Annotated in this window: 115 protein-coding genes, 1 tRNA gene and 1 pseudogene (1 of these 117 cut by a window edge); 50 read left to right on the top strand and 67 right to left on the bottom strand. The window is 60.4% G+C overall.

Annotated elements, in window-relative coordinates; translation table 11 throughout:
- The 3 genes from AC13RM_RS18820 to AC13RM_RS18810 form a co-directional block, all read left to right on the top strand.
- Positions 1-1,173 carry the 3' portion of a heme biosynthesis protein HemY gene (locus AC13RM_RS18820; protein WP_374822914.1) on the top strand. Its footprint begins 429 nt before the window's first position, so 1,173 of the gene's 1,602 nt are visible here — the last part of the coding sequence; its start codon lies off the left edge, out of view; the stop codon is at positions 1,171-1,173.
- Positions 1,174-1,284: 111 nt separating this feature from the next.
- A complete protein-coding gene (locus AC13RM_RS18815) occupies positions 1,285-1,770 on the top strand; it encodes a tellurite resistance TerB family protein (protein ID WP_374822917.1) in 486 nt (161 codons plus the stop codon).
- Positions 1,763-2,488 (top strand): glutamine amidotransferase, encoded by a 726-nt coding sequence (locus tag AC13RM_RS18810; RefSeq protein WP_285176754.1) that lies wholly within the window; start codon positions 1,763-1,765, stop codon positions 2,486-2,488. The genes AC13RM_RS18815 and AC13RM_RS18810 overlap by 8 nt, the downstream gene beginning before the upstream one ends.
- Here AC13RM_RS18810 and AC13RM_RS18805 read toward each other — a convergent pair.
- Both AC13RM_RS18805 and AC13RM_RS18800 read right to left on the bottom strand, forming a co-directional pair.
- Entirely contained in the window at positions 2,485-3,114 is a 630-nt protein-coding gene (locus tag AC13RM_RS18805; protein ID WP_374822920.1) for a poly-gamma-glutamate hydrolase family protein, read from the bottom strand. The two genes, AC13RM_RS18810 and AC13RM_RS18805, sit on opposite strands and share 4 nt — an antisense overlap.
- A gap of 10 nt (positions 3,115-3,124) precedes the next feature.
- Positions 3,125-4,381 carry an MFS transporter gene (locus tag AC13RM_RS18800; protein ID WP_374822923.1) on the bottom strand — a complete coding sequence of 419 codons (1,257 nt, stop codon included), beginning with the start codon at positions 4,379-4,381 and terminating at the stop codon, positions 3,125-3,127.
- A gap of 106 nt (positions 4,382-4,487) precedes the next feature.
- Here AC13RM_RS18800 and AC13RM_RS18795 point away from each other — a divergent pair, with 106 nt between their 5' ends.
- Both AC13RM_RS18795 and AC13RM_RS18790 read left to right on the top strand, forming a co-directional pair.
- A complete protein-coding gene (locus AC13RM_RS18795; RefSeq protein WP_092717410.1) occupies positions 4,488-4,811 on the top strand; it encodes a YggT family protein in 324 nt (107 codons plus the stop codon).
- On the top strand, positions 4,808-5,125 hold the full coding sequence (locus tag AC13RM_RS18790; protein WP_285176709.1) for a DUF167 domain-containing protein: 318 nt from the start codon (positions 4,808-4,810) through the stop codon (positions 5,123-5,125). The genes AC13RM_RS18795 and AC13RM_RS18790 overlap by 4 nt, the downstream gene beginning before the upstream one ends.
- Here the strand turns inward: AC13RM_RS18790 and ppa are convergent, their stop codons facing one another.
- From ppa to AC13RM_RS18770, 4 genes are all read right to left on the bottom strand, one after another.
- A complete protein-coding gene (gene ppa, locus AC13RM_RS18785) occupies positions 5,126-5,662 on the bottom strand; it encodes an inorganic diphosphatase (RefSeq protein ID WP_069613363.1) in 537 nt (178 codons plus the stop codon). It abuts the gene before it with no gap.
- A gap of 99 nt (positions 5,663-5,761) precedes the next feature.
- Entirely contained in the window at positions 5,762-6,268 is a 507-nt protein-coding gene (locus tag AC13RM_RS18780; protein WP_069613362.1) for a GNAT family N-acetyltransferase, read from the bottom strand.
- A gap of 199 nt (positions 6,269-6,467) precedes the next feature.
- Positions 6,468-8,285: a translational GTPase TypA gene (gene typA, locus AC13RM_RS18775; RefSeq protein WP_374819370.1), complete on the bottom strand. Its 1,818-nt coding sequence runs from the start codon at positions 8,283-8,285 to the stop codon at positions 6,468-6,470.
- 232 nt (positions 8,286-8,517) lie between these two features.
- Positions 8,518-9,201 carry a glutathione S-transferase family protein gene (locus AC13RM_RS18770; protein ID WP_488555416.1) on the bottom strand — a complete coding sequence of 228 codons (684 nt, stop codon included), beginning with the start codon at positions 9,199-9,201 and terminating at the stop codon, positions 8,518-8,520.
- Between the two features lie 90 nt (positions 9,202-9,291).
- Between AC13RM_RS18770 and AC13RM_RS18765 the strand changes: the two genes are divergently transcribed.
- Both AC13RM_RS18765 and AC13RM_RS18760 read left to right on the top strand, forming a co-directional pair.
- Positions 9,292-9,756, top strand: coding sequence for a MarR family winged helix-turn-helix transcriptional regulator (locus tag AC13RM_RS18765; RefSeq protein WP_488555427.1), 465 nt, complete (start codon positions 9,292-9,294; stop codon positions 9,754-9,756).
- 121 nt (positions 9,757-9,877) lie between these two features.
- Positions 9,878-10,327 (top strand): hypothetical protein, encoded by a 450-nt coding sequence (locus AC13RM_RS18760; RefSeq protein WP_285176706.1) that lies wholly within the window; start codon positions 9,878-9,880, stop codon positions 10,325-10,327.
- A gap of 41 nt (positions 10,328-10,368) precedes the next feature.
- Here the strand turns inward: AC13RM_RS18760 and AC13RM_RS18755 are convergent, their stop codons facing one another.
- Together AC13RM_RS18755 and AC13RM_RS18750 are read right to left on the bottom strand one after the other, a co-directional pair.
- Entirely contained in the window at positions 10,369-12,432 is a 2,064-nt protein-coding gene (locus AC13RM_RS18755) for a M3 family metallopeptidase (RefSeq protein WP_488555415.1), read from the bottom strand.
- A 98-nt stretch (positions 12,433-12,530) separates the two neighbouring features.
- Positions 12,531-13,172, bottom strand: coding sequence for a LysE family translocator (locus AC13RM_RS18750; RefSeq protein ID WP_488555414.1), 642 nt, complete (start codon positions 13,170-13,172; stop codon positions 12,531-12,533).
- A 162-nt stretch (positions 13,173-13,334) separates the two neighbouring features.
- Here AC13RM_RS18750 and AC13RM_RS18745 point away from each other — a divergent pair, with 162 nt between their 5' ends.
- Positions 13,335-13,817, top strand: a complete 483-nt coding sequence (locus tag AC13RM_RS18745; protein WP_285176704.1) for a MarR family winged helix-turn-helix transcriptional regulator — start codon at positions 13,335-13,337, stop codon at positions 13,815-13,817.
- Between the two features lie 75 nt (positions 13,818-13,892).
- Here the strand turns inward: AC13RM_RS18745 and AC13RM_RS18740 are convergent, their stop codons facing one another.
- The 3 genes from AC13RM_RS18740 to AC13RM_RS18730 all read right to left on the bottom strand — a co-directional run bounded on the left by AC13RM_RS18740 (position 13,893) and on the right by AC13RM_RS18730 (position 15,766).
- Positions 13,893-15,116 carry an argininosuccinate synthase gene (locus AC13RM_RS18740; protein WP_488555413.1) on the bottom strand — a complete coding sequence of 408 codons (1,224 nt, stop codon included), beginning with the start codon at positions 15,114-15,116 and terminating at the stop codon, positions 13,893-13,895.
- A 231-nt stretch (positions 15,117-15,347) separates the two neighbouring features.
- Positions 15,348-15,524: a type II toxin-antitoxin system RelE/ParE family toxin gene (locus AC13RM_RS18735; RefSeq protein ID WP_488555412.1), complete on the bottom strand. Its 177-nt coding sequence runs from the start codon at positions 15,522-15,524 to the stop codon at positions 15,348-15,350.
- Positions 15,521-15,766, bottom strand: a complete 246-nt coding sequence (locus AC13RM_RS18730; RefSeq protein ID WP_113231498.1) for a type II toxin-antitoxin system ParD family antitoxin — start codon at positions 15,764-15,766, stop codon at positions 15,521-15,523. Before AC13RM_RS18730 ends, AC13RM_RS18735 begins: the two co-directional genes overlap by 4 nt.
- Positions 15,767-15,851: 85 nt before the next feature.
- Here AC13RM_RS18730 and AC13RM_RS18725 point away from each other — a divergent pair, with 85 nt between their 5' ends.
- Together AC13RM_RS18725 and AC13RM_RS18720 are read left to right on the top strand one after the other, a co-directional pair.
- On the top strand, positions 15,852-16,706 hold the full coding sequence (locus AC13RM_RS18725) for an SDR family NAD(P)-dependent oxidoreductase (protein WP_488555411.1): 855 nt from the start codon (positions 15,852-15,854) through the stop codon (positions 16,704-16,706).
- 169 nt (positions 16,707-16,875) lie between these two features.
- Positions 16,876-17,517 (top strand): LysE family translocator, encoded by a 642-nt coding sequence (locus AC13RM_RS18720; RefSeq protein ID WP_440478365.1) that lies wholly within the window; start codon positions 16,876-16,878, stop codon positions 17,515-17,517.
- On the opposite strand, the gene AC13RM_RS18715 is transcribed toward AC13RM_RS18720, so the two are convergent.
- The 5 genes from AC13RM_RS18715 to AC13RM_RS18695 form a co-directional block, all read right to left on the bottom strand.
- The gene (locus AC13RM_RS18715) at positions 17,501-17,917 is read right to left on the bottom strand and encodes a hypothetical protein (protein ID WP_488555410.1); all 417 of its coding nucleotides are present in this window, start codon (positions 17,915-17,917) and stop codon (positions 17,501-17,503) included. The two genes, AC13RM_RS18720 and AC13RM_RS18715, sit on opposite strands and share 17 nt — an antisense overlap.
- A gap of 5 nt (positions 17,918-17,922) precedes the next feature.
- Positions 17,923-19,158, bottom strand: coding sequence for a dual-specificity RNA methyltransferase RlmN (rlmN, locus tag AC13RM_RS18710; protein ID WP_285176699.1), 1,236 nt, complete (start codon positions 19,156-19,158; stop codon positions 17,923-17,925).
- A 287-nt stretch (positions 19,159-19,445) separates the two neighbouring features.
- Positions 19,446-19,994, bottom strand: a complete 549-nt coding sequence (locus AC13RM_RS18705; RefSeq protein ID WP_095432995.1) for an invasion associated locus B family protein — start codon at positions 19,992-19,994, stop codon at positions 19,446-19,448.
- Positions 19,995-20,326: 332 nt separating this feature from the next.
- Positions 20,327-20,716: a YkvA family protein gene (locus AC13RM_RS18700; protein ID WP_113231494.1), complete on the bottom strand. Its 390-nt coding sequence runs from the start codon at positions 20,714-20,716 to the stop codon at positions 20,327-20,329.
- A 66-nt stretch (positions 20,717-20,782) separates the two neighbouring features.
- On the bottom strand, positions 20,783-21,088 hold the full coding sequence (locus tag AC13RM_RS18695) for a 4a-hydroxytetrahydrobiopterin dehydratase (RefSeq protein ID WP_113231493.1): 306 nt from the start codon (positions 21,086-21,088) through the stop codon (positions 20,783-20,785).
- A gap of 90 nt (positions 21,089-21,178) precedes the next feature.
- On the opposite strand from AC13RM_RS18695, the gene AC13RM_RS18690 reads away from it, so the two are divergent.
- The gene (locus tag AC13RM_RS18690; RefSeq protein WP_488555409.1) at positions 21,179-21,661 is read left to right on the top strand and encodes a low molecular weight protein-tyrosine-phosphatase; all 483 of its coding nucleotides are present in this window, start codon (positions 21,179-21,181) and stop codon (positions 21,659-21,661) included.
- Here AC13RM_RS18690 and thpR read toward each other — a convergent pair.
- Entirely contained in the window at positions 21,592-22,188 is a 597-nt protein-coding gene (gene thpR / locus AC13RM_RS18685) for an RNA 2',3'-cyclic phosphodiesterase (RefSeq protein ID WP_113231491.1), read from the bottom strand. The two genes, AC13RM_RS18690 and thpR, sit on opposite strands and share 70 nt — an antisense overlap.
- A gap of 68 nt (positions 22,189-22,256) precedes the next feature.
- Complete coding sequence (locus AC13RM_RS18680; RefSeq protein WP_488555408.1) at positions 22,257-22,907, bottom strand: arylesterase; 651 nt, start codon at positions 22,905-22,907, stop codon at positions 22,257-22,259.
- Positions 22,908-22,989: 82 nt separating this feature from the next.
- Here AC13RM_RS18680 and AC13RM_RS18675 point away from each other — a divergent pair, with 82 nt between their 5' ends.
- The 4 genes from AC13RM_RS18675 (at position 22,990) to AC13RM_RS18660 (ending at position 27,853) form a co-directional block, all read left to right on the top strand.
- Positions 22,990-23,700, top strand: a complete 711-nt coding sequence (locus tag AC13RM_RS18675; RefSeq protein WP_113231489.1) for an ABC transporter ATP-binding protein — start codon at positions 22,990-22,992, stop codon at positions 23,698-23,700.
- Positions 23,697-26,243, top strand: a complete 2,547-nt coding sequence (locus AC13RM_RS18670) for an ABC transporter permease (protein WP_488555407.1) — start codon at positions 23,697-23,699, stop codon at positions 26,241-26,243. Before AC13RM_RS18675 ends, AC13RM_RS18670 begins: the two co-directional genes overlap by 4 nt.
- A gap of 193 nt (positions 26,244-26,436) precedes the next feature.
- The gene (locus AC13RM_RS18665; protein ID WP_075853634.1) at positions 26,437-27,177 is read left to right on the top strand and encodes a Bax inhibitor-1/YccA family protein; all 741 of its coding nucleotides are present in this window, start codon (positions 26,437-26,439) and stop codon (positions 27,175-27,177) included.
- Positions 27,178-27,295: 118 nt separating this feature from the next.
- Positions 27,296-27,853, top strand: a complete 558-nt coding sequence (locus tag AC13RM_RS18660) for a GNAT family N-acetyltransferase (RefSeq protein WP_488555406.1) — start codon at positions 27,296-27,298, stop codon at positions 27,851-27,853.
- A 69-nt stretch (positions 27,854-27,922) separates the two neighbouring features.
- Here the strand turns inward: AC13RM_RS18660 and AC13RM_RS18655 are convergent, their stop codons facing one another.
- From AC13RM_RS18655 to acnA, 3 genes are all read right to left on the bottom strand, one after another.
- Positions 27,923-28,324, bottom strand: a complete 402-nt coding sequence (locus AC13RM_RS18655; RefSeq protein WP_113231486.1) for a DUF2794 domain-containing protein — start codon at positions 28,322-28,324, stop codon at positions 27,923-27,925.
- Between the two features lie 329 nt (positions 28,325-28,653).
- Positions 28,654-29,397, bottom strand: coding sequence for a DUF1223 domain-containing protein (locus tag AC13RM_RS18650; RefSeq protein ID WP_374819399.1), 744 nt, complete (start codon positions 29,395-29,397; stop codon positions 28,654-28,656).
- 255 nt (positions 29,398-29,652) lie between these two features.
- On the bottom strand, positions 29,653-32,343 hold the full coding sequence (acnA, locus tag AC13RM_RS18645; RefSeq protein WP_488555405.1) for an aconitate hydratase AcnA: 2,691 nt from the start codon (positions 32,341-32,343) through the stop codon (positions 29,653-29,655).
- A gap of 263 nt (positions 32,344-32,606) precedes the next feature.
- On the opposite strand from acnA, the gene ccmA reads away from it, so the two are divergent.
- The 5 genes from ccmA to AC13RM_RS18620 all read left to right on the top strand — a co-directional run bounded on the left by ccmA (position 32,607) and on the right by AC13RM_RS18620 (position 35,973).
- Entirely contained in the window at positions 32,607-33,254 is a 648-nt protein-coding gene (gene ccmA, locus AC13RM_RS18640; protein WP_374819403.1) for a heme ABC exporter ATP-binding protein CcmA, read from the top strand.
- Between the two features lie 331 nt (positions 33,255-33,585).
- Positions 33,586-34,245 carry a heme exporter protein CcmB gene (ccmB, locus tag AC13RM_RS18635; RefSeq protein ID WP_374819405.1) on the top strand — a complete coding sequence of 220 codons (660 nt, stop codon included), beginning with the start codon at positions 33,586-33,588 and terminating at the stop codon, positions 34,243-34,245.
- 180 nt (positions 34,246-34,425) lie between these two features.
- Complete coding sequence (locus tag AC13RM_RS18630) at positions 34,426-35,184, top strand: heme ABC transporter permease (RefSeq protein WP_374819407.1); 759 nt, start codon at positions 34,426-34,428, stop codon at positions 35,182-35,184.
- A 1-nt stretch (position 35,185) separates the two neighbouring features.
- Positions 35,186-35,365, top strand: coding sequence for a heme exporter protein CcmD (ccmD, locus tag AC13RM_RS18625; RefSeq protein WP_488555404.1), 180 nt, complete (start codon positions 35,186-35,188; stop codon positions 35,363-35,365).
- The gene (locus AC13RM_RS18620; RefSeq protein WP_374819411.1) at positions 35,362-35,973 is read left to right on the top strand and encodes a DsbE family thiol:disulfide interchange protein; all 612 of its coding nucleotides are present in this window, start codon (positions 35,362-35,364) and stop codon (positions 35,971-35,973) included. Before ccmD ends, AC13RM_RS18620 begins: the two co-directional genes overlap by 4 nt.
- A 166-nt stretch (positions 35,974-36,139) precedes the next feature.
- On the opposite strand, the gene AC13RM_RS18615 is transcribed toward AC13RM_RS18620, so the two are convergent.
- The 6 genes from AC13RM_RS18615 to AC13RM_RS18590 all read right to left on the bottom strand — a co-directional run bounded on the left by AC13RM_RS18615 (position 36,140) and on the right by AC13RM_RS18590 (position 41,542).
- A complete protein-coding gene (locus tag AC13RM_RS18615) occupies positions 36,140-36,730 on the bottom strand; it encodes a DUF2585 domain-containing protein (RefSeq protein WP_374819413.1) in 591 nt (196 codons plus the stop codon).
- A complete protein-coding gene (locus AC13RM_RS18610; protein WP_374819415.1) occupies positions 36,727-37,404 on the bottom strand; it encodes a septation protein A in 678 nt (225 codons plus the stop codon). The genes AC13RM_RS18615 and AC13RM_RS18610 overlap by 4 nt, the downstream gene beginning before the upstream one ends.
- Positions 37,405-37,454: 50 nt before the next feature.
- The gene (ftsY, locus tag AC13RM_RS18605) at positions 37,455-38,969 is read right to left on the bottom strand and encodes a signal recognition particle-docking protein FtsY (RefSeq protein WP_374819417.1); all 1,515 of its coding nucleotides are present in this window, start codon (positions 38,967-38,969) and stop codon (positions 37,455-37,457) included.
- A gap of 18 nt (positions 38,970-38,987) precedes the next feature.
- Complete coding sequence (gene mtaB / locus AC13RM_RS18600; protein WP_374819419.1) at positions 38,988-40,262, bottom strand: tRNA (N(6)-L-threonylcarbamoyladenosine(37)-C(2))-methylthiotransferase MtaB; 1,275 nt, start codon at positions 40,260-40,262, stop codon at positions 38,988-38,990.
- A complete protein-coding gene (gene dapF, locus AC13RM_RS18595) occupies positions 40,259-41,164 on the bottom strand; it encodes a diaminopimelate epimerase (RefSeq protein ID WP_374819421.1) in 906 nt (301 codons plus the stop codon). The genes mtaB and dapF overlap by 4 nt, the downstream gene beginning before the upstream one ends.
- Positions 41,165-41,272: 108 nt before the next feature.
- Entirely contained in the window at positions 41,273-41,542 is a 270-nt protein-coding gene (locus AC13RM_RS18590) for a hypothetical protein (RefSeq protein ID WP_374819423.1), read from the bottom strand.
- A gap of 603 nt (positions 41,543-42,145) precedes the next feature.
- Between AC13RM_RS18590 and AC13RM_RS18585 the strand changes: the two genes are divergently transcribed.
- Complete coding sequence (locus tag AC13RM_RS18585; RefSeq protein WP_374819425.1) at positions 42,146-42,589, top strand: SRPBCC family protein; 444 nt, start codon at positions 42,146-42,148, stop codon at positions 42,587-42,589.
- 65 nt (positions 42,590-42,654) lie between these two features.
- Here AC13RM_RS18585 and AC13RM_RS18580 read toward each other — a convergent pair whose 3' ends face one another.
- Positions 42,655-43,671, bottom strand: coding sequence for an MBL fold metallo-hydrolase (locus AC13RM_RS18580; RefSeq protein ID WP_374819427.1), 1,017 nt, complete (start codon positions 43,669-43,671; stop codon positions 42,655-42,657).
- Positions 43,668-44,657, bottom strand: a complete 990-nt coding sequence (locus AC13RM_RS18575; protein WP_285176682.1) for a hypothetical protein — start codon at positions 44,655-44,657, stop codon at positions 43,668-43,670. Before AC13RM_RS18575 ends, AC13RM_RS18580 begins: the two co-directional genes overlap by 4 nt.
- 374 nt (positions 44,658-45,031) lie before the next feature.
- Between AC13RM_RS18575 and ffh the strand changes: the two genes are divergently transcribed.
- The 9 genes from ffh (at position 45,032) to leuC (ending at position 53,271) form a co-directional block, all read left to right on the top strand.
- Positions 45,032-46,612, top strand: coding sequence for a signal recognition particle protein (ffh, locus tag AC13RM_RS18570; protein WP_488555403.1), 1,581 nt, complete (start codon positions 45,032-45,034; stop codon positions 46,610-46,612).
- A gap of 18 nt (positions 46,613-46,630) precedes the next feature.
- Positions 46,631-46,933, top strand: coding sequence for a chorismate mutase (locus AC13RM_RS18565; protein WP_092717298.1), 303 nt, complete (start codon positions 46,631-46,633; stop codon positions 46,931-46,933).
- Positions 46,934-47,059: 126 nt separating this feature from the next.
- Positions 47,060-47,419: a 30S ribosomal protein S16 gene (gene rpsP, locus AC13RM_RS18560; RefSeq protein ID WP_113231468.1), complete on the top strand. Its 360-nt coding sequence runs from the start codon at positions 47,060-47,062 to the stop codon at positions 47,417-47,419.
- Between the two features lie 121 nt (positions 47,420-47,540).
- Complete coding sequence (gene rimM, locus AC13RM_RS18555) at positions 47,541-48,134, top strand: ribosome maturation factor RimM (protein WP_113231661.1); 594 nt, start codon at positions 47,541-47,543, stop codon at positions 48,132-48,134.
- Between the two features lie 40 nt (positions 48,135-48,174).
- Positions 48,175-48,867, top strand: a complete 693-nt coding sequence (trmD, locus tag AC13RM_RS18550) for a tRNA (guanosine(37)-N1)-methyltransferase TrmD (protein WP_488555402.1) — start codon at positions 48,175-48,177, stop codon at positions 48,865-48,867.
- A gap of 270 nt (positions 48,868-49,137) precedes the next feature.
- The gene (gene rplS, locus AC13RM_RS18545; RefSeq protein ID WP_069614778.1) at positions 49,138-49,674 is read left to right on the top strand and encodes a 50S ribosomal protein L19; all 537 of its coding nucleotides are present in this window, start codon (positions 49,138-49,140) and stop codon (positions 49,672-49,674) included.
- 209 nt (positions 49,675-49,883) lie between these two features.
- Positions 49,884-50,681, top strand: a complete 798-nt coding sequence (locus AC13RM_RS18540; RefSeq protein ID WP_488555401.1) for a transporter substrate-binding domain-containing protein — start codon at positions 49,884-49,886, stop codon at positions 50,679-50,681.
- A gap of 34 nt (positions 50,682-50,715) precedes the next feature.
- The gene (locus AC13RM_RS18535; protein WP_488555400.1) at positions 50,716-51,594 is read left to right on the top strand and encodes an amino acid ABC transporter permease; all 879 of its coding nucleotides are present in this window, start codon (positions 50,716-50,718) and stop codon (positions 51,592-51,594) included.
- Between the two features lie 267 nt (positions 51,595-51,861).
- The gene (gene leuC, locus AC13RM_RS18530; protein WP_488555399.1) at positions 51,862-53,271 is read left to right on the top strand and encodes a 3-isopropylmalate dehydratase large subunit; all 1,410 of its coding nucleotides are present in this window, start codon (positions 51,862-51,864) and stop codon (positions 53,269-53,271) included.
- A 137-nt stretch (positions 53,272-53,408) separates the two neighbouring features.
- Here leuC and AC13RM_RS18525 read toward each other — a convergent pair whose 3' ends face one another.
- Both AC13RM_RS18525 and AC13RM_RS18520 read right to left on the bottom strand, forming a co-directional pair.
- Positions 53,409-54,041, bottom strand: coding sequence for a hypothetical protein (locus tag AC13RM_RS18525; RefSeq protein WP_488555398.1), 633 nt, complete (start codon positions 54,039-54,041; stop codon positions 53,409-53,411).
- Between the two features lie 169 nt (positions 54,042-54,210).
- Positions 54,211-55,107 carry an EamA family transporter gene (locus AC13RM_RS18520; RefSeq protein WP_488555397.1) on the bottom strand — a complete coding sequence of 299 codons (897 nt, stop codon included), beginning with the start codon at positions 55,105-55,107 and terminating at the stop codon, positions 54,211-54,213.
- 83 nt (positions 55,108-55,190) lie between these two features.
- On the opposite strand from AC13RM_RS18520, the gene AC13RM_RS18515 reads away from it, so the two are divergent.
- Positions 55,191-55,679 carry a MarR family winged helix-turn-helix transcriptional regulator gene (locus tag AC13RM_RS18515; RefSeq protein WP_488555396.1) on the top strand — a complete coding sequence of 163 codons (489 nt, stop codon included), beginning with the start codon at positions 55,191-55,193 and terminating at the stop codon, positions 55,677-55,679.
- On the opposite strand, the gene AC13RM_RS18510 is transcribed toward AC13RM_RS18515, so the two are convergent.
- Positions 55,656-56,582: a LysR family transcriptional regulator gene (locus AC13RM_RS18510; protein ID WP_488555395.1), complete on the bottom strand. Its 927-nt coding sequence runs from the start codon at positions 56,580-56,582 to the stop codon at positions 55,656-55,658. The two genes, AC13RM_RS18515 and AC13RM_RS18510, sit on opposite strands and share 24 nt — an antisense overlap.
- 138 nt (positions 56,583-56,720) lie before the next feature.
- Between AC13RM_RS18510 and AC13RM_RS18505 the strand changes: the two genes are divergently transcribed.
- A complete protein-coding gene (locus AC13RM_RS18505) occupies positions 56,721-58,166 on the top strand; it encodes an MFS transporter (RefSeq protein WP_167078100.1) in 1,446 nt (481 codons plus the stop codon).
- A 63-nt stretch (positions 58,167-58,229) separates the two neighbouring features.
- On the opposite strand, the gene AC13RM_RS18500 is transcribed toward AC13RM_RS18505, so the two are convergent.
- Together AC13RM_RS18500 and AC13RM_RS18495 are read right to left on the bottom strand one after the other, a co-directional pair.
- Complete coding sequence (locus AC13RM_RS18500; protein WP_488555394.1) at positions 58,230-59,060, bottom strand: aldo/keto reductase; 831 nt, start codon at positions 59,058-59,060, stop codon at positions 58,230-58,232.
- Positions 59,061-59,205: 145 nt separating this feature from the next.
- Positions 59,206-59,754 (bottom strand): L,D-transpeptidase family protein, encoded by a 549-nt coding sequence (locus AC13RM_RS18495; RefSeq protein WP_167078098.1) that lies wholly within the window; start codon positions 59,752-59,754, stop codon positions 59,206-59,208.
- Positions 59,755-59,902: 148 nt separating this feature from the next.
- Here AC13RM_RS18495 and AC13RM_RS18490 point away from each other — a divergent pair, with 148 nt between their 5' ends.
- Complete coding sequence (locus AC13RM_RS18490) at positions 59,903-60,586, top strand: response regulator transcription factor (RefSeq protein WP_004125729.1); 684 nt, start codon at positions 59,903-59,905, stop codon at positions 60,584-60,586.
- Positions 60,587-60,593: 7 nt separating this feature from the next.
- The gene (locus AC13RM_RS18485; RefSeq protein WP_167078096.1) at positions 60,594-61,049 is read left to right on the top strand and encodes a cyclic nucleotide-binding domain-containing protein; all 456 of its coding nucleotides are present in this window, start codon (positions 60,594-60,596) and stop codon (positions 61,047-61,049) included.
- 16 nt (positions 61,050-61,065) lie between these two features.
- Here AC13RM_RS18485 and AC13RM_RS18480 read toward each other — a convergent pair whose 3' ends face one another.
- The 6 genes from AC13RM_RS18480 to tesB all read right to left on the bottom strand — a co-directional run bounded on the left by AC13RM_RS18480 (position 61,066) and on the right by tesB (position 68,658).
- On the bottom strand, positions 61,066-61,869 hold the full coding sequence (locus AC13RM_RS18480; RefSeq protein ID WP_167078094.1) for an exodeoxyribonuclease III: 804 nt from the start codon (positions 61,867-61,869) through the stop codon (positions 61,066-61,068).
- Positions 61,870-62,062: 193 nt separating this feature from the next.
- Positions 62,063-62,731 (bottom strand): outer-membrane lipoprotein carrier protein LolA, encoded by a 669-nt coding sequence (locus AC13RM_RS18475; RefSeq protein WP_167078092.1) that lies wholly within the window; start codon positions 62,729-62,731, stop codon positions 62,063-62,065.
- A gap of 136 nt (positions 62,732-62,867) precedes the next feature.
- Positions 62,868-65,540 (bottom strand): FtsK/SpoIIIE family DNA translocase, encoded by a 2,673-nt coding sequence (locus tag AC13RM_RS18470; RefSeq protein ID WP_440478523.1) that lies wholly within the window; start codon positions 65,538-65,540, stop codon positions 62,868-62,870.
- Between the two features lie 274 nt (positions 65,541-65,814).
- The gene (locus AC13RM_RS18465; protein WP_488555393.1) at positions 65,815-67,182 is read right to left on the bottom strand and encodes an ammonium transporter; all 1,368 of its coding nucleotides are present in this window, start codon (positions 67,180-67,182) and stop codon (positions 65,815-65,817) included.
- Between the two features lie 27 nt (positions 67,183-67,209).
- Positions 67,210-67,560, bottom strand: a complete 351-nt coding sequence (locus AC13RM_RS18460) for a P-II family nitrogen regulator (RefSeq protein WP_015341499.1) — start codon at positions 67,558-67,560, stop codon at positions 67,210-67,212.
- Positions 67,561-67,773: 213 nt separating this feature from the next.
- Positions 67,774-68,658 carry an acyl-CoA thioesterase II gene (gene tesB / locus AC13RM_RS18455; RefSeq protein ID WP_488555392.1) on the bottom strand — a complete coding sequence of 295 codons (885 nt, stop codon included), beginning with the start codon at positions 68,656-68,658 and terminating at the stop codon, positions 67,774-67,776.
- A gap of 83 nt (positions 68,659-68,741) precedes the next feature.
- On the opposite strand from tesB, the gene AC13RM_RS18450 reads away from it, so the two are divergent.
- A complete protein-coding gene (locus tag AC13RM_RS18450) occupies positions 68,742-69,956 on the top strand; it encodes a ubiquinone biosynthesis hydroxylase (protein WP_488555391.1) in 1,215 nt (404 codons plus the stop codon).
- A gap of 169 nt (positions 69,957-70,125) precedes the next feature.
- Here the strand turns inward: AC13RM_RS18450 and AC13RM_RS18445 are convergent, their stop codons facing one another.
- Positions 70,126-70,959, bottom strand: coding sequence for an AraC family transcriptional regulator (locus AC13RM_RS18445; protein WP_488555390.1), 834 nt, complete (start codon positions 70,957-70,959; stop codon positions 70,126-70,128).
- 74 nt (positions 70,960-71,033) lie between these two features.
- On the opposite strand from AC13RM_RS18445, the gene AC13RM_RS18440 reads away from it, so the two are divergent.
- Positions 71,034-71,999: an NmrA family NAD(P)-binding protein gene (locus tag AC13RM_RS18440; protein WP_488555389.1), complete on the top strand. Its 966-nt coding sequence runs from the start codon at positions 71,034-71,036 to the stop codon at positions 71,997-71,999.
- Positions 72,000-72,166: 167 nt separating this feature from the next.
- Here the strand turns inward: AC13RM_RS18440 and AC13RM_RS18435 are convergent, their stop codons facing one another.
- Entirely contained in the window at positions 72,167-72,898 is a 732-nt protein-coding gene (locus tag AC13RM_RS18435; RefSeq protein WP_488555388.1) for an SDR family NAD(P)-dependent oxidoreductase, read from the bottom strand.
- 81 nt (positions 72,899-72,979) lie between these two features.
- Here AC13RM_RS18435 and AC13RM_RS18430 point away from each other — a divergent pair, with 81 nt between their 5' ends.
- The gene (locus tag AC13RM_RS18430; RefSeq protein WP_374819472.1) at positions 72,980-73,372 is read left to right on the top strand and encodes a winged helix-turn-helix transcriptional regulator; all 393 of its coding nucleotides are present in this window, start codon (positions 72,980-72,982) and stop codon (positions 73,370-73,372) included.
- Positions 73,373-73,550: 178 nt separating this feature from the next.
- On the opposite strand, the gene AC13RM_RS18425 is transcribed toward AC13RM_RS18430, so the two are convergent.
- The 4 genes from AC13RM_RS18425 to AC13RM_RS18410 all read right to left on the bottom strand — a co-directional run bounded on the left by AC13RM_RS18425 (position 73,551) and on the right by AC13RM_RS18410 (position 76,304).
- Positions 73,551-73,739, bottom strand: coding sequence for a Trm112 family protein (locus AC13RM_RS18425; protein WP_095433038.1), 189 nt, complete (start codon positions 73,737-73,739; stop codon positions 73,551-73,553).
- 10 nt (positions 73,740-73,749) lie between these two features.
- Complete coding sequence (locus AC13RM_RS18420; protein WP_488555426.1) at positions 73,750-74,409, bottom strand: LON peptidase substrate-binding domain-containing protein; 660 nt, start codon at positions 74,407-74,409, stop codon at positions 73,750-73,752.
- 251 nt (positions 74,410-74,660) lie between these two features.
- Positions 74,661-75,635 (bottom strand): thioredoxin, encoded by a 975-nt coding sequence (gene trxA, locus AC13RM_RS18415; RefSeq protein WP_488555387.1) that lies wholly within the window; start codon positions 75,633-75,635, stop codon positions 74,661-74,663.
- Between the two features lie 159 nt (positions 75,636-75,794).
- A complete protein-coding gene (locus AC13RM_RS18410; protein WP_113231444.1) occupies positions 75,795-76,304 on the bottom strand; it encodes a prolyl-tRNA synthetase associated domain-containing protein in 510 nt (169 codons plus the stop codon).
- 245 nt (positions 76,305-76,549) lie between these two features.
- Between AC13RM_RS18410 and AC13RM_RS18405 the strand changes: the two genes are divergently transcribed.
- Positions 76,550-76,624, top strand: a tRNA-Gly gene (locus AC13RM_RS18405).
- Positions 76,625-76,823: 199 nt separating this feature from the next.
- The gene (locus AC13RM_RS18400) at positions 76,824-77,465 is read left to right on the top strand and encodes a DUF1007 family protein (protein ID WP_113231443.1); all 642 of its coding nucleotides are present in this window, start codon (positions 76,824-76,826) and stop codon (positions 77,463-77,465) included.
- Between the two features lie 21 nt (positions 77,466-77,486).
- On the opposite strand, the gene AC13RM_RS18395 is transcribed toward AC13RM_RS18400, so the two are convergent.
- Complete coding sequence (locus tag AC13RM_RS18395; protein ID WP_488555386.1) at positions 77,487-78,233, bottom strand: phosphatase PAP2 family protein; 747 nt, start codon at positions 78,231-78,233, stop codon at positions 77,487-77,489.
- A 380-nt stretch (positions 78,234-78,613) separates the two neighbouring features.
- On the opposite strand from AC13RM_RS18395, the gene AC13RM_RS18390 reads away from it, so the two are divergent.
- Complete coding sequence (locus AC13RM_RS18390) at positions 78,614-79,465, top strand: MipA/OmpV family protein (RefSeq protein ID WP_488555385.1); 852 nt, start codon at positions 78,614-78,616, stop codon at positions 79,463-79,465.
- Here the strand turns inward: AC13RM_RS18390 and AC13RM_RS18385 are convergent.
- The 12 genes from AC13RM_RS18385 to AC13RM_RS18330 all read right to left on the bottom strand — a co-directional run bounded on the left by AC13RM_RS18385 (position 79,406) and on the right by AC13RM_RS18330 (position 91,134).
- On the bottom strand, positions 79,406-80,737 hold the full coding sequence (locus AC13RM_RS18385; RefSeq protein WP_374819678.1) for a class I SAM-dependent methyltransferase: 1,332 nt from the start codon (positions 80,735-80,737) through the stop codon (positions 79,406-79,408). The genes AC13RM_RS18390 and AC13RM_RS18385 overlap by 60 nt on opposite strands.
- Positions 80,738-80,745: 8 nt before the next feature.
- The gene (locus tag AC13RM_RS18380; protein WP_285177300.1) at positions 80,746-81,177 is read right to left on the bottom strand and encodes an EamA family transporter; all 432 of its coding nucleotides are present in this window, start codon (positions 81,175-81,177) and stop codon (positions 80,746-80,748) included.
- Entirely contained in the window at positions 81,177-82,325 is a 1,149-nt protein-coding gene (locus tag AC13RM_RS18375) for a peptidogalycan biosysnthesis protein (RefSeq protein ID WP_374819483.1), read from the bottom strand. The genes AC13RM_RS18380 and AC13RM_RS18375 overlap by 1 nt, the downstream gene beginning before the upstream one ends.
- The gene (locus tag AC13RM_RS18370; RefSeq protein ID WP_374819485.1) at positions 82,306-83,121 is read right to left on the bottom strand and encodes an alpha/beta hydrolase; all 816 of its coding nucleotides are present in this window, start codon (positions 83,119-83,121) and stop codon (positions 82,306-82,308) included. Before AC13RM_RS18370 ends, AC13RM_RS18375 begins: the two co-directional genes overlap by 20 nt.
- Positions 83,111-83,983 carry a fatty acid desaturase family protein gene (locus AC13RM_RS18365; RefSeq protein WP_075853579.1) on the bottom strand — a complete coding sequence of 291 codons (873 nt, stop codon included), beginning with the start codon at positions 83,981-83,983 and terminating at the stop codon, positions 83,111-83,113. The genes AC13RM_RS18370 and AC13RM_RS18365 overlap by 11 nt, the downstream gene beginning before the upstream one ends.
- Positions 83,980-84,333, bottom strand: coding sequence for an EamA family transporter (locus AC13RM_RS18360; RefSeq protein WP_374819487.1), 354 nt, complete (start codon positions 84,331-84,333; stop codon positions 83,980-83,982). Before AC13RM_RS18360 ends, AC13RM_RS18365 begins: the two co-directional genes overlap by 4 nt.
- Positions 84,330-85,283: an arginase family protein gene (locus AC13RM_RS18355; RefSeq protein WP_374819489.1), complete on the bottom strand. Its 954-nt coding sequence runs from the start codon at positions 85,281-85,283 to the stop codon at positions 84,330-84,332. Before AC13RM_RS18355 ends, AC13RM_RS18360 begins: the two co-directional genes overlap by 4 nt.
- Before the next feature lie 4 nt (positions 85,284-85,287).
- On the bottom strand, positions 85,288-86,706 hold the full coding sequence (locus tag AC13RM_RS18350; protein WP_374819491.1) for an aspartate aminotransferase family protein: 1,419 nt from the start codon (positions 86,704-86,706) through the stop codon (positions 85,288-85,290).
- A gap of 20 nt (positions 86,707-86,726) precedes the next feature.
- Positions 86,727-87,410 (bottom strand): MtnX-like HAD-IB family phosphatase, encoded by a 684-nt coding sequence (locus AC13RM_RS18345; protein WP_374819493.1) that lies wholly within the window; start codon positions 87,408-87,410, stop codon positions 86,727-86,729.
- Positions 87,411-87,513: 103 nt separating this feature from the next.
- Positions 87,514-88,890, bottom strand: coding sequence for a sensor histidine kinase (locus AC13RM_RS18340; protein WP_374819495.1), 1,377 nt, complete (start codon positions 88,888-88,890; stop codon positions 87,514-87,516).
- Complete coding sequence (locus AC13RM_RS18335) at positions 88,887-89,543, bottom strand: response regulator transcription factor (protein WP_041678005.1); 657 nt, start codon at positions 89,541-89,543, stop codon at positions 88,887-88,889. Before AC13RM_RS18335 ends, AC13RM_RS18340 begins: the two co-directional genes overlap by 4 nt.
- Before the next feature lie 160 nt (positions 89,544-89,703).
- Positions 89,704-91,134 carry an aminotransferase-like domain-containing protein gene (locus AC13RM_RS18330; protein WP_440478528.1) on the bottom strand — a complete coding sequence of 477 codons (1,431 nt, stop codon included), beginning with the start codon at positions 91,132-91,134 and terminating at the stop codon, positions 89,704-89,706.
- An 87-nt stretch (positions 91,135-91,221) separates the two neighbouring features.
- Here AC13RM_RS18330 and AC13RM_RS18325 point away from each other — a divergent pair, with 87 nt between their 5' ends.
- The 4 genes from AC13RM_RS18325 (at position 91,222) to AC13RM_RS18310 (ending at position 94,795) form a co-directional block, all read left to right on the top strand.
- Positions 91,222-92,085, top strand: coding sequence for a DMT family transporter (locus AC13RM_RS18325; protein ID WP_374819499.1), 864 nt, complete (start codon positions 91,222-91,224; stop codon positions 92,083-92,085).
- 84 nt (positions 92,086-92,169) lie between these two features.
- A complete protein-coding gene (locus tag AC13RM_RS18320) occupies positions 92,170-92,634 on the top strand; it encodes a nuclear transport factor 2 family protein (protein ID WP_285177277.1) in 465 nt (154 codons plus the stop codon).
- Position 92,635: 1 nt separating this feature from the next.
- Complete coding sequence (locus AC13RM_RS18315; RefSeq protein WP_374819502.1) at positions 92,636-93,199, top strand: TetR/AcrR family transcriptional regulator; 564 nt, start codon at positions 92,636-92,638, stop codon at positions 93,197-93,199.
- Between the two features lie 279 nt (positions 93,200-93,478).
- Entirely contained in the window at positions 93,479-94,795 is a 1,317-nt protein-coding gene (locus AC13RM_RS18310) for a glucoamylase family protein (protein ID WP_113231424.1), read from the top strand.
- Positions 94,796-95,056: 261 nt separating this feature from the next.
- Here the strand turns inward: AC13RM_RS18310 and AC13RM_RS18305 are convergent, their stop codons facing one another.
- From AC13RM_RS18305 to AC13RM_RS18295, 3 genes are all read right to left on the bottom strand, one after another.
- Entirely contained in the window at positions 95,057-96,046 is a 990-nt protein-coding gene (locus AC13RM_RS18305) for an Ldh family oxidoreductase (protein WP_374819504.1), read from the bottom strand.
- Positions 96,047-96,130: 84 nt separating this feature from the next.
- Positions 96,131-97,666 (bottom strand): L-piperidine-6-carboxylate dehydrogenase, encoded by a 1,536-nt coding sequence (amaB, locus tag AC13RM_RS18300; RefSeq protein WP_374819506.1) that lies wholly within the window; start codon positions 97,664-97,666, stop codon positions 96,131-96,133.
- A gap of 148 nt (positions 97,667-97,814) precedes the next feature.
- Positions 97,815-99,098, bottom strand: a complete 1,284-nt coding sequence (locus tag AC13RM_RS18295) for an NAD(P)/FAD-dependent oxidoreductase (protein ID WP_374819508.1) — start codon at positions 99,096-99,098, stop codon at positions 97,815-97,817.
- A 207-nt stretch (positions 99,099-99,305) separates the two neighbouring features.
- Here AC13RM_RS18295 and AC13RM_RS18290 point away from each other — a divergent pair, with 207 nt between their 5' ends.
- Complete coding sequence (locus tag AC13RM_RS18290; protein WP_015341532.1) at positions 99,306-99,542, top strand: Lrp/AsnC ligand binding domain-containing protein; 237 nt, start codon at positions 99,306-99,308, stop codon at positions 99,540-99,542.
- A 416-nt stretch (positions 99,543-99,958) separates the two neighbouring features.
- Positions 99,959-101,161, top strand: coding sequence for a glycosyltransferase family 4 protein (locus tag AC13RM_RS18285; protein ID WP_374819510.1), 1,203 nt, complete (start codon positions 99,959-99,961; stop codon positions 101,159-101,161).
- Here AC13RM_RS18285 and AC13RM_RS18280 read toward each other — a convergent pair.
- Complete coding sequence (locus AC13RM_RS18280) at positions 101,128-101,982, bottom strand: glycosyltransferase family 2 protein (protein ID WP_374819512.1); 855 nt, start codon at positions 101,980-101,982, stop codon at positions 101,128-101,130. The two genes, AC13RM_RS18285 and AC13RM_RS18280, sit on opposite strands and share 34 nt — an antisense overlap.
- 188 nt (positions 101,983-102,170) lie before the next feature.
- Here AC13RM_RS18280 and AC13RM_RS18275 point away from each other — a divergent pair, with 188 nt between their 5' ends.
- From AC13RM_RS18275 to AC13RM_RS18260, 4 genes are all read left to right on the top strand, one after another.
- Entirely contained in the window at positions 102,171-103,685 is a 1,515-nt protein-coding gene (locus AC13RM_RS18275; protein WP_374819514.1) for a lipopolysaccharide biosynthesis protein, read from the top strand.
- 10 nt (positions 103,686-103,695) lie between these two features.
- Complete coding sequence (locus AC13RM_RS18270) at positions 103,696-105,486, top strand: alpha/beta fold hydrolase (RefSeq protein WP_374819516.1); 1,791 nt, start codon at positions 103,696-103,698, stop codon at positions 105,484-105,486.
- Between the two features lie 63 nt (positions 105,487-105,549).
- A complete protein-coding gene (locus AC13RM_RS18265) occupies positions 105,550-106,218 on the top strand; it encodes a response regulator (protein WP_374819518.1) in 669 nt (222 codons plus the stop codon).
- On the top strand, positions 106,208-107,623 hold the full coding sequence (locus tag AC13RM_RS18260) for a sensor histidine kinase (RefSeq protein ID WP_374819520.1): 1,416 nt from the start codon (positions 106,208-106,210) through the stop codon (positions 107,621-107,623). The genes AC13RM_RS18265 and AC13RM_RS18260 overlap by 11 nt, the downstream gene beginning before the upstream one ends.
- Positions 107,624-107,970: 347 nt before the next feature.
- Here the strand turns inward: AC13RM_RS18260 and AC13RM_RS18255 are convergent, their stop codons facing one another.
- The 4 genes and pseudogenes from AC13RM_RS18255 to AC13RM_RS18240 form a co-directional block, all read right to left on the bottom strand.
- Positions 107,971-108,852: an ABC transporter permease gene (locus AC13RM_RS18255; RefSeq protein ID WP_113231415.1), complete on the bottom strand. Its 882-nt coding sequence runs from the start codon at positions 108,850-108,852 to the stop codon at positions 107,971-107,973.
- A gap of 13 nt (positions 108,853-108,865) precedes the next feature.
- Positions 108,866-109,684, bottom strand: a complete 819-nt coding sequence (locus AC13RM_RS18250) for an ABC transporter ATP-binding protein (RefSeq protein WP_488555384.1) — start codon at positions 109,682-109,684, stop codon at positions 108,866-108,868.
- A gap of 122 nt (positions 109,685-109,806) precedes the next feature.
- Complete coding sequence (locus tag AC13RM_RS18245; RefSeq protein ID WP_374819523.1) at positions 109,807-110,820, bottom strand: ABC transporter substrate-binding protein; 1,014 nt, start codon at positions 110,818-110,820, stop codon at positions 109,807-109,809.
- 198 nt (positions 110,821-111,018) lie between these two features.
- Positions 111,019-111,259: pseudogene (locus AC13RM_RS18240) on the bottom strand (ABC transporter substrate-binding protein); the annotation flags it as partial.

Below are 111,259 nucleotides of genomic sequence, written 5' to 3'. Positions count from 1 at the left end.
GAGCAGATGGCCAATGATCCCGAAACGCGCGAGCTCGGCCTGCGCGGCCTCTATCTCGAAGCCAAGCGCCTCGGCGCGCATGAAGCCGCGCGGCAATATGCCGAGAAAGCGGCCGACCAGGCGCCGTACCTGCCCTGGGCGGCACAGGCGACGCTGGAATATCGCAGCCAGGCCGGCCGCTGGGATGATGCCATCAAGCTGCTGGACCAGCAGAAGGTTGCCCATGTCGTCGATAAGGCCACAGCCAACCGGCAACGCGCCGTACTCCTTACGGCACGCGCCGACGAGAAATTGGAAAGCGATCCCACCGGCGCGCGCGACGATGCGCTGGCGGCCTTGAAGCTCGTGGACGATTTCGTGCCCGCAGCGCTGATCGCTGCCAAGGCCTTGTTCCGTGAAGACAAAGTGCGCAAGGCCGCTTCCACTCTCGAGCAGGTCTGGAAAGCGCAGCCGCATCCCGAAATCGGCAGGGCCTATGTACGAGCTCGTAGCGGCGATTCCGTTCTTGACCGTTTGAAGCGCGCCGAGAGGCTGGAGGCGATCCGCCCGAACAACGTCGAAGCCCTGCTGTTGACCGCAAAAGCGGCAATGGACGCGGGCGATTTCGGCAAGGCCCGCGCCAAAGCGGAAGCCGCCGCACGGATCGATGCGCGCGAGGGCGCCTTCCTGCTTCTCGCCGATATCGAAGAGGCCGAAACCGGCGATCAGGGCCGCGTCCGCCATTGGATGGCGCAGGCGCTGCGCGCACCACGCGATCCGGCCTGGGTCGCCGATGGTTTCGTCTCGGAAAAATGGCTGCCGCTGTCGCCGATCACCGGCCGTCTCGACGCCTTCGAATGGAAGGCACCATTCGGCCAGATCGATGGACCGGTAGAAGAAGGCTCCACGGTGCTGGTCGATGCAGCGCTGAAATCGCTGCCGCCGGTGCGCGAGACCGCAACCGCAGCGGAAAAGCCAAGTTCACCGAAAGTTGCATCGCCGGTTGCCGATACCTATGTCATGGAATTGGAGCCCGCCGTGGCGAAACCCACTTCAAGCGCATCCGAGGCAGCGCCAAAACCAGTGCCGCAGGATGCGGAGCCCCGGCCCTTCTTCGGTGGCGCGCCTGATGATCCGGGCGTCAAAGATCATAAACTTGAACCGGAACCCAAGACACGGCTCAAGTTGTTCTAGAGCAATTCCGGCAATAGCGCGCAGCGGCTTTGCGTCTGGAATTCCGGAAGACAAAAGATGGAGCATGGTGCCCCAAGAACCCTGCTCTGCCCGTTTTGAGAATGGAGACGCATGTTCGAACGCTTTCAGGAATTCCTTCATAACCTGACCCAGGACCATCCCAGATCCGGTTTCGCACCCGACGACCCGCGTGTCGCCGTGGCAGCTCTCTGCATCCAGGTGATGGAGGCGGACGGCAAGATCGAGAACAGCGAGAAGAAGCGGCTGCGCAAGCTGCTGAAGGAGCAGTATGGGCTTGATGGCCGCAAGCTCGATCAGCTGATCGCCGCCGGCGAGGAAGCCGAGAGCGAGGCGGTCGACTATTATCGCTTCACCTCGGACCTGAAGCGTCATCTCGACGGCACGCAACGCCTCGAACTGCTCGGCATCCTCTGGGACATCGTCTATGCCGATGGCGAGCGCAGCGAGATGGAAGACCATGCCATCTGGCGCATCGCCGACCTCATGGGCATTTCCGACCGCGAGCGCATCATGAAGCGCCAGGAAGCAGCCGCACGCGCACCCGGTTCCAGGGTGGAGACAGGCAATGATGATTGAAGCGCCGAAGAGCGCCGGCCGCCCGATATTGATCGTTCTGCACCAGGAACGCTCCAGCCCCGGCCGCGTCGGCCAGATGCTGCTGGAGAAGGGCTACGATCTCGATATCCGCCGCCCGGTCCTCGGCGATACCTTGCCTTCCACGCTCGAGGCCCACGCCGGCGCCGTGGTCTTCGGCGGCCCGATGAGCGCCAACGACCCGGACGAATTCATCAAGACCGAGACCGATTGGCTGAAGGTACCACTTAAGGAAAACCGCCCCTATCTCGGCATCTGTCTGGGCGCGCAGCTGCTCGCCCGCCATCTCGGTGCCAAGGTGAAGGCACGTGACGACGGCAAGACCGAGATCGGCTGGTATGAACTACAGCCAACGGAAAAGGGGCGCCTCCTGATGCGCTGGCCGCAAATGGTCTATCACTTTCACCGCGAAGGTTTCGAGCTGCCGCATGGCGCCGACCTGCTGGCAACGGCTGAGACCTATCCTAACCAGGCCTATCGCTACGGCACTAATGCCTGGGGCTTGCAATTTCACGCCGAGTTGACGCGCGCCATGATGCAGCGCTGGGTCGTGCATGGCGAACATCGCTTTTGCATGCCGAACGCCCAGCAGGGCCGCGAGCATCTGGAAGGCCGCATGATCTTCGACGCCGCACTCAAGACCTGGCTGTCGGAATTCCTCAATCTCGTTTTCGAGGGCAAGCAGGCAATGGCGGCCTAAAGGCCCTCGCCTGACAAAAGAACGCGATCGAATTGATCGATCGCGCCGCGGATCGCAGACGCATATCGCTTCATCTTTTCCGCGTCGTTCATGAGAATATCCCTGACGCCTCTCGGAATTTCGAGCTGGACGCCGGCCTGCCGATTGCCGCGATTGCAGATATTGCCGGCGGAAGTTCCAGCAAGCGCCTCCCCTTTCACCCTCGCGGCCGTCGCAAAACCGTTGAGCCGCAATGCCCTGACGATCCCGTCGCGAAGCAATGTGTCGAGACCGCCGATCCAGCTCGTCAGCGGATCATCCCGATCCGTGCGCCCGTGAACGACGACGACGATCGGCGACTTGGCCACCAAGCCATTTGCTATCGGTTCATCGAAATTTTCGGAGGTGACGTGCAGCTCATGATGGAGCCTCGCCGCATCGAGCCCTTCGAAACAATAAAGGGAGAACCTCTCATCCGCGATCGCCAGCGCGATCTCGGACGTGGCAGGCTCGATGAAGCCGCCGTGGGGAGCGATAACGGCGACATTCGATGATCGATCCTCGATATGGATGCGATAATCGACGCTTTCGGTTTCATGCTCGCGAAGCGCCGAAAACGAATTGTACCGGTCCGACTTCCTAGTCATCGCGCAACCTTCAAACCGGTTGCGGCTCGCCGTCACGAGCGGGTGCGTTCAGGCTGTCGATCCGGCGAAGCTGCGGGAAACCGGTGGCCCATAGGATGGCGACCGTCAGCGTGCCAAGTCCTCCGATGACAACGGCGGGGATCGCGCCGAAATAATGCGCCATGGTGCCGGCGCGGAACTCGCCAAGCTCGTTCGACGCACCGACGAAGACCATGTTGACGGCATTGACGCGGCCGCGCACCTGATCCGGCGTCCAGAGTGTGATCAGCGTTTCGCGCACATAGACAGAGATCAGGTCGGAAGCGCCCATGATGGCGAGAGCCGTTATCGACAGCCACGGCGTGTGCGAGATGCCGAAGATCAGGGTTCCCAAGCCGAACATGGCAACGCCGGCAAACATGCAGATACCCGCCCGATTGCGGATAGGATAGGTTGCCAGGAAAAGGCCCATGGCAATCGCACCAAAGCTTGGCGCAGCGCGCAGCATGCCGAGACCCCAGGGCCCAAGCGTCAGGATATCGCGCGCATAGATGGGCATTAGCGCGACGGCGCCGCCGAGCAGTACGGCAAAAAGATCGAGCGAGACCGCACCGAGCACCACTTTTTCCGACCAGATGAAACGGAAACCGGCAAGCATCTCGTTGAGGCTTCGCCTCTCATGCGCAATCCGCTGCTGCGGCTTCGGGATCAGGAAGGTCAGCACCGAGCCAGCCGCAAAGAAAAGCACGGCCACGGAATAGGCGACGTTGGCACCGACACCGTAAAGCAGGCCGCCGGCAACGGGGCCGAGGATGGCGGCGGCATCCCATGACATCGAGTTCCATGTGATGGCGTTCGTCAGGTCTTCGGGCGGGATCAGGTTGGGCGCCAGCGACTGCATGGCCGGCGTCATGAAGGCGCGTTCTATGCCGAAGACCGTGAGGATCAGAAATACGGGCAGCGGCGCGAAGGTGCCGGATACCGTCAGGAACAGCAGGGCAGCCGCACAAAGGGTGCCGACGAAAATGCAGATCGCGGAAATCCGTCGCCTGTTGTAGCGGTCCGCAGCCGTGCCCGTTACCAGGATCAGCAGAAGCGACGGCAGGAACTGCACGAGGCCGATCAGACCGAGATAGAGCGGTTGGCCGGTGTGCTCATACATCTGCCAGCCGACGGAGACGCTGACGACCTGCGTGGCAAAGGCCGTCAAAAACCGCGCGAAGAAGAAATAAGTATAGGCAACGTGCCTGAAGGCGGCAAACCGGTCTCCGCTGGCAGCGAACGACATGGGACGAGACTTTCCGATGCGGCCGCTAGCGCAAATGCCGGCCTTTTAAACATGATTCAACATGCTTCGGAGCATGGGACTTGCCCGTTTAGTCGCCAATGTCTACATGTCTGTCAACCGCGAATTGGAGACGGATATGCTCGCCTTATTTCAAACCATTGATCTGGCTTTGAATCTTTATACCTGGATCTTGATCGCCAGCGCCATCTTTTCCTGGCTCTATGCGTTCAACGTCATCAATTCGAGCAATCAGTTCGTCAGCTCCATCGGCAACTTCCTTTATGCGGTCACTGAGCCGGCCCTGCGCCCGATCCGCCGCATTCTGCCTGACCTCGGCGGCATCGATATCTCGCCGGTCATCCTGCTCTTGATCATCTTCTTCATCCGCTCGCTGATGTGGAATTCGATCGTCCCCTTGTTCCTGCGGTGAACAAAGCCTGGCAGGCCTTTCCGGATCACCTCAGGCTTTCCGTGCGGCTCACGCCCAATGGCGGGCGTGATGCGATCGATGGGTTGGAAACCGCCGCCGACGGCGAATGCTATTTGAAGGCGCGCGTTTCGGCAGCACCCGAAAAGGGCAAGGCCAACAAAGCGCTGATCGCCCTGCTTTCAAAGAGCCTCGGCATCCCCAAATCCACGCTTGCCCTTATCGGTGGCGACACTGCGCGCAAAAAAATCCTCCGGATCGAGGGCGAACCGGAGGATTTGATAAAGAGGCTTTGCGCCGTAACTGAAGTCGATTGATCAGGCCTTGGTGTTCTTGGCCCGTTCGATGGCTTCGACGATGAGTTCGCCAGCTTCCTTCGAACCCTTCCAGCCGAAGATCTTGACCCACTTGCCGGGCTCCAGATCCTTGTAATGCTCGAAGAAATGCTCGATCTGCTTCAGCGTGATCTCGGGTAGGTCGGTATATTCCTTGACCTTGTCATAGCGCATGGTCAGCTTCGGCGCGGGTACGGCGATGATCTTCTCGTCCTTGCCGGAATTGTCTTCCATCATCAGCACACCGATCGGGCGGACATTGATGACGCAGCCCGGAACCAGCGGACGGGTGTTGGCGATCAGAACGTCGATCGGGTCGCCGTCGTCGGAGAGCGTGTGCGGAACGAAGCCGTAATTGCCCGGATAGGTCATCGGCGTGTAGAGGAAACGGTCGACGACCAGCGTGCCGGCCTCTTTGTCCATTTCGTACTTGATCGGGTGACCGCCGACCGGCACTTCAACGATGACGTTGACGTCTTCGGGCGGGTTCTTGCCAATGGAAATCGCGTCGATACGCATGCTTGTCCCCTAGATAAGGATGGTTGCCGCCAGCCAAATAATAGGTTTCATCCCGCAACGCAACAACGCATCGGGAAACGGGGTTGATTTAGTTGCCGCTCAAGGCCAGACGAAGCCGATCTTGCGCAACTGCCTATGATCGAAGGTTTCGATGCCCTCGCAGAAATCCGCACCGCCCTGCCCGCGATAGAAGCGGTAGGCATTCTCATTTTCCTCGAGGCACCAGACGACCAGCCCCTTGCAGCCGAGCGACTTCAAGAGCCGGCGCGCCTCGCCGAACAGCATGCGACCAAGGCCGAGGCCCTGATATTGCGGGCGCAGATAGAGTTCGTAGATCTCGCCTTCCTGCGGCAGCGCGCGGGCACGATTGAGGCCGAGCGTGGCATAGCCTGCGATCTCGCCGGCGACATCCAAAACCAGCAGCGTTGCCGGACCGCTGGTCGCCTTGCGCCACCAGGCTTCGCCGCGGCGCTCGATCATCTGGCCGAGAGCGCGATGCGGAATGATGCCGGCATAGGTGTACTGCCAGGATTGGCGGTGCACCTCCGAAATGGCTCGAGCATCATGGGGTTCTGCCCGCCGAACATCAATCGACAACGTCTTCATAACGTCTACTCTGGTCTTACCAACGCGAATTAACCATCCTCATTCATAAAGATGGCAGACTTGCCCACAGGCTTTATCCGTGGATGATCGATAAAAATTAACGACTTTTTAACCTTTAGGACAAGAGCTCAAAAACCGAACATACAAATAAAAACCCCGGCACATGGCCGGGGTCGGATGCATCGAAGCGGTACAGCAATCAAGCCAGACGGGCTTTCTCGTAACGCTTGCGCTCGTTCGGATCGAGATACATCTTGCGGAGGCGGATCGACTTCGGCGTCACTTCCACCAGTTCGTCGTCCTGGATCCAGGAGAGCGCGCGGTCGAGCGTCATGCGGATCGGCGGGGTCAACTTCACGGCTTCATCCTTGCCGGCGGCGCGGATGTTGGTGAGCTTCTTGCCCTTCAGCACGTTGACTTCGAGGTCGTTGTCGCGGGAGTGGATGCCGATGATCATGCCGGCATAGACCTTCTCGCCGGCGTCGATGATCATCGGGCCGCGGTCTTCCAGGTTGAACAGGGCATAGGCGACAGCTTCGCCGGCTTCGTTGGCGAGCAGCACGCCGTTCACACGGCCGCCGATTTCGCCCTTGTAGGGCTGGTAGTCATGGAACAGACGGTTCATGACGGCCGTGCCGCGCGTATCCGTCAGAAGTTCCGACTGATAGCCGATGAGGCCACGGGTCGGCGCCAGGAAGACGAGACGAACGCGGTTGCCGCCCGAAGGACGGAGCTCCGACATTTCAGCCTTACGCTCGGACATCTTCTGCACGACGATGCCGGAATGCTCTTCATCGACGTCGATGACGACTTCTTCGATCGGCTCGAGCAACTGGCCGCTCTCATCCTTATGCATGACGACGCGCGGACGCGAGACGGCAAGCTCGAAGCCTTCGCGGCGCATGGTTTCGATCAGAACTGCGAGCTGCAATTCGCCACGGCCGGACACGTAGAACGAGTCCTTGCCTTCGGCTTCTTCGATCTTCAGCGCGACGTTGCCTTCGGCTTCCTTGAAAAGGCGGTCGCGGATGACGCGCGAGGTGACCTTGTCGCCTTCGGTGCCCGCATAGGGGCTGTCGTTGACGATGAAGGACATGGTGACGGTCGGCGGATCGATCGGTTGTGCGATCAGCGGCTCGCTGACCTGCGGGTCGCAGAAGGTGTCGGCGACCGTACCCTTGGAAAGGCCGGCGATGGCAACGATGTCGCCTGCCTGCGCTTCTTCGATCGGCTGGCGCTCGATGCCGCGGAAGGCGAGGATCTTGGAGATACGGCCGGTTTCGATGAGGTTGCCATCGGCACCCAGAACCTTGACGGCCTGGTTCGGCTTGATCGAACCGGAATGAATGCGGCCGGTGATGATGCGGCCGAGGAAAGGGTTGGCTTCGAGAATCGTGCCGATCATGCGGAACGGACCTTCGCCGACGGTCGGCTCGGGAACGTGCTTGACGACGAGATCGAGAAGCGGGCCGAGGCCTTCTTCCTTCGGGCCCTCGGGCGAATAGTTCATCCAGCCGTTACGGCCGGAACCGTAGAGGATCGGGAAGTCGAGCTGCTCGTCGGTGGCGTCGAGATTGGCGAAGAGGTCGAAGACTTCGTTGATGACTTCGTCGGCGCGGGCATCCGGACGGTCGATCTTGTTGATCGCAACGATCGGGCGCAGGCCGACCTTGAGCGCCTTGCCGACGACGAACTTCGTCTGTGGCATCGGGCCTTCGGCAGCGTCGACGAGAACGATCGCGCCGTCCACCATCGAGAGAATGCGCTCGACTTCACCGCCGAAGTCGGCGTGGCCGGGGGTGTCGACGATGTTGATGCGGGTGTCCTTCCAGACGACCGAAGTCGCCTTGGCGAGAATGGTGATGCCGCGCTCCTTTTCCAGATCGTTGGAGTCCATGACGCGTTCGGCAACGCGCTGGTTCTCGCGGAACGAGCCGGACTGCTTCAGGAGCTCGTCGACGAGGGTGGTTTTCCCATGGTCAACGTGCGCGATGATCGCGATGTTGCGAAGTGCCATATGTCTTAATCTCTGAGGCTGGGGCGCAGTGTTTCAGTAACACGCCAATTGCATTTGGCGCGCTCATAGCCTTTTTTTCGCGATTGCGAAAGGGGGGAGGCAAGAAAGGGGCTGAATGCCGGCTTTTCGTGCCTCACGCATCAGTCTTACGCGCCTGGACAGCCGAACTCTTCTCTATCGCGTCGCCAATTCAGATGAAGCAATCGCCTCGATCAGGATTTGCGCAGTTCCGTCAGGCGGCATGTTTCAGTAAGAACGCGTCGTGATTGACCAGGAAAGCTTTGAGGCGCTCGGGATAGTCGTGCGTCACCGCGTCTCGCACACTTTGCCGCGACGCCAACTCTGTGCGCCATGCCTTGACATGCGGGAGCCCGTCAAAAACGCCGGTCGATGTAATGGTGTCGAACACATCGAAGTAACGGAATATCGGCGCAAAAACTGCATCGACCAGGCTGAACGCCTCTCCGGCAAAAAAGGGACCGTTTCTCAATTCCGCCTCGACACGAGCAAATTTATCGATCAGCGCTTTGCGCTTGGCCTCATAGGTTCCTTCGTCTTTGGCGGTCTCGAATCCCCACAAATCCGAAAGGATGGAAGAACCGAACTCCATCCAGCCGCGATGCCGGGCACGCGCGAGCGGATCGGTCGGATGGAGCCGAGCGCCGGATTGGGTTTCCTCGAGATACTCGCAGATCACCGAACTTTCGAACAATACGGTTTCTGACCCGTCGGCCTGCCGCACGATCAGCAATGGAACTTTACCAAGCGGGGAAATCGCCAGAAACCAATCGGGCTTTGCCGATAGATCGACATAGCGGACCTCAAATGGCGCACCCTTTTCAGAAAGCGTAATGGCAGCTCGCTGGACGTAGGGGCAAAGGTAATGGCTGACAAGGATCAGTTTAGCGTCGGACATGATCAAATCTCCCGGTCTTCGTTTAAGATAGATGCAATTGCATCTATATCCAGACTTGCAAGCTCGGTCAATATAGATGTAATTGCATCCATGTTCGATCGTTCAGATAGTACCCGCCCAAAGCCCTCCGCCGCCGTCACGCGAGCATGGGTGCGCCTCATGCGCGCGCAGCAAATCACCCTCGCGGCAATCGAGCAGGATTTGAAGGCGGCCGGCCTGCCGCCACTCGGCTGGTACGACGTGCTATGGGAGCTGACACAAGCCGTTGAGGGAAAGTTGCGGCCTTATGAGATCGAGGAGCGCACGCTCCTCGCCCAGCATAACCTATCACGCCTACTCGACCGGATGGAAAAGGCCGGTCTTATTCACCGTGAGATATTTTCCGAGGACGGCCGAGGCCGCTGGGTCGTTATCACCGAAGCAGGAAGTGCCATGCGCAGCCGCATGTGGGCAGTCTATGCGTCGGCACTTCAACGCCATGTGGGCGATAAGCTAGACGATGGGCAAGCCCGCCAATTGGCTGAGCTGTTAGCTTTGCTTTCTCGCAAATCCTGACTCGCAAGGCAAAACCCGCCCAGATCGAACGCGGTCACATAAATCGGCAAGCTGGCCTTCGGGCAACCGATATGCGAATTTCACTCCGCCTGAAAACAACCGCCAGCTCGCCGAGACACACATGTTTAAGATCCTGTATCAGGGCGATCTCTTTGCCGATTACTTCCAAATATATCTGCGCGACGAAGCCCATCCCGACCTGCCTGAAGATTATACGGAAGAAGTGATTGCACGCCGCCTCGCTGTCGGGCCTAATGCGATCATTCTTCATACGGCGCGCAATACCGCTGTGCCGGTGCAAATTGAATGGCATGATCAACGCCCGGCGACTGATCTCGACATCTACCAGCATGTGGCTGAAGCCACGCTCGACTGCCCTTCCGGTCAACTCGTTTTGGCTGGATTGACGGATTACGAGCCCGACGCCCCGCGTCTTGCTGTGAAGGCCGGACTCCTAGGCATACGGGTGTGTATGTCCGGTATCGACACCCTCAGCGAAGACGGACTTCATGGAGACGACCGCTATCTCGTACAGCTTTGGCCCGAACCGGAGACGAACGGCGGTCACTAGGCAAGGCATACGCTATCCGGAGCTTCACTCTGGCAGCCCGATCAGGCCGCCAGCCCCTTCTTCTTCAGCATCGCATCCGGGCTCGGCAGCTTGCCGCGGAAAGCCCTATAGGCATCTTCCGGATCGATCGAGCCACCGACGGAATAGATGTTGCCTTTGAGTTTTGCAGCCATGTCCGAATTGAAGGCATCGCCGGTTTCCTCGAAGGCGGCGAAGGCATCGGCGTCGAGCACTTCCGACCACATGTAGGAATAGTAGCCGGCAGAATAGCCGTCGCCGGAAAATACATGCTGGAAGTGCGGCGTCGCATGGCGCATGACGATCGATTTCGGCATGCCGATCTCGGCCAGCACCTGCGCTTGTACCGCCATCGGATCCTCGACGACACCGCGCGTATGGAATGCCATGTCGACCAATGCCGAGGAGGTGAATTCGACCGTATTGAAGCCGGCATTGAAGGTGCGCGCCGCCAGAACCTTGTCGAGCAGCGCCTGCGGGATCGGAGCGCCGGTCTCATAATGCACGGCATATTCCTTGAGGATGGCAGGAACCGTCAGCCAGTGCTCGTAGAGCTGCGACGGCAGTTCGACGAAATCGCGGGAAACGCCCGTGCCCGAAACCGAGGGATAGGTGACGTTCGAAAGCATGCCGTGCAGCGCATGGCCGAACTCGTGGAACAGCGTGCGGGCATCGTCGAGCGACAGCAGCGCCGGCCGGCCTTCCGCCGGCTTGGCGAAGTTGCAGACATTGTAGATGATCGGCAGCTCGCCGACATGGCCGTTCTTCAGCGGCAGCTTGTGCTGCGACTGGAACGAGCTCATCCAGGCGCCGGAACGCTTCGAGCTGCGGGCAAAGTAATCGCCGAGGAACAAAGCGACGAGCTTGTCGGAGCGGTCGCGGATCTCGAAGACGCGCACATCGGGATGATAGGCTGGAATACCCTTCTGTTCGACGGCTTTGATGCCGAACAGGCGGCCGGCGACATCGAAGCAAGCCGCGATGATCTTTTCGAGCTGCAAATAGGGCTTCAATTCGGTTTCGGAGAAATCGAACTTCCGGGTCCGGATCTTCTCGGCATAGTGCCGCCAGTCCCAGGGCATGACCTCGTGGTTGCGGCCTTCTTCGGCGATCAGCGCCGCAATATCCTTTTCTTCCTCTGCTGCGCGCGCCGCCGCCTTGCCCCACACGGTCATCAGTAGATCGTTCACTGCGGCCGGCGTCTTCGCCATGGTGTTGTCAAGCTTGAGTTCGGCGAAGTTGGCATAGCCGAGCAGCTTCGCCTTTTCTGCCCTCAAGGCCAAAGTCTCGCGAATGATCTCACGATTGTCGGTCTTGCCGCCATTGGCGCCACGCGCCACCCAGGCGTTGAAGGCCTGCTCGCGCAGGTCACGGCGTTCGGAAGACGTCAGGAACGGCTCGATGATCGAGCGCGAGAGGGTGACGGCATATTTGCCCTCGTCGCCGCGTTCGCGCGCAGCCGCTGCCATCGCCTCGCGCAGATAGTCAGGAAGACCGACGAGATCGGCCTCCTCCGACAAAAGCAGCGCCCAGCTCTTTTCATCCGCCAGGACGTTCTGACCGAACTGCGCGCCGAGGCCGGCAAGCTTCTCGTTGATTGCAGAAAGCCGCTCTTGCTCTGCCTTCGGCAGCTTGGCGCCCGACTTGACGAAGCCCTTCCAGTGCCGCTCCAGCACACGGGTTTCCTCGAGCGTCAGCCCAAGGGCGTCGCGGCCCTCCCAAAGCGCATCAAGGCGGGCAAAGAGCGCTGCGTTCGTCCCGATCTTCGAATAGTGCCGCGCCATCTTCGGCGCGATCTCGCGCTCCAGCGCCTGGATGGTCTCGTTCGTATGCGCACCTGCCTTGTTCCAGAACAGCGCCGAGATGCGCGAGAGTTCATCGCCGGCGATTTCGAGCGCGATCACGGTATTGGCGAAGGTCGGCGCGTCGCTGTTGCCGGCAATCGCATCGATCTCGGCCTCATGCGACATAAGCGCCGTATCGAAGGCGGGAGCAAAATCCGTGTCCTTCACCGCATCGAAACGCGGCAGCCCCTTATGTCCGGTCCATTCGGTAAGCGCGGGATTGACGGCGGTAGGGGAAGACATGCAGGGCATCCTTTCGACAGACATCTGACCGAAGCACGATATAAGGCTAGCCTCGCCGAATTGGTATGGCGAGGGGCGAACAAATTGATGTGGTGGGATCAGGCTTTGCGCCAGCCGAGCAGGCCGGGCGTGGCATGCCAGAGTGCCTGCGCCGCAAATCCCATGAAAAGCACGCCGGAGCAGCGCACGATCAGCCGCTCATGCGCACGATAGAAACGCCGCACGGCGCTGGCGCCGATGATGCTGATGAGAATAATGTCGGCCGTTATGAAACCCGCGAAGGAAACCGTCAGCAGCAGCGGCAGCGCGCTGAAGGTCAGTGCGCCGGCGGAGCCCGCAACAAGCGCCGTGAAGGTCGCCAGCGCAACAGGATATCCCTTCGGATTGGTCACACCGAAGATCAGGCCGCGGCGGAACGGGCGGTCGACATTGACGAGCGCCTTGCCGTCACCCCTCGGCTTGGCGGTGACGGCACTCCAGCCGATCCAGGCGAGATAGAAGCCGCACAGCAAACCGAGCAGATCGAAGACGAAGGTGCCGATGGTCTTGGCGCCGACGATGGCGACCAAGGCGAGCGCGGACCAGACGAGATCACCAAGCAGATGGCCGCTGACGAAGAATGCACCCGCCTTGCGGCCCTGGCCGGCCCCGATGCCGAGCAGAGCCAGAAAGGCGGGACCGGGAATAAGCACGTAGAAAAGCGCGGCGAGGAAGGCGCCGACAACGAGCGATTGCGTCATGATGAGTGATCCCGCTGGTGATCACGCGAGAGTAGCAATCCGTGGAACCCGGTCAAGCAGCTGGTCGTTTTAAGTTCCAGGAAGCCGTTGTGTTCGTGGGATGAAATCAATAAGAACGTAGTGGGGCCTAAAAAATCAAAGAGCGTAGGTAGGGAAGCGCTTATGAACAGCAGGATTAATACGGATTCGCTCGCCTTTCTTGTGAGCGATTGCGCCCGACTGATCAGGGCAGCCTTCGAGCGACGCATCCTTGTCGCCGGGCTCGGGCTGACGGCGGGTGAAGCACGAACGCTGATGCAGGTCGCCGCCATCAATGGCAGTCGCCAGCTCGACATCGCCTCCCGCATGGGGTTGGAGCCGATGACGGTCAGCGCTTTTCTGGACAAGCTGCAGGCACGCGGCCTGATCGAACGCCAACCCGATCCACTCGACCGGCGCGCCAAGCGTATCGTTTTGTCCGATGCTGCCGACGCCAAGCTGAAGCAGATCGATAAGGAAGTCTGTGAAGTCGAGCGTAACGCGACGCAGGGCTTCGGCGAGGATCTTCAGGTGCAACTGCATGATGCGCTCTGCGCTTTCCGCAGCAATCTTCAGAAGGCCGAAGCACCTGCAGAAGTCGAACGGGAATTGAGGCCGGTGGATTAATTCCAGGCCGCCCATCCTCGCAAAAGGAAGCCCGCCTCCGGCGACCGGAAGCGGGCCTTCTCTCGTTTCAATATCTTACTTCGACAGATTGCGCTTGGCGAGCGTGCGCAGACGCAGCGCATTCAGCTTGATGAAGCCAGCCGCATCCTTCTGGTCGTAGGCGCCCTGGTCGTCTTCGAAGGTGACCAGCTTGTCGGAATAGAGCGATTTCGGGCTTTCGCGGCCGATGACCATGACATTGCCCTTGTAGAGCTTCAGCGTCACTTCGCCCTCGACATGCTCCTGGCTCTTGTCGATCAGGGCCTGCAGCATTTCGCGCTCCGGCGAGAACCAGAAACCGTAATAGATCAGCTCGGCATAGCGCGGCATCAGCTCATCCTTGAGATGCGCGGCACCGCGGTCGAGCGTGATGGATTCGATGGCGCGGTGGGCCGCGAGCAGGATCGTGCCGCCGGGGGTCTCGTAGACGCCGCGCGACTTCATGCCGACGAAACGGTTCTCGACCAGATCCAGGCGGCCGATGCCGTTATCGCGGCCGTAATCGTTCAGCTTCGCAAGCAAGGTTGCCGGGCTCAGGCGTTCGCCATTGATCGAAACCGCATCACCCTTCTCGAAGCCGATCTTGATGATGGTGGCTGTATCGGGAGCTGCTTCCGGCGAGATCGTGCGCATATGCACATATTCTGGTGCTTCCTGGGCCGGATCTTCCAGAACCTTGCCTTCGGAAGAGGAGTGCAGCAGGTTGGCGTCGACGGAGAAAGGCGCCTCGCCCTTCTTGTCCTTGGCGACCGGAATCTGGTGCTTCTCGGCGAATTCGAGGAGGTCGGTGCGGCTCTTGAACGACCAGTCACGCCAGGGAGCGATGATCTTGATGTCCGGGTTCAGCGCATAGGCCGAAAGCTCGAAACGAACCTGGTCGTTGCCCTTGCCGGTCGCGCCGTGCGCGATGGCGTCGGCGCCCGTCTTCCTGGCGATCTCGATCAGATGCTTGGAGATCAGCGGACGGGCAATCGATGTGCCGAGCAGATAGACGCCTTCATAGACGGCATTGGCACGGAACATCGGGAAGATGAAATCGCGCACGAATTCCTCGCGCACGTCCTCGATATAGATTTCCTTGATGCCGAGCATTTCGGCCTTCTTGCGCGCCGGCTCCAGCTCTTCGCCCTGGCCGAGATCGGCGGTGAAGGTGACGACTTCGGCGCCGAGCTCCGTCTGCAGCCACTTCAGGATAATCGAGGTGTCGAGACCGCCGGAATAGGCGAGGACGACTTTCTTCACGTCTTTATGTGATGCCATGATGAGTTCCGTTTCGAGGCGGACCAGGGGAAAGGCCCGCAAAGCTGTATCGCGGAACTTTTAGCGAGATTATCGTGAGGCGCAAGGGGAAGCGCGGCGGGACCTCTCAGGACGGCATCAGAGATGAGCGCCGATATTCATCCGCTGATGCAGAATGCGGACGATCGTGACCGTTTGGGCGCCATCCTTATAGATGATGAAATGTGAGCCGGAGGCGAGAGCGAGATAATCTCATTCGATGCCGCTGGCCTTGCGACCGCGTGCGATGCCCTTCACCAAAGCATGACAACGATCACACAGAGCGAAGACATAATCCTCCGCTTGCTCGTAACCCCATTTTTCCTCGGTATAGTCGTAGATTTGATCGATGTCGGACGCTGCTTTCGGCGAAAAGACCAATTTCTTCATCGCTGATTGCGCAACTTTCTCTTTCCTTCGATAAATTCATTGAAGTCAAACTCCTCCGGCTCGCCCGAGGCTTCGCCCTCGGCGATCGCCGCCGCAATCGCCTCTATTTCCGCCCGGCTGCGCAATAATTTAAGCGCGGCGTCGATTACCTCGCTCGGCGAACCGTAGTTGCCGTGGCTGATCTGCTCGCCGATGAACGCATCCATCTGCTCGTCGATCTCTACGGACACATGCTTTGTCACTGGCGTGACCTCCGGCGGTTTGACTTGATTGCCAAAAGTACCATATTCGGCGGCGACCGAACAATGCCTGAGGAGGGCACCGCTCGTGACTGATATTCAAGCCATTTTCAAGAAATCCAATGTTGCCGTCATCACCGGTGGCGCTTCCGGCATCGGGTTTGCCGCAGCAAAACATTTCGCTTCGCTCGGCATGAGCGTTGTCATCGCCGATCTCGGCGGCGACCGACTGACGGAGGCGAGCGCTGAACTCAAGACGATCGCAGGCGAAGAGCATGTGATGGCCGTCGAGACCGATGTCGCCAGCAAAGACGCACTGGAAGCGCTGGAACGCGCAGTCCTGCAGCGTTTCGGCCGCGTGCATGTCTTGATGAACAATGCCGGCATCGGCCCGGAGACCTCGATCTTCAGCGCCCAGGCCGGCTGGGATGCCATTCTCGGCGTCAATCTGCTCGGCGTCATCAATGGCACGCGCGTCTTCGGCCCGGGCATGATCGCACATGGTGAACCGGCCATCATCATCAATACCGGCTCGAAGCAGGGCATCACCACGCCTCCCGGCAACCCCGCCTACAATGTCTCGAAGGCTGGCGTGAAGGTCTTCACCGAGGCGCTGCAGCATGAGCTGCGCAATACGGAAGGCGCGAAGATTTCGGCCCATCTCCTCATTCCCGGCTTCGTCTTCACAGGCTTGACAAAAGGCGATCGACGGGAAAAGCCTGCTGGCGCGTGGACGCCGGAACAGACTGTCGAGTTCATGATGGAAAGCCTGAGGCGCGGGGATTTCTACATTCTTTGCCCTGATAACGACGTGGCCCGGCCGGTCGATGAACGCCGCATGCTCTGGGCCGCCGGCGATATCGTCGAGAACCGTCCGCCGCTGTCGCGCTGGCATCCCGACTATGCCGATCAATTCAAGGCGTTCCTCGAAAAGAAGGATTGATTTGCAATCCCCCGAAAGCCGGATAAGAACGGGCGGATCCTAAAGCACGTCGCGATCTTTCAGATTCGCTTTCTGTGCTTTAGGCCTTTGATTTTGTGCATGTCGTTCTCGCAAAACCGCTACACACTTTTGCGCGAAACGCTTTAATCCGGCTTTCGGAGCAGCCCTTATGGATTTCATACCCAGCCTGCCGACCCTTCTTGCCTTTTCCGCAGCGAGCCTGCTGCTGGCGATGACACCAGGCCCAGACATGACGCTGTCGATCAGCCGCGCGCTGGCGCAGGGCAAGAAGGCCGCGCTGTTCGTCGTGCTCGGCACCACGCTCGGCGTCGTGGTCCATACCTGCCTGGTGGCTTTCGGCATTTCCGCGCTGATCACGGCTTCGCCCGTTGCCTTCACCGTGCTGAAAACCGGCGGCGCCGCCTATCTGCTCTGGCTTGCAATCCAGGCGATCCGCTTCGGCTCCAGCCTGTCGGTCAAGAAGGTCGATACCGTCGGTGGAACGCCCTTCGCCAATATCTCGAATGGCTTCTGGGTCAATCTGCTGAACCCGAAGGTCATCATCTTCTTCATGACCTTTCTGCCGCAGTTCGTCACCGCCGGCGATCCCGCCGTCACGCACAAGCTGCTCTTCCTCGGCTTCTTCTTCATCATCATCGGTATGCCGGTGAACATGCTCGTCGTTCTCGCCGCCGATGGTCTGTCGTCCTGGCTGCAGCGGAACCGCGGCGTAATGCGCGGCCTCGACTACGCCTTTGCTGGGGTCTTCTCGATCTTCGCGGTGAAGATTTTCTTCACTCAGGCTCGCTGAGGATTGGATGGCGGCCAGCGATTAACCAGTAAACGGTCGCGCAGGCTGCCCCGAGAAAGGCGAAGCAGACCGCGATCGTGATTAGATTAAGAGTTTGCGGCTTTTCCATAGAGCCGGAAATCAGAATGGATGCCACCGCCGACAGGACCGCGCCATAGATCGCATATCCAAACCAGCGGCGAACCCTACGCCATTCCATGATGGGAATGACGATGAGAGATGGTAAAATGCTGACGATCATTGCAGCCTTGGTCATCTCGATGGTCAGAACGAAGAGCTCCGGTGCACCGCTCCCCGGAAGAGTATAGGCCGCGACGCAAGCCAGCACGAAGCCCATCAGTGCGCAAGCGGCAAGATAGCCCCACAGGAGGCGTATCGGCTTGCGCAGTCCAAGGAGCATCGATCTCAATCCTCGCCGTGATTGGCGATCATCATCGCTTCGAATGCCAGCCGCTCCGTCTTGCGCATCCGCTCGGATTCCGACTTCAGCTGACCGCAGGCGGCAAGAATATCACGCCCACGCGGCGTGCGGATCGGCGAGGCATAGCCGGCCGAATTGATGAAATCAGCGAACTTCTCGATCTGCTCCCAGTCGGAACACTGGTAGTTCGTGCCCGGCCACGGGTTGAAGGGGATCAGGTTGATCTTGGCCGGAATACCTTTCAGAAGCTGGATCAGGCCTTTCGCATCCTCGAGGCTATCGTTGACGCCCTTCAGCATCACATATTCGAAGGTGATGCGGCGCGCATTCGACAGGCCGGGATAGGCGCGGCAGGCGTCCATCAGCTCCTTCAGTGGATACTTCTTATTGATCGGCACCAGCATGTCGCGCAGGTCGTCGCGTACGGCATGCAGCGAGATCGCCAGCATCACACCGATCTCGTCGCCGGTGCGGTAGATTTCCGGCACGACGCCCGAGGTCGAAAGAGTGATACGCCGCTTCGACAAGGATAGGCCATCGCCATCCGACGCGATCAGCAGAGCCTGCTTGACGCTCTCGAAATTATAGAGCGGCTCGCCCATGCCCATCATGACGATATTGCTGACCTTGCGTCCCTCGGCCGGCATGATCGTGCCCTGCGGCGCTTCGCGATCGGGGAAATCACCGAGACGATCGCGCGCCAGAAGCAGCTGCGACAGAATCTCTTCCGCCGTCAGGTTGCGCACCAGGCGCTGCGTGCCCGTGTGACAGAAGGAACAGGTAAGCGAACAGCCGACCTGGCTGGAAATGCAGAGCGTGCCGCGCCCCTCTTCCGGAATATAGACGCTTTCGACTTCGACGGGACGACCAGCGCCACGCGGCGGGAAGCGGAGCAGCCATTTGCGGGTGCCGTCATTGGAGACTTGCTCCTCGACGATCTCCGGACGCGCGATGGTGAAATGCGTCTTCAGCATTTCGCGCATGTCCTTCGACACGTTGGCCATGGCATCGAAATCGGAGACACCGCGCACATAGATCCAGTTCCAGAGCTGGCTGACGCGCATCTTGATCTGCTTGTCTGCAACGCCTTTTTCCCTAAGAGCTGCACCCATTTCTTCGCGCGTCATGCCGATCAGCGATGGCTTCGGCGAAAGTTCGACTGGCTGCGACACAGGCATCGGCTTGAGCCGGGAGGGAGTTATGACATCGGTTGCGGACATAGGATCGTTCCAACGGTTCATATCGGCGATGCCGCAAAAGCTGACGAAAGCTGCGGATGCGGGCAAGGCACGGAAATCTGAAGATTCATGCGGTGACGGGGCAATCTATCTGCCGCACACCTATTGTTGGCGCGGCCTTTAGCATTAATTTCCGCTCGCGTCATCCCTTTCCCTCAAAAGCGAGGGTTGGCCTTGAAAAACGAAAGGCCGATCGACTTGACCGGCCTTGCTCATTGCGGTCGCGGCAACGGGAGGATCACATTTGCGTGATCCTTCGGCCCTCGATCTTATTTGCAGTTTTCGATCTGCTTCAGTGCAGCCGTCACACCCTTCAATGAATAGGTGTAGGAGGTGGCGGTGCCCTTCTTCGACGTCGCGGAAACCTTCAGCGAGTGGCCGGATTTCAGCGCGGCGACCAGAGCAGGCTCCTGCGCGGCGTTCTCCACCCACGCGGCCTTGTCCTTGGTGAACATCACGAAGGTCTTGTTGTCGATGGTGACGTTGACCTTTGAATTGTCCTTGAGGGGATAGCCCATCATCGCCTGCGGTTCATAGGAGATGTTCTGGCCCGGACGCTGCGACACGATGAAGAAATTGTCGCCGTGATCGATGCCCGTCGGCGGCGCCTTGGCCGTCGGCACGGAAAGAACGTAGCATACCTTACCGCCGGCGGACTGGTAGGAATAGGCACCCCAGGCGTCGAACTGCTGAATGCGCGTCGGAGCCGCCGGCGCTGCTGGCGCCGCTGCCTGCGTCTGCTTCTTGGTCTGCGCGGACGCTATGCCGGTTCCGGCCAGAACGAGCGAGAGGGCGATTGCGAAGCTTTTTACAAACATGGTTTCCTGCCGATTTCTTGCGGTCCAGAGCTCATGGCGATTCGTTTGACGCACGCCTGTGCTCGTGAGCTGCCTTATTTTGACTTTATTCAGGTTACCAAACCGTCAACGGAGCGCTGCCGCCACCGGCTCCGTGCCATTTCAATCCAGTTATCGCGCAAAGCTTGAAACGCATCAGAAGGAATTGGAAAACCCGGATGATGAAGTACCACCCTGCAGCTTCGATTTAAGACAGAAAGATTCGGGCAAGAATTTGACCTCGCTAAAATCAGGGAGGTCTCATAAATCTCTGGAAACCCGAGAGGATTCAGATCGGCTCAGCAAAACAAGCATCAGGCGGTCTTCATAGACTCGGGCTCGTTCTCCAGCGCGCGATCGGCGGCATCGTAATGTTCCTGGCGGATATGGCCTCTGATCATGCTGAAAGCGAGCGTCAGCACCGCGACATCATCGGAAAAGCCGATGACGGCAAAGAAATCGGGAATGATATCGACGGGCATGACAAAATAGCCGAGTGCCGCCAGCAATATGCCGCGAACGCGGGTCGGCGTTTGCGGGTCGAGCGCGCAATAGAAGGCGGCCACGACGTCGCGCGAGAACGGGATATGGCGAGCTGCCTTCCGCAAGGTCGGCCAGAATTTTCTGCGCACCGATGTCTCCTGCTCTTTTTGAGTCTCTTCGTCACCAGGCATCAGGATTTCCCCGTACTTGATGTCATCCATTCCATTCACCTCAATCGAGACCCGTCGGCCGGGCCGTGTAAACATATGGTGATAGCCTGCCGTGATTCAATCGATCCGGCGGGCGGCCGCCTTCTCCATCGCCTTCGCCAACTTGACGTCATGATCGGTCAAACCGTCGGCATCATGCGTCGTCAGCTTCACCTCGACGCGGGAATAGACGTTGAACCATTCCGGGTGATGGTTGAATTTTTCCGCGGCAAGGGCGGCTTCCGTCATGAAGCCGAAGGCTTCGACGAAGTTGCGGAACTTGAACGTCTTCGAAATCGAAAGCCCGTCGGCCGCAAGCGCCCAGCCGGAGAGCTCCGCAAGATTTTCATCGATTGCCGTGCGGTCGAGCTTCTCGTATTTCATGGCAAGTCACTCCTCTCTAAAGCAATTCCAGGAAAAGTGCGTAGCGGTTTTCCTGGAATTGCGTAAAAGCTCCAGCGGTTGAACGATAACATGGATCGTCACAGGGTTCTTTTCGTCTGCGCCGGCAATATCTGCCGCTCGCCCCTCGCAGAAGGCATATTCAGGCATCTGGCGGGCAAGGCCGGCCGCGGCGGCGAATTCGACATCGATTCGGCCGGTACCGGCGGCTGGCATCAAGGAGAACGCCCGGATCGCCGCTCGGTTGCGGTTGCTGCCCACCACGGAATCGATATTTCAGCCCAGCGCGCCCGTCGCATCGAACCATCAGATTTCGGCCGGTTCGATCTTATCCTGGCAATGGATCAAGACAATTTGAAGAATTTGCGCAAGACAGCACCCGCCGATGCCCTCGGCAAGCTGCATCTCTTCAATGCCCTAGCGCTCGGAAGCAACAAGGATATCCCCGATCCCTACTATGGCGACCGAGAGAATTTCGAAGCCGTCTATACCATGCTCTTGGCCGGCTGCAGCGCGCTGTTGCCCAAAGTCGGGAACGTGCTGCGGGGCTCGTGAAGCGGGAATATCTCTTCGGTGAGATAAGGACCGCCGCCGACCGATTCGCGCGAGGACAAAAGCACGAAGCGCCCGACCGTGAAGGGCTGGGTATAGAAATTGCCGCGGCCGGATAGATAGTGCACGACATCGTCGACCCGCGAGGACTTCAGCCTGGCGAGCGTCACGTGCGGCGTGAACTTGCGCGGATCCGGCTGCAGGCCGATCCGCTGGCAAATGCGCTCGATCTCGCCTTGCAGCGCGAACATATCCGGTGTCTGCGAGACCCCGGCCCAAACCGAATGCGGTTTCTTAGAGCCGAAGGAACCGATGCCCTCCAGCCGAAGCTGGAATTCAGGTCGATCTATCCGGTCCAGCCGATCGACGATCTCATCCGCCGTGCGGCCATCGACATCGCCGATGAAGCGCAAGGTGATGTGATAATTTTCAACGTCGATCCACCTGGCTCCCGGGAGACCACCGCGCAACAATGACAGGCTCATGGCCGCATTGCGCGGAATTTCGAGGGCGGTAAAAAGTCTCGGCATGACGAGCACTCCCCGAATCTCTTGCAGGTATAGGTAGGGAATCACGCATTTGCAGTCGGTGCAAGCATCTATTTCGCACCTGCGTCAATCGTCCCTACAAAACTGATGACAGCCTGCAACATATGCTCGACCATCACGTCCACGCCCTTGGAGCTCGGATGCATGCCGTCGGCAAGCTGCAGATCCGCGTGCGTGGCAACGCCATCGAGGAAGAACGGATAGAGGGGAAGCTGATATTTGTCGGCCAGCCGCTTGTAGATCGGATTGAATTTATCGGCGTAGTCGCCCCCCATGTTCGGCGGCGCCAGCATGCCGACGAGAAGGATCGGGATCTTTCTGTCCTTCAACCGTTCGATCATCGTCTCGAGGTTCTTTTCCGTCTGCTCCGGCGGAATGCCGCGCAGCGCGTCATTGGCGCCGAGCTCCAGGATGACGCCATCCGTGCCATCGGGCACCGACCAGTCGATGCGCGAAAGGCCGCCCGATGTCGTATCTCCCGAAACACCGGCATCGGCGACGGCAATATCGAGCCCCTTGGCCTTCAGCGCCATCTCAAGCTTCGCGGGAAAGCCGTCGCCCGGGGGCAGCTGATAGCCCGCCATCAGGCTGTCGCCGAAGCCGACCAACTGGATAGTCCGCGCCTCGGCGGCGCCAACAGCGCCAAACAAAAGACCGAAAGTGATGACAGCGAATTGAAGCGCGGCAACTTTAAAACCCATGATCCATTCCCTAAATTCGCTGCTCGGGCCAAATCACGCCCGCCATTATCTCTGATGTTCTCCGATATATAGGGCGTTCGCATTGGCAAAAACCATCATCGAGCTGAAGAAGGCGGATTTGACGCTCGGCAATGCCGCCGCATCCGTCCATGTGCTGAAGGGTATCGATCTCACTGTGATGGAGGGTGAGGCCGTCGGCATCGTCGGCCCGTCCGGCTCCGGCAAGTCCACCCTGCTGATGGTACTGGCCGGCCTCGAAAAGCTCGACAGCGGCGAACTTTTGATCCGCGACACGCCGCTGCATAGCCTGAGCGAAGATCGCATCGCCGATTTCCGCGGCCGGAACATCGGCATCGTTTTCCAATCCTTCCACCTGATCGCCAACATGACGGCGCTGGAAAATGTCGCCGTGCCGCTGGAACTTGCGAATGTCCGCGATGCCTTCGCTATCGCCAGGCGGGAGCTGGAAGCGGTGGGGCTGGGCGAAAGGCTCACGCACTATCCCGGGCAGCTCTCCGGCGGTGAACAGCAGCGTGTCGCCATCGCCCGCGCGCTGGCGCCTTCGCCAGCCGTCCTGATCGCCGACGAACCGACGGGCAATCTCGATACCGATACCGGCCGGCAGATCGCCGACCTGCTCTTCGCCCAGCAGGCCGAGCGCGGCACGACCATGCTGCTCGTCACCCATGATCCCGCCCTTGCCGCCCGCTGCTCGCGCCAGATCCGCGTCCGCTCCGGCGAAATCGAGAGCGACAGCATGCGCACGCGCACCAACCAGGCAGCCATTGCATGAGCGCGGCGGGACTTCGCCTGCCCCTCGCCTTCCGCCTTGCCCTGCGCGAATTGCGCGGCGGCCTTGGCGGCTTCTACATCTTCCTTGCCTGCATCGCGCTCGGCACTGGCGCGATCGCTGCGGTCAATTCCGTTTCCCGTTCGATCACCGACGCGATCGCGACGCAGGGGCAATCGCTGCTATCAGGCGACGCCCGTTTCGAACTGCGCAATCGCGAGGCGACGCCGGAAGAATTCGCCTATCTCCAAAGCTTGGGCAAAATTTCCCGCTCCACCGGGCTGCGTTCCATGGCACGTCTGCCCGATGGCTCGGATCAGGCGTTGGTCGAGGTCAAGGCCGTCGACAACGCTTATCCGCTCTACGGCACCTTCCAGGCCGATCCCGATCAGCCCTTGTCGACGCTGCTTGCCGCCAAGGATGGCGCCTATGGCGCCGTCGTAGCGCCCCTGCTGTTGGAACGCCTGAACCTCAAGGTCGGCAGCGATCTGCTGCTGGGCAATACGAAGCTGCGCATATCGGGCACCATCCAAAGCGAGCCCGACGCCGTCTCCGAAGGCTTCGGCTTCGCGCCACGTCTGCTCACCAGCCGCGACGCCCTGATCGCCTCCGGCCTGATCACCACGGGCAGTCTGGTCGAACAATCCTACAAAATCCGCATGGACAACCCCGCAGCCGGCATCCGCAATCTCACTGACCGCGCCAACGCCGCCTTTCCGCAGGCAGGCTGGTCGATCCGCAGCAGTGATCGCGCAGCGCCACAGCTTGCCGACAACGTCACCCGCTTCTCGCAGTTCCTGACGCTGGTCGGCCTGGCGGCGCTCATCGTCGGCGGAGTCGGCGTTGCCAATGCCGTACGCGCCTTCCTCGATTCGAAGCGCACGACCATCGCCACCTTCAAATGCCTGGGCGCGCCGGCTTTCGTCGTTGTGCTGATCTATCTCATCCAGATCGCCGTCATTGCGCTCGCCGGCATAGCGATCGGCCTCGTCCTCGGCGCCATTGCGCCCATGATCGCATCGCAATTCATGGCGGAATTCCTGCCGATTTCGACCGCGCCGCGACTCTATCCCGGCGCGCTGACGCTCGCCGCTCTCTTCGGCCTCCTGACGACGCTGGCGTTCGCCATTCCGCCGCTCGGCCATGCCCGCGAGGTGCCGGCAACGGCGCTGTTTCGCGAGCAGGGCTTCGAAGCGCGACGCCTTCCCGGCTGGCCCTATCTGCTCGCCGCCGTTGTGCTGATGGCGGCACTTGCCGCCCTGGCGATCATCACCGCCTATGATCGCTTCATCGCCATCGTCTTCGTTGTTTCGATCGCCGGCGCCTTCGTCGTGCTGCGCCTGGTAGCAGCCCTGCTTTCCTGGCTTGCCCGCCGCAGCCCGCGCGTGCGCTCGCCGGCCCTTCGCTTGGCGATCGGCAACATTCATCGACCCGGCGCGCTCACCTCCTCCGTCGTGCTGTCGCTCGGCCTCGGCCTGGCGCTGCTGGTGACACTGACGCTGATCGACGGCAATATGCGCCGCGAACTCATGGGCCGCATGAGCGAGCAGGCGCCGAATTTCTTCTTTGTCGACATTCAGGGGCCGGAGCTGGAAGGCTTTCGCAAGATCGTGCTCGACATCGACCCCAAGGGCAAGCTCGTCGAGGCGCCGATGCTGCGCGGCCGGATCGTCGCCTTCAATGGCGAGGATGTCACCAAGATGAAGGTGCCGGCGGCAGGTCAATGGGTCCTGCGCGGCGACCGCGGCATCACCTATGCCGATACGGTGCCGGAAAACGCCTCGGTCACGGAAGGCAAATGGTGGGACAAGGATTATAGCGGCGAGCCGTTGGTTTCCTTCTCCGAAGAGGAAGGCAAGGCGCTCGGCTTGAAGCTCGGCGATAAAGTCACCGTCAACGTGCTCGGCCGCAACATCACTGCCAAGATCGCCAGCTTCCGCAAGGTACAATGGCAGTCGCTGTCGATCAATTTCGTGATGATCTTCTCGCCCAATACCTTCAGGGGCGCCCCGCATGCCTGGCTCGCGACCCTGACCGACACGTCCGCCACCTCGGAACAGGAAGCGGCCATTCTAAGGAAAGTCACGAATACCTATTCGACCATAACAAGCGTACGGGTCAAGGATGCACTCGATGTCGTCAACACGCTTGTGGGACAGCTTGCCACCGCGATCCGCTCTGCCGCGTCGGTGGCGCTCATCGCATCCGTGCTCGTGCTGGCAGGTGCGCTCGCGGCGGGCAATCGCGCCCGCACGCATGATGCCGTCATCCTCAAGACGCTCGGCGCAACGCGGGCGACGCTGATCCGCGCCTTCAGCTACGAATACCTGATCCTGGGTGCTGCCACCGCCGTCTTCGCACTGATCGCCGGGGCGGCATCCGCTTGGTATATCGTCAGCCGAATCATGCATCTGCCCTCGGCCTTCCTGCCCGACGTCGCCCTATCGACGCTCGTCATCGCCCTGGTGCTGACGGTCGGTATTGGCCTCATCGGCACCTGGCGCATCCTCGGCCAGAAGGCCGCCCCTGTTCTGCGTGAGCTCTAACCACTCCGCCGACGGCGCAGAGCCGCCAAAACAGCCCGATGTTACATCGATTTAACATGGGGCCGATCGCTAGACCCTTGTCTATGAGGCCCGAAAGCCTCATATTCTGTGCAGGCATGCTGAGCTCCGCAGCGGCGCCTGGGCCTTGAAAGACCCGACACCGTACTCACATCGGAGCTTGAAAGAGGAAAACATGGCTGACTTTCGCAATTACCAAAACCGGGCGCAGAGCGGTGCGCAATCCGGTGCGATGATAGACGAGGGCCTTCGAGCCTACATGCTCAAGGTCTATAACCTGATGGCGCTGGGTCTGGCGATCACGGGTGTTGCCGCCTATCTCTCCTTCTCGCTCGCTTTCGCAAACGGACAGATCACGGCCTTCGGCCAGGCGATCTATCTGAGCCCGCTGAAGTGGGTGGTCATTCTCGCCCCGCTGGCAATGGTCTTCTTCCTGAGCTTCAGGATCAACCGCATGAGCGTGGCCGCCGCGACGACGACCTTCTGGGTCTACGCCGCGCTGGTGGGCCTGTCGCTGTCGTCGATCTTCATCATCTACACCGGCCAGAGCGTCGTACAGACCTTCTTCGTGACCGCCGCCTCCTTCGGCGCGCTGTCGCTCTACGGCTACACGACGAAGCGTGATCTGTCGGCGATGGGCTCGTTCCTGATGATGGGCCTCTTCGGCCTGATCATCGCGACGCTCGTCAACATCTTCCTGGCTTCGTCCGCCCTGCAGTTCGCCATCTCCGTGATCGGCGTCCTGATCTTCGCAGGCCTCACCGCCTACGATACGCAGCGGATCAAGGAAATGTACTACACCGCCGATGATGCGACGGTGGCTGGCCGCAAGGCGATCATGGGCGCCCTGTCGCTCTACCTGGACTTCATCAACCTGTTCATGTTCCTGCTGCAATTCATGGGCAACCGCCGTTAAGCGCAGCGTGAAATGAGATACGAAAAGGCGGCTTCGGCCGCCTTTTTTGTTTGCTTGCGCACACGCCCTGCGATTTGATAGCTGCCGTCACAAATCCGCAGATCAGGCAATAGAAGCAATGTCCGTCAGCCTCCGCAGTGCAACCTCAGACGACCTTCCCCATATCACCGCCATCTACAGAGATTCCGTCCTCAACGGCACGGCAAGCTACGAAATCACGCCGCCGGGCCAAGAGGAAATGACGGCCAGGTTCGAGGCGATCCATGACAAGGGTTATCCCTATCTCGTTGCGGAAGACGATGCCGGCGCGTTCCTCGGCTATGCCTACGCCTCATCCTTCCGCACGCGGCCAGCCTATCGTTGGATGGTGGAGGACTCGATCTATCTGGCGCCGGAAGCCCGCGGTCGCGGCGTCGGCCGGCAGCTGCTCGATGCGCTCGTCGAAAGCTGCGAGGCGCTCGGCTTCCGCCAGATGATCGCCGTCATCGGCGGCGCCCATCCCGCCTCTGTCGCCGTGCACCGCGCGGCAGGCTTTGCCGAAGCCGGCCTGTTGAAAGGCACCGGTTACAAGCATGGCCGGTGGCTCGATACGATGCTGATGCAGAAGGCGTTGGGTGAGGGTGCGGAGAGCGATCCGGATCCCTCGGTTTATCCAGGGACGTTGTTTGGGGGGTAGTTTCGACCTGCCTGTACGCGGCGCCTCTGGATACCCCCCCTCCGCAAACACGCAGTCAATGACGCCGAACTACTTCTCCACCAGCTTCAGCTGCTTATCGAAAACCTTCAGAACTTGACTCAGCTCATGGCCGCGCTTCAGGATCATACCGTTGGTATTGACGACGGAGAAGGCGCCCTGCTTGGCCGAAAGCTTCGGATCCTTTTCGATGCGGAAAAGCGGCATTTCGCCGGAGCGCTTGAAAACGGAGAAAACCGCCTTGTCCTTCAAATGGTCGATGGCATAATCACGCCATTCGCCCTCGCCGACCATGCGGCCATAGATCCAGAGAATCGCGTCCAGCTCCCGCCGATGAAAGGTCACCGGTAGCGGGTCCTTGCTCTGTTTGTATTCTCTGAGATCAACGACGACGGATGAATTGGTATCGACGGAACGGCTTTCACCGTGTCTCAAATCCGGCTGATCAGTCATCAATCCCCCAGGGGCTATCTCATGACAGGAGAATGACAGTTTGCCTCAGCCACATCAAATTGCAAGACGGCTGGCGGCTCACAATTTCTTTCCCAGCTGTGAAAGCACCTCGTCAGTGCCGCATTTCAGCCAAAACGACGCCCAATTTACAGGAAGTATAGAGGACTGTTTGGCGCCGCCGCGTCAAACGGCCCGGCCGGGACGCATCGATTAAACCCCAGCCCCGAATGCGTCCTCGCCGGGCACCTCCCCTATTGGGCATCAGCCAAAATAGGAAGCCTTTCGACCACGCCAAAATGGAAGACCTCCGGCAAAGCTGGAAAAACCGCTCAGCCGTCCGAACCGACCGTCAAAACAGTCGCCCCGAGAATGGCAGCCGGATCGCCCGAAGATGTCGACGACTGCAGCAGAATCGCGAGGCCTCGCCGGCCGGCCTTATCCAGCACGGTCGACGGCAGCACGAGGCTCATGGCCTTGCCGTCCCACATGCCGACTGTTTCGACATCGGATACCGCGTGCATATAGGCGATCTGCTGCCCGGTATTTTCCCCGCCCTTCGGCGCCACCATCTGTTCCTTGTCGAAATAGACGGCAACCACATTGGCCTTGCCCTGCCCGGCCCCAATCTTGATCTCGAGCTCGTCGCCCTTCATGGCGGCATTGACCGGAACCGTCAGCCCCTCGCCCAGGCGCTCAAATTCGTCAAGCTTGACGTTGATGCCACCGAGATCGGCGCCGTTCATATGGTCCCTGCCATTGACGATCGCCTGTGGCGTATAAACTCCGCTGCGCCCCATCGTACGGGCATAGGCATATTGGCGCGCCGTATTGTCCTTGGACGCCATGGTGTCGTTCCAGCCGAGATAGTTCCAATAATCGACGTGATAGGCGAGCGCCACGACATTGCCCTGACGGATCAGCTTGCGGAACGCCGCATCCGCTGGAGGACAGGAGGCGCAGCCCTGCGACGTGAAGAGTTCGACGACGCCCTTGATCTTCGCAGCCTCCTGCGCATGCAGCGAACTTGCGAGCGCGATGCCTGCCAGAAGTGGAACCGAAAACCGAAGGCGCATTCTATCTTACCTCTGCATCCAATCTCGAGCGCCGTCTGCCTACACGGGCCCTGCAAAACTCGCTTTTTGGGGCGACCAGACCACATCAAGCCCGAAAAATCTGAAACAAGAGATAATAGTTTAGCGCGATGACGCAAAGTCACGATGGGGTGAGGCCGAGGTGAACCGGAAGGCTCGCCATACACATCACCGTGAAAAACAAGAGGCCGCCGGAAGAGTTTTCCGGCGGCCTCCAATAACTGCGTTGAATGCCTATCAGGCAGCGAGATCGCGCAGAACCGTCTGCAGGATGCCGCCATTGTTGACGTAGACGACCTCATCCAGCGTATCGATACGGCAGATGATCGGAACGTCCTTCACCGAGCCGTCGCCATAGGTGATCTTGGCGATCTTGCGTTCGCGCGGCTTGATGTGCTCCAGGCCTTCGATCGTGACCAGTTCGTCGCCCTTCAGGCCGAGGCTTGCCCAGGTGGTGCCTTCCTCGAAGACGAAGGGGATGACGCCCATGCCGACGAGGTTCGAGCGGTGGATGCGCTCGAAGGACTGGGCGATCACGGCGCGTACGCCGAGCAGGTTCGTGCCCTTGGCCGCCCAGTCGCGCGACGAGCCGTTGCCGTATTCGACACCTGCGAAGATGACGAGCGGAACGCCCTCGGCCTTGTACTGCATGGCCGCATCGTAGATCGATGTCTCTTCCTTGGACGGATAATGGATGGTGTAGCCACCTTCCTTGCCGTTCGGGCCGAGCATGTGGTTGCGGATGCGGATGTTGGCAAAGGTGCCGCGCATCATGACTTCATGATTGCCGCGGCGCGTGCCGTACTGGTTGAAGTCGGCAACGCCGACGCCATGGCCGATGAGGTAGGAACCGGCCGGCGAGGCAGCCTTGATCGAACCGGCCGGCGAAATGTGGTCGGTGGTGATCTTGTCGCCGAAGAGGCCGAGAACGCGAGCGCCCTTGATGTCGGAAACGCCGGCGCCCTTCTTGCCCATGCCCACGAAGTAAGGCGGGTTCTGCACATAGGTCGAATTGTCGTCCCAGGCGTAGGTCTGGCCCGGAGGAACCTGCACGGCCTGCCAGTTGGCGTCGCCCTTGAAGACGTCGGCATACTTGCTCTCGTAGAGCTCGCGGGTGACGTACTTCTGGATGAACTCCTGAACCTCGTGCGAGGTCGGCCAGATGTCCTTCAGATAGACAGGCTTGCCATTCTGGTCTTCGCCGATCGGCTCCTTCGTCAGGTCGAGCTGCACCGAGCCTGCGAGCGCGTAGGCGACGACGAGCGGCGGCGAAGCGAGATAGTTTGCCTGGACGTCAGGCGAGATACGGCCTTCGAAGTTGCGGTTGCCGGAGAGAACGCCCGATACGATCAGGCCCTTGTCGTTGATCGTCTTGGAGATCGGCGCCGGCAGCGGGCCGGAATTGCCGATGCAGGTGGTGCAGCCGAAGCCGACCAGGTTGAAGCCGAGCCTGTCGAGATCGGCCTGCAGGCCGGACTTGGCGAGGTATTCGCCGACGACCTGAGATCCCGGTGCGAGCGAGGTCTTGACCCAAGGCTTGGTCTTCAGGCCCTTGGCAACGGCGTTGCGGGCGAGAAGGCCGGCAGCGATCAGCACCGATGGGTTGGAGGTGTTGGTGCAGGAGGTGATGGCAGCGATCGCGACGTCGCCATGGCCGATATCGAAATCCGTGCCTTCGACCGCATAGCGGTTGGAAAGCTGGCCGGGCTTCTTGTATTCGGTTTCCAGCGAGGTGGCGAAGCCGGAAGCGATGTTTTCCAGCGCGATACGGCCTTCCGGACGCTTCGGGCCGGCCATCGACGGCACGACGTCGTTAAGGTCGAGTTCCAGCGTGTCGGTGAAGACGAGGTCGGAACCGTCATTGTCGCGCCACATGCCCTGAGCCTTGGAATAGGCTTCGACGAGCGCGATACGGTCCTTCGTGCGACCGGACATGTTGAGGTAGTGCAGCGTTTCCTTGTCGACCGGGAAGAAGCCGCAAGTCGCGCCGTATTCCGGACCCATGTTGCCGATGGTGGCACGGTCGGCGAGCGGCATATTGTCGAGACCGGGGCCGAAGAATTCGACGAACTTGGAAACCACGCCCTTCTTGCGCAGCATCTGCACGACGGTCAGCACCAAGTCGGTCGCGGTAACGCCTTCCTTGAGCTTGCCGGTCAGCTTGAAGCCAATGACTTCAGGCAGCAGCATGGAGACCGGCTGGCCGAGCATGGCAGCTTCAGCTTCGATACCGCCGACACCCCAGCCGAGAACGCCAAGGCCGTTGATCATGGTCGTGTGCGAATCGGTGCCGACGCAGGTGTCGGGATAAGCGATCGTTTCGCCGTCCTCTTCCTTCGTCCAGACGGTCTGGCCGAGATATTCGAGGTTCACCTGGTGACAGATGCCGGTGCCGGGAGGAACGACGCGGAAGTTCTTGAATGCCTGCTGGCCCCACTTCAGGAAGCGGTAGCGCTCGCCGTTGCGCTGGTATTCCAGTTCGACGTTCTTGGCGAAAGCCTGCGGCGTACCGAATTCGTCGACAATGACGGAGTGGTCGATGACGAGGTCGACGGGAACGAGCGGGTTGATCTTTTCCGGATCGCCACCGAGCGAAACCATCGCGTCGCGCATGGCAGCAAGGTCGACAACGGCCGGAACGCCGGTGAAGTCCTGCATCAGCACGCGCGCCGGGCGATAGGCGATTTCGTTCTCGACGGTGCCCTTGTTGGTCAGCCATTCGGCGACGGCAAGGATATGTTCCTTCGTGACCGACTGCCCGTCTTCAAAACGCAGCAGGTTTTCCAGAAGCACCTTCATGGAATAAGGCAGCTTGGAAACGCCGGAAAGACCATTCGCCTCAGCCTTGGGCAGGCTGAAATAGACATAGTCTTTCCCGCCCACGGTCAGCGTGGAACGACAATTGAAACTGTCAAGAGATTTAGACACGAGATACCCCGTTTCTGATAGCCAACACAGTCGTGCGAACGCCTATGCACTTTATGCACATCAGGATGCGGGTACGGCCATTTCCGCTGTCCGCACGTAAGGCAAAATACCTTAAGTTCGGCGCAAGGATGAAATTCACGCCGACCGCTGGCGTGGTTGCAGGTCTTATAGATAATTTCGTAAAGACTTGCCAGAGTGACAAAGCGCAATTTTGGACAATTTTTTGCGCGTTGCAGCAACGAAAACGGGGAAAGCCTGAGCGAATGCATCTAAGCGCTGAAAATCTGGCGGCAAAGCGGGGCGAAGACCTGATTTTCTTGAATGTTTCCTTCAACTTGGCCGGTGGAGATGCCCTCGTTCTGACCGGCCGCAACGGGTCGGGAAAATCGACGCTTTTGCGTGTTGTGGCAGGCCTTCTGAGGCCGGAAAAGGGTCGTGTCACATTCACCGGAAAGGACGGCGAATCGGGCCGGCCGGCGGGCGAGGCCAGCCACTATCTCGGCCACCGCAATGCCATGAAATCGGAGCTGACAGTCGCAGAAAATCTGATCTTCTGGAAAACCTTCCTCGGCGATATGCCGGGCGGCTCCGGTCTGGATGTCGATGAAGCCGCTGACGCCGTCGGCCTTACCGGCATCGCGCACCTCCCCTTCGGCTATCTCTCCGCCGGCCAGCAGCGGCGAATCGCTTTCGCCAAACTTCTGGTCGCCTACCGCCCTATCTGGATTCTGGACGAACCGACAGCGGCGCTCGACAGCTCCGCCGACAGGCTCTTCGCCGATCTGATCACGGCTCATCAGAAGACGGGCGGCATCGTTCTTGCGGCAACGCACCAGCCATTGGGGTTGGAGAATGTGCAGGAGATGCGGATGACGGGGTTTGCCGGGGTAAGTGAGGGAGTGTGGGGATGATGTCGAGTTTGCCGAGCCTGCGATGCCACCCTCTGTCTCTGCTGAAGAGCTCATCGCTGCGCGATGAGTTACCCCCCTCTGTCACTATCGTGACATCTCCCCCAAAAGGGGGGAGATTGTCGACGGCAGCTGCTTGCCCAAAGCAACTTCGACAGGATCTGCGAGTGCAGAAAGACATTGTTTGGCGTCGAGTGAGCGGCAGGCTACCGATCTCCCCCCTTGTGGGGGAGATGCCCCAAAGGGGCAGAGGGGGGTGGCGAGAAGCTGCTGCTTCTCGCGCCCTGAGCCAGGCGAAAGGCAACCTCCTCATACGATTTGAAAGTCATCACGCATGACCGCCCTCCTCCTCCGCGACCTCAGACTTTCGGTGCGCGCCGGCGGCGGAGCACTGATCGGCATCCTTTTCTTCCTCACCGTCGTTGCCGTCATTCCCTTCGGCGTCGGGCCTGACCTGAAGCTCCTCTCGCGCATTGGCCCGGCCATCGTCTGGATCGGCGCGCTGCTGGCGAGCCTCCTCGGCCTCGACCGGCTGTTCCAGGCCGAGCGCGATGACGGCTCGCTCGATCTGCTCGTCATGCAGGAAACGCCGCTGGTGCTGACGGTTTTCATCAAATGCGCCGCGCATTGGGTCGCGACCGGCCTGCCTCTCGTCATTGCCTCGCCACTCCTTGGCCTCTTTATGAATATGAACGAGACGGCGATCGCCGCGACAGCGCTGACCCTACTCGTCGGTTCGCCGGCGATCACCTTCATCGGCGCGGTCGGTGCCGCCGTTGCCGTGGCGCTGCCGCGCGGCGGGTTGCTGGTCTCCATTCTGGTGCTGCCGCTCACCATTCCCGTTCTGATCTTCGGTGTCAGTGCGACTTATGCCGCCGTCGAGGGGCCGCAACCCTTCCTACCTCCGTTTCTGATCCTGATCGCGCTTACTTTATTCTTCGCCGTCATCGGCCCGACCGCCGCCGCCCTTGCCTTGCGGAACACGACTGATTGATCAGAGGCATTCCAGGAAAAGTGCAAAGCGGTTTTCCGTCCGAAATTGCGTAATAACAAAAGGGTAGAGCGTTTTTGCGTTTCGAAGAAAAGCGGAAGGGCTCTGACGGAGATGCTGTTTCGTCGATCAGAGACAATGCGATCGATTGCCGGAAAAGCCATATCGGGTTAAACAAGCCGCATGAGCGATATCACTGCGATCAGCCGATTTTCCGACCTTGCCAACCCCACGCGGTTCCTGGCCTTTTCGGCGCGTCTCATTCCCTGGCTGGCGACGATTACAGCCATACTTTTCGCGATCGGTCTCTACCTGTCCTTCTCCACTGAGGGGGACTACCAGCAAGGCGACACCGTCCGCATCATGTATATTCACGTTCCGGCCGCCTGGCTGTCGATGATGTGCTACACGATCATGAGCATGTCGGCGATCGGCACGCTGGTCTGGCGCCATCCGCTCGCCGATGTCGCCGGCAAGACGGCGGCCCCGCTTGGCGCCGCCTTTACGCTGATCGCGCTGGTCACCGGCTCGCTCTGGGGCAAGCCGATGTGGGGCACCTATTGGGTCTGGGATGCGCGCCTGACCTCGGTCTTCATCCTGTTCCTGATGTATCTCGGCCTGATCGCGCTGAACCGCGCCATGGACGATCCGTCCAAGGCCGCTCGCGTTGCATCCATCCTGACACTGGTCGGCTTCATCAATATTCCGATCATCAAGTTCTCTGTCGACTGGTGGAACACGCTGCATCAGTCGGAAAGCATCATGCGCATGGATGGCCCAGCCATCGATGCGGAATTCCTCTGGCCGCTCTTCACCATGGCGCTCGCCTTCACGCTGCTGTTCTTCACGCTGCACCTGATGGCGATCCGCAACGAGATCTGGCGCCGCCGCATCGCTGCACAGCGCCGTATGGCCGCGCGCATGGCAAGCCGGGAGGACTAGAATGACGCATCCCTTCTATGTCTTCGGCTCCTATGGCTTTGCCGCCTTCATGATCCTCGCCATCATCGCCTGGATCTGGAACGATGGACGCCTGCGCCGTCGCGAACTCGCCGCATTGGAAGCCTCCGGCATCCGCCGCCGCTCGCAGCGCGCGCCCGCGCCCGAAAGCGAGACGAAATGACTGCGGATACCGACAATAAGGATCAGCCGAAATCCAGCGGCACCGCACGCTATCTGCTGGCGCTCATTCCGCTGATCGTCTTTGCCTGTATCGCATTCGCCGTCGGCAAGGTCATGTATGACCAGGAAGTGCGCGGCACCGATATATCGGCCATTCCCTCGGCCCTGATCGGCACCAAGGCACCGAGATTAGCGCTGGCGCCGCTCGACGGCTCCAACCTGCCGGCACTGACCGATGACGCGATCAGGGGCAAGCTGACACTCGTCAACGTCTTCGCCTCCTGGTGCATCCCCTGCCGAGACGAGCATCCAGTGCTGAAGGAGCTTGCCAAGAGCGGTCAGCTCAACATCGTGGCCATCAATTATAAGGACACGAGCGAAAACGCGCTGCGCTTCCTCGGCGAACTCGGCAATCCCTACAACGCCATCGGCATCGACCCCAACGGCACCGCCGCCATCGACTGGGGCGTCTACGGCATTCCGGAATCCTACCTCGTCTCCCCGGACGGCACGATCCTCTACAAACAGGTTGGCCCGTTCACGCTGACCAGCCTGAAGGAAGGGCTCTATCCGGCGATAGCGAAGGCGCAGGGGAAGCCTGCTCTTTAACTCCTTCTCCCCTTGGGGAGAAGGTGCCCGAAGGGCGGATGAGGGGGACCGAGAAGCGAAGCGACGAGGACCTGAAGCGGCAAAACTGGAGCCGATTCTCCCGGTAACGCCCCCTCACCCGGCGCTATCGCGCCACCCTCTCCCCGATGGGGCGAGGGTGAAAAGATTAAATCCCGCCCTGCCACGTCTTCACCGCCTCGACCGGCCAGACCAGCATCAGCACGTTGAGCGTGAGATTATCGCGGATCAAATAGCCCGTGAGCAGCTCGAAGAAAATGGCGATGGCGACCGTCACCAAGACCGGCGCGCGCCAGGCGAACAGGAAGCCGACCACCATAAACACCGCGTCCATCGACGAGTTGAGAATACTGTCGCCGACATAGTCGAGCGAGATCGTCGCGGCGCGGTAGCGGTTGATGATGATCGGGGAATTTTCAAGAATTTCCCAGCCGGATTCGATCAGCATGGCAACGAAGAGCCGCATCGACAGCGGCTTGCCGCGCATGATCAGATGTGTGAGTCCGAAGAAGAGAAAGCCATGGATGATGTGCGACGGGGTGTACCAGTCGGCAATGTGCTGCGAGTTGCCGCTGGATTTCACCACCGGCTCAAAGAGCTTCACGTAGCCGCAGGTGCAGATCGGCACGCGGCCCATCATATATTCCGCCACGATCTGCACGAGCAAAACGACGGCGCAGGCGATGAACCAAAAGCTCTGTTGCCGGTAGCGGCTTTGGGCGTCGATGGCTTCGCTCATTTGCCGTTTTCCACCGGAGGCTCGACCGTGTGCTTCATGATCAGCGGCATTTGCGAGAGGGTGAAGAGGATGGTGATCGGCATCGTTCCCCAGACCTTGAAGTTCACCCAGAGATTATCTGCGGCCTTTGTGTCCGGAAGATAAAGCCAGTTCGAGCCGCGCCAGACGACTTCGTTGAGCACGGCGAGAACGAAGAAGAAGATACCCCAGCGTAGCGTCAGCTTACGCCAGCCCTCGGCATCCAGCTGAAAGGCGGCGTTGAAGACATAGCCGAGCAGCGACTTGCCGAAAGCAAGCCCGCCGAGCAGCACGACACCGAATAGCGCATTGACGATGGTCGGCTTCATCTTGATGAAGGTTTCGTTCTGCAGGTAGATGCCGAGCGCGCCGAAGATCAGCACCACGATGCCGGAAACGAAGGGCATCAGCGGCAGATGGCCGAGCATGACCTTCGAGACGATGAGTGAGATCACCGTCGCCGCCATGAACAGACCGGTGGCAATGAAGAGCGGGCCACCGAGTGACGCCAGCTGTGGAAAATGCTGCGCCAGCCACTCACCGCGCAGATTGCCGAAGAAGAACACCAGCAATGGCCCGAGTTCCAGCACCAGCTTCAGCATGGGGTGGTGTTTGTCGGCAGCACTTGGGGTGAGATCGCTGTCGCTGGTCGTCATTGCCGCACTTTCCCTGTCGTCACGTTTGTCATCGGATTTGTTCTTATCATTCATTGGCTGTTTACAGCCCCCGTACCGGCAATGGCGTGGGCAAAATCCTCGGCCTCGAACGGCTCGAGATCCTCTACACCCTCGCCAACGCCGATGAAATAGACCGGCAGCTTATGCTTGGCCGAAATGGCGACAAGGATGCCGCCGCGCGCCGTGCCGTCGAGCTTCGTCATGATCAGCCCGTTGACGCCGGCAACGTTGCGGAAGATTTCCACCTGGTTCAACGCATTCTGGCCGGTGGTCGCATCGAGCGTCTGCAGCACGGTATGCGGCGCATCCGGATCGAGCTTGCTGAGCACGCGCACGATCTTTTCGAGCTCCGCCATCAGCTCCGCCTTGTTCTGCAGACGGCCGGCGGTATCGATGATCAGCACGTCGCTTTTGTTGGCCTTGGCCTGCTGGAAGGCATCGAAGGCAAGGCCGGCGGCATCCGCGCCGAGCTTCGTCCCGATGAAGTCCGATTTCGTGCGGTCGGCCCAGATCTTCAATTGCTCGATGGCAGCGGCGCGGAACGTATCGCCGGCGGCCAGCGTGACCTTCAGCCCTGCACCGGAGAGCTTCGCCGCCAGCTTGCCGATGGTCGTCGTCTTGCCGGTGCCGTTGACGCCGACGACGAGGATGACATGCGGCTTGTGGCTGAGGTCGAGCTGCAACGGCTTTGCAACCGGCCTCAGCACCTTGGCGATTTCCTGCGCCATGATGCGGCCGACATCCTCCCCGGTCACATCCTTGCCGTAGCGCTCGGAGGCGAGCGTATCGGTGACGCGCATCGCCGTCTCGACGCCGAGATCGGCCTGGATCAGAAGATCCTCCAGATCCTGCAGCGTCTGATCGTCGAGTTTGCGCTTGGTAAAGAGCGCCGCGATCTGGCCGGTCAGCTGCGACGAGGTGCGCGCCAGCCCGGCGCGCAGTCGCTGGAACCAGGAGAGTTTCTGTTTTGGCGCTTCGGGGACGGGCTCGGGGGTTGAGGCGGCGGTGGAGAAACCTTTGGGCAGGGTGGGGGCTTCGACCGCGGGTTCGCTGGTTTCGGATGAGGGTTCGGAGTCTTTCGACGAAAGTTCCGGGCTTGCCGAGGCTTCCTCACCCCCCTCTGTCCTATCGGACATCTCCCCCACAAGGGGGGAGATCGGTTCAGAGGAGGTTTCCTCGAAAACGACATCGGCCTCAGTATTGGTGGATTGCTCCGACTCGACCGACTGTACTTCTTCAGGCTGCGTTCTCGTCTCGGGCTCGGCGGAAGCAACTGGCTCTACAACCTGCGCGGCCTGTTGTTCCTGCTCAGCCGACGCCTCGCCCTCCAACCGATCTCCCCCCTCGTGGGGGAGATGTCCCGAAGGGACAGAGGGGGGTGACGAGGGCTCGGCAAACTCAGAAGCCGCCGAAACATCTACAGCAGGCGCTTTCTGCTCAACAACAGGCGCCTCAACCCCAGTCAAATCCTCCACAGGCGCCTGCTCCTCGGCCGGCTTTTCGCGGCCGAAGGTGAAGACTTTTTTGATGAAACCGAGCGCCATGAAGTGTCCGTTGAAGCATTAGGCCGCATCGGCGGCCAGAAGTTGCATGTCGAGGTGCTTGCCATTGTGGCCGGTGATTGCGACCTGCACAAGGTCGCGCGGGCGAAGGCCGGAGGCGGCGACAAGCGTGAAGTTTTCCGTATGCGCCAGTCCGCCATTCTCCACAAGCAGCCATTGCCGCGTGCCGACCATCTTGTCCAGATGGGCCTGGTGCAATCTCTGCCCGGCCTCGCGCAGGCGGGCGGCTCGCTCCTTGATCAAGCGGCGATCGAGTTGCGGCATGCGGGCGGCTGGCGTGCCCGGGCGTGGGCTATAGGGGAAAACATGTAGATGCGCGATGCCGGCCTCTTGCGCCAGACTGACGGCATTGGCGAACATTTCTTCCGTCTCAGTCGGAAAGCCGGCGATCATGTCTGCGCCAAAACTCGTCTCGGGGCGCAGGCGCCGCACATCCTCGATGAAACGCACGGCATCGGCGCGCGAATGCCGCCGCTTCATGCGCTTGAGGATCATATCGTCGCCATGCTGCAGCGAGAGATGCAGATGCGGCATGAAGCGCGGCTCTTCGGCGATGAGATCCATCAGATGCTGATCGGCCTCGATGCTGTCGATCGAGGACAGTCGCAGCCGGCGAATCTCGGAGATCTGCTTCAGCAGAGTTTTAGCAAGCAGGCCAAGCGTCGGCGCACCCGGCAGATCGGCGCCATAGCTCGTGGCATCGACGCCTGTCAGCACGATCTCGCGATAGCCGCTTTCGACGAGATTGCGCGCCTGATCGACAACGGCACCCATCGGTACCGAGCGAGAATTACCCCGGCCATAGGGAATGATGCAGAAAGTGCAGCGATGGTCGCAGCCATTCTGCACTTGAATGAAGGCCCGCACATGGCCATCGATATGGCGGATCATCTGCGGGGCGGTCGCCCGCACACTCATGATATCGTTGACGCGCAGCTTCTCTTCCGCCGAAACGCCGAAATCGGGAAGCGCACGGTAGGAAGCGCTCTTCAGCTTTTCCTCGTTGCCGAGAACGGCATCCACTTCGGCCATCTCGGCGAAGGTCTGCTTCTCGGTCTGCGCCGCGCAGCCTGTCACGATGATGCGGGCATGCGGATTGTCGCGGCGCGCGCGGCGGATCGCCTGCCGCGCCTGGCGCACGGCCTCGCTCGTCACGGCGCAGGTATTGACCAGAATGGCATTGTTGAGCCCGGCTTTCTCCGCCTCGGCCCTCATCACTTCGGATTCATAGGTATTGAGACGACAGCCGAAGGTAATGACCTCGACCCCGCTCACCGCGCTTGAGCCCCCTGCTCCGGATCGCGCGAGAAGCTGCCCGTCACCGGATCGACGGTGCCGGACCACTCCCATTCGGCAGGCCCGGTCATGACGACATGGTCGTTACTGTCTAGCCATTCGATGGTGAGCTTGCCCGGTGCAGGCGCCGAGGCGACGTCGATCGTCACCTTGCGGCCAGTGCGGCCGGTGCGGGCGGCGCTGACGGCAGTCGCGCAGGCGGCCGAACCGCAGGCAAGCGTCAGGCCAGCGCCGCGTTCCCAGGTGCGGGTGCGCAGCGAGGTCGGCGAAAGCACCTGCGCCAGCGTGATATTGGCGCGCTCGGGAAACATCGGATGGTTTTCGAGCAGCGGGCCGAAACGATCGAGATCGAAGGACATCGGGTCCTTGTCCACCCAGAAGATCGCATGCGGATTGCCCATTGAGGCAACCGAGGGCGAATGCAGGACGGGATTGTCGATCGGCCCGATCTGCAGCTCGATGCGGCTGGTATCGGCAAATTCCTCGGCAAGCGGGATCTTGTCCCAGGCAAAGACGGGGGCGCCCATATCGACCGAGATCGTGCCATCCTCATGCTCTCTGGCATTCAGGATGCCGGCGACAGTCTGGAAGGTGAACACCTTTTCGCCGGTTTCGGCCGCCAGCGCCTGCACGACGCAGCGCGTACCATTGCCGCAGGCCTGCGCCTTCGTGCCGTCGCAGTTGAGGATGTCGATCCAGGCATCGGTGCCCTGCAGCTTCGGATCGTGGATCGCCATGATCTGGTCGAATTGAGTGGCCGGATCGGCATTGAGCGCGATCGCCGCGGCTGCCGTCACCACATCCTTGCGGCCGCGCATGTCGACGACCAGGATCTTGTTGCCAAGCCCGTTCATCCTCGCGAATTCGACCGTATTGCTCATGATGCCATATCCGTCCGTGTTTCGAGCTGTATATGGCGGAATTGCGGGGGAATTACCAGTGGGTGATGGCGCGCAACGTGGTATGGTGAACGATGCGCAGGATAAGCGCTAGTCCGATCTACGCAACTCCGTCGCAAAAAGACCGTAACGAGTGCCGTGGCCGGCGACGATGATATGGGTACCGGTCGCAAGGCCTTTCCTGAATTCATCTGACACACCGCACACTTTGTCGAAACCGATTATGAGCCCCTGAAGCTGCAAAGGCGAATAGCAATGCTTTTCATAATGGTTGTCGGCGCGACCTACCGTGTAGGGAAGCTCTGCATGGTGCCCAACGAACAGGGCCAGCATCATAGGCCAAGCCATGACTGCCGTCATATAGCCTCCCAAATAACCAAGGACTGGAGAGAACAGGATACCCAGAACCGGCTTCAACCCTCGTTCATACGTTCCGTTCTGTAGCTGCCTGGTGGCGCCAGCCAACACTAGACAAAGTAAGAGCAGCGCAGTTCCTGCGCCCACTGCGACACCCCACCAACCGATTGATGCTATCCATTCAGTCGACGGAAGGAAGCGATAGCCTGCGAGCCCTGTGCAAACTAGAAAGAGGATTACAATCGGTAGGCAAAAAAGCAGCCAGCCCAACGCAGCAAACCTAGCCGATCTTGCTAAGATGTGCCCGCTTTTCCAATCCCCAGATCCGCCCATCAAGCAACCACCATCACAACTAATCAACGAATTATATCGTATACCATCGATTGTTAATTCAAGACGCATGCACTGCGATCAATTACTATGCCGCGTCTCGCCGCTGATTGGAGTCGTGAGTTTGAGAGTGCCGCCGCTCTGTTGCATTACTTTGTGCTATGAGCATCGCCGTAGGCCGACTTAATGTTAAAAAAAATGGCGCTTCATGTCGGATTGTCAAACATTACCACGTCCTAGGCTCGTCCACTCCGTCAAACCATAGGGATTATGACCATGCCGAATACCATAAGCCTGCACCGCGTCCTCGCCACCAGCCCGGAAAAGGTCTATCGCGCATTCATCGAAGCCGACGCACTTGCCAAGTGGCTGCCGCCGAATGGCTTTGCCTGCAGCGTGCACCACTTCGAAGGAAAAGTCGGCGGCGCGTTCAAGATGTCGTTCCGCAATTTTACGACCAGTGAAGTCCACGCTTTCGGCGGTGAATATATCGAGCTCGTTCCCGGCGAACTGGTGCGTTACACAGACAGGTTCGACGACCCCAACCTGCCCGGCCAAATGGAAGTGACCGTGACCTTGAAGAAGGTTCTCGTCGGCACAGAGGTCAACATCACCCAGGCCGGCATCCCCGATGTCATCCCACCGGAAGCCTGCTATCTCGGCTGGCAGGAATCGCTGATCAATCTGGCGAAACTGGTTGAGCCTGAGATTAAGCAGTAAGGCACGTTGAGGCTGAAAATTCCTTCTCCCCTTGGGGAGAAGGGGGGTGGCCCAAGCGCCAACGCTCACACGAGAGGCACGTCGAAAACTTCCCCTGCCCTGAGCGGGCGAAATCGATCCGGCTCGATGCCTTCTGCCTTCAGCGCGGCATCCAGCGCCTGAACGGGCGCATCGATGCCCTCATCCGTCAGCTGGAAGGTCGCGAAGTGATGCCCCGCGACATAGGCCGCGTTGCAGAGCTTCATACCCTTCACCGCCTCTTCCGGATTCTGGTGCTGGCCTTTCATAAACCAGCGCGGCTCGTAGGCGCCGAAGGGCAGGATCGCGAGGCGAAAGCCGCCATGTTTGCGGGCGACCGCTTCATAGTTGATGCCATCGTGAAAGCCGGTATCGCCGACATGATAGATCTTGCCCGCTGACGTCGTGAGCACGAATGCCGCCCAGAGCGCCATGCGCCGGTCGCCCATGCCGCGCGCCGACCAATGGTGACAGGGCTCGGCATCGATCGTCACTCCGCCTCTGACCTCCACGCGATCGCCCCAGTCGACCACGGTGATGTCGGCATCGGGAACGGCGCGGCGGATGATCGTATCGTTGCCGAGCGGCGTGACGATCTTTGGCCGATGCGCCTGCTGCAGGCGGGCAAGGGTCACGAGATCGAGGTGGTCGTAATGATTATGCGTGACAAGCACGAGGTCGATATGGGGCAGATCCTCGAAGCGGATGCCGGGCGGCACCACCCGCTTCGGCCCGACGGAGCGGAAGGGGCTGACCCGCTCCGACCAGACGGGATCGGTCAAGATATTCAATCCGGCAATCTGTAGGAGCATCGACGCATGCCCAACCATGGTCACGCGCATCTGCTCGCCGAAAACATGCCGGTCGGGCTTTGCCGCCGGAAAGGCGCTGATAACGGGATTGGGCCAGCGCACCCGGCCACCACCCAACTGCCAGCGCAAAAGATCGAACGCACCGCCCGGCTCAACGCCACCTGGATTGAAGAAACGCTGGCCGTCGAAATGATCGGAGACTGGCCCCTGATAATAGGGATTTTTCTTGGCAGAGCCTGAGGAGCTTGTCATGGCTTATCCACCCCTTGCGCGTCTGTCGCCTCATCGGCCAGCAAATCGATCCTGGCGAGCCATTCCGCCACCTCCTGCGCCGTCAGCGTCTCCTCCAGCACGACATTCGCCGGCATGGCGAAAAGCTGCGGCGTGAAGAAACTCGTGTCCCACAACGCCGCGCCTTCGACCGGAGGTGAAAGCAGGATGATCTGACGGTCATCGACACGGGAAATCGTCTCGACGGAGGCCTCGCCGGAAACATCGACAAGACCCGACTCATCCGGCCGCACCGTCCGATAGCGCCACCACGGCTCGTCATTGCCCTCTTCGGCCACGGTCACGCAGCGCGCCATGTCGACAATGAGCCGGTTTGGCGCACGGCCGCCAGCAAGCCGCTCGCCGAAAGCCGCCTGGACCAGCGTGAACAGATGAAAGCAATTGACGATATTCTCATAGCGCAGACGAAAGCCCTGGCGGCTCGGCAGGTGCAGCACCAGCAGTTCATCGCTGCGGCTCAGAAGCACTTGGCGAACCCAAGCCGCCCCCGGCGTGTAATCCTGCAATTCCGCAAGCTGCGCCATCAGTGCCTTGTTGCCAGCAGCGAGTGCACGCTCCTGCGGCATGCCGGAAAGATGCGAAACCGCCGATTGGCCGAGCAGCTGGAACGCGTCGAGCAGCTGCCTTTGCCGCGGGCTCAGCTCCTTGCGGCCGGCAAAGCCACGATGGATCTGCGGCAGCCACGCCTGATACAGCTCCCAGACGGCCGGACCGCTGCGCTCGACCGACCCGCCCTTTTCGACGATGGTGCCGAGCATATTGGCAAGAACGGCGGCTCCAGGTGGCGGCAGGCGGCTGAGCTCTCGCGCCGCCCGCGCCGCGATCTTCGGCTGGGCCTTGGCGCTGGCATAGAAGGCTTGCGCCGCCGCGTTGAAACGGGTGTCGACCCGGCCGCCGGCGTAAGCGCGACACGCGGCAAGAAGATCCGTCAGGGCTGCATCATTCATTCGAAACGGTCTCGGGGAATCACTTGACGGCTGGGATCGATACAACAATTTGAAAACGGTGATACGGTCAAATCGACATCGATATGGCGATCTCATTCGTGCATTTCAGGCATTTCGGCCGCATTGGGTTGACTTTGCCGGCCTTTTCCTGTTTATCGCCCGCAATCTGCGACGAGCACAAGCCTCCGAGCCACCGACCGGGACCCAAAAAGGTATAAAGAGATCCCGGAGGTCAACACCCGACAGCGCGATGCGCCCTCGGGTGCTTTTTGGCTTTGCGTCTTGTTTTCGTCATGGAAAAGCACGACGTTTTCGGGCGAGGAACCGCGCACAGGCGCAAATCCAAATCCCAAGCGATCGATAAGGAAGAACCGATGTTTGAAAACCTCCAGGACCGTCTTGGTTCCATTCTGAATGGACTGACAGGCCGCGGTGCGCTCTCGGAAGCCGATGTTTCCGCAGCGCTGCGCGAGGTTCGCCGCGCGCTGCTCGAAGCCGATGTGGCGCTGGATGTCGTTCGCTCCTTTACCGATCGTGTCCGCGAAAAGGCCGTTGGCGCCGAAATCCTGAAGTCGATCAAGCCCGGCCAGATGGTCGTCAAGATCGTTCATGACGAGCTGATCGAGATGCTCGGCGGCGAAGGTGTGGGCATCGACCTCAACGCGCCGGCCCCGGTCGTCGTCATGATGGTCGGTCTGCAGGGCTCGGGCAAGACCACCACGACGGCGAAGATCGCCAGCCGCATGACGAGCCGCGACCGCAAGAAGGTCCTGATGGCCTCGCTCGATACGCGCCGTCCGGCGGCGCAGGAGCAGCTGCGCCAGCTCGGCGTGCAGACCGGCGTCGACACGCTGCCGATCATATCAGGCCAGTCGCCGACCGACATTGCCTCTCGCGCCGTGCAGGCCGCCAAGCTCGGCGGCCATGACATCGTCATCCTCGACACCGCCGGCCGTACGCATATCGACGAGCCGCTCATGGTCGAGATGGCGGATATCAAGAAGAAGTCCAATCCGCACGAAATTCTGCTGGTTGCCGATAGCTTGACCGGTCAGGACGCCGTCAACCTTGCCCGCAATTTCGACGAGCGCGTCGGGATCACCGGCCTCGTACTGACCCGTATGGACGGCGACGGCCGCGGCGGTGCGGCCCTTTCGATGCGCGCCGTGACAGGCAAGCCGATCAAGCTGATCGGCGTCGGCGAAAAGATGGGCGAGCTGGAAGAATTCCATCCCCGCCGTATCGCCGACCGCATCCTCGGCATGGGCGACATCGTTTCGCTCGTCGAAAAAGCCGCCGAGAATATCGACGCCGAGAAGGCGGCCGCCATGGCCGCCAAGATGGCCAAGGGCAAGTTCGACCTTAACGATCTCGCCGATCAGCTCGGCCAGATGCAGAAGATGGGCGGCATGGGCGGCATCATGGGCCTGATGCCTGGCATGTCGGGCATGAAGGACAAGATGGCTGCCGCCGGCCTCGACGACCGCCTGTTCAAGCGCCAGCTCGCCATCATCTCCTCGATGACCAAGGCCGAGCGCGCCAATCCGGACCTCTTGAAGCATTCCCGCAAGAAGCGCATCGCCGCCGGCTCCGGCACCGACGCCTCCGACATCAACAAGCTTCTGAAGATGCACCGCCAGATGGCGGACATGATGAAGATGATGGGCGGCAAGGGCAAAGGCGGCATGATGAAGCAGCTGATGGGCGGCCTTGCCGGCAAGATGGGCCTCGGCGGAGGTATGGGCGGCATGCCCGACCTGTCGAACATGGACCCCAAGCAGCTCGAAGCTCTGCAGAAGCAGGCCGAAGCCGCCGGCCTCGGCCGTCCCGGTGGCTTGCCGGGTAGTTTGCCAGGCCTCGGCGGCGGTGGTGGTTTGCCTGGTCTTGGCGGCGCCAAATTGCCAGGCCTCGGCGGTGGTTTCCCGGGGCTTCCCGGTTTGCCGAAGAAGAAGTGAAAAGGATCGTTGACCCCCATGATTGATCCAGACGTCAAAGCCCAACTGGGCAACTACCGCCAGTCGATCGACAATATCGATGCCGCACTGGTGCATATGCTGGCCGAGCGCTTCCGCTGCACCAAAGAGGTCGGCGTGCTGAAGGCCAAATACGACCTGCCGCCGGCCGACCCGGCGCGCGAAGAATTTCAGATCGAGCGCCTGCGCCGCCTGGCAAAGGACGCCAATCTGGACCCGGATTTCGCCGAGAAGTTCCTGAACTTCGTCATCAAGGAAGTCATCCGGCATCATGAACAGATCGCTGCGGATTTCAAAGGGTAACCCCTGGTCGCATGATCCCGAAGGACGCAGAACGTTTTCGACAGGGATCACGCGGCAAGAAAAAAGCAGCGCGACGTAACCATACCGCACAACGAAGCGGTCACGAAAAGCCTAAGGAGAATTAACATGGCACTGAAAATTCGTCTCGCCCGCGGTGGCTCCAAGAAGCGCCCGTACTACCACGTTGTCGTAGCCGACGCTCGCTCGCCGCGCGACGGCCGTTTCCTGGAAACGCTCGGCTCCTGGAACCCCATGCTTGCCAAGGACGACGCCAAGCGCGTTGAACTCAAGGCCGAGCGCATCAAGCATTGGCTCGACCACGGCGCACAGCCGACCGACCGCGTTCTGCGCTTCCTCGCCGAAGCCGGCATCGCAACGCGCGAAGCCAAGAACAACCCGGAAAAGGCAAAGCCGGGCAAGCGCGCTCAGGAACGCGCTGCCGAAAAGGCACAGAAGGCTGCTGACGCCGCTGCTGCTTCCGAGTAATCGGACCTCGCATTGATTGAAAACGGGTGGCATGGCGACATGCCGCCCGTTTTTTGTTCCCATCGGCTGGCGTTCAGCCTATGAGAGAACGCAATTGATCCCGGCAATCGGCGAAGAGACCATGACGAAACTGCAAAATCCGGTATTGATGGCAACGATCGGCGCAGCGCAGGGCCTGAGAGGCGAGGTGCGCGCCCGCGCCTATACATCGGATCCGACCGCGCTCGGCGACTACGGCCACCTGCATAGCATGGACGGCCGCAGCTTCGAGGTGCTGGAAATCCGCGAGGCCAAGAACGTCGTGATCGTGCGCTTCCGCGGCGTCAACGACCGCAACGCCGCCGAAGCGTTGAACGGGCTGGAACTCTATATCGAGCGCGACAACCTGCCTGATGACGAACTCGACGATGACGAATTCTTCTATGCCGATCTCGAAGGCCTGGAGGCCGTCGACGACCAGGGCACCGGCTACGGCACGGTCAGCGGCGTCTATGATTTCGGCGCCGGCGACCTGCTGGAGCTGAAGGGGCCGGGCAAGCGCCCTGTTCTTATCCCCTTTTCCGAGGCTGCGGTGCTCGAAATCGACCTCGAGGGCGGCAAGATCCTGATCGACCCGTTGGCCGCTGGCCTGATCGACGGCCCTGACGATCTGATCGGCAAACCGGAAATGCCGGAAAAACCCGAGAAGCCGCAGGGCAAGCCGAAGAAGAAGTGATCCTCATTGGGAAGTGCCCTCATTAGGAAGTGATTGCGCCATGAGTTTCCGGGCGACCATATTGACGCTTTATCCCGAGATGTTCCCTGGCCATCTCGGTACCTCGCTTGCCGGCAAGGCGATGGAACGCGGGCAGTGGTCGCTGGATACGGTACAGATCCGCGATTTCGCGACCGACAAGCACCGCACCGTCGACGACACGCCGGCCGGTGGCGGCGCCGGCATGGTGCTGAAGCCGGATGTGCTTGCCCGCGCCATCGACCACGCCAGTGAGAGCGACAGCCGCCCGCGCCTGCTGATGAGCCCGCGCGGCAAGCCGCTCACGCAGAAGCGCGTGCGCGAGCTTGCAAACGGCGAAGGCGTCATCATCGTTTGTGGCCGCTTCGAAGGCGTCGACCAACGGGTTATCGACGGTCGCGACCTCGAGGAAGTCTCGATCGGTGACTATATCCTCTCGGGCGGCGAGCCGGCCGCCCTCATCCTGCTCGACGCCATCGTCCGCATCCTGCCCGGCGTCATGGGCAATGACCTCTCCGGCCTGCACGAAAGTTTCGAAGACGGCCTGTTGGAACATCCGCACTATACCCGTCCGCAGATCTGGGAGGGCCGCGAGATTCCCGCCATCCTCACCTCGGGCAACCATGCGGCGATCGCCAAATGGCAAAGGGAAAAGGCTGAAGAGCTCACGCGAGAGCGCCGGCCGGATTTGTTGGACGAATTGCGAGAGAAATAGCGGTAGCACCGCCTGGATGAGCGAGATCGGTTCGGCTATGCCCGCAAAACCGGCAACAATCGCCACTTAATTCCCTGCCAAGGGGTGACAAACGCATGACAATAGGGTATGTGCGCGCCCGGCATGGGAAAATTCCCATCAACCAGCAAAGAAGAGCAGACGTATCCGCTCCTGCCTGAACGGGCATATATCCGAGGCGTGATCTCAGGGTCCGACCAAAGATAGAATGATGAGCGCTCTGGCTGTTGAACCAACAACGAGGTTGATAACATGAACATCATTCAGCAGTTGGAAGCCGAACAGGCTGCCAAGATCGAAGCCAAGCGCACGCTTCCCGAATTTTCCGCTGGCGACACCGTTCGCGTCAACGTGAAGGTCACGGAAGGCAACCGTACCCGCGTTCAGGCCTATGAAGGCGTTTGCATCGCCCGCTCCGGCGGTGGCCTGCAGGAAAACTTCACCGTTCGCAAGATTTCCTACGGCGAAGGCGTCGAGCGCGTATTCCCGGTTTACTCGCCGATGATCGAAAGCGTCGAAGTCGTTCGCCGCGGTAAGGTCCGTCGCGCCAAGCTCTACTACCTGCGCGACCTGCGCGGTAAGGCTGCCCGTATCGTCGAAAACACCGGTACCCGCGCCCGCAAGCTCAACGATGCCGAGCGCCAGGCTCTGGCTGACGAGAAGGCACGCATCGAAGCCGAGAAGGTTGCGGCCGCTCAGGCTCTCGCGGCCGAAAAGGCAGCAGCAGAAGCCGCCGAAGCAAAGGCAGCTGCGGAAGCTGCTGCTGCAGCCGAGCCGGCAGCAGAATAAGTTTCGATCCACTTGGGATCGCAAAGCTTGAAGGCGGCCCTCGGGTCGCCTTTTTGCTGTCCGGCTCACGCCCATCGGAAAGAAATTTTCGTCGCCAGCCGCCCGCTTAGAGTTGCTTTTCTATTTTTATGATCGCAGCCACGGCAACGGCCTTGCCATGCACTTTCCAAATATGACACTTTCCCGCCACGCTAATCGGGGAGATTTCCATGGCATTCCGTCGTTCGTTCCTTCTGGGCCTTGGTGCCTTCGTACTTGCACCTTTCGCCGCCTTCGCCGCCGACCTGCCGAACCTGAACGGCAAGACGGTCGTCGTGGTCACCGAGAATGCCTATCCGCCGCTGCAGTTCATCGACCCAAAGACGAACAAGGCGATCGGTTGGGAATATGACGCGATGAACGAGATCGCCAAGCGTCTGAACTTCAAGGTCGAGTACCAGAACACCAGCTGGGACGCGATGATCCAGGCCGTTTCCGAAGGCCAGTACAACATCGGCATGACCGGCATCACCATTAAGGAAGACCGCAAGCAGAAGGTCGATTTCTCTGATCCCTATATGCGCTCGCAGCAGTTCATGCTCGTGCGTGGCGACGAGAAGCGCTTCACGGATGCCAAGAGCTTCGCCGCCGTCAAGGAGGCCCTGATCGGCGCGCAGCCGGGCACGACGCCCTTCTACACCGCCGTCTATGAAGTCCTCGACGGCAACGAGCAGAATCCGCGCATCAAGACCTTCGAAACCTTCGGTGCCACCGTGCAAGCCCTGAAGACCGGCGACGTCGACATGGTGCTGACCGATGGCACGGCCGGCAAGGGCTATGTCGATGCCTCCAATGGCGGCCTGAAGCTCGTCGGCGGTCCGCTCGGCACCGAGGATTTCGGCTTCATCTTCCAGAAGGGTTCCGATCTCGTCGCCCCGATCAATGCCGCGATCGCCAGCCTCAAGGCCGATGGCACGCTCGACGCACTGAACAAGAAGTGGTTCCTCGACTACAAGATGGGCCAATGAGTTCTGAAGATCGATATATTGGAAGCCCGCTCTGATGGCGCCTTTGGCAGGCCCGGGCGGGCACCGCGGCAAGGATGACTTTCCCTGGTGGCTGGTCGCCCTCGCTATCCTCGGCATCGTCGCTTCCTTCGCAATTGCGGCGAACGGCCTCTATGCCCAGATTTTCTCTCTTCTGCTGAATGGCATCGGCGTCACGGTCTTCGTGACGCTGGTGGCCTTTACGCTGGCCATGCTGCTCGGCCTCGGGCTAGCGCTGCTCGGCCTGTCCGATTTCCTCGTGCTGCGACAGGTGGCGCGCTTCTATATCGAGATTGTGCGCGGCATCCCGATACTGGTGCTGCTTTCCTACATCGCATTCGTCGGCACGCCGGCCTTCGTCGCCGTCTATAATTTCGTCGTCTCACCGTTGATTTCCGCCGGCTGGGCAAGCCCGCTCATCACCCGCGACGTGCCCTTCGTCTGGCGCACGATCATCGCGCTGACCATCGCCTATTCGTCCTTCATCGCCGAAATCTTCCGCGCCGGCATCCAGGCGGTGGACCAGGGCCAGATTGAAGCGGCAAAGGCGCTGGGCCTCAGCCGCTTCCAACGCTTTCGGCTTGTCGTCCTCCCCCAGGCGATCCGCGTCATCCTGCCGCCGCTGTCGAACGACTTCATCGCCATGGTGAAGGACAGTTCGCTCGTGTCCGTGCTCGGCGTCGCCGATATCAGCCAGCTCGCCAAGCTCTATTACTCGGCCAATTTCCGCTACTTCGAAACACTGTCAATCCTCGCCTTCATCTATCTGCTGCTGACGATCGGCCTGTCGCTGCTGCTCAGGCAACTCGAAGCCTGGATGCGCCGCCGCTCCGGCAGTGACCGCTCCGCCTTTCCCCGGCTGGCAGCAGGCCAGCCGCCGGGTGCACAAGTATGATGCCAAAGGCGACCGTACCGATACAGCCTATCGTCGCCATTGCCGAAGGTTTTGAAAATTGATATGAGCATGGCCATGAGTAAGATCATGAGCAAAGACGGACGTTACGTCACGGCTTTCGTGCTGCAGGACCATAAGCGCCTGCCGGCACGGTTCTTTGCGATGATTTCGGGCGCGCTCAACAGCCGACTTCGCTGATCACACCCGAGGCCGGCGGTCCTGATCCGTCAACCCCCTTTTCGATAATGCCAATATGGATCTGTAGCCATGAGCGCTCCACGCACACTGTATGATAAAATCTGGGACGACCATCTGGTCGACGCTCAAGAAGACGGAACCTGTCTTCTCTATATCGACCGTCATCTCGTTCACGAGGTGACGTCGCCGCAAGCCTTCGAAGGTCTGCGCATGTCCGGCCGCAAGGTTCACGCGCCGCAGAAGACGCTGGCCGTCGTCGACCACAACGTGCCGACTTCGCCCGATCGCCATCTCGGCATCAAGAACGAGGAAAGCCGCATCCAGGTCGAGCAGCTCGCCAAGAATGCCGCCGAATTCGGCGTGGAATACTACTCCGAAAACGACAAGCGCCAGGGCATCGTTCACATCATCGGCCCCGAGCAGGGCTTTACCCTGCCCGGCATGACCATCGTCTGCGGCGACAGCCACACCTCGACCCACGGCGCCTTCGGCTCGCTCGCCCATGGTATCGGCACCTCCGAAGTCGAGCATGTGCTCGCCACGCAGACGCTGATCCAGAAGAAGGCCAAGAACATGCTGGTGCAGGTCGACGGCCAGCTGCCGCCTGGTGTCACCGCCAAGGACATCATCCTCGCCATCATCGGCGAAATCGGCACCGCCGGCGGCACAGGCTACGTCATCGAATATGCCGGCGAAGCCATTCGCTCCCTGTCGATGGAAGGCCGCATGACCATCTGCAACATGTCGATCGAAGGCGGTGCCCGCGCCGGCCTGATCGCTCCGGATGAAACGACCTTCGAATACATCAAGGGTAAGCCGCGCGCGCCGAAGGGCGAAGCGCTGGAACAGGCGATCGCCTACTGGAAGACGCTGAAGTCTGACGAAGGCGCGCATTACGACCGCATCGTCAAGCTCGATGCCGCAAGCCTGCCGCCGATCGTCTCCTGGGGCTCCTCCCCGGAAGACGTCATCTCCGTTCAGGGCATCGTCCCGAACCCCGACGAGATCCAGGACGAGACCAAGCGTACCTCCAAATGGCGTGCGCTCGACTATATGGGCCTGAAGCCGGGCACGCCGATAACCGAGATCAACGTCGATCGCGTCTTCATCGGCTCCTGCACCAACGGCCGTATCGAAGACCTGCGCGCAGTCGCCAAGGTCGTCGAAGGCAAGACGGTTGCTTCCACGGTCAACGCCATGATCGTTCCGGGCTCCGGCCTGGTGAAGGAGCAGGCTGAGGCCGAAGGTCTCGACAAGATCTTCAAGGCTGCTGGCTTCGACTGGCGCGAGCCTGGCTGTTCCATGTGCCTCGCCATGAACGACGACCGCCTGAAGCCGGGCGAACGTTGCGCCTCGACCTCGAACCGCAACTTCGAAGGCCGCCAGGGCTTCAAGGGCCGCACGCATCTGGTTTCACCGGCCATGGCCGCCGCCGCCGCGATCGCCGGCCACTTCGTCGATATCCGCGAGTGGAAGTGATCTACTCGAAGACATGAATGACAAAGGGCGGCTCAATGGCCGCCCTAACTCAATTGCGGAATATCTTGTCTGTCGCGAAACTTCGAGTTTCTACGACAAAAATTACAAGAGCATTTTTATCGCACTAAGTTCGGATTTTAGCGGCGTTTGAGGGAAGCATGATCCCAAAAAGCCTGCACCGCAAACAGCATTTCACCATGCAACGCTTGATACTGTTTCTCCGATTCCGATGAGAACGCTGGCTTCCCCTCTTCGTCGCACTGAACAGAGTCCCCCAAAGCATCGGCCATATCGGAATAGAAGTAAGACATATCACCGTACGGGCGTTTGCAATCCATAAGCTCGACGTAGCCGTAATGGGCTCGGATATTCATGCTCTTAATGAGCGACAGATGTTCTTCTGTAACAGTGAAAATGAAGCTGGCTTCGGTCGGCACCTTGATGCTTGCGTCTCCCCATTCATTGAGCTGAAGTTCTCCATTTTCAGCCACAGCAGCATGATAATTGTCGATTTTATACGACCCTGGACCAAGCTCATAGGTTTCGAAGAAACGCCGAGCTGCCTCGGCCAATCTTTCCGCCAATACCTCCCATTTATCAGGGTGGTCGGTGGCTATGTCCGGGTGGAGAGCAAGAAGTTTTAAGAGGATAGCGCCGTTGGCTTCATCGTCATTAACGACACCGAGAAGATATATTCCACCGGCTTCCGATGGGTTCCAATAAGGGTGCATTGATGTTCGCAAGAACTCGATCATATCGGTATTTGCCATGATACCCTTCATATCTCTTAGCAGCGGATATTCGCAAAATCCTAAATGGATCGACGGCTTTGCAACTAAACTTACTCAAGTCGTGAAATCAGCGTCTGCATGATAGACAACCTGAGATATATATCACAAGGAATCCGCGACTAGTATCCACCTGAATTCCGCATCGCATTCATGATGGAGTGCCCTTACTTAGGGATTGTACGAGAGTTTGAGCGGCCAGACCCTGCTGCGCCCGCTGGCTCAGCCAGACGCTGGCGAGCACGACGACAATGCCGAACATCTGCATCGGGCTCAGCTGCTGACCGAGCACCGCCCACCCCAGGATCACGGCAGTCGTCGGGCTGAGGAAGCCGAGCGGCGAAACCATCGAGGGCTCGAGCCGCGACAGACCCCGGAACCAGAGAATATAGGTAAGCGCTGCGCCGATCAGCCCGAGATAGGCAAAGCCGAGAATGTTGGCGCCGGTCAGATGCGGCAGCGGCGGCTCAAGCAGCAGCGCCACTGGCAGCAAAAGCACGCCGCCTGCCGTCAGCTGCCATGCCGTAAAGGTCAGCGGCGAGACATCCGGGCGCCAGCGGCGGCTGAGCACGGTTCCGGCCGCCATGGAAAAGGCGCCGCCAATGCCTGCGATAATGCCGATCGGATCGAGCGTCGCATTCGGCGTCAGGATCAGCAGCGCGACACCACCGATGCCGGCAATCGCCGCAATAATCGAAAGGCTGCGGATCGGCGATCCCAGCAGCAGGCGCGCCAGCACGATGACGATCAGCGGCTGGACGGCACCGACAGTCGCCGCCACGCCGCCGGGCAAGCGGTAGGCCGAAATGAATAGCAGCCACCAGAAGATGGAGAAATTCAGCGCCCCGAGAACCAGCGACTTCAGCCACCAGACCCCATGCGGCAGCCGCCGCACGATAAGGAGCAGCAGCAAGCCGGCGGGCAGTGCGCGCAGCATCGCGACCGTAAGGGGATAGCCAGCCGGCAAAAGCTGCGTCGTTACCAGGTAGGTGCTGCCCCAGATCGCCGGCGCGATGGCGGTGAGCAACAGGTCGAAATTGCGGTTCATGGCCTTGGCCTCGAAATTTATCTTGACCTCAAGATAATCTGAAATACCTTGACGTCAAGATAAATTCATGGCGAAGTTCCGCCATGGATCGCATCGACAAAATTCTCGCCCAGTGGCGCCGTGAACGACCCGACCTCGACACCACGGCCATGGGCCTGTTCGGGCGCCTGCGCAATCTCGCGCTCCATCTCTCGCGCGAGATGGAGAAGACCTTCGGCCGCTTCGGCCTGAACGCGGCGAACTTCGACATGCTGGCGACCCTGCGCCGCTCGGGCGAGCCCTATACCCTCTCCCCCAGCGACCTGATGGAGACGATGATGGTCTCGTCGGGCACGATGACCAATCGTATCGATCAGCTGGAAAGGGCCGGCCTCGTCGCTCGCAGCCAGAACCCGGATGATGGCCGCAGCTTCCTGATATCCCTGACGCCGAAAGGCTTCGAGCTGATCGATGCGGCAGTGACAGCACATGTCGAAACGCAGAAACGCCTGATCGCCACCCTTTCTGAAGGCGAACGAACGGCTCTTGACCGCCTGCTGCGCAATTATTTAGCCGACTTCGAATCTGGTTGATCGCCCCGAACGCGATCCGGCGCAGACGTCGCGAATACAGCCGCGGAGCCAGCGATGCGCCGGATCCGCATCCATCCGTGGATGCCAGAGCAGCGAGATCATGACATCCGATGTCGGCACCGGCAACGCGAAACTATACATGCCGACGCGCAGATTGCCCGTATAGCGCTCCGGTACGCTGACGATCAGGTCCGAGGCGCGTGCCAAGGCTAGCGCAGCCGAAAAGCTGCCGACAATCGTTGCGATCCGTCGCTTCAGGCCCAACTCTTCCAACGCCTCGTCGATCTGCCCTTTCTGAAGGCCGCGCCGTGATACCAGAATATGTTGCCCGGCCGCGTAACGTTCCGGGGTCGCCTCTCCTTCACTCAACGGGTGTCCGCTTCGGACCACGCCGATGAAGCGATCGCGGAACAGTGCCTGCGTTCTGAGCTCCGGACCGGTATCCTCACCGACAACACCGGTTTCGAAATCGATCGTCCCATCGCGCAAAGGCGTGCTGTCCTTGTCCAGCTTCTGCGTGAAGTAGAGCCGAACGCCAGGCGCCTGCTCGGCAATGCGCGTGATTAATTCGGCCCCGAAGTTCTCCACAAAGCCTTCGCGGGTGCGCAACGTGAAGATTCGAGCAAGCTGCTTCAGATCGAGGCTTTCGGCGGGCCGCAAGGCCGCTTCCGCCTCCTGAACGAGATGATCGACGCGCTCGCGTAGCTCGAGCGCCCGCGGCGTTGGTACGAGCCCTCGCCCGGCCCTGACCAACAACGGATCGCCCGTCGTCTCGCGCAGGCGCGCCAGCTGCCTACTCATGGCGGACGGGCTCAATCGCAATCGCCGGGCGGCGCGCGCGACGCTGCCTTCGGCAAGCAGGACATTGAGAGTGACGAGCAGGTTGAGATCGGGCGTGGACATGGCGCGAGCATAGCACGGTTTGGGTAATATATAGCGTCAAACGCACGAATGAAGTGCAAATGCTGCGCGTTCCGCCATATCACGTAGAGAGCTACCTTTCTGCCGAGACTTTATAGACGGCCACCAGAAATGGAGCTCATGTTGCAACCAATCATCGAGGATCCCCGCCACACAAAATCAGCATCCTCGACCCGCTGGGCCCTTGTCAGCCTATCGCTCTCCATGCTGATGCCTTCGCTCGATACCAGCATTGCCAATGTCGGGCTGCCGACGCTCACCCAGGCATTCGGCGCCTCTTTCCAGCAGGTACAGTGGATCGTGCTTGCCTATCTGCTCGCCATCACCACACTGATCGTGAGCGTCGGGCGGCTGGGCGACATTTTCGGCCGGCGGCGCCTGCTACTGATCGGCATAAGCCTTTTCACCCTCGCCTCGCTTTTTTGCGGCATTGCGCCGACACTCTGGCTATTGCTCGCCGCCAGAGGTTTGCAAGGTCTCGGCGCCGCCATGATGATGGCGCTGACGATGGCGATGGTCGGCGAAACCGTGCCGAAAGAGCGGACGGGCAGCGCCATGGGCTTGCTCGGCACCATGTCCGCGATCGGCACCACGCTCGGCCCATCGCTTGGTGGCATCTTGATCGCCAGCTTCGGCTGGGAGACCATCTTCCTCGTCAATGTACCGCTCGGGATCGCGAATTTCCTGCTCGCCGCCCGCTTCCTGCCGACGGATCGTCAGGATCGGAAGGCGAGCAAGGCCCGGCTGGATACGATCGGCACCCTGTTGTTGTCCCTGACACTCGCTGCCTATGCGCTGGCCATGACCCTTGGGCACGGCAGATTCGGTGCGGTGAATATCGGTCTGCTGTTGACGGCAGCTTTCGGCATCGTTCTCTTTGCGGTCACTGAAACGAAGGTGGAGGCGCCGTTGTTGCGCCTTTCGATGTTCCGTGATGCATCGCTAAGTGCAGGCCTTGCCATGAGCACCCTTGTTTCCACCGTCATCATGGCAACGCTGGTGGTCGGACCCTTCTATCTCTCCCGTGCTCTCGGCTTCGACGCCGCCCATGTCGGCGCCATCATGTCCTCCGGCCCGCTGGTGTCAGCGCTAACGGGCGTGCCGGCCGGCCGCATCGTCGATCGCTTCGGCGCCCATCGCATAACCATGACGGGTCTTGTGGGTATGATCATCGGCCTGTTCCTGATAGCAGCGCTGCAAGGCAGATTCGGAGCCGCCGGCTACATCGGTCCGCTGGTTATCGTGACGGCAAACTATGCGCTCTTTCAGGCATCCAACAATACCACCATCATGAAGGACATAAAGGCGGAGCAACGTGGCGTGATTTCCGGTATGTTGAGCCTGTCGCGAAATCTAGGCCTGATCACAGGCGCCGCCGTCATGGGTGCGATCTTCACATTCGCCTCCGGCGTCATCGACATCACGGCAGCGCATCCGGAAGCGGTGGCGAGCGGAATGCAGACCACCTTTGCGGTGGCCGCTCTGCTGATCGTCGGGACTTTGGCTATAGCACTTGCCGGCTCTGCTTATGCGAAGCGCGCACCTCTTTCAGAGGAAGCGCTATAATCGGCTCATAACAAAAAGGCCGGAAGCATTCGCATCCGGCCTCTTGAAAGCGCAATTGCGAAATCAGAAACTTGCCGTCAGCGGATCCGGGCCAATCCGGCCGCCAGCCGAATCGAGCTTGGCGATCTCGGCCAGATCGTCGCTGTCGAGCTTGAAATCGAAAACGTTGAGGTTTTCCTCGATGCGGCTCGGCGTCACCGATTTGGGAATGACGATCAGGCCGTTATCGATATGCCAGCGGATGATGACCTGCGCTGGCGTGCGGCCATGCTTGGCGGCGACCTTGCCGATGGCGGCGTTGGTCAGAAGCTTGCCCTGGCCGAGCGGGCTCCAGGATTCGGTCTTGATGCCGAGTTTGTCGTGAACGGCACGCAGTTCCTTCTGCTGGAAGGTCGGGTGCAGCTCGATCTGGTTCAGCACAGGCGTCACGCCGGTCTCGCCGATGATACGTTCGAGATGCGCGGCGGCAAAATTGGAAACGCCGATCGAACGGGCGCGGCCTTCCTCCTTGAGACGGACGAAGGCCTTCCACGTGTCGAGATAGCGGTTGCGATGCGGCGACGGCCAGTGGATGAGGTAGAGGTCGATATAGTCGGTGCCGAGCCGTTTCAGGCTTTCGTCGAAGGCCTTCAGCGTGGAATCGAAGCCCTGTGCCTCGTTCCAGAGCTTGGTTGTGAGATAGATATCCTTGCGGGCAACGCCGGACTGGCGCACGCCTTCGCCGACGCCATCTTCGTTGGCATAGATGGCTGCGGTATCGATATGGCGATAGCCGGCTTTCAAAGCCGTGCTGACGGCCATCGGCGCGACGTTTTCCGGCGTCTGCCAGACACCGAGGCCGACCTGCGGAATGGAATTACCGTCATTGAACGTGATTGTCGGTTGCGTGGTCACGATAAGTCTCCAAAGGATGAGAAGCGGGTGGAGTGAAGGCGTGATTTAAATTCTAAAAGAAAAGGGGCCGGTCTGGTCCGCAAAGGCGCACCGGTCGAAATCCCATATAGTGGAAAATATTGGGATGTTAACCCCGGGCGACCTTTCAGACAACCCGTACGGTCGTACCTCTTCGCAGCGATGGCAGAATGCGCTTCATGTCGCGCAGGCTCACGGCAACACACCCGGCCGTCGGCTCATATCCCGGCCTGATCAGGTGAAAGAAGATCGCCGAGCCGCGGTTGCGCCTGCGAGAGCTCACATTCCAGTCGAGCACCAGGCAGACGTCGTAGAGGCCGTCGCCTCGCCGCAATTCCTCATGGCTCGGCCTGAAAGGCGCCTTCACCAGCCTGTTGTAATTGGGATCGTCGGGTTGGTCGCACCAGAGCATATCCTTCCGGATGTGCCGCATCGGCAAGGCCGTCCGCAGAAAGCGGACCCGATCGCCGCGTGTGAAGCCGTAAAGCAACTTCATGTCCGCGATGGGTGTCGCGCCGTCCCCTTCGCACTTGAATATGCTGCGTCCGGATCGGCCGATCGCCGCCGGTACCGTCATGCCCCCCACCTGCACCAGCGCCCGCGTTTTCTTACCCGGCTGAGCACGCACGACGATCGTCGAAGCGGTCCGCCTGGCCCCCACCCTTGTCTTTTGCATTTTCCTCACATGTTTTTGCTTTGCGCGTGATTTCATTTGAAATCATAGCAGTTTCAACCAAACGACCAAGCCTGAGCCGCGTCGCGACTTGCTAAAAATGCAATTTGGCGTAGGACTTTAGTGGGATTAGAACGAGGATCCGAACGGCATGACCGCACGCACCATTCTCCTGGTGGACGATGACAACGACCTGCGTGAAATGTTGGTCGAGCAATTATCGCTTTACGAGGAATTCAACGTCCTGCAGGAAGTGACTGCCGGAAAGGGCGTGCAGACGGCGCGCACCGTGCCCGTCGATCTCCTCATCATGGATGTCGGCCTGCCCGATATGGACGGCCGTGAGGCCGTGAAGCTGCTGCGCAAGAACGGCTTCAAGCCGCCGATCATCATGCTGACAGGGCATGACACGGATTCCGACACCATCCTCGGCCTCGAAGCCGGCGCGAACGACTATGTGACGAAGCCCTTCCGCTTCGCCGTACTGCTCGCCCGCATTCGCGCGCAGCTGCGCCAGCACGAGCAGAGCGAGGATGCGACCTTCACAGTAGGACGCTACCTCTTCAAGCCGAGCCAGAAGCTTTTGACCACTGAAGACGGGCAGAAGATTCGCCTGACGGAAAAGGAAGCTGCCATCATCCGCTATCTCTATCGCGCCGACCAGAAGGTCGTCACTCGCGATATCCTTCTCGAAGAAGTCTGGGGCTATAACTCCGGCGTGACCACCCATACGCTCGAAACGCATGTCTACCGCCTTCGCCAGAAGATCGAGCGCGATCCCTCCAACGCCGAAATCCTGGTCACGGAAAACGGCGGCTACAAGATTATTCCGTAGGCGATCGATGGCGCTGAACGACGATATTCGACTGCTGTCGCAACTGCCGCTGTTTCACGGCATGGGCGACGAGCCGTTGCGGCTGATCGCCTTCGGCGCCGATCGCCGCCATGTGAACGAGGGCCAGACGCTGTTCCGGGAAAAATCGCCGGCCGAATGCGCCTATGTCATCACGCGCGGCAGTTTCGAGCTCAGCACCATCGATACCGACGGCCAGAAGCAGGTGGAAGCGGTGGTCCAGGCAGGCACCATGCTTTCGGAACTGGCGATGGTAACGTTGGTGGAGCGGAAATATACGGCTGTCGCCGCCGAAGAATCCGACGTGATCCGCATCACGCGCGCCCTCTTTCACCGCTTGATCGAAGAATATCCAGACGCCGGCCTGCTGATCCAGAACCGGATCCGCGAAAACTTCGCCGCTCTGGCCAGGCAAGCGGCAGCAATGCTCGGCCGCTTTTCCTGACAGCAAGCAATCCCTTTTAGAGATTGAAATGCGCCACGACCGGCACGTGGTCGGACGGACGGTCCCAGCCCCGCGCCGCCTTCAGAATCTCGATGCGCTGCAGATGCGGGCCGAGATCGGATGACGACCAGATATGGTCGAGGCGACGGCCGCGGTCGGCAGCCTCCCAATCCTTGGCGCGATAGCTCCACCATGTATAGAGCTTTTCGTTTTCCGGCACCTGCTGGCGCATCAGGTCGAGCCAGGCGCCACGCTTCATCACATCGAGCAGCCCTTCGGTCTCCACAGGCGTATGGCTGACGATCTTTAGGAGCTGCTTGTGCGACCAGACGTCGTGCTCGAGCGGAGCGATATTGAGATCGCCGACGAGGATGGCGGAGGTGTTTTGCTCGGCATTGGCATGCAGCTTCTTCATCTCCTCGATGAAATCGAGCTTGTGGCCGAATTTCGGATTGATCGTGCGATCTGGCTCGTCGCCGCCGGCCGGCACATAGAAGTTATGCAGGCGAATACGGCGACCGCCGCGCTCGAAGATGGCCGAGATATGTCTGCTGTCGCCGACATTGCAATAATCCTGGCGATGGTCCTCGGTCAGCGGGAAACGCGAGGCGATGGCGACGCCATGATAACCCTTCTGGCCATGAATGATGATGTGCTCATAACCAAGCGCGCGGAGCGGCGCATGAGGAAAGAGCTCGTTCGGAACCTTGGTTTCCTGCAGGCAGAGAATATCCGGCCGGGCCCGCAAGACGAATTGCTCGACGATGGGCATGCGCAGCCGCACCGAATTGATATTCCAGGTCGCAATCGAAAATCCCATGCCCAAACCTTCCCTTAGAGCAAATCCAGGAAAAGTGCGCAGCGATTTCGCGTCCGGAATTGCATCAAAACAGACAGATGGAGCGGCTCAGCGATTCCTTTAAACGCTCCAGTCAGGCTAAGGCTTTAGACCGGCTGTGGCGGAAAGAAAAGCGCCTTTCGGCGCTTCTCCGCTACAAGGGCTGGAACGATGTTCAGCGCGTATAATCGATGCGGAAAACGCTGTCGTCGAAGGCGACGTTCGTCTTCACATTGTTGATGATGACGTCGGTCGTCTTGCCCTGCGGATCGATGACGGTCCATTGGCGCAGGTCGTAGCTTTTCGAATCGAAAATCATCGTGATGGTGGAATCGCCGAAGACGGTGCGGTTGCCGAGCGTGATCTTGGTCAGATCCGGCTGCGAATCGACATTGCGCACCATGTCGGCTGAGAGGTCGATCTTGTTGGCCAGCAGCAGGCTGAGCGGCGTCTTCGACAGCTGATACATGTTTCGCGTCTGCGTCTGGTCGTTGATGACCTGCACGTTGTTACCGTCGCAGATCACGCGCATGCGCGACGGTGGATCATAATTGAAACGCATCTTGCCGGGCCGCTGGATGAAGAAGGCGCCGCTCATCTGATCGCCGCGCGGGCCGATCTGCAGAAAACCGCCCTTCATCGACTTGATGGACGAGAAGTGGTCAGCAATGGCCTGGGCGATGCCGGGATTGAGGGTAGCTGCGGCGGCTTGCGCCGGTGCTTGAGCCTGCGCGAAAGCCGATAGTGGCAGAGCGCCTGCCGCACCGACCGCAACCACGGCGCCGAGGAAATGCCGGCGGGTCAGGGAAAGTCGGCTGGACGGCTGCGCATCAAACTTTGTCATCGAATTCTCCTTCATGCTTCGTCCATGGCGCGCAAAATCGGCGTCTTCATGGCGCAACGGCCCAGGGCCGGTTGTGGACCGCGATCAAATTTCGCTGAACATAGGCTGGATACGCAGTACCGGAAGACGGATCGCCTCAACGATCCAGAATGTCGGCTTCGGTCGGAACGAGAATTTCGCGCTTGCCGGCGTGGTTGGCCGGGCCGATCAGTCCCTCCTGCTCCATGCGCTCGATCAGCGACGCGGCACGGTTGTAGCCGATGCCGAGACGGCGCTGGATATAGGAGGTCGAGGCCTTGCCGTCGCGCAGCACGATCGCAACCGCCTGATCGTAGGGATCCTCCGAATCGGAAAGATTGGAGGTACCGACCGGACCGTGGCCGTCATCATCCTCGTCATCATCGGCGGTGATGGCATCGAGATATTGCGGCGCGCCCTGCGTCTTGAGATAAGCGACGATATCCTCCACTTCGCCATCGGAGACGAAGGGACCGTGCACGCGCTGGATGCGCCCGCCGCCGGCCATATAGAGCATGTCGCCCATGCCGAGGAGTTGTTCGGCTCCCTGCTCGCCGAGGATCGTGCGGCTGTCGATCTTCGACGTCACCTGGAAGGAAATGCGGGTCGGGAAGTTCGCCTTGATCGTGCCGGTGATGACATCGACGGACGGGCGCTGCGTTGCCATGATGACATGGATACCAGCCGCACGCGCCATCTGCGCCAGGCGCTGCACGGCGCCCTCGATATCCTTGCCGGCGACCATCATCAGGTCGGCCATTTCGTCGATGATAACGACGATATAAGGCATGGGCTTCAGGTCGAATTCTTCCGTCTCGTAGATCGCCTCGCCAGTCTGCCGGTCGAAGCCGGTCTGCACGGTTCGGCTGATCGCCTCACCCTTGGCGACGGCCTGTTCGACGCGGCTGTTGAAGCCATCGATGTTGCGCACGCCGATCTTCGACATTTTCTTGTAGCGCTCTTCCATCTCACGGACGGTCCATTTGAGCGCAACCACAGCCTTTTTCGGATCCGTGACGACGGGCGAGAGCAGATGCGGAATGCCGTCATAGACGGAGAGTTCGAGCATCTTTGGATCGATCATGATCAGGCGGCATTGCTCCGGCGTCATGCGGTAGAGCAGCGACAGGATCATGGTGTTGATCGCAACGGATTTACCCGAACCGGTGGTGCCGGCGACGAGCAGATGCGGCATCTTGGCGAGATCGGCAATCACGGGCTCGCCGCCGATCGTCTTGCCGAGCGACATGGCAAGCTTCGCCTTGGAGGTCTCGAAATCGCGGCTGGCGATGAGCTCGCGCAGATAGACCGTCTCGCGCGTCGAGTTCGGCAGCTCGATGCCGATCGCGTTGCGGCCGGGCACGACGGCGACGCGCGCGGCGATCGCGCTCATCGAGCGGGCGATATCATCGGCAAGGCCGATGACGCGGGACGACTTGATGCCGGGTGCCGGCTCCAGCTCATAGAGCGTGACGACCGGACCGGGGCGAACATGGATGATCTCGCCCTTGACGCCGAAATCCTCCAGCACGCCTTCGAGCATGCGCGCATTCTGCTCCAGCGCGTCAGCCGAGAGCGTTGCATCGCGGGCGACGGCCTTCGGCTCGGCAAGCAGATGGACGGCGGGAAGCTGGAAGCCATAGGGACGAATGAAGGAAGTCTGCGCCTCCCGCTCTGCCCGCGCTCCAGGCTTCGGGCGCGGAGCGGCCGGGGTGACGCGATGGCCGGCGGCGGCTCCCTTCGATGCAGCCGGGGCCAATGGCCAATCTTCATCCTCATCGTCAGGCAGGATATCGGCAGGACGCCGCGGATCGCGATCATAAAGGGAATCCTCGTCCTCATCCTCGTCATCGCCGAGGCTGATCGAGGGCGCGGAAACGACGCGCCGGGCGGCGGGGCCATCCATGGACGGATCGAGACGGTCACCACGTACCATCGGCGCCTTGGCGCGCACGGGCTCGTTCAGCGTGCCGAATTCGTCATCATTGAAATCGTAAGGCGCGTCGAAGGCATGGTCGCGGCGCTTGCGTGGACCCATGCCGAACAGCCGGCGCAGGCGAGCCTGCGTGTTGTACCAGGCGTGCATGACGGCGCCGAAGGCCATGAAATTGCCAAGGAAGCTGCCGCGGTCGTCATCCTCGTCCACGTCGCCCACCCTACGGGCGCGGCTGCGGGTTTCCTCGTAGTCGTCCTCATCCTCCTCGTCTTCCACGAAATTTTCGCCAATGACGCCGGAGGCAAAGAGCATGAGCCAAATGGCCGGCACGGCGAGAACCGAACCGATGATGATGGCGACGACACCGCTCGGATAGGTGCCGATGAAAAGGGCCGGAAGGCGTAGCAGCAGATCACCGACGACACCGCCGATGCCGTTGGGGATCGGCCAGGTCGGCGGGGCGGGAAAGCAGGCGATGGAGCCGGCTGCGACGATGCAGCCGCCGAACCAGGCGCCGAGGCGCGAGGGTACCCGATGAAGCTTGCGGTTGGTGATCAAAGCAAAGGCCCAGGCGACGACGGGCAGCATGGCCAGAAGCGAGGTTAGGCCGAGCGACTGCATCATGACGTCGGCAAAGGCGGCGCCGGGAAAGCCGAGCAGGTTGGTCGGCGCATTGGCAGTTGCGTAGGAGTAGCTGGGGTCCATGACGTTCCAGGTCGCCAGCGCCGCAACGGCGAGCGCCAGCAGGAACAATATTGCAAAGCCCGACAGCCCCTTGATCTGACGCCAAACCACGCTCGAAAGCGATAAACGGTCGGGGCGACCGCTCAACGCCGCCGAATTGCTTCTGCCCATGATATCCAGCCCCGTTCCAGTCCAAAGCGCAAGCGAATCGGTCTATGCCCACTCGCCGGCAGGTTAGCCATACCTAATCAGAGGAGGGTTAATGGCATGTTAACCATGCACGCCGACCTCACGAATCGCCTGTCGTCCGAAGAAAAATGGCTGTGCAAAAACGAAAAGGGCCCGAACCGAGGTCCGGGCCAAGAGCGACCTATTTACGATGAAACAGGACGCGACGGGATGTTCAGCGAAACCGGAAACTTTGCTCCGGTTTCGCAAGCTCCAATCAGGAATTGTGGTAGGCGGCTTCGCCGTGCGAAGCGAGGTCGAGACCTTCGCGTTCGGCTTCCGGAGCGACGCGCAGGCCGATGATGACGTCGACGACCTTGTAGAGGATCGCAGAGCCGATACCGCACCACAGGATTGTCGTGACGACGGCGGTCAGCTGGACGACGACCTGGCTGCTCATCGTGACGCCATCGGCATAGCCGACGCCGCCGAGCGAGGCACTGGCGAAGATGCCGGTTGCAATGGCGCCGAAGATACCGCCGATGCAGTGTACGCCGAAGACGTCAGCCGTATCGTCGTAGCCGAACTTGTTCTTCACGACCGAGACGAAGAAGTAGCAGAGCGGCGAGACGATCAAGCCCATGACGATCGCGCCCATCGGACCGGCGATGCCGGCTGCAGGCGTGATGGCGACGAGACCGGCAACCATGCCCGAAGCGCCGCCGAGCATGGACGCCTTGCCGCGGGTGAAGGTTTCGACCAGCGACCAGGAAATGATAGCGGCTGCCGTTGCGACGAAGGTGTTGACGGTTGCGAGCATCGCGCCGCCGGAAGCTTCGAGGTTGGAACCGGCATTGAAGCCGAACCAGCCGACCCAGAGCATCGAAGCGCCGACCATGGTGAGCGTCATGGAGTGCGGAGCCATCATGTCCTTGCCGAAGCCGACGCGCTTGCCGACGAGAATGGCGCCGACGATGCCTGCAATACCGGCATTGATGTGAACGACGGTGCCGCCGGCGAAGTCGAGTGCGCCCATCTTGAAGAGCATGCCGTTGGAATCCCAGACCATATGAGCGATCGGGAAGTAGACGAAGGTCGCCCACAGCGCGCAAAAGAGCACGGCCGCGCCAAACTTGATGCGCTCGGCAAAGGCACCGATGATGAGCGCCGGCGTGATGGCGGCAAAGGTCATCTGGAACAGCATGAAGATGAATTCAGGGATGACCACGCCCTTGGTGAAGGTCGATGCCGTCGTCGAGGCCGAAACGCCCGAGAGGAACATCTTCGCCGTGCCGCCCCAGTAAGGGCTCGAACCGCCGCCGAAGGCGAAGGAATAGCCGTAGAGAACCCAGAGGATCATTACAACCGCGCCGATCATCGTGCACTGCATCAGAACCGAGAGCATGTTCTTGGCGCGGACGAGACCGCCATAGAACAGTGCAAGACCCGGCACGAGCATGAACAGCACGAGAATGGTGGAGATGAACATGAAGGCGGTGTCGCCCTTGTCCGGAACCGGCGCGGCGGCGGTCGCAGCGGCTGCAGCCGGAGCGGTCTCCTGCGCAAAAGCGATCGCCGGCGCAAGCAAGGCCGCAGAAAGCGCACCCACCCGTGTCAAGGCGGAGGAAAGCTTGGAAAATGACATGCAAATAACTCCCTGGTCCGCCGTGTCTTACAGCGCTTCTGAATCGGTTTCGCCCGTACGGATACGCACGGCATGGTCAATGGAATAGACGAAGATCTTGCCGTCGCCGATCTGGCCGGTCTTGGCGGCCGACGCGATGGCCTCGACGGCCTTGTCGACGGTTTCGGATGCGACTGCGACCTCGATCTTCAGCTTCGGCAGGAAGCTGACGGCATATTCGGTGCCGCGATAGATCTCGGTATGCCCCTTCTGGCGCCCGTAACCCTTCACTTCGGTCACAGTCAGGCCCTGGATGCCGACAGCCGTGAGGGCCTCACGGACCTCATCGAGCTTGAACGGCTTGATAATGGCCATCACAATTTTCATCTGGTTTCCCATCCTTTGTTAGCCTCGGCGCGGAGCCGACTCTCCTTGCCGCCGACGAATGTTTCTGCAGCGACTGGCCATACACATTCAAAGGACGTGCCAGATTCGTGACACATTTATAACGTATTGAAATAAAACAGATTTATTGCACAGACCCAATAAAGCAGCATTTCTCGTCACGAGAGCCGCACAAATAAAGTGCAAATTTATAAATTTGCCGCTTATTTAATCATTTGCCTTTTTACGAATCAGGCCTTCCTGCGCCACCGACGCAATCAGGACACCGGATCTCGTAAACAGGCTGCCGCGGGTAAATCCGCGCGCGCCGGAGGCGCTGGGGCTTTCCTGGCTGTAGAGCAGCCAGTCATCGAGCTTGAAGGGCCGATGGAACCACATGGCGTGGTCGAGGCTCGCCACCTGGACGCTCGGGTCCAGTACCGATGTACCATGCGCATTCAGGGAAACATCAAGCAGCGTCATGTCGGAGAGATAGGCAAGCACGGCGTTCTGATAGAGCCGGTCATCCGGCACCGGTCCCGTCACCCGAACCCAGATGTTCTGCCGCTGGCTCGGCTGTGCGCGCGAGAAATAGCTTTCGATCGACACCGGCCTGATTTCGATCGCCCGCTTGCGCTCCCAGTAGCGGCGGACATTCTCCGGCGCATGGGCGAGGTAGCGCTGCTTGACCTGCTCCTCGTCCATCAGATCCTCCGGCATCGGCACGTCGGGCATGTCGCCCTGATGATCGAAGCCGGGCTCGTCGACCTGGAAGGACGCCGTCAGCGCAAAGATCGCCTTGCCATGCTGGATGGCCAGCACGCGCCGCGTATTGAAGCTGGAGCCGTCACGCAGCCGATCGACCTGATAGAGGATGGGCACCGAAGGGTCGCCTGGCAGCATGAAATAGGCGTGCAGCGAATGCGCGAAGCGATCGCCATTGACGGTTCGCTGCGCTGCCATTAGCGCCTGGCCGACGACTTGACCGCCGAAGACGCGCTGCCAGCCAACCTGCGGGCTATTGCCGCGAAACAGGTTCATCTCGATCGTTTCGAGATCGAGCGTCGCCAGCACGGTTTCCATCGGGGTGGGCTTCTCGGTCTCTCGCGACATTTTGCTTGAACTCCAATGGTAGGAACCACGAACAGGATGCTCTATATAGAGCAGGACGTGACAGTAAGACACAGGGAAGCACTATGTTGGACATGCTGGTAGTGGGTGGCGGATATGTGGGTCTTGCCGCAGCGGTCGCAGTCAAGCAGGCCGCACCTCACCTCGATGTCATGATCGTGGAAGCCGCTCCTGAAACCGCCTGGAAGAAAGACATGCGGGCGTCGGCAATCATCGCGGCCGCCTCGAAGATGCTTGATGTTCTCGGTGTCTGGAATGAGATCGCACCGGAGGCCGAGCCGATCACGCGCATGATCGTCACCGATTCGCGCACGGGCGATCCCGTCCGTCCGGTCTTCCTCACCTTTGACGGCGAAGTGGCCGAGGGTCAGCCTTTCGCCCATATGGTGCCGAACCTCACCATGGTCGGGGCACTTCGCGGCGCCTGCGAACGCTTGGGCATTACGATCAAGCATGGCCTCAGTGCCACCGGATTCATAACCGACGACAACAAGACCACGCTCACCCTCTCGGATGGCAGCACCCTGGAAACGCGGCTTCTGGTCGCCTGCGACGGCGTACACTCGAAGCTGCGCGACATGGCTGGCATCAAGACGGTCAAGTGGGATTACGGCCAGTCCGGCATCGTCGTCACGGTCGAGCACGAGCGGCCGCACGGCGGCTGCGCCGAGGAGCATTTCCTGCCCTCCGGCCCCTTCGCCATCCTGCCCTTGAAGAACAACCGCTCCTCGCTCGTCTGGACGGAACGCACCTCCGACGCCGAACGGCTCGTCGCTTCCGACGATCTCTTGTTCGAAGAGGAGCTGGAGCGCCGCTTCGGCCACAAGCTCGGCGCGCTCACCACCATCGGCGACCACCGTGCCTTCCCGCTCGGCCTGACGCTTGCCCGCGCTTTCGTTGCGCCGCGCTTTGCCCTTGCCGGCGATGCCGCCCACGGCATCCATCCGATCTCCGGCCAGGGGCTCAATCTCGGCTTCAAGGATGTGGCGGCCCTTGCCGAAACCATCGTCGAGGCCGACCGCCTCGGCCTCGACATCGGCTCGATCAACACCCTCGAACGCTACCAGACCTGGCGCCGCTTCGACACTTTCCGCATGGGGGTGACGACCGACGTGCTGAACCGGCTGTTTTCCAATGACAGCACGCCCTTGCGCATCGCCCGCGACTTCGGGTTGGGGATCGTCGACCGCCTGCCCAGCCTCAAATCCTTCTTCATCGGCCAGGCAGCCGGTACCACGGCAAAGCACAATCCGCGGCTGCTGGCTGGTGAGGCGATTTAAGCGCGGGAAATTGGAAGAAGTGTAATTCGCCGCAGATGTCTGCCGAAGGAACCGCGAAGCGGAAAGTCCGCTATTGGATGTCAGAAAGACAAATCGAACCGGAGAGAATTCCGAACCTGAACGCATAGCAATCGTTTGACGCAGCGCTGGATCTCACCTCATGTCGTCTTCAGTTGAAGCGCGGCGACCGGTCGGCAGATTGGCTTGAGAAATAGCGCGCGGGCGTGGTGCCGAGCGCCTTCTTGAACATCACGATGAAGGCGGTCGGGGACTCGTAGCCGAGATCGCTGGAGACCCTCTGCACCGACGCGCCGCTAGCCAGTTCGCGCAAGGCGATGACGAGATGCAACTGGCGCCGCCACCGGCCGAATGTCAGTCCGGTTTCCTCGACCATCAGCCGCTTGAGGGATCGCTCGCTCATGGCGACATGTGCCGCCCAGTCGGCAAGTGTGCGGCGATCGCTTGGGTCATCCGTCAAGGCAGCGGTGATAGCGTTGATCTTGGGATGATGGGATGCGGGCAGCGACAGCGCCTCTATCGGCATCTGCACTAGTTCGTCCAGCATGACCCTGACCAGGCGCTCAATACGTTCATTCCCGGCAAAATCGACCGGCACATCTGCCAGGCGCAGGATCATCTCACGTAGCATCGGCGAGACAGAAAGCGTGCAGCACTCCATAGGCAGCGCCGCAGCGCCGGGCTCGACGAACAGGTAGGAGAGATGGGCGTTGGACGTAGCCTGGTTGCTGTGAAGAATGCTCCCCGGTATCCACACGCCGCAATTCGGTGGAACAATCCACAGGGCGTTCTCCGTCCTGCAGGTGACGGCGCCGTGCAAGGCCATGACAAGCTGTCCCTGGCGATGCTGGTGCAGAGGCACTTCGGCCTTGTACTGGCTGAAGTCAAGACGCACGGCGAATGCCGTGCGATCCAGACTATCGGGATCGCATTCAGCATAACAATCCAGCAATGCTTCGGAAGATTGGCCTGATTTAGAGATCATGTGGCATTATCTCCAAATTCGCCGGACCTGCAATGGGCTACCGTTCAGTGATCAATCATGGAACGGAGTGTGTTATGAGAATTGCTGTCGTTGGTGCAACGGGACGAATTGGGCGCAAGCTTACCCGAACCCTTTTGGGCGCCGGGCATCAGGTAAGGGCCCTATCCAGAGGTGGCCCGGCGCTGGAAGAGCTGGTTTCGCTTGGCGCAGAGCCGTTCATCGGAAGCTTTGATGAGGGGACGGGTGATCTCCACGCATTTTTCCGTGATGTCGATGCCGCGTTTCTGATGGTCAAGACAGACTGGAACAAGATCAAGACAGACTGGAACGACTTCGAGGGTCACTATCCCGTCGTGGCTCAGCGTTTTGTCGATGCGCTTGAAAAGTCCGACGTCAAGCTGGCCGTGAGCCTGACCGCCATGGGGTCCGAGGTCAACGCGAAGACCGGCCATTTCAAGGGCTTCCACCATCTCGACACCAAGCTCAATGAACTGGGCTCGATCGATCTGGTTCACCTGCGTGGCGCCTGGTTCATGGAAGATACGGTTCAGTGGATCAGGCCGGTTGCCAGATATGGCCGCATTGCGTGGTCCTGCTTGCCGGATCTGAAGATGCCATGGGTGGCAATCGATGACATCGCCTGGCTGGCTGCCGGGGAACTGACCAATCCAAGCGGCAGACACCGGGTCAACCTTGAGGTGGGTTCTGAGGACATCTCCATGAATGACCTGGCCGCGATCATCAGCGCTCAGATCGGCAAGCCGGTCGACTATCGCTACATCGACACGAAGCGCGAAGAGGTGAAAGCCGAATTCATCGGGCGGTTCGGAACGCCGGAAAGATGGAATTACGACATACTTACGACTGAAGCCCTGAACAGCGGCCTCGTCAAGTTCCACGGGCAGCATGAGGATCGCCCGCAACTGCCGACGACGATGGAAGCGTTCATCCACGACGTTTGGAAGCCAAGCTACCTGGCAAACCCGGCGCCTCTGGAAGACGACCGGGAAACCTTTGCTCTGTGGTGCGCGAAGGACTAGCCCCTCCGCAGGCAGCTCATTCCGGCTGCCTGCAGTATCCCTGGCGTCGACCTATAGCCGGCGCTGACGAGGCGATACGACCAGGGGAACGGCAGCTTCCAGGCGGTCTCGCGAACCGTCCGCTGTCCGAAATGAAGGCGCGAAGCTGCCCCTGGGTTTGGCTTCTGTTAGACCTGCCGCAAGCCGCCGTCGACGCACAGTTCGGCACCGGCGACGTAGCTCGCGTCATCGCTCAACAAGAACAAGGCGGCCGCGGCCACTTCCGAAGGTCGCGCCATTCGCCCCATCGGGATCGGAGCGACAAGCGCTGCACGCATGTCTTCCGGAACCGCAGCCATCATTTCCGTATCCGTTGGACCGGGCGCAACAACGTTGACGCGTACCCCTTTGGGCGCGAGTTCTGCCGTCCAGGTTCGGGCATAGGAACGGACAGCTGCTTTGGTGGCGGCATAGGTTCCGTACGAAGAGTAGCCCGCATTATCCGCGATGGATCCGACGAGGACGACCGACCCACCTCCTGTCATCGCAGGGAGCGCTGCCTGCAGGCCAAAAACCATCCCGCGGACGTTGACGCCGAAGTGGCGGTCGAAGTGGTCCGGCGTTATGTCTGCGATCTGCGCAGGCTCGGAGAGGCCTGCATTCAATACGAGCGCATCAATACGGCCACATGCTTTTCGCACTTTTTCGACAGTCTCCACCATGTCTTCGGGCACACTGGCATCGGCGGCAATGCCGACCGCGTCATGGCCGATACCCGTGGCCGCCTTCTCGGCATCTTCACTTCTACGACTGGTAATGAAGACCTTCGCCCCTTCGGCAGAAAGCCGCTCTGCGATCGCCAAGCCTATACCCTTGGCGCCGCCGACGACCAGGGCAACCTTGTTACTCATTCGAGCCATCGTAAATCCTTTCAATTGATGGTCTCGTCATGATATACGTCATATATCTGATATCAATTACGCACCTGAAGTAGCCTAGATATGGACGAGTATACTGACCTGGAAGCACTTTCTCATCGCGCCTGTGCCGACATGGCGCAGGTTCGCCCGGTGCTCGACAAGATCGCTGATAAATGGACGATCCTGATACTGACAGTGATCTGTCCCAGACCCTCGCGCTTCAACGAGATCAAGCGGCGTCTCCATGGGATCACGCACAAGGCTCTGGCCGACGCTTTGAAGAGGCTTGAGCGGAACGGTCTTGTGACGAGAACCGTACTCCCAACGCAGCCGATTGGCGTGGAATATGCCATTACCCCCCTAGGCCATTCACTGCGGGAGCCGTTTGAAGCACTATGTGCATGGGCAGCGGCCAACGGCGACAAGGTCGAGGCGGCCACCCGACGCTATGACAAGATGGGAAATCGCCGCTGACAATATCGCTATGACCGCTTCTGGCGCGCAGGGGACATGACGAGCGCCGCGGGACTATGTCAGCTTCCAGGCTCGGCAATGACGACCTCCACGACCAACATGAAGGCGCAAGTCACCATTCCACCGATCCTGAGAGGAACGGCCGGCCTCTACTCTACAATCCCGAAAGAAACCAGCCTCAATCCTCGATACGCCTTGCTTCCGAAATCAGCATGATCGGAATGCCGTCGCGGATCGGATAGGCGAGGCGCGCGTTTTCCGAGATCAGCTCGTTCTTTTCCCGGTCGTAGCTCAGCCGCCCCTTGGTCAGCGGGCAGACGAGCAGATCGAGCAGTTTCGGGTCCACCTTGCTGACCGTGACGTCCATGCGAAAATTCCTATTGCAGCAGGGAATCGGTGTCGCCGGAGCCGGCGAGCACGATCTTGACGATGGCGATGAAGGTTTCTGCGCGGGTCTTCAGGTCGGGCGCTTCGAGAAGGGCCTGCTTCTCGGCCGGATCGAAGGGCGCCATGATCGATAGCGAATTGACCAGCATCATGTTGTCGGCCCGCTCGACGCTTTCCCAATCCGCTTCCAGCTTGTTGGCCTCCAGATAGGCACGGAAAGCCGAAAGCAGTGCCGGGCGATCGACCGTGCCTTCCTCATGATGGGATTTCAGGTCGGAGATGAAGGGGGTGATGCGGAATGTGCGATAGGGCTGGTGGGCGGTGATTTCATCCATCAGCCGGAAACGGCATATGCCCGTCAGCGCGGCGATATAACGACCATCGCCAGTCTCCGAGATGGAGGTAATGCGCCCGAGGCAGCCGACATGCGCCAGATTGGATGATTCCGGCGGCTCTCCCAGCGCCGGCTGGATCATGCCGATCAAACGATTTCCGGCGATCGCCGCATCGAACATGGCGAGATAGCGCGGCTCGAAGACATTGAGCGGCAGTTGCGCCCCGGGCAGCAGCAGCGCGCCGGATAAGGGAAAGACGACCACCGATTCGGGCAGATCGCCCGGCTTCAGATATCTCGCATTGCCGACTTGCATCTTTTCCATCCCGCTAGATCGTCGCGACGCGCTGCACGCCGCAGTGAGCCGCGCAGGAACGACACACATCGCGGTCATCGCCCCTTTTCGCGCCGCGTCACCGACAATGTGAGCCCGTCTGCTGAAAACACAAGAGCATTTTCCATGAAAACGCCGATGGGGCCGTTTGTCGGATACCGAGGGTGACCGTCTAACAAGCGATCGCCCGGAAGGTTCCGCGCGATCGCCATGCCCTTGGGACAACTGGCCTGTTACGAAAACAGAATCGAGGAAAGCCTGCGCCGTGCCGCGATCGTGGCGGGGTCCTTGGCACCCCATACCTCAAAGAACTCCAGCAGCTGGCGGCGCGCGCCGTCATCGTCGTAGCTGCGGTCCTTGCGCATAACGGCCAGAAGATGATCGGCGGCCTCTTCCCGCTTGCCTTCGACGTTACGGATCTTGGCGAGCTTGATGCGCTGCTCGTGATTATCGGGGTTGGCGGCCAGTTCGCGTTCAATCGCCACGGGATCGCCGAGCTTGCGGGCTTCGTCGATCTGGTCGAGCTTCTTCACCACCGCCTGGATGCCCGCATCGTTGGCAAGGGTCTCTGGCAGATCGGCAAGCGCCTCGCGGGCGCGCTGGCTCTGGCCGGCGGCGATCATGCATTCCGCCATGCCGGCGAGCGCCTTGGCATTTTCCGGGTCCGCCTGTAGCACCGCGCCGAAGAGTTCGGCGGCACCATTGACATCACCGGCGGCAAGCAGGCCGCTCGCCTCTTCCAGAACGGCAGCAATCTCGGCTGCCTGATCGTCGGCGCCGCCCGCCGGGCCGCCGAGGCGATCGATGAACTGGCGAACCTGACTTTCCGGAACTGCACCCATGAAGCCATCGGCCGGACGGCCGTCTACGAAGGCGATGACGGCTGGAATCGACTGGATGCCGAGCTGGCCGGCAATCGAGGGATGATCGTCGATATTCATCTTGACCAGCTTCACGCGGCCCTGTGCCTCGTTGACGACTTTTTCGAGCACCGGCGTCAGCTGTTTGCACGGGCCGCACCAGGGCGCCCAGAAATCGACCAGCACCGGCTGGTTGCGCGATTCCTCGATAACGTCCTTGGCGAAGGTCGCTGTCGTCGTGTCCTTGATCGGCGAAGCGCCGCCGGCAGCGGGCGTGGCACCGTAGGATGCCGAGGCCGACATCTGACCGCCGAAGGAAGCGTTATAGGGATTGTTCGAACCGCTCATGAGTGTCTCCCGCCTGACGGCATCCTTGATTTTGTGAGAAGCATGATCTCCAGACGAGACGATGAGGTTCGCCTGCCAGCACGCTCCATGAAGTGGCCAAAGCGACCGGACAATCCGAAGAGAAGCCGACCGCTATAATCTTAGCGCTAAAATCGTACGTTAGCTCGTCACTTTCAAGACTAGCGGCGTATGACCCGTCGCTTCCATGAAGCGCAGGAGATCGCCGCTGGCAATCGACGTCGTCGCGTCGTTCGACAAGGGATGGCAATTGACGATGTCATGCGCCATCAGCTCGGCATCGAGCACGAAGGTAACATTCTTGCCCGCGTCGTTGATCGCACCGAATGCCGTGACAGAGCCCGGGATGACGCCGAGATATTCCATCAGCTTTTCCGGCTTGCCGAAAGAGACCTTGCTGGCCGCACCGATCAGCGTGTGCACGGTCTTCAGATCGACCGTCGCGTTTTCCTCGACGGTCAGCAGGAAGAAATTGTCCTTCTTGTCCTTTACGAAGAGGTTCTTCGTATGGCCGCCCGGAATCTCGTCGCGTAGCGACACCGATTCGGCAACAGTGAAGACTGGAGCATGATCCTTGGTCGTATGGGCAATGCCGAGCCCGTCTAGGAATCGGAAAAGATCATCGCGGGTTTTCGGGCTGGTCTCGGTCATGACGTCTCGCAATCAAGAATGGTTCGCCCCCTGATACGTTGCCGACAATTTCATTGCAATCTTCGAGACGACAAAGCCCGGCGTTTCCGGGCTTTCCGATGGCTCGCGAAACGAAGATGCAATTTTTCTTCGCGAACTCGTCATTTCCCTGTTGCATTTGAAAAATGGTTAGGCCATATAGCGCCCGTCGCCGCAAGACGATGCCCAGCGGTCCAACACACTACCCCGGATCGCGACGGGAATGAGCGGGTGTAGCTCAGGGGTAGAGCACAACCTTGCCAAGGTTGGGGTCGAGGGTTCGAATCCCTTCGCCCGCTCCAGTTTTCCAAGTCTTTCTCCGAATAGAAGAAGTCACGGCTCAGGCCGAGGCTGGTATTCTGCCGAAAAAGGCAAGTCTCCGTATTCCTGTTTCCTTCCCTTGCATCTATGCCTTGCCTACTCGCGCTGGGTCTCAAATCAGTCCCATTTGACGTTCAGATCTGCGCATCGGATAAACGGACGGAACGCGGTATTGCTCGCATGAAAACAAAGATTTCCCTGCTGATTGCGATGCTATCGCTTCTACCCGTTCCCGCATTTGCCCATCCGCATATCTTCATCGACGCCAAATTCGAGGTCGTCTCGGCGCCCGATGGCTCCATCAGCGAGCTGCGCAACGTCTGGAGCTTCGACGAGGTGTTCACCTCCTCCGTGCTCATGGATTACGGCAAGAGCGGCGACCAGGCTTTGAGCGCGAGCGAGCTCAAAGCCGTGGGAAAGACGGTCAGGGATTCGCTGGCGCAATATGGTTACTACACGAACGTCACCAGCAACGGCAAAGCGGTGCCGATGGCCAAGCCGGATGCGATCCAGGCGGACTACAAGGATGGTTCGCTGACGCTGACCTTTTCGCTGAAGCCGGAGCAGAAGACCTTCCTCAAGGGCACCACCATCTTCGGCATCTACGACAAGACGCTCTACACGGCGGTCGATTTCGCCACCGACAACGATTTGAGCACGTCGGGGCCGGCCTTCGGCCGCTGCAAGCGCAAGGTCATCAGGCCCAACCCCAAGGAAGTCATGGCGGAAAACCAGGCAGCGCTGACAAGTATGTTCTTCAGCGACCCCAAGGGTACGGACTACTCGCTGCTGGTGGCGACACGGCTCGAAGTCCAATGCTGATCCTGCAAGGGACACCGTCCCTCATTTGAAAGGCGGACCATCGTCTTCGGCAGACCTCTTGTCGCTTGCCTTAGGCGATATGTAGCGGCGGGCGATGATCCAACAGGCGAGCGCCCAGGTCGCGCCGGCACACCAGCCGCCGAGGACGTCTGTGGGGTAATGGACGCCGAGATAGACCCGGCTCGCACCAATTATCAATGTCAGCAGGATGCCTGCCGTGACGGTGAAGACCCGCGTCGAGCGATAGGTCCGCGTGCCCGAGATCAGCGCGGCAAGGGTCAGATAGGTCACGGCCGACACCATCGCATGGCCGCTCGGAAAGCTCAGATCGTGAACCTCGACCAGATGCGGCACGATATCCGGCCGCGCCCGCGCGACGCCGACCTTCAAGGCCGTGCTCAATGCCCATCCGCCCAGGACCGAAGCGAGGATGAAAATGGCGATCGCCCGCTGGCGGTCCAGCAGCAAATAGATCGTCACCAAAGCGGTCATCAGCGCCAGCACGGTCGTGCCCCCGAGGCTCGTGATGTCCCTGACGGCATGGGTCAGCCAACCCGGCCCAATCGGCACGGAAAGGTTCGCGGGCTGGCGAAGCGCCAGCAATATCGCCTCGTCGAACCCCTTCGTGCTGCCTTCGAGGACCTCGCCTGTGAGATAGATGAAAAGAAGAATTCCGCCCGAAAGCACGGCAAACATCACAAGCAGCAAAGGCTCGTAGCGGTTCAACCATCCAGGGATACCCGATGTGCCGAATGGCCGATCCTTCATGCGCTGAACCCTGTCTTGCGTGCTCTCATATCGTACGTCCACAGTCGAAACCCGGTATCGGACAAAGCCTATCTAGGAACAAAACGCGCAGCTTCCAACCGATCAAGCCGGAACGATATCTCCGGCGCCGCATACGCTTCAGGTTCGTGAAATAAAACCTCTCTATCTTGGCGGGAATTGTCGCAGGCGCTGCGGCAGCCACGACAGGAGTGGCCTGCTTCGCATTCTGCTGAAGGATGGTCCATGGGGGCGTTAGCAATACAGAAGCGTTCAGGCTGGTGGTCACGCGCCATGCCTGCTTTCAAACTTTCTACTGTTTTTCAAGCCGCGAGCTGTGCTACTAGAGCTGCAGGGGCGATCAGGCATCAGGTGTTTTCAGAGTGTTAAATGTTGGGACATCTTTTTCCGCCCGGCTGTCTGTGCTGGCCGGAACGGGGCTGCTGGCAGCGTCCATAGCCGGTATGTTTCCCGCCTCATCCAGAGCAGCGGACGACACCCCTAAATCCTCATCCGATACTTGGGTCGTTACGCTTGGTGCGACGGTGGAATACGGCCCAAGCTATGAGGGATCGAAGCATTATACCTTCGGCGCCCTGCCGTCTTTCGACATCCATCGTTTGGGTGAGACCCAGGAATACAGCGCGCCGGACGATAATTTCGATTATCAGCTCTTCGATCTCGGCGGCGTCGAAATCGGCCCGGTTGTGGGGCTGCGGGACGACCGCTTCGACATCAACGACCTGCACCTGCAAAGCCAGCGCAGAGTACGCTGGAATTTCGATGCGGGCGGCTTTGCCCAATATTGGCTGATGGACAATCGGCTCCGGTTCCGCACGGAAATACGCCAGTCGCTTTGGGGTGGCGATGGTTTGGTCGGTGATTTCGCCCTCGACTGGTTCCAGCCGCTCGGAGACAAATGGCTGCTGTCTGCCGGCCCTCGCCTGTCGATGGCAAATTCAGTCTATATGCGCACCAACTTCGGCATCTCGGAGAGTGAAGCTGCCAGACATGGTCATATCAATGCCTTCGATGCCGGTGCAGGCGTGAAATCGGTCGGCTTCACCGTGGCTGCCACCTACACGATCTCGCCGGAATGGAGCGTGCAGGTCTACGGAAAATATAACCGTCTGGTGGGGGATGCGGCCGACAGCCCGATCACCTCGCGCTTCGGCTCACCCGACCAGAACATCATTGGCTTCACGCTGAATAGAACCTTCAACGTCAAGTTTTGAAGCGCTCTTCGCTTCATTCTCGGCAATATAATTGCGCGTCAGCGGAATGATGTCATTTCGCTTGGCGATCTGGATCTGAAAGACGACAAGATCCTCGTAGCGGAAGGCTGCCTCCGCCGTCGAAAGATAATACTCCCACATCCGGCAAAAGCGTTCGTCGTAAAGCTTGGCGGCATCGTCCCAGCGCGCCATGAAACGTTCCCGCCACGCCTCGAGCGTCTTGGCATAATGCAGCCGCAGCACCTCGATATCGGTGATGGCAAGCCCCGCCGCTTCGATCTCCGGCACGATTTCGGACAGCGCCGGAATATAGCCGCCCGGAAAGATATATTTGTCGAGCCACGGCGTCGTGAAGCCGGGGGTCGCCGAACAGCCGATGGTGTGCAGCACCATGATGCCGTCATCCTCCAGCAATTCAGCGCACTTGCGGAAGAAGGTGCGATAGGACGCGAGCCCGACATGCTCGAACATGCCGACGGAGACGATCCTGTCGAAGCGGCCGGTCAGGCTGCGATAGTCCCTCAGTGCGAACTGAACCTCGGCCGGCGTTCCCCCGGCTTTGTCCGCGACACGCTTCGAAGCATACTCATGCTGCTCCTCCGACAGGGTGACGCCGAGTACATAGCCGCCCGGCGCCTGCTCCGCCACATGCAGCGCCAGGCCGCCCCAGCCGCAGCCGATGTCGAGAATGCTGTTGTTGGGCTCGATCAGCAGCTTGGCGGCGAGATGGCGTTTCTTGGCAAGCTGTGCGTCATCGAGCGATTGGTCCGCATGCTCGAAATAGGCGCAGGAATATTGCCGGTCCGGATCGAGGAAGAGCTCGTAGAGCCGGCCGTCGAGATCGTAATGATGCGCGACATTCGCCTTCGAGCGCCCAGGCAGATTGCGGTGGCGGAAGATCCGCAGCTTCGTCCTGAGGTGATCGATGATGCGGGCAATAAGGGGATGGGTGCTGTTCTGCCCCTCCCTCAGCATCATCGCCACGAAGTCGTAGAGTGTGCCCTGCTCGACGATGAAGCGGCCATCCATGAAGAGTTCGCCAAGCCGCTTGTCGGCATCGATCAGCAATGCCCATTCGGCACGGTCATCGGTGAAGCGGACATGAACCGGCTCACCGGTGCCGTCGCCAAAGGCCAGCACTCGGCCGCTTGCCGTCGTCACGGTCAGCGCGCCGCGCGTGACGATGGAAGAAAGTCCGCGTTTCAGACACCAGTCGACAAAGCTGGAGAAAATGGCGGGGGTTTTGCCCTTCGGGCGGTTGTCAGCTTGCATATTGGACATCACCTATCCTTGCCGGTCCCCGTACGCAGTTCCTCCTGCTTCGGCTCCAATTCCTCATGATGCTCCTCCGTCTCGACACCGGCGCCTGCAATCAGCCAGACGCCCGTCAGGATCAAACCGCTGCCGACCATCTGCAGGGCGACCACCCGCTCGCCGAAGACGAACCAGCCGGTCGCGACAACAAGCACATAGCTGATGCCCGTAAGCGGAAAGGCGCGGCTCAGATCGAGCTCGGCCAGCACATTCATCCAGATGAAGAAGCCGACGATCTCGATGGCCATGGCCAGCAATATCCATGGAGAAGAAAGGGCTTGCCACAGCCATGCCTGCATGCCTTCATCGTGCAAGTGTCCGGCACCGAGCTTGATGAGGACTTGGTACAGCGTGCTCAGCACCGGCACGGCAAGCCAGAAAAAACGCATATTGGGCATTACGCATCCGCCTCGTCTGTCGAGAACAGCGGCGATACCAGTCGCAGCACACTCTGAAGCAAAGGATTGCGATGGTGAAAATACATCGCATTGGCGGTCAGCTTGCTGCCGAGGCGGACCTTGTTTGCATAATGAGCCTGCCCGCTCTGATAACGGCTCAGGCCGTTCTCCAGGCAGTAACGCAGATTGGTGAACCAGCTGATGAAATAGAGATTATAGGGCCGGCCCTTTTCCCCGTCCATGCAGAAGAACTTGTCGATAGCAACGCGCTCGTTATGCACGATCAGATTGGCGGCAAGCAGCTTGTCCTCGACGAAATAGAAGGCGCAGAAGGAGCGGCCAGGCATGTGGGCGAGAATGCCCTGGAAATAGGCCGGCGTCAGCTCCTCGAACTGCCATTCGCTGCGATTGCGCGTGTCATGATAGAGCGCCATCACCTGAGGCAGGAACTCGCCGAAATCCGTCCGCATCTCCACCCTGACCTGGTCGAAGGATTTCATTTTGCGGCGCATATCCTTGCGGGTGCCAGCCGAAAGCCTGGCGAGATAGTCGTCGATCGTCTTGAAATCGATGTCGAGCCACGCCGTCGGAAGAGCGCCGATCGAAGCATAGCCGCGCGCGGCAAACAGATCGCCGAACTCGGCCGAAGCCTGCTCCGGAATATCCTTGAGGCCGATCAGCGCACAACGCTCCGTCGCGGCGACCTGCTCGAAGAAGGACAACATCTCCGTCAGCAGCATGCGGCGACGGTTCTGCGAGATGTCGGGATGAAAGCCGATCGCACCGGTTTCGGTGCAGGGCGATCCCAAACATGCAAGGCGCAGCTTCAGAAAACCTGGAAAATATCGCTGCACGCTACGCACGGACCGACGCAGGAATCCCTCATCCAGCGTCGTATCGAGAGCGTAAAGGCAGACAAAGGCCGGCATGGCGACGCTCACGCGCCCACCCTCCGTAACGGTGATATAGCGCCATTCGAACCCTTCGAGGCCGGCTTCCTCGATCGCTAGCAGGCAATCATAATCCTCGACGTCATTCGGGAAGCATGCATTCCATGCGTCGCGGCCGACGGCGCGGATGCTGAAGTGAACTTCGGCCACCGGGTCCCCCATCGACTGTGGCACGATTTTAAGCAGCGGCTGCGACATGACGCGCCTCGAAGAAGTCGGCCGTGAAATCGGCCACCTGCCGATGCTGCCGGTCGACATGGATCATGTGATAACTGTCCGTGATCCATTTCAGCTCATGCGGAGCACCGATATGCTCGGAAATATAGCGGGCATGCTTCGGGCTGGCGAGATCGTCATCCTCGGCATGCAGGATCAGCGTCGGCGTCCGCATCTGCGGCAGCATCCTGCGGAGCGTCTTGCCCAGCCGATGCATCTCGACCAGGCCCTTGCCGGGGAATTTTTCCAGAACCCCTTCGCTCGACATGCCTCCGATCAACCGGCGCATGCGCTCGTCCTTGATCCCGAGCGAGGTCGTTTCGCTGAAGCTCAGCCGATCGAGGAACGGAACGCGCGACAGCCAGCCGATCTGCGAGGCCAGCAGCGGATAATAGAAGGGAACGTCCCAGCCGTCGTAACTGAAGCAAGGAGAGTAGATCGCGACGGCACTGATAGTCTTCTTCTGCTGTTCGGCAGCCAGCATGGCGAGCTTGCCACCGACGCAGATACCGGCAGCGAAGACCTCCTGCGTTCTGGATGCCAGCAGCTCCGATGCCTCGACGACCGAGGCGAGCCAGTCTTCCCAGCGGGTCTGGCGCAACGTCTTTGCATCGACGCCGTGGCCGGCCAGCAGCGGCGCATAGACGCTGTAGCCCTTGCGGTTGAGATGCCGAGCCACCAGTTTCATTTCGGCAGGCGCGCCCGTCAGTCCGTGGACCAGAAGGACGCCCTTGCCATTTGAGCCCTCCATGAAGAAGCTCAATTCATCAGCTTTCATGAGATAGCTCCGACTGCCGGTTTTCCTTGGCCATGAAGCCAAGCGCATGGCAGGTGCTGATCACATGCGTGCCGTTCTTTTCCTGCTCTTCCTTGATCTGGTCGTGCAGCGCCGGAAGCTTCGTCCAGTGGGTGCGCGGCCGATAGTGATGCTCGGCGTGATAGCCGTTGCCGAACCACAGCCAGTTATAGAAAGGCTGATGGCTGGAAACACCCCAGGCAATCGGCTCGTCCGGATCACCGTTCAGATGCTCGTAATAGCCGTTTAGCGACGACAGGCAGTTGCCGATATAGTAAAACGGCACGAAGAACAGCACTGCCTTCCAATCGTAGATCAGCGCGATAGCGGCAAGCCCCAGGAAGAAATAGAGCTCGAACCGCCCCCAGGCGGCATCGAACGGACGATTGCGGGCAATGGCCTTGTGAATATCGCCGAGGCTGTCGCGGAAGAAGCTCAGGAACGTATAGGACCAAACGTTTTCCGGTTGGCCGTCGCGGCCATAGCGATAGATCGACAGCATGTCGATCGTCTCGCCCTTTTCGTTCGGACGGTCGCTGTTGCCCGAATGATGGCGCATATGCACCCAGTGATAATAGGTCTGCGAAAAGCCGATCGCGACCGACTCCAGGAGGCTGAAGCCGTAGTTCATCCAGCGCGGCTTGAAATAGGGCGTATGGATGAAGTTGTGCGATATGCTGTTGATGTTCCAGGAGATCGAAACGGCGTAAAGGCAGCCGAGAATGGCTGAGAGCCAAAGCGGCCGGCTTTCGAAGCCGACGATCAGATAGACGTCGAAGGCGAGATGGGCGACGGCGGCAAGTACCGGTGCCAGGTCCCATCGGGTGTGCGCAAAGATTTTCATAGTCCTGTAACTCCCACGCAAACCACACCGGCGGTGACGAGAAACACGCCCGCCGCGTGGCGCAGGTTGATGTTTTCCTTGAAGATGACGGCGCCGGCGAGCACGATGACGACATAGCTCATCGCCATCAGCGGGAAAGCGATGGTCAGTGGCACGTGCTCCAGAACGGCCGTCCAGGCGAAAAGCTCCACGGCCCAGAGCAGAATGCCAAGCCAGGTGACCGGTTTTGCCAGCGCCTCAATGGGGGCGTTCTTACTGGCGGATTGCTTGAAGCAGACTTCGCGGGCGGTTTCCGCGACCACGCAGAACAAGATGAGCCCAAGCATGGGAAGTGTCAGGCTGCCAGTCATTGCATATACTCCGCCAGCACCTCCAGCAGGGCGTGATTGGCCGCGCTGTTGATATTCCTCATTGTTTCGGCACCCTGCCGCATACGCGGCTGATCGATGAAGATCTCCGCGCGCTTCATGAACTGTGTCCGAAGGCTGCCAGCATAACTCGGAGTTGAATAATCCCCGATGACATCCGCACCGATGATACGGTGACGGCTGCCGATTTCGCTGATCAGAGCCAGGAGATAGGGCAGGCGCATGCGGCCCTGATCCCAATTGGTAACGGCATCGTCGGCTGCCAGCACGTCCTTGTCGATCGTCACGTAGACCGCCTCGGTGCGAATGCGGCTGAGCATGTGGTCGATGAAATTTTCCTCACCGATCTCGACGATCGATTTCCAGTGCAGCGCGCCTCTTTCCTGCCGGTAGCTGGCGCCGGTGCCGTAATCGGCCAGTACGCGGCTTGGCGGATGTTCGTAAGGATAGAGTTCCAGCTTGCCGTCGCCGAGCCAGTGCAGGTTGGCTCCCTTGCGCTCGGGGCTGCGAAGATCATGGCTGCAGACGCCGATCGTGATGACCTTCTGAATGCAGGGATTGGCGAGGGCACGATTGACCCAGGAGCCGCAATGCATCCCGCCGTCGAATTTCACCCAGTCCGGATGGTTGTCGAAATGGATCAGTGTGGCCGCACCGGATTGTCGTTCGAGTGCGCCATCGAGCAGCAGGGCCGTGACATGGTGGAAGTCGCCGGAGCCCATGAAGCACAATTGCGGGTCCTTGCCGGTCGTCGGCCTGTTCTTGACGATCTCGCGACTGAGATCATCAAGGGCGCTCTGTTTGCTCCACAGCCGAACCTGTTGCCCCGCATCCTTGCCGAAATACTGGTGCGCGCCAGCAAATTTGCAGGCGCGCACAAAGTCAGGCTGCAACTCCAAAGCATCATCGAGATGAAGAAGCAGCAGTTGCACCGTCTTATCTCCGGGCAGCGCGCGTCAGAAGCTGATCGAGCAGGGCAAGCGCCAGATCGATCTCTTCGCGGGTGATGAGCAGGTTGGGAGCAAACGTGATGACGTTCTTGTGGTAGCCGCCGACATCGAGCACGAGACCGTAAGTCTTGCCGCCGACCTGAAGATCGCCCTTCATGCCTTCGTCGCACATCCAGTCCATCGTCGCCTTGTCCGGCGTGTAGCTGTCATCCTTGCAGATTTCCATGCGCAGGGCGAGGCCAAGGCCGTCGACTTCGCCGACAATGGCATGGCGCTTCTGCAGCTGCTTCAGCCCGTCGAGGAAATGCGCGCCCTTTTCCATGATCGCAGCGCCGAAATCCTGCTCTTCCAGCATCTTCATCGTTTCGAGCGCAACGGCGGTGCCCATCGGGTTGCTAGCGAAGGTCGAATGCGTGGAGCCGGGCGGGAAGATCTCCGGATTGATCATCTCTTCGCGGGCCCAGACGCCGGAAAGCGGATTGAGACCGTTGGTGATCGCCTTGCCGAAGATCAGCGCATCCGGCGAAACGCCGAAGTGCTCGATCGACCAGAGCTTGCCGGTGCGGTAGACGCCCATCTGGATTTCGTCGACGACGAGCAGGATGCCGTGATCGTCGAGCACCTTCTTCAGTTCGACGAAGAAGTTCATCGGCGGGATGACGTAGCCGCCCGTGCCCTGGATCGGCTCGATATAGAAGGCGGCATATTCGGACTTGCCGGCCTTGGGGTCCCAGACGCCGTTATATTCGCTCTCGAACAGGCGGGCGAACTTCTGGACGCAATAATGTCCGTATTCTTCCTTCGACATGCCCTTCGGGCCGCGGAAGTAATAGGGGAATTCAACGAACTGGGCACGATCGCCGAAATGGCCGTAGCGGCGGCGATAGCGGTAGCTCGAGGTGATCGCCGAAGCGCCGAGCGTGCGGCCGTGATAGCCACCCTCGAAGGCGAACATCAGGCTCTTGCCGCCCGTATAGTTGCGCACGAGCTTCAGGGAATCCTCGACGGCCTGGGAGCCGCCGACGTTGAAGTGAACACGGCCCTTATGGCCGAACTTGCGCTCGGCGTCCTGGGCAATCATTGCCGCAAGCTCAACCTTCTCGCGATGCAGATATTGCGAGGCGACCTGCGGAAGACGGTCGAGCTGGCGATGGGCAGCTTCGTTCAGGCGCTCGTTGCGATAGCCGAAATTGACGGCAGAGTACCACATCTGCAGATCAAGGAACGGCGTTCCGGTCCGATCGTAGACATAGGAGCCTTCGCATTCCTCGAAGAACTTCGGCTTGTCCGTGTAGTGAACCGTGTCGCCATGGGAGCAATAGAGCTCCTCAAGAGCACGCAATTCCTCTTCGGAGCGGACGGACTCGGTCTCACCGCTGAAGGCTTCGGCTAGATTCGTTTTCATTCAATGCCTCTTGGTCTGGTTCACGCCGTCTTGACTTGCGGCAGTGCACGGGAGCGTCGCTCGACGCTCGGGAGAACGGCTTCCATCTTTGGAAGCAGGTCGGAAAAGTCTTCGAAACCGACATAGGGAATGCCGTTTTCCTCGCAGTAATCGACAAGCTTGGCCTTGGCGAAAACGAGGTCGACCTTGTCGGAAACGCAGAAGTCGCTTCGCCCGTCGCCGATGTAGACCCGTAGGTCGCTGCTATCGACGACACGGCATTTGCAGACACCGGCGCCAGATACGCAGCCGGTTGCCGCAAATGGCGGGAACAGCGAATAGGATTCGCGGCCCTGCGAAACGCTGCAGGTCAGCACATTGGCAACGATCGGCAGACCTTCGATGCCGTGACGCGCCAGGATGCGCCGAATGAAATAGTCCACACCATCGCTGACGATCGTGACAGGCAATTCGCCGCGGCGGCAGAAGGACAGGAAAGCCTCAAAGCCGGAATCGATCGCCAACGTATCGAGGAACCGGTCGAGCTCGCCTCTGCTTGCCTCGATGAGAGCGATCTGCCGGCGCATGCATTCGCCGGAGCCGATCAGCCCCTGCTTCCACAATTGCTCGATATCTTCCCACTCGGAACCGGCGAAACGGGTTAGCACCATATCCGTCGCGTCTTCGATGGATATGGTTCCATCAAAATCGCAAAACACCTGCATGAAATACCCCTTCGCCTTATCTTAAGTTGCGTCTAACAACCTCAGATGAGCCGGGCATGAGCGGAAAATGATGCGAAAATGAAAAACGACGAGGCCGTGAGTTTTAGCTGAGCGGCAATCTCAAATCGACCTGGAGACCACTACCCAGACGGGACGTCGAGAGATCGACGGTTGCCGAAAGGCGGTCTGCAGTGTCCGCGACGATTGCAAGCCCAAGTCCGGCCCCTTCCGTGTGCAGCGTATGGAGGCGGTAGAAGCGTTGGAACACCGCTTCCCTTTCGTGCGGCGGAATGCCGGGACCACTGTCACTAATGGAAATACAACCAAAACCGTCCTCCGAGGCGATCGAAACTTTGATCTCCCCTCCGACAGGCGTGTATTTGATTGCATTGTCGAGCAGGTTGGTGACCAGCATGCGCAGCAGCGCCTCATCGGTTCTAACCTGGATCGCTTCATCCCCTTCCAGCACGACGTCGAGCTTTCGGCTGGTGATGATATTGCCGAGTTCGGCAATGAGCGACGCCATCCAGTGATAGAGCTCGATCGACGTGAGATTAAGGGGGTGATGACTGACCCTGGCGAGCCGCAGCAGCTGCTCGATCAGATGGATGGTGCGGTTGTTGCTGGCCACGAGATCGGAAATGATCGCCTGCCGCTCTTGATCACTGTCGCTATTTTCGAGCATTCGCAAAAGCAGCTTCACGCTCGCCTGCGGTGTGCGCAGCTGATGCGCGGCAAGGTCGGAGAAGCGCCGCTCCAGCGTCAGTGACTGACCGAGCTTTTCGAGCAGCTGGTTGATCGACCTGCCAAGCGGCAGCAGATCGCGCGGCAGCTCTTCGACGGGGATAGCCGAGAGATCATCGGGCGATCGCGTGCGGATCTGCCGCACCAGTCCGTGGATGGTGCGAAGACCGCTATTGATGCCGAGCCAGATGAGAAAGGCAATGACCGGCACAAGCATCAGCAGCGGAAAGAATAGATTGAGGAGAATGTTGGAAACGAGCGTTTCGCGAAGCGCGATCTTTTCGCCAAGCTCGATCACGATGGTCGTGTTCGGGATCGGCAGCGAATAGACGCGCCACTCGTCCCCACCATAGGTCAGCGTGGTAAAACCCACCTTCTGCTGCGGGACGTCAGAAAGGAAGGCCGTGCTGCTGTAAAAGCGTATCTTGCCGTCGACCCAGGCGCGAAACATATGCGCATCGGCATAATCATCGGCGTCTTCGTTGAAGGCCAGCTGATTGTCCATGTTGAAGTCGATATCGTCGATCTGCTTGGCACTATGGTCCGGATTCTTTTCCAGCGGCCGGCGCAGCAGGCTCCAGATCACGTTGGCATCGTCGATGAGCTGGGCATCGTAGATATTGTTGATCTCCCGCGTCGCGCTGTTGAAGGCGAAGGCGGCGATCACGACGATCGTCACCACGACGACGGGCGCGATGCGCAGAAACAGCTTGCGGGTAAGCGTGGAGTTGTTCATCGCTCGATCATATAGCCGACGCCGCGAATCGACTTGATGAAATCGGTGCCGAGCTTCTTGCGCAGATTGTAGATCGTCACTTCGATCGTATTGCTCTCGACGGTGTTTTCCGCATCATAGAGCGCATATTCGATATCATTCTTCGTCACATATCGGCCGCTGCGCTCCATGAGCAGCTTCAGGAGATGGAATTCTTTCGCCGTGGTATGGACCTGCACATTGTCCTTGCGAGCCACCATGGCCGAGGGGTCGACCTCCACGTCGCCGCAGCGGATGACGCTTTCGGTCCGTCCGTCGCGCCGGCGGATGAGCGCACGCAGCCGCGCCAGCAGCTCGTCGAGATCGAACGGCTTGACCAGATAGTCGTCAGCGCCCTCATCCAGGCCCTCGACCTTCTGGCGCACGGAATCCATCGCCGTCAGCAGCAGCACGGGCACGGAATTTCCCCGCTGCCGGATGCGCCGCAGCACCTCCATGCCGCTCAGCTGCGGCAGATTGATATCGAGCACGATCGCAGCGAAATGCGAATGCGCCGCCGCTTCGAGGCCGGATTCGCCGTCGCGCATCCAGTCGACGCCGTAGGCATGCTTTTCCAGCGCCTTCTTCAGCGAAGAGCCGAGGATATTGTCGTCTTCAACAAGCAGAACGCGCACGACCGACCTCACTTAGCGGTGTATTCCATAGCGGATGTGAGCCGCAATTGGAGCGGCCATGTGGCAAAGCTATGACGGATCATTTCCGCCTGGCAAGAGCAGTGTGTCGTGCATCTCCCGAACAGGCCGAAAACGCTCGGCAATCCACTAGCGGAAAATGCTATCTCAGTTTCCGCATGGAGGCCTCCAGCGCCTCGAATATCCGGGGATCAGTCGACTGCGCGACATTGAAGCGCATGAAGCGTCCGGCCGTATCCGAGAGGCTGAAAACATTGCCGGGCGCAAGGATGACCCCTTCCGCGAGGCAAGCACGGGCAAGGTCGGCGGCATCAAGCCCTTCCGGCAGCCTGCACCAGAGGAACATGCCCGCATGCGGCTTGAGCCATGGGGTGATACCGATCGCCTCCAGCCGGGCCGGAACCTCAGCCATTGCCTTCGCAAGCCGGACACGCAGCGCCTCCACATGCTTGCGATAACTTCCATCCTTCAGCGCGAGATAGACAAGCTCGGCCGACAATTGCCCGCAACTGAAGCTGCTGGCGACCTTGAGATCGATGAGCCCGTCGATCCAATCCCGCCGCGCCGCGATGAAGCCGCAGCGCACGGAGGCCGAAAGCGTTTTCGAAAAGCTGCCGATATGGATCACCCGGTCGAGCCCGTCATAAGCGGCGAGACGCGGCGCCGGAACATCTTCGAAATCGGCGAAGATATCGTCCTCAATGATCGTCAGCCCGGCAGCATCCGCCAGCTTCAGCAGCCGGTGTGCCGTTACGGGCGAGAGCGTCGCCCCCGTCGGATTGTGGATGGCGGAATTGGTGATGTAGAGCCGCGGCTTGTGCCGTTCGAGCACGTGGCCGAACAGTTCGACATCCGGCCCAGTCGGCGTAAAAGGCACGGAAACGACTTTGGCGCGATGCGCCCGCAGGAGCGCATGAAAATTGAAATAGCAGGGATCGTCCACCAGCACGGTATCGCCCGGCTCGAGCAGGAAACGGCAGAGAAGATCAATCGCCTGCGTGCCGGATTCCGTCAACAGGATCTGATCCGGCGACACCGTGATGCCATGCTCGCCAAGGCGTCGGGCCAGCAGCTGCCGCAGCGGCGGCAGGCCGAGCGGTGTCCCGTAATTCGCAAGCACTCCGATATCGCCGCGCGCCAGCGTCCGCATCGCCTTGCGCAAGGCGGCCTGGGGCAGCCACGAAGGCGGCAGCCAGCCGCAGCCCGGTTTCAGGGCATCGTCGCCGACTTCGAGCGATTGCCGCGAGATCCACAGCGGATCGACATTGCGGCCCGATCTCGCTCCGGTTTCGGAGAGCGATAGCGGCGCCAGGGGTCCGCAGACATAAAAGCCGGATCCCGGCCGCGAGCGGATCACTCCCTCGGCCGCGAGCCGCTCGTAGGCTTCAACAACCGTGGAAACGGAAACCTGCATCGTCCTGGCAAAGCTGCGCACGGAGGGAAGCCGCGCGCCGGGTACAAGGCTGCGCGCAGCGATGCGCTCTGATATCGCCGCCATCACGCCTTCGATCCGCGTATTTCCGCCAATGGCCGCTGTCGAGACATTGTCCATCCGTACTGCACCTTCAACCATAACAGTTCGCACAAATTGTACTGCACCGTCTCTGGCTTGACCAGACAAATGCGTTGATACCGCGAAGATCAAGAAGGAGCATGCGCGATGGACAAAACGACGACGGGATGGATCTATGGTTTGACGGGAGTGGTGATCTTCAGCGGCTCGCTGCCGGCGACGCGGGTGGCAGTGATGGATTTCGACCCTCTGTTCCTGACGGTTGCCCGAGCCGCGATCGCCGGCCTCCTGGGCCTCGGCCTGCTGTTCGCTTTTCGCGAAAAGCGCCCGACCCGCGGCGACATCACTTCGCTCATCATCGTCGCACTCGGCTGTGTTGTTGGCTTTCCGCTCTTGACGGCACTGGCGCTGAAACACGTCACGTCAGCCCATTCGATCGTCTTCATCGGATTGCTGCCGCTGGCGACCGCCATCTTCGGCGTACTGCGCGGCGGTGAACGGCCACGCCCAGCCTTCTGGATATTCTCCCTGCTCGGCAGCGCGCTGGTCTGCAGCTATGCGCTGACGCAAGGCGTATCGGCCTCGCCGGTCGGCGACCTCCTGATGCTTGCGGCCGTGATCGTCTGCGGCCTTGGCTATGCCGAGGGCGCCGTTCTCTCGCGCCGGCTGGGCGGCTGGCAGGTCATCTGCTGGGCTCTCGTCCTGTCACTGCCCGTCACCATCGCGCTTTGCTTCATGACCATGCCGCACAGCATTGCCGGCATCGGCGGCCCTGCCTGGCTCGGCCTCATCTATGTCTCGCTCTTCAGCATGCTGATCGGCTTCGTCTTCTGGTATCGCGGGCTCGCCCAGGGTGGTATCGCAGCCGTCAGCCAGCTGCAGTTCCTGCAGCCCTTCTTCGGCTTCGCGCTTGCCGCAGCCCTTCTCAAGGAAAGCGTCAGCTGGTCGATGCTCGTCGTAACCCTCGCCGTTGTCGCATGCGTCGCCGGAGCCAGGAAGTTCGCCCATTGAAACCAGCATCGCGATAAAATATCGCCGCTTGACCCTATAAACCGATCGGTTTATTTAGTACAAATCGGTTTATAGGAGTACATCATGCCGACCCCACTCGTCCCGCCGTTCACCCGCGAAACCGCCATCGCCAAGGTCCGCATGGCCGAAGACGGGTGGAACAGCCGCGATCCGGAGCGTGTCTCCAAAGTCTATACGGAGAACAGCCAGTGGCGGAACCGCGCCGAATTCCCGCGCGGCCGCAAGGAAATCGTCGAGTTCCTGACGCGCAAATGGGCACGCGAACTGGACTATCGGCTGATCAAGGAACTCTGGGCCTTCGAGGGCAATCGCATCGCCGTGCGCTTTGCCTATGAATGGCATGACGATAGCGGTCATTGGTTCCGTTCCTACGGCAACGAGAACTGGGAATTCGATGCCGATGGCCTGATGCAACGTCGCTTCGCCTCCATCAACGACATGCCGATCAGAGAAGAGGACCGGAAGTTCCACTGGCCGCTCGGCCGCCGGCCGGACGATCATCCGGATCTTTCCGACCTCGGCCTTTGAGATGGTGCGTACCGTCTTCGAAAAATCCGACGCCATTGCCCTCGTCGCCGAAGTCTTTCGCGAGCTCGGCTACGAGGGCGCGTCGATGAGCGAGATCACCGCCCGCACGAAATTGTCGAAAGGCAGCCTCTATCACTTCTTTCCAGGCGGAAAGGAAGAGATGGCGGCCGAGATCATGGCCAATATCGACACCTGGTTCGTAACCGAAATGTTCAAGCCGCTCGAAGAGGAAGACCCTCGCGCCGCCATTGCCCGCATGTGGGAGATGACGGACAGCTATTTCCGCTCCGGCCGCCGCGTCTGCCTGATCGGCGCCTTTGCGTTGGATGAAACGCGCGATCGCTTTTCTGCCGCTATCCGTGACTATTTCCATCGCTGGATCGAAGCGCTTGCCGGCGCCTTGCTCAGGGCAGGCACGCCAGACACCGACGCGAAAATGCTCTCCGAAGAGGCCGTCATCGGCATTCAGGGCGCATTGACGCTTGCCCGAGCCCTTGGAGATGAGGCAGTGTTTGGCAGAACCTTGGTGCGGCTGAAGCACCGGCTGGAAACCGCGCTCGGCTAAACCATCTCGTCGATGCGAATCACTGCACAGCCACTGCTTCGCCCCTTGCCGAACGGGCTCGCACCAACCGCTATTTGCACACTTCTGCTGGCGATATCGCCGCAAATTGCCTGGAAAGGGCATCTTCAAGCCCTCAGGGTTGGGGATGACCACTTCAACAACCCACTGATATTAAAGAATCCTCCACAAAAGTATGTCATCGTTAATCATGTTTGATTTGCAACTCTCCAGGCTCCCATGTTCAGCAGGGAATGGGAGCATCGAGGAGATGGATAGAAGATGCTGCAGCAGGTAACAGAAACCGACGACGCGCTGATCGATCAATTGCAACGCTCGGCGTTCGACTATTTCATGCTCTATACCAATCCGGAAAACGGACTGGTGGCGGATACCTCGATCAAGACGAGCCATTGCAGCATTGCCGCCGTCGGATTCGCGCTATCGAGTTATCCGGTCGCCGTCGAGCGCGGCTGGATCAGCCGGGCCGATGCGGCCAAACGGGTGTTGGCGGCCCTCGATTTCTTTGCCGATAGTCAGCAGGGCACCGAACGCGGCGCCACCGGCCATCGCGGTTTCTACTATCACTTCCTTTATATGGAGACCGGCAAGCGTGCCTGGAACAGCGAGCTTTCGACGATCGACACCGGCCTGCTGCTGCTCGGCGTCCTGACCGCAGCCGCCTATTTCACCGGAAACAGCCAGGTCGAGCGCGATCTCCGCAAGCAGGCGAAATTCCTCTACGAGCGCTGCGACTGGCGTTGGGCTCTGAACAAGGGCCAGACCATCAGCATGGGTTGGAAGCCGGCAAGCGGCTTTCTGCGCTGGCGCTATCAGGGCTATGACGAAGCGATTTTCCTCTATGTGCTGGCGCTGGCCTCGCCGACGCATTCCGTCCCGCCGTCAAGCTACGATGCTTTTGCCTCAACCTATACGTGGATGATGTTCAAGGACACGCCCTTCCTTTATGCCGGGCCGCTGTTCATCCACCTCTTCTCGCATGCCTGGATCGATTTCCGCGACATCCGCGACAAGCACGTCGCCGACAAGGACACCGATTACTTCCGCAATACGCAGGCGGCAATTGCGGTGCAGCGCGATTACACCGAGCGCAATCCCGGCCATTTCGTCGGCTATACGAAGGATATCTGGGGCCTATCCGCCTGTGACGGCCCGAACCCGACTGGCACCAAACATAGCCTGCGCTATGCCCCGAAAGTCTTTGGCTATGCCGCCCGCGGCGCGCCGCTGGGTCCCGACGACGGCACCATCGCGCCCTGGGGGCCGCTGTCCTGCCTCGCTTTCGACCGCCAGGCCGCACTCGACGGCACGCGGGCGCTGCTTGCGACCTATCCCAACCTGCTGCTCGACGGTCGCTTCCCCGGCGGCTTCAATCCGAGCGTCAAGGGTCCCGGCCCGGAAGGATGGGTAGATGATCGCTCCGTCGCCATCGACCAGGGCCTGCTCGTCATGATGATCGAAAACGCCCGCACTGGCATGATCTGGAACCTGATGCGGCAATCACCGATCCTCCGCACCGGCCTCGAACGCGCCGGCTTCACCGGCGGCTGGTTGGATGAGAAGAAGGCTATCGCGTGATCTGTAGATCGTGGGTGGCCACCGGTCGTCTACTTCAATCTAGCAAAAATGTGCGTGACCCCTCACCCTAACCCTCTCCCCGCAAGCGGGGGCGGGGGACGACCGAGCTGAGCGAATACCCTCTCACCAGCACAAGCCTCATGAATGCAGTGCCTTGTTTCACGCAATAACTCCCTCGCCCCGCTGGCGGGGAGAGGGCTGGGGTGAGGGGCCGTGCTCGAAGGCGCAGCAAACACTCACCCGACCAACACCTTTGACACCTCAAAGCTTCTCGATCGCCGCAATCACCTCGTCCTCGACGGTAATACCCTCCGTCAACGCAAGACGCCGTGAACTCTGCCCGCGTCGGCCCGGCAGGCGGACATTGGGATCTCGGGTGATTTCGCCTGCCAGCAAGGCCAGCCGTTGCGCCGTATCCGCGGCACTCGTCGCAGCCGGATTGATTGCGATGATCGTTTGGCCAAGCGCAGGCGGAGCGCCTTGGTCGTCGAAGAGCGAGGAAGCCTCGAAGGCATAGTTGGCGCCGGTCAGGCTGGCTGCAAGGATCTCCACCATGAGGGCGAGTGCCGCACCCTTGGCATCGCCGGCCGGTATCATCGTGCCGGCCAAAGCCTCTTCGGCATCCGTGGTCGGCCTCCCCTCGCGGTCGAAAGCCCAGTCCGCGGGGATCGAGGCGCCTTGCTGCCGCGCCGCCATCACCTTGCCACGCGCCACCCTCGACAGCGCCAGGTCGATGACAACAGGCTCGTCGCCAGGAAGGGGTGCAGCGAAAGCGATCGGATTGGTGCCGAAGACCGGTGTCTTGCCGCCCCAGGGCGCCATCGAGGCCGGCGCATTGGCAACCATCAGCGCCACCAGCCCCTGATCGGCAAAGCGCTCCACCGTCAGGCCCATGACGCCGGCATGATGGGAGCGGCTGATGGCGGCAAGCGCAATCCCCTGCTCACGGGCGACGGCCGGAAGCTCGGCAACGGCAAGGTCTAGCGCGGGATAGGCATAGCCATTGCCGGCATCGATGCGCAGCACGGCGGGAGAAGGTCGGCTAAGCTGCGGCTGAGCGGAGCCGTCGACCTTGCCGACCTTGGCCTGACCGGCATAGGCGGGGACGCGGCGCAGACCATGGCCACCCTGCCCGGCAGCCTCCGCCGCGACGAGCGCGACAGCCACCGAACGGGCGCTCTCGGCGCTAACCCTGTTTCGCTGCAAAGCCTCCATGACCAATGTTTCGGCTTCGGCAAGCGACAGATGCATGGAGCAAGACCTTGAAAACAAATGGGAAGACAAAGGCTTTCTACGCCTTCATCCTCTGCATCGCAATGCAGCAAGGCTCGCGCGCTATGCCACGTCGAACTTGACGCCTTGGGCAAGCGGCAGTGTGCGGCCGTAATTGATCGTATTGGTCGCCCGGCGCATATAGGCCTTCCAGGCATCAGAACCCGACTCGCGACCACCGCCTGTCTCCTTCTCACCGCCGAATGCGCCGCCGATCTCGGCGCCGGAGGGGCCGAGATTGACATTGGCGATGCCGCAATCCGAACCCCGGGCGGAGACGAAGGTTTCAGCTTCCCGCATGTCATTGGTGAAGATCGAGGACGACAGGCCTTGCGGCACGGCATTATGCAGCGACAGCGCTTTGTCGAAATCGCTGTACTTCATGACATAGAGGATCGGCGCGAAGGTTTCCTGCTCGACAGGGCCGGTCTGCTCCGGCATTTCAACGAGGGCCGGGCGAACATAGAAGGCATCTGCTGAACCGTTTTCGACGCGTTCGCCGCCCGTCACCGTGCCGCCGGCCGCCTTCGCAGCCGCAAGCGCTGCCTGCATGCGGTCGAAGGCCTGCTTATCGATCAGCGGACCGACGAGAGTACCGAGCTCAAGGGGATTGCCTATCGTCACAGAACCATAGGCCTTCTGCAGGCGCGGAACGAGTTGATCGTAAACGCTATCGTGGACGAAGAGGCGGCGCAGCGTCGTGCAGCGCTGGCCGGCCGTGCCCATGGCGGAAAAGGCAACGCCACGCAGGGTGAGATCGAGATCGGCCGTCGGGCAGACGATCGCTGCATTGTTGCCGCCAAGCTCCAGGATGGCGCGGGCGAAACGGCCGGCAAGACGCGGGCCGACCGCGCGGCCCATCGCCGTCGATCCGGTCGCCGAGACCAGCGGCACCTGCGGATGATCGACCAGCAGCTCGCCAAGATCGCGGCCGCCGATCAGCAGGGTCGAAAGATTGGCGGGTGCCTCGCCGCCCTCGGCGACATAGCGCTTCAGCGCCTTTTCGAACAAAGCCTGCACGGCAAGCGCCGTCAGCGGCGTCTTCTCCGATGGCTTCCAGATGGTGGAATTGCCGCAGACCATGGCAAGCGCCGCATTCCACGACCAAACAGCAACGGGGAAATTGAAGGCCGAGATAATGCCGATCACCCCCAGCGGATGCCAGCTTTCCATCATCCGGTGCTCTGAGCGTTCGGTCGCGATGGTGAGGCCATAAAGCTGGCGCGAGAGACCGACGGCGAAATCGCAGATATCGATCATCTCCTGCACCTCGCCGAGGCCCTCGGAAGTGATCTTGCCCACTTCGATCGAGACGAGCCGGCCAAGGGCAGCCTTGCCGGCGCGCAGCTCTTCGCCGAGCAGACGGATCAGCTCGCCGCGCTTCGGCGCCGGCACGTTGCGCCAGGCAAGAAACGCCACGTGCGCCGCCTCGATTGCAGCCTTCGCCTCACCGGCCGAATGTTCTCTGAGCCGGCCGATTTCGGCGCCGGTCACAGGAGACGTGACGGCCAGCGTTCCGCCGGTGTAGCGATCGGCTGCTACGCCGATTTCAGTTAGTATTGCCTTGGTTTCGGCAGCAAGATCTGATGTCGCGGTCATCTTGTTTCCTCTTCCCGTAACGCTGGTTCCCGGAATTGCCCTAGAGCCGGATGATTTTAGGTCGAGTCGACCTAAAATCTGAATCCGCTCTAGAATCAAAGAAGCGTGATGCCGTCCGAAAACCGCCTACACTTTTCGGCATCACGCTCTAGACTCTGGCGCCGACGAAATGCGCTGCTTGGGCGCCCGCCTCGTACCACATTTCTTTTGCCGCCCTGAAGCTCGGCTCGACGATATCGGTCACCGGCAGCGGCAGATCGGCCTCGGAAATCTGCCCGAGAATATGACTGGCAAGCACCTTGCCGAACACCGTGCCCGGCGCAATGCCGCGGCCATTATAGCCGGAGAAGCCGATGACATTCTGATCCAGCTTGTGGAAACGGGGCAGCGCATTGTCGGTCATGCCGATCTTGCCATACCATTCGCATTCGAAGGGAATGTCACCGAGCTGCGGAAAGAGTTTTTTGATCGACCGCCGAGCCCAGTTCTTGTGAATGGCAAGACCGGTATTGCGCAGCGCCCCGACGCTGCCGAAGACCAGCCGGCCGGCCTGATCCATGCGGAAGGACGAGAGCACTTCCTTGGTATCCCAGGCACCCTCGCGCCCCGGCAGCACGGATTTGCGCAAATTGTCGCCGAGCGGCACGGTGGCGAAATTGAAATAGGGCAGATGCACCTGCTCGTTTCGAACCTTTTCCCACGGACCGGTGCTATAGGCGTCGGTGGCCACCACGATCCAATCGGCACTGACCTTACCGCCATCGGTCGAAACCACCCATTTCGCACCACTTCTTTCCGTCGATGTCACGCGGCTGCCGGTGTGAATGGTAACGCCGGCTTTGACCACGGCATGCGCAAGGCCCCGCGCATAGGCAAGCGGCTGCAGCGTGCCGGCGCGCATGTCGAGCAGCGCCCCGGCATAGGCCGAGCTGCCGACGCGGCGTTCCGTCTCCCGCGCATCCAGCACCGTGACCGGTGCACCGCGCTTGCTCCATTGCCGAGCGCGCTCCTCGATTTCCTTCAAGCCCTCCGGCCCGACGGCGCAATGCAGCGTGCCGTTGCGCTCGAGCTCGCAGGCGATGCCGTGCTTTTCGATCAGTTCCATGACCAGCGTCGGCCCATTGCCAAGCAGATCGAGTAGTCGCTCGCCGTGGACGGCACCGAGCTCGCCCGGCAGATCGTCCGGCATCACCCACATGCCGGCATTGATGAGGCCGACGTTGCGCCCCGCGCCGCCAAAGCCGATTTCATTTGCTTCCAGCAGCACGACGCTCGTGCCGGCTTCCGCCAGATGAAGCGCCGTCGAAAGACCGGTATAGCCGCCGCCGACCACCACAACATCGGCGGAGACATCGCCGGAAAGCGGCTTTGTTGCCGGCGGTGGCGGAGCGGTCTTTTCCCAAAGACCGTGGGAGCGCGGGTCATTCAGCATGAAATCGATCCAATCGAGAGAGTTAATGGCGCCAATCTAGCGCCATGCTCGAAATTGCGGAAGCGGCAAGAGCGACATCCGATGGACATGGCATGATGCCAAAAAATCATCGGCTCTGGAGAAAAACTTGCATGGCGAAGGCGCTTTCGACCATGATAGAGAAAAGCCGGCCGCTAAGGCGGCGGCAGACAGAAGCAGGACATTCTCATGAAGCCCATTTTCGTTCAGCTCCAATGCGCCCCCGGCAAGACCTACGAGGTCGCCGATGCGATCTACCAGACGGAGCTGGTTTCGGAACTGTATTCCACCAGCGGCGACTACGACCTGCTGATGAAGGTCTACATCGCCGAAGAGCAGGATATCGGCAAGTTCATCAACGATCACATCGCCAATATCCCGGGCATCGTCCGCTCGCTGACAACGCTGACCTTCCGAGCGTTTTGACAGGTCCGGTTTCGAGTCGGCACCTATCGCAGTTAAGGCTGCTAAAGAGCCCCTCACCCCAACCCTCTCCCCGCTTGCGGGGAGAGGGGGCTCACTCAGTTTTGTGGTCGTGCACGGCAGATGCCGGGCCAGTCCCCTCTCCCCGCAAGCGGGGAGAGGGTTAGGGTGAGGGGCAGTCGCAAGAGCAGCAGCCAATCACAACATCGCGTCGTCACCACTTCCACCACGCAAGTTCCCCGTACCCCCGCCCAACGCCCCGCTATTAACCCTCTTGCCCGAAACCGCTCGGCTTTCCGCCTGCGATTAAATCCTTTTTAACCGAACCGATGATCTGCTTTGCCGACTGATCAACGGGCGGCGCGCTGCAGCGCCGGATTGCCGACGCGCGGTGCGGCATAGGGGTCGAGGGTGGATCGATGACATCGGCTGTTGCGGATATTCAGGCAAACAAGCAGACCGGGCCGCTGATCGTGCATGTCGTGCGCCAGTTCCTGCCGAACAAGGGCGGCCTGGAGGATGTCGTTGCCAATCTCTGTCGCCAGCTGGTAACCCGTGGCTATCGCGTGCGCGTCGTTACCTGCAACAGCCTGTTTTCCGATCCCGACCGCCAACTGCCGGAAAGCGAAACGATCGACGGCATCGAGATCGTGCGCATTCCCTGGTCCGGCTCCAGTCGCTATCCGCTGGCGCCGAAGGTCTTCCGCCATCTGGCCGATGCCGATCTCGTTCATGTCCATGCCGTCGATTTCTTCTTCGACGCACTGGCCTGGGGCAAGCTGATGCATGGGCGCCCCATGGTCGCGACCACGCATGGCGGCTTCTTCCACACGCAGAAATATGCAGCCATCAAGAGGGTCTGGTTCAATACGGCAACGCGGCTGTCCGCGCTCGGCTATGCCTCTCTCATCTGTTGCAGCCAGTCCGACGCGCGGCTCTTTTCACAGATCGCCAACAGCCGCGTCCACCTGATCGAAAACGGCGCCGATGTCGGCAAGTTCTCCAATTGCGCCGCCCTGGAAGCGCGCCGCCGCATCGTCACGATAGGCCGCTTCTCGGTCAACAAGCGGCTCGACCACCTGCTCGATGTCATGACGGTGCTGGCCGCCCGCGAAGCAGAGTGGCATCTCGATATCATCGGCGCCGAATCGGATCTCGATCGCGCAACGCTGGAAAAGGAAATCGCCGCCCGCGACCTCGAACACAATGTCGCACTGCATGTCTCGATCGATGACGGCTCGATCCGCAACATCATCGCACGCGCCTCGCTTTTCGCCTCGGCCTCCGAGTACGAGGGCTTCGGTCTCGTGGCGATCGAAGCGATGAGCGCCGGTCTGCTGCCGGTGCTGAACGCCAACGAAGCCTATAAGGCGATGGCCGAAACCCACCCGGCCCTCATGCTCTCGGATTTCTCCGATCCCGAAGCCGCCGCCGATGCGCTGACCGCCGCGTTCGAGCGCCTGCAGGGCGACGACCTAAGCCTGCGGCAGGAGCTATTGCGCGATGCCCGCGCCTATGCCTGGGACGAGGTCGCCCAGCGCTACATGGACATCTATGCCGAAACCCTGACGCCGAAGGGTAAGTCGCCTCAGTTCCTGCGCCACCGTGGCCAAGTGGCATAACCTTCCAGAATGCCGATGAGCCAGGCCCGCTTGTAGCGGGCGGCATCGCCATTGAAGCGCACCAGCGCCGCCAGCCAGCCGGCGACCGGACGAAACAGGCGGTAGCTGACATAATACAAGGGAAATGCCTGCTTGCGCATCAGAGCGCCGAAGCCGCGCCCGTATTTGCGCGCACGCTCCACCTGCCTCGGGCCATATTCGCTGGTGACCTGATCGTGATGGACGATCAATTCCGGGAAGAACATCGCTTGTCTGCCGGTGGCGAGCGCGCGTAGCAGGAAATCTGCCTCTTCGCCGCTCTGGAACGGTGATTCCGAACCGACGCCGAGATCCTCGTCGAAGCCACCGATATCGGCCAACGCGGCGCGGCGGACGAAGATGCCGTTGGAATTGCCGCACTTCAGATAGTTCCAGCGCGTCAGCGCCAGCCGCGTCTCGCCCGTCGGGCTGACGGAGGCGAGACCTTCGGCGTCGAGCGTTCGGCCGGTGACAATCGCCAGGTTTGGATGGGCCGAAAACAGTGTCGCGGCTGTCGAAAGCGTCTCGGCCTCGTACCAGCAATCATCGTCGGGAAAACAGACATAGTCGCCCTCCGCGACCGCCATGCCGTTGTTGCGCGCCCGCGAAAGTCCCTTCGGCGAACGGACGTGACGAATGGAGAAGGAGGGGGAAAAGCGGTCGATCAGCTCGCGCAGCCGGTCGTCAGCATTCTGGTCGACGACGATAACCTCAAAATCCTTATGACTCTGTACCACCAGCGAACGGAATAGCCGATCCAGCTGATCGAACCGATCGATCGTGCAGACGATGAGGCTGAACAATGAGACCCTCCGCACAAGCCTTGAGGCGACTAATATCAGAGAGAGAGAATATTAGCCGAAGTAAAAAATGAACTTAGCGCAGCATTAAACCCTAAATATTAAGGCATATGAAATAGAGCTGACGCTATCCCCACGAAAAGCCGGACATATGCGGTAGGTTCCGGCAATTTGAGGAACGGTCTATCTTCATGACGAAGAGCATAATGGCAAATTCGGTTTTGAACGCGGCGGCGGGATTGACCCTGCTCGCGACCGGCTTTGCATGTTCGATCATCGCGGCGCGCCTGCTGGGCCCTGAGGCCAACGGCATCATCGCCTTTTCTCTGTGGCTGACGACGACGGGAGCACTGATCGCCGAGCTCGGCGCCGGCGTTACCCTGCTGCGCGTCCTGCCGCAGTTGAAGGGAAATGGCTATTCGAAGGAAGAGCGGTTGGGCTTTGCCGCTTACCTCCTACAGCCGACGATTCTCGCAACCGTCATACTGCTCGCCGGCTATATCGCCTATTATTGGGATACGGAGCGTTTGCACTGGGCGGGCGATGCATCTGAAGTCATTGCCATCACGGGTGTCTTCTTCGTTCTTCAGTCTCTCGGCGCCTACAGCAAGAATTATCTGATCGGCGAGCAGCAAGTCGGCGCATTCCTGCGCATCACCATAATAAGTTCGGCGTTGCAGCTCGTTACAGTTCTTGCGGGAGCGATCTTCTTCGGCGTCAGCGGCGCGCTCGCCGGCTATGCGATCGGCCAGCTGCCGATGTTCATCGCGACGCTCCGGATTGCGATCGCACGCAAGAACAGTTGCGGCGTCGGCCTTTCCGCTCTCATCGGCTCGTCGCTTATCCTCTCGATCGAACTCATCAACAGCTCGATCTTCCTCAATCGCATCGAACTCGTCTTCCTGCAGCGCTATTGGGGCATCGAAGCGGTCGGCTTTTATGCCGTCGGCCTGTCGCTCGCCAATCTGGCACTGCAGCTGCCGGTGCAGTTGAGCGGCAGCCTTCTGCCCTATTATTCCGAACAGATGCATGCGCGGGCATCGGACAAGCTGCCGGTCGAGGTCTTTGCCGGCGTGGCGCGCAGCATTGCCTATATCACCCTGCCGATGAGCTTCGGACTTGCCGCCATTTCGCCAGAGCTTGTCGTGACGATCTTCGGCCCGGCCTTTGCGCCAAGCGGCGGCATGGTGGCGCTGCTGTCCCTGACCGCGGTGCCCTATGTCTTCATGCAGATTTGCACGCAATATCTTTATTCGCTCGATCGCGTGCGCGAACGCACCGTCATTGGCGTCATCACCAGCATCATCATGGTCATCGGCTGCGTCGTCGCCGTACCCTTTTTCGGAGGCGAGGGTGCGGCGCTGGTCCGTCTCCTCGCCTTTGCCGCCCTATGCCTGATGACGGTACGCCGCATGGAATTCGAAGGATCAACACGCGGTATGCTCATCAACCTTGCAAAAGTCACGGTTGCTGCCATTCTATGCGCGGTTGCAGCCTATGGTTTCGTTCAGGCGCTGACCGGTGTCGCAGGCCTCGTAGGCGCCATCATCGCCGGCGCGCTAGCCTATGGCATTGCGCTCAGAATGCTGAAAGCCGTTCCAGCCGAAGATATCGAGGTCATGCAGAAGATCGCGACGCGATTGCCTGCACGTATCAATCCGATTGCCACTCAGGCTCTGGCCCTATTGGCCCCGCGCCGAATGTGAGGAGACTAGCATGGCTGGTTGGGGAGCCGCCGAGGAAAAAGACAAAGGAAGGCAGCCAAGATCGGCCGCGGCCCCGGTAACCTTCGCCGGAACGGTCGGCCTGTTCACATCAGCCATCGGACCTTCATTCGGCACCGCCGTCCTGTTTCTCAGCCCCTGGGGTTTCGAGGAAATGTGCGTGCGCAAGTTCTGGCGGATTCTGGCGGAAGATCTCGCCGATATCGGCGTCGCCAGCCTTCGCTTCGATTATGCCGGCACGGGCGATGCGCTTGATCTGGCCGATGAAGGCAAAGGTCTGGAGCCGTGGCATGAAACCGCTCTCGCGGCAGCAGCAAAGCTGAAGGCGCTTTCCGGTTGCGAGCGCCTGATTCTCGTCAGCCAGGGCCTCGGCGGAACTGTTGCCGCCGCTCTCGCCGAACAGCTTGAAGGCATTGACGGCATCGCCTTTCTTGCGCCCGTCGTCTCAGGCCGCGCCTATCTTCGCGAACTGACCGTCTGGTCCAAGATGATCGATGAGAGCATGGGGCTTTCCGAAGCGCAGCGTCAGACCGAGGGCGTTACCGTCGCGAGCCTCCGCATGCCCGATAGCGCCGCCGATGCGGTCAGAAAGCTGAATCTCATGACGCTTGACCGGCTGGGCACGCCGAATTGCCTGGTGCTGACGCGCCCCGGCCGCCCGGGAGACGACGATTTCGCGCGTCATCTCGAAACGCTTGGCCCCGAGGTCACGCAGGCCTCCTACGAAGGTTACGACGACCTCGTCTCGAACCCGACCATCGCCACCATGCCGACGACGGCCGGCCGGAAAATAGTCGAATGGGTGCAGTCGGTCGCCGGAAATACCACTGAAATCACATCGACCGAACTTACGCTGCCGGTCGCGGAATCTCTCATCGGCGAAGGCTTTCGTGAGACGCCGCTGCGTTTCGGCGTGGGAAACCGGCTGTTCGGCATTCTCTGCGAGCCGCAGGGTGCCCGCGCGGGCGCGACCGCGCTACTCCTGACGACAGCCTATGACCGGCATGCCGGCTGGGGCCGGATGTCGGTCACCATGGCGCGCGCGCTTGCCCGGGACGGCATCGCCTCGCTGCGTTTCGATACGGCCAATGTCGGCGACAGCCCGCCGCTTTCCGGCGTCCCCGAGCAGGTGCTCTATTCGCGCGACCAGCATCTCGATGTCGGTGAAGCACTGGATCTTCTGGAAAAGCGGGGCCTGCTGCCGGCCTATGTGGTCGGGCGTTGCAGCGGCGGCTATCTCGCCTTTCAGGCGGCGTTGCGCGATACACGCTGCCGCGGCCTCATCACGGTTAATCCCTACAGCTTCCATTGGGACGAGAGCCGATCGGTCGATGAAGCCCTGCGCTTTGCTCCCCGGTCGCTGGAAACCTATGGGCGCAAGCTCCTGCAGATGGAAACGCTGAAGCGGCTCTTCGGCGGCCAGATCGATGCAAAGAGCGCCATCCTCAACATGGCGACCGGACTCGGCCGACGGGCGATACGAACGGCTCGCCACCTGCTCGGTGCGTTCCCCGTCTTCGCTGCGGCTCAGGGACCTGTGCTGGGCGGTTTCCGCACGCTTGCCAGGCGTGGCGTCGACATGTCCCTGATATACAGCGCCCATGATATCGGGCTCGATCATCTGCATGACGAGTTCGGCGAGAACGGCGCGGGCCTGAAGCATTTTCCGGACATACGCCTCACCATCATTCCCGAAGCCGACCACAATCTGACCCCGCCCTACGCACGCAAGGTCTATCTGAGGGAGGTCAGGGAGATGGGCCTAAGGCTCGCCAACCGATGACGCACAGACTGGAAAACCGCCGGAAATATTCGCCATATCCGACACTTGCTGTATAGTCGCTCCATGAGGCTCCTGATCGTCGAAGATAACCGCGAACTGGCGTCCTGGCTCGGCAAGGCGCTGCGTCAGGCGCAGTATGTCGTCGACATCGCCTATGATGGCGAGGATGCCGAGCACATGCTGAAAGTCGCAGCCTACGCCATCGTCATCCTTGATCTGTCGTTACCAAAAATGGACGGACTGACGCTGCTGAAACGCCTGCGCCAAAGCGGCAACAAGGTGCCGGTCATCATCCTGACGGCCAATGCCAGCCTCGACGGCCGCGTTGCCGGCCTCGACAGCGGCGCCGACGACTACCTCGCTAAGCCTTTCGAGATTGCCGAACTGGAAGCCCGCATACGCGCGGCCGTCCGCCGCGGTCACGATCGCGCCACCCCGGAGATCGCCGTCGGCGACCTGGTATTCGATGGCGGTACGCGACAATTCTATCTGGCAGGCGAAGCCCTGGCGCTGACGCCGCGGGAACACGCCGTGCTCGAACATCTGGTCATGAAGGCCGGCACGACAGTTACCAAGACGACACTTTCGGAAAGCGTCTTCGGCTTCGACGATCTCGCCGATACCAGCGCGATCGAGATCTATGTGCATCGTGTCCGCAAGAAGCTCGAAGGCAGTTCCGTGCAGATCGCGACGCTGCGCGGCCTCGGTTACCTCCTTCGCCATGCGCAATGACGAAGCTGCACCAGCGAAGGGAGTTCTGAGGCGCGCCGTCGGCGCGGTGACGACAAGCCTGCGGGCGCAACTCTTCGCCTGGGTCGTGCTGACCCTGATCGGCGCCATCTGCATCAACCTCTATCTGAGCTTCCGCTCGGCCGACGCGACCGCCAATCTCGTCACCGATCACACCCTGCTGGCTTCGGCGCGTGTGATCGCGGAGGCAGTGCGCGTCGATGCGAGCGGCACGGTGCAGATCGACATTCCGCCTGCCGCACTGGAAATGTTCGATACCGGCTATGGTGACCGCGTCTTCTATAAGGTGGTCACGGCGTGGGGGAACCTCATCGCCGGCTTTCCCGATCTGCCACGTCCGAAGCGGGATTTAAACGGCGAGGATATGACGTTTCGTAACGAAGGCGTCCGCGTACTCATGCTGAGCCATCCCGTTGTCGGCCTCGGTCAGGACAGCACGATTTCCGTGGCGGTCGCCGTGACACACAACAGTCAGTATGCCATGCGCCGCAGGCTTTGGCTGTCTGATTTCACCAAGCAGCTCGCGCTTGTCCTGCTTGCCGGGCTGGTGACCATCATCGGCCTGCAACGTGGTCTTGCTCCCGTGCTGCGGCTGCGCAACGCCGTGCGCGAGCGCGGCCGTCAGCGGCTCGATCCGCTGGATCCTCACATGGTACAGAACGAGCTTCGGCCGCTCGTCCACGCCCTCAACGACCACATGGAGCGGGTGCAGAACCAGATGGCGGCACAACGCCGCTTCGTCTCGAATGCCGCCCATCAGCTGCGCACACCGCTTGCCCTGATCTCGACCCAGGCAAGCTTTGCCGCGCGTGAAACCGACAATATCAGACGCGACGAGGCACTGACGGCATTGCGGTCCAGCACACGGCAGGTGACGCGGCTTGCGAGCCAGCTCCTGACGCTCTCACGCGCCGAACCAGGCAGCCGCCGGCCCCGCAACGACACCATCGATCTCGCGGAAACCGCGCGGCGCGTGCTGGAAACGCTCGCCGAGGAAGCCCTGCGCCGCAATATCGATCTCGGGCTCGAGACGGACGAGACGGCGGTTCATATCGAGGGCGACGGCACAATGCTGCGCGAAATGCTGGTCAATCTCGTCGATAATGCGCTGCGCTACACCCAGCCGGGCGGCCGCGTAACGGTCGGCGTCGGCCGGGAAGGCGATACGGCTCTGCTATGGGTCGAGGACAACGGACCGGGCATCCCGGAACCCGAACGCACCCAGGTCTTCGAACGCTTCTATCGCATCATCGGCACCGAACCGGAAGGCAGCGGCCTGGGGCTCGCCATCGTCCGCGAAGTCGTCGATGGCGCCGGTGGCTCGGTCAGACTAGATGACGCACCCGGCGGCGGGCTGCTGGTCAGCGTGCGGCTGCCGGCTGTTTGAAAGTGCGGGCAGCGGTGATGACGGGATAGTCCCCTCTCCCCGCCTGCGGCAGAGCAACCGCATATGGAGTGGATCAGCACTGGAAATTCCTTCTCCCCAGCGGGGAGAAGGTGGCCCGAAGGGTCGGATGAGGGGGCTGGCTGATTTGAATTTATGGATTTTCGTAGTCTTGGCAAGCACCCCCTCATCCGCCTGGCGGCACCTTCTCCCCGCTGGGGAGAAGGAGGGCGGCGGCGACTTCAGTTCATATTGCTATGGCCCTGACCTGTGGTGAAAAGCCTTCGACACAAAAAAGGCCGGGCGAAACGCCCGGCCCCTGGCCTTGGGAGGTACCAGAAAAGCAACGCTTAGTGCGTGTCGAGGCTCTGCTGCGGGCGCCAGCGGGTGATGCGGTTTTCGATGAGCGTCATCACATATTCGGCGCCGAGCGTCACCACCATCACCAGGATGATCGCGGCGTAGAGGCCGGCGGCATCATAGGTGCCCTTGGCGATCGAGATCAGGTAGCCGATGCCGGCCAGCGAACCAACGAACTCGCCGACGATCGCGCCGATGATGGCAAAGGAGAAGGAGATGTGCAGGCTTGCAAAAATCCAGCTCATTGCCGACGGCAGGATAACGTTGCGGGTCACACGCCAGTTGGATGCGCCGAGAATGCGGGCATTGGCGATCATGTTGCGGTCAGCTTCGCGAACGCCCTGGAAGGCATTGGCGAACACGACGAAGAACACCATGATAAAGGCGAGCGCCACCTTCGACGCCAAGCCGAGACCCATGATCATCACGAAGATCGGCGCGAGAACGACGCGCGGGATCGAGTTGATCGCCTTGATGTAGATCGAGAGGATATCGGACGCCAGCTTGTTGCGGCCGAGGGCGACGCCGACGAGGACGCCTGTCACCGAGCCGATGATAAAGCCGATCAGCGCTTCTTCCATGGTGACGCCAAGATGGTACCAGAGCGAGCCGCTCTCAGTGCCGTCGACGATCCACTCCCAGAGACGCAGTGCGATGCCGTAGGGGCTAGAATAGAAGAACGGATCGATCCAGTGCAGATCGGAAGCAATCTGCCAGAGACCGAGGATGGCGAGCAGAATGCCGACCTGCCATGCCACGACCACATATTTGCGGCGCGTCATCGCCTTCAGCGCTGCGGCTTCGATTTCCGCGTCCGAGGTGCCGGCGCGGAAGATCGGGGCATTGCCTGCTTCGAGAGCTGTGTTTGCCATGATCAATCCTCCCTTATGCCGCTTCCGCGGCACGGCGATAGCTGGTTTCGACCTCTTCACGCAGATCGTCCCAGATCGTCTTGCAATAATCGATGAAGTTCTGCTCGTAGCGGATCTCCGAGACGACGCGCGGGCGCGGCAGGTCGATCATGTAGACCGATTTGACCGTCGCCGGCCCGGCCGTCAGGACATAGACCTTATCGGCCAGCGCGACGGCTTCCTCGAGATCGTGCGTCACGAAGACAACGGAAGCCTGGCGTTCGGCCCAGAGCTTCAGCAGTTCTTCATGCATGACCGTGCGGGTCTGCACGTCGAGCGCCGAGAAGGGCTCGTCCATCAGCAGGATTTCCGGCTCGTTGATAAAGGTCTGCGCCAGCGAGACGCGCTTGCGCATGCCGCCCGAGAGCTGATGCGGATAGTGATGCAGAAATTTCGAAAGGCCGACACGGGCAAGCCAATCCTTGGCCATCTTTTCAGCCTCGGCCTTCGACTTGCCGCGGAACAGCGGGCCGGCCATGACGTTTTCGATGACATTCTGCCAGGGGAAGAGCGCATCCGTCTGGAAGGCGAAGCCGACACGCCGGTCGATGCCGTTCACCGGGCCGCCCATCAGGCGGACTTCGCCGGCGCTCGGCTTGGCAAGGCCGGTGACGAGATTGAGCGTCGTCGACTTGCCGCAGCCCGTCGGCCCGACAACGGCGACGAATTCGCCGCGCTCGACGGTCATGTTGAAATCGCGCAGTGCTGTCAGCGATTTGCCGGTCGGCGATACGAAACGGCGGCTGACATTGATGAGCTCTATCGCCGGGTTACGGCGTTCATCCTGTTGCATGGTGCTGATCCTGACGCGTGCCTTCAGGGCGTGCACGCAAAGCCCAGTGAACTGCAAAGTCTCTTGAACTGCCGCTTCCGGGGGTCTTTCTAAAAGCTGGCCGGAAGCGGCGTTCTGACTGCTTACTTGACGTTCTTCACGAATTCCGTCGTGTAGGTCTTCGACAGGTCGATCGTCTTGCCCTTGACGTTCTTGGAGAACTGCGAGAGCACGGCGAGCACCGTCTTCGGACCATCTTCCGGCATCACGCCGTCGGCCGTGAACATTTCCTTGCCGGCGTCGAGAGCCTTGATGTAGCCGTCCTTGTCGCCGACGTAGAAGTCCTTCGGCATCTTCTCGGCAATTTCAGCGGCGGAATGCGTATGGATGAAGCGCAGCGTCTTGACGAAAGCGTTCGCGAGCTTCTGCACTTCTTCCTTATGAGCGTCGACCCATGCGGCATCCATATAGAGCGAGGCCGCCGGATAGGTACCGCCGAGCGCCTCTTCGGTGCCCTTCAGCGTGCGCAGATCGACGAGGATCTTCGCTTCGCCGGTCTTGAGCAGGCGCGAAATCGTCGGCTCGGTGGTCATGCCCACCTGGATGGCGTCCTGCTGCATGGCGGCGATGAAGGTCTGGCCGGCGCCGACCGGGACGGGCGTGATGTCAGCCGGCGAGAGGCCAGCCTTCGACGCCATATAGAGCGTCAGGAAGTTCGTCGACGAGCCGAGGCCGGTGACGCCGGCGCGCTTGCCCTTCAGGTCGGCGAAGGACTTGATATCGGGATATTTGGCCGAAACCAACTCGACTTCGCCCGGTGCCTGACTGAACTGCACGACGGACTTGATGAACTTGCCCTTGGCCTGCAGGTCGACGCAATGGTCGTAGAAGCCGACGACGCCCTGAACGGCGCCGGCGAGCAGCTGGTTTTCGGCGTCGACGCCGGCGGATTCGTTGAGGAGCTCGACCTCGAGGCCTTCATCCTTGAAGTAGCCAAGCCCTTCGGCAAGCTTGGCCGGCAGATAGATCTGCTTTTCGTAGCCGCCCACCATGATGGAAATCTTGTCGGCAGCATTGGCGGCCGTGACTGCAAGCGAAGCAGCAGTCATGACGAGGGAAAGGGCTACGGTATGAAAAAACGTGCGCGATGGACGCATCAATGTCTCCTCCTGTTTTAATTCTTGCGCCATACGACGCGCTGGAAAGGCGCTTCCTCCACGAAGCTCAGCAAACCTAGCGCGGGCAACCTTTCAGTCAGCTTTCAGTGCGCAACCCTGCGAGGGAACATTGCGATTTTATGAACGCGGACGCCGACGGCTCGACTATGCCGCCGGCGCCGGAAACGCTACTGCGCGCTATTTGGCGTTTTTGACGAACTCCGTCGTGTAGGTCTTCGACAGATCGATCGACTTGCCCTGCACATTCTTGGAGAATTCGGAAAGCACGGCAAGAACGGTTTTCGGACCATCTTCCGGCATCACGCCATCGGGCGTGAACATGGCCTTGCCGTTTTCGAGCGCCTTCACATAGCCTTCCTTGTCGCCGACATAGAAATCCTTGGGCATCTTGTCGGCGATCTCGGCGGCCGAATGGGTA

This window comes from Martinezella sp. CNPSo 3732 (assembly GCF_057784515.1).
Note: the sequence above shows the minus strand (reverse complement) of the source record. Positions and strands in the feature narration are given on the sequence as shown.

Excerpts from the sequence above, each read along its gene's own strand:
- AC13RM_RS18695 (WP_113231493.1), bottom strand. The coding sequence starts at position 21,088 with ATGAAATACGAGAAGCTCGACCGCACGGCAATCGATGAAAATCTTGCG.
- AC13RM_RS18680 (WP_488555408.1), bottom strand. The coding sequence starts at position 22,907 with ATGGGTTTTAAAGTTGCCGCGCTTCAATTCGCTGTCATCACTTTCGGT.
- AC13RM_RS18750 (WP_488555414.1), bottom strand. The coding sequence starts at position 13,172 with ATGACGCAATCGCTCGTTGTCGGCGCCTTCCTCGCCGCGCTTTTCTAC.
- AC13RM_RS18470 (WP_440478523.1), bottom strand. The coding sequence starts at position 65,540 with ATGGGCAGAAGCAATTCGGCGGCGTTGAGCGGTCGCCCCGACCGTTTA.
- AC13RM_RS18330 (WP_440478528.1), bottom strand. The coding sequence starts at position 91,134 with ATGGTTGAAGGTGCAGTACGGATGGACAATGTCTCGACAGCGGCCATT.
- AC13RM_RS18795 (WP_092717410.1), top strand. The coding sequence starts at position 4,488 with ATGTCTGTCAACCGCGAATTGGAGACGGATATGCTCGCCTTATTTCAA.
- ccmD (WP_488555404.1), top strand. The coding sequence starts at position 35,186 with ATGACGCATCCCTTCTATGTCTTCGGCTCCTATGGCTTTGCCGCCTTC.
- AC13RM_RS18735 (WP_488555412.1), bottom strand. The coding sequence starts at position 15,524 with ATGAAGAAATTGGTCTTTTCGCCGAAAGCAGCGTCCGACATCGATCAA.
- AC13RM_RS18800 (WP_374822923.1), bottom strand. The coding sequence starts at position 4,381 with ATGTCGTTCGCTGCCAGCGGAGACCGGTTTGCCGCCTTCAGGCACGTT.
- AC13RM_RS18275 (WP_374819514.1), top strand. The coding sequence starts at position 102,171 with ATGACGAAGAGCATAATGGCAAATTCGGTTTTGAACGCGGCGGCGGGA.
- AC13RM_RS18400 (WP_113231443.1), top strand. The coding sequence starts at position 76,824 with ATGAAAACAAAGATTTCCCTGCTGATTGCGATGCTATCGCTTCTACCC.
- tesB (WP_488555392.1), bottom strand. The coding sequence starts at position 68,658 with ATGTCGCGAGAGACCGAGAAGCCCACCCCGATGGAAACCGTGCTGGCG.
- AC13RM_RS18350 (WP_374819491.1), bottom strand. The coding sequence starts at position 86,706 with ATGAAAACGAATCTAGCCGAAGCCTTCAGCGGTGAGACCGAGTCCGTC.
- AC13RM_RS18250 (WP_488555384.1), bottom strand. The coding sequence starts at position 109,684 with ATGCAACAGGATGAACGCCGTAACCCGGCGATAGAGCTCATCAATGTC.
- trmD (WP_488555402.1), top strand. The coding sequence starts at position 48,175 with ATGAGTTTCCGGGCGACCATATTGACGCTTTATCCCGAGATGTTCCCT.
- AC13RM_RS18780 (WP_069613362.1), bottom strand. The coding sequence starts at position 6,268 with ATGAAGACGTTGTCGATTGATGTTCGGCGGGCAGAACCCCATGATGCT.
- AC13RM_RS18305 (WP_374819504.1), bottom strand. The coding sequence starts at position 96,046 with ATGCATCTGTCGCTTGCCGAAGCCGAAACATTGGTCATGGAGGCTTTG.
- AC13RM_RS18285 (WP_374819510.1), top strand. The coding sequence starts at position 99,959 with ATGACATCGGCTGTTGCGGATATTCAGGCAAACAAGCAGACCGGGCCG.
- AC13RM_RS18410 (WP_113231444.1), bottom strand. The coding sequence starts at position 76,304 with ATGACCGAGACCAGCCCGAAAACCCGCGATGATCTTTTCCGATTCCTA.
- AC13RM_RS18380 (WP_285177300.1), bottom strand. The coding sequence starts at position 81,177 with ATGCCCAATATGCGTTTTTTCTGGCTTGCCGTGCCGGTGCTGAGCACG.
- AC13RM_RS18245 (WP_374819523.1), bottom strand. The coding sequence starts at position 110,820 with ATGCGTCCATCGCGCACGTTTTTTCATACCGTAGCCCTTTCCCTCGTC.
- AC13RM_RS18770 (WP_488555416.1), bottom strand. The coding sequence starts at position 9,201 with ATGTCCGACGCTAAACTGATCCTTGTCAGCCATTACCTTTGCCCCTAC.
- AC13RM_RS18290 (WP_015341532.1), top strand. The coding sequence starts at position 99,306 with ATGAAGCCCATTTTCGTTCAGCTCCAATGCGCCCCCGGCAAGACCTAC.
- AC13RM_RS18610 (WP_374819415.1), bottom strand. The coding sequence starts at position 37,404 with ATGACGACCAGCGACAGCGATCTCACCCCAAGTGCTGCCGACAAACAC.
- ccmA (WP_374819403.1), top strand. The coding sequence starts at position 32,607 with ATGCATCTAAGCGCTGAAAATCTGGCGGCAAAGCGGGGCGAAGACCTG.
- AC13RM_RS18585 (WP_374819425.1), top strand. The coding sequence starts at position 42,146 with ATGCCGAATACCATAAGCCTGCACCGCGTCCTCGCCACCAGCCCGGAA.
- rplS (WP_069614778.1), top strand. The coding sequence starts at position 49,138 with ATGAACATCATTCAGCAGTTGGAAGCCGAACAGGCTGCCAAGATCGAA.
- leuC (WP_488555399.1), top strand. The coding sequence starts at position 51,862 with ATGAGCGCTCCACGCACACTGTATGATAAAATCTGGGACGACCATCTG.
- AC13RM_RS18535 (WP_488555400.1), top strand. The coding sequence starts at position 50,716 with ATGGCGCCTTTGGCAGGCCCGGGCGGGCACCGCGGCAAGGATGACTTT.
- AC13RM_RS18580 (WP_374819427.1), bottom strand. The coding sequence starts at position 43,671 with ATGACAAGCTCCTCAGGCTCTGCCAAGAAAAATCCCTATTATCAGGGG.
- AC13RM_RS18340 (WP_374819495.1), bottom strand. The coding sequence starts at position 88,890 with ATGAACAACTCCACGCTTACCCGCAAGCTGTTTCTGCGCATCGCGCCC.
- ffh (WP_488555403.1), top strand. The coding sequence starts at position 45,032 with ATGTTTGAAAACCTCCAGGACCGTCTTGGTTCCATTCTGAATGGACTG.
- AC13RM_RS18420 (WP_488555426.1), bottom strand. The coding sequence starts at position 74,409 with ATGCAAGTCGGCAATGCGAGATATCTGAAGCCGGGCGATCTGCCCGAA.
- AC13RM_RS18720 (WP_440478365.1), top strand. The coding sequence starts at position 16,876 with ATGGATTTCATACCCAGCCTGCCGACCCTTCTTGCCTTTTCCGCAGCG.
- AC13RM_RS18740 (WP_488555413.1), bottom strand. The coding sequence starts at position 15,116 with ATGGCATCACATAAAGACGTGAAGAAAGTCGTCCTCGCCTATTCCGGC.
- AC13RM_RS18815 (WP_374822917.1), top strand. The coding sequence starts at position 1,285 with ATGTTCGAACGCTTTCAGGAATTCCTTCATAACCTGACCCAGGACCAT.
- AC13RM_RS18660 (WP_488555406.1), top strand. The coding sequence starts at position 27,296 with ATGTCCGTCAGCCTCCGCAGTGCAACCTCAGACGACCTTCCCCATATC.
- AC13RM_RS18490 (WP_004125729.1), top strand. The coding sequence starts at position 59,903 with ATGACCGCACGCACCATTCTCCTGGTGGACGATGACAACGACCTGCGT.
- AC13RM_RS18575 (WP_285176682.1), bottom strand. The coding sequence starts at position 44,657 with ATGAATGATGCAGCCCTGACGGATCTTCTTGCCGCGTGTCGCGCTTAC.
- AC13RM_RS18630 (WP_374819407.1), top strand. The coding sequence starts at position 34,426 with ATGAGCGATATCACTGCGATCAGCCGATTTTCCGACCTTGCCAACCCC.
- AC13RM_RS18360 (WP_374819487.1), bottom strand. The coding sequence starts at position 84,333 with ATGACTGGCAGCCTGACACTTCCCATGCTTGGGCTCATCTTGTTCTGC.
- AC13RM_RS18260 (WP_374819520.1), top strand. The coding sequence starts at position 106,208 with ATGCGCAATGACGAAGCTGCACCAGCGAAGGGAGTTCTGAGGCGCGCC.
- AC13RM_RS18765 (WP_488555427.1), top strand. The coding sequence starts at position 9,292 with ATGTTCGATCGTTCAGATAGTACCCGCCCAAAGCCCTCCGCCGCCGTC.
- AC13RM_RS18440 (WP_488555389.1), top strand. The coding sequence starts at position 71,034 with ATGAGAATTGCTGTCGTTGGTGCAACGGGACGAATTGGGCGCAAGCTT.
- ccmB (WP_374819405.1), top strand. The coding sequence starts at position 33,586 with ATGACCGCCCTCCTCCTCCGCGACCTCAGACTTTCGGTGCGCGCCGGC.
- AC13RM_RS18255 (WP_113231415.1), bottom strand. The coding sequence starts at position 108,852 with ATGGCAAACACAGCTCTCGAAGCAGGCAATGCCCCGATCTTCCGCGCC.
- AC13RM_RS18365 (WP_075853579.1), bottom strand. The coding sequence starts at position 83,983 with ATGAAAATCTTTGCGCACACCCGATGGGACCTGGCACCGGTACTTGCC.
- AC13RM_RS18515 (WP_488555396.1), top strand. The coding sequence starts at position 55,191 with ATGGATCGCATCGACAAAATTCTCGCCCAGTGGCGCCGTGAACGACCC.
- AC13RM_RS18485 (WP_167078096.1), top strand. The coding sequence starts at position 60,594 with ATGGCGCTGAACGACGATATTCGACTGCTGTCGCAACTGCCGCTGTTT.
- AC13RM_RS18460 (WP_015341499.1), bottom strand. The coding sequence starts at position 67,560 with ATGGGAAACCAGATGAAAATTGTGATGGCCATTATCAAGCCGTTCAAG.
- trxA (WP_488555387.1), bottom strand. The coding sequence starts at position 75,635 with ATGAGCGGTTCGAACAATCCCTATAACGCTTCCTTCGGCGGTCAGATG.
- AC13RM_RS18760 (WP_285176706.1), top strand. The coding sequence starts at position 9,878 with ATGTTTAAGATCCTGTATCAGGGCGATCTCTTTGCCGATTACTTCCAA.
- ftsY (WP_374819417.1), bottom strand. The coding sequence starts at position 38,969 with ATGGCGCTCGGTTTCATCAAAAAAGTCTTCACCTTCGGCCGCGAAAAG.
- AC13RM_RS18620 (WP_374819411.1), top strand. The coding sequence starts at position 35,362 with ATGACTGCGGATACCGACAATAAGGATCAGCCGAAATCCAGCGGCACC.
- AC13RM_RS18690 (WP_488555409.1), top strand. The coding sequence starts at position 21,179 with ATGGATCGTCACAGGGTTCTTTTCGTCTGCGCCGGCAATATCTGCCGC.
- AC13RM_RS18510 (WP_488555395.1), bottom strand. The coding sequence starts at position 56,582 with ATGTCCACGCCCGATCTCAACCTGCTCGTCACTCTCAATGTCCTGCTT.
- AC13RM_RS18540 (WP_488555401.1), top strand. The coding sequence starts at position 49,884 with ATGGCATTCCGTCGTTCGTTCCTTCTGGGCCTTGGTGCCTTCGTACTT.
- AC13RM_RS18520 (WP_488555397.1), bottom strand. The coding sequence starts at position 55,107 with ATGAACCGCAATTTCGACCTGTTGCTCACCGCCATCGCGCCGGCGATC.
- AC13RM_RS18705 (WP_095432995.1), bottom strand. The coding sequence starts at position 19,994 with ATGTTTGTAAAAAGCTTCGCAATCGCCCTCTCGCTCGTTCTGGCCGGA.
- AC13RM_RS18700 (WP_113231494.1), bottom strand. The coding sequence starts at position 20,716 with ATGGATGACATCAAGTACGGGGAAATCCTGATGCCTGGTGACGAAGAG.
- thpR (WP_113231491.1), bottom strand. The coding sequence starts at position 22,188 with ATGCCGAGACTTTTTACCGCCCTCGAAATTCCGCGCAATGCGGCCATG.
- AC13RM_RS18430 (WP_374819472.1), top strand. The coding sequence starts at position 72,980 with ATGGACGAGTATACTGACCTGGAAGCACTTTCTCATCGCGCCTGTGCC.
- AC13RM_RS18715 (WP_488555410.1), bottom strand. The coding sequence starts at position 17,917 with ATGCTCCTTGGACTGCGCAAGCCGATACGCCTCCTGTGGGGCTATCTT.
- AC13RM_RS18375 (WP_374819483.1), bottom strand. The coding sequence starts at position 82,325 with ATGTCGCAGCCGCTGCTTAAAATCGTGCCACAGTCGATGGGGGACCCG.
- AC13RM_RS18395 (WP_488555386.1), bottom strand. The coding sequence starts at position 78,233 with ATGAAGGATCGGCCATTCGGCACATCGGGTATCCCTGGATGGTTGAAC.
- AC13RM_RS18745 (WP_285176704.1), top strand. The coding sequence starts at position 13,335 with ATGAACAGCAGGATTAATACGGATTCGCTCGCCTTTCTTGTGAGCGAT.
- rpsP (WP_113231468.1), top strand. The coding sequence starts at position 47,060 with ATGGCACTGAAAATTCGTCTCGCCCGCGGTGGCTCCAAGAAGCGCCCG.
- AC13RM_RS18525 (WP_488555398.1), bottom strand. The coding sequence starts at position 54,041 with ATGGCAAATACCGATATGATCGAGTTCTTGCGAACATCAATGCACCCT.
- AC13RM_RS18370 (WP_374819485.1), bottom strand. The coding sequence starts at position 83,121 with ATGAAAGCTGATGAATTGAGCTTCTTCATGGAGGGCTCAAATGGCAAG.
- AC13RM_RS18295 (WP_374819508.1), bottom strand. The coding sequence starts at position 99,098 with ATGCTGAATGACCCGCGCTCCCACGGTCTTTGGGAAAAGACCGCTCCG.
- AC13RM_RS18475 (WP_167078092.1), bottom strand. The coding sequence starts at position 62,731 with ATGACAAAGTTTGATGCGCAGCCGTCCAGCCGACTTTCCCTGACCCGC.
- AC13RM_RS18435 (WP_488555388.1), bottom strand. The coding sequence starts at position 72,898 with ATGGCTCGAATGAGTAACAAGGTTGCCCTGGTCGTCGGCGGCGCCAAG.
- AC13RM_RS18665 (WP_075853634.1), top strand. The coding sequence starts at position 26,437 with ATGGCTGACTTTCGCAATTACCAAAACCGGGCGCAGAGCGGTGCGCAA.
- typA (WP_374819370.1), bottom strand. The coding sequence starts at position 8,285 with ATGGCACTTCGCAACATCGCGATCATCGCGCACGTTGACCATGGGAAA.
- AC13RM_RS18480 (WP_167078094.1), bottom strand. The coding sequence starts at position 61,869 with ATGGGATTTTCGATTGCGACCTGGAATATCAATTCGGTGCGGCTGCGC.
- AC13RM_RS18445 (WP_488555390.1), bottom strand. The coding sequence starts at position 70,959 with ATGATCTCTAAATCAGGCCAATCTTCCGAAGCATTGCTGGATTGTTAT.
- AC13RM_RS18615 (WP_374819413.1), bottom strand. The coding sequence starts at position 36,730 with ATGAGCGAAGCCATCGACGCCCAAAGCCGCTACCGGCAACAGAGCTTT.
- AC13RM_RS18425 (WP_095433038.1), bottom strand. The coding sequence starts at position 73,739 with ATGGACGTCACGGTCAGCAAGGTGGACCCGAAACTGCTCGATCTGCTC.
- rlmN (WP_285176699.1), bottom strand. The coding sequence starts at position 19,158 with ATGTCCGCAACCGATGTCATAACTCCCTCCCGGCTCAAGCCGATGCCT.
- AC13RM_RS18505 (WP_167078100.1), top strand. The coding sequence starts at position 56,721 with ATGTTGCAACCAATCATCGAGGATCCCCGCCACACAAAATCAGCATCC.
- AC13RM_RS18265 (WP_374819518.1), top strand. The coding sequence starts at position 105,550 with ATGAGGCTCCTGATCGTCGAAGATAACCGCGAACTGGCGTCCTGGCTC.
- ppa (WP_069613363.1), bottom strand. The coding sequence starts at position 5,662 with ATGCGTATCGACGCGATTTCCATTGGCAAGAACCCGCCCGAAGACGTC.
- AC13RM_RS18495 (WP_167078098.1), bottom strand. The coding sequence starts at position 59,754 with ATGCAAAAGACAAGGGTGGGGGCCAGGCGGACCGCTTCGACGATCGTC.
- AC13RM_RS18320 (WP_285177277.1), top strand. The coding sequence starts at position 92,170 with ATGCCGACCCCACTCGTCCCGCCGTTCACCCGCGAAACCGCCATCGCC.
- AC13RM_RS18755 (WP_488555415.1), bottom strand. The coding sequence starts at position 12,432 with ATGTCTTCCCCTACCGCCGTCAATCCCGCGCTTACCGAATGGACCGGA.
- AC13RM_RS18565 (WP_092717298.1), top strand. The coding sequence starts at position 46,631 with ATGATTGATCCAGACGTCAAAGCCCAACTGGGCAACTACCGCCAGTCG.
- amaB (WP_374819506.1), bottom strand. The coding sequence starts at position 97,666 with ATGACCGCGACATCAGATCTTGCTGCCGAAACCAAGGCAATACTAACT.
- AC13RM_RS18450 (WP_488555391.1), top strand. The coding sequence starts at position 68,742 with ATGTTGGACATGCTGGTAGTGGGTGGCGGATATGTGGGTCTTGCCGCA.
- AC13RM_RS18315 (WP_374819502.1), top strand. The coding sequence starts at position 92,636 with ATGGTGCGTACCGTCTTCGAAAAATCCGACGCCATTGCCCTCGTCGCC.
- AC13RM_RS18670 (WP_488555407.1), top strand. The coding sequence starts at position 23,697 with ATGAGCGCGGCGGGACTTCGCCTGCCCCTCGCCTTCCGCCTTGCCCTG.
- AC13RM_RS18385 (WP_374819678.1), bottom strand. The coding sequence starts at position 80,737 with ATGCAAGCTGACAACCGCCCGAAGGGCAAAACCCCCGCCATTTTCTCC.
- AC13RM_RS18805 (WP_374822920.1), bottom strand. The coding sequence starts at position 3,114 with ATGACTAGGAAGTCGGACCGGTACAATTCGTTTTCGGCGCTTCGCGAG.
- AC13RM_RS18465 (WP_488555393.1), bottom strand. The coding sequence starts at position 67,182 with ATGTCATTTTCCAAGCTTTCCTCCGCCTTGACACGGGTGGGTGCGCTT.
- AC13RM_RS18270 (WP_374819516.1), top strand. The coding sequence starts at position 103,696 with ATGGCTGGTTGGGGAGCCGCCGAGGAAAAAGACAAAGGAAGGCAGCCA.
- AC13RM_RS18655 (WP_113231486.1), bottom strand. The coding sequence starts at position 28,324 with ATGACTGATCAGCCGGATTTGAGACACGGTGAAAGCCGTTCCGTCGAT.
- AC13RM_RS18345 (WP_374819493.1), bottom strand. The coding sequence starts at position 87,410 with ATGCAGGTGTTTTGCGATTTTGATGGAACCATATCCATCGAAGACGCG.
- dapF (WP_374819421.1), bottom strand. The coding sequence starts at position 41,164 with ATGAGCAATACGGTCGAATTCGCGAGGATGAACGGGCTTGGCAACAAG.
- rimM (WP_113231661.1), top strand. The coding sequence starts at position 47,541 with ATGACGAAACTGCAAAATCCGGTATTGATGGCAACGATCGGCGCAGCG.
- AC13RM_RS18810 (WP_285176754.1), top strand. The coding sequence starts at position 1,763 with ATGATTGAAGCGCCGAAGAGCGCCGGCCGCCCGATATTGATCGTTCTG.
- AC13RM_RS18325 (WP_374819499.1), top strand. The coding sequence starts at position 91,222 with ATGGACAAAACGACGACGGGATGGATCTATGGTTTGACGGGAGTGGTG.
- AC13RM_RS18650 (WP_374819399.1), bottom strand. The coding sequence starts at position 29,397 with ATGCGCCTTCGGTTTTCGGTTCCACTTCTGGCAGGCATCGCGCTCGCA.
- AC13RM_RS18310 (WP_113231424.1), top strand. The coding sequence starts at position 93,479 with ATGCTGCAGCAGGTAACAGAAACCGACGACGCGCTGATCGATCAATTG.
- AC13RM_RS18590 (WP_374819423.1), bottom strand. The coding sequence starts at position 41,542 with ATGACGGCAGTCATGGCTTGGCCTATGATGCTGGCCCTGTTCGTTGGG.